The 105,495-nt window shown below is 56.0% G+C and carries 92 protein-coding genes (1 of these 92 running past the window's edge); 46 read left to right on the top strand and 46 right to left on the bottom strand.

Annotation, left to right across the window (positions count from 1 at the left end):
• Nucleotides 1–456 precede the first annotated feature (456 nt).
• Together ABWV33_RS18030 and ABWV33_RS18025 are read left to right on the top strand one after the other, a co-directional pair.
• Complete coding sequence (locus ABWV33_RS18030; RefSeq protein ID WP_353332727.1) at nt 457–1,458, top strand: succinylglutamate desuccinylase/aspartoacylase family protein; 1,002 nt, start codon at nt 457–459, stop codon at nt 1,456–1,458.
• 228 nt (nt 1,459–1,686) lie between these two features.
• Nucleotides 1,687–2,364 carry a Crp/Fnr family transcriptional regulator gene (locus ABWV33_RS18025; RefSeq protein ID WP_258547016.1) on the top strand — a complete coding sequence of 226 codons (678 nt, stop codon included), beginning with the start codon at nt 1,687–1,689 and terminating at the stop codon, nt 2,362–2,364.
• Here ABWV33_RS18025 and ABWV33_RS18020 read toward each other — a convergent pair.
• From ABWV33_RS18020 to ABWV33_RS18000, 5 genes are all read right to left on the bottom strand, one after another.
• Nucleotides 2,359–5,370: an adenylate/guanylate cyclase domain-containing protein gene (locus ABWV33_RS18020; protein WP_353332725.1), complete on the bottom strand. Its 3,012-nt coding sequence runs from the start codon at nt 5,368–5,370 to the stop codon at nt 2,359–2,361. The two genes, ABWV33_RS18025 and ABWV33_RS18020, sit on opposite strands and share 6 nt — an antisense overlap.
• Nucleotides 5,371–5,373: 3 nt before the next feature.
• Complete coding sequence (locus ABWV33_RS18015) at nt 5,374–6,945, bottom strand: FAD-binding oxidoreductase (RefSeq protein WP_353332723.1); 1,572 nt, start codon at nt 6,943–6,945, stop codon at nt 5,374–5,376.
• 136 nt (nt 6,946–7,081) lie between these two features.
• Nucleotides 7,082–7,324 carry a (Na+)-NQR maturation NqrM gene (gene nqrM / locus ABWV33_RS18010; protein ID WP_113822011.1) on the bottom strand — a complete coding sequence of 81 codons (243 nt, stop codon included), beginning with the start codon at nt 7,322–7,324 and terminating at the stop codon, nt 7,082–7,084.
• A gap of 27 nt (nt 7,325–7,351) precedes the next feature.
• Nucleotides 7,352–8,374 (bottom strand): FAD:protein FMN transferase, encoded by a 1,023-nt coding sequence (locus ABWV33_RS18005; protein ID WP_353332721.1) that lies wholly within the window; start codon nt 8,372–8,374, stop codon nt 7,352–7,354.
• A gap of 67 nt (nt 8,375–8,441) precedes the next feature.
• A complete protein-coding gene (locus ABWV33_RS18000) occupies nt 8,442–8,630 on the bottom strand; it encodes a hypothetical protein (RefSeq protein WP_113822013.1) in 189 nt (62 codons plus the stop codon).
• Nucleotides 8,631–8,751: 121 nt separating this feature from the next.
• Between ABWV33_RS18000 and ABWV33_RS17995 the strand changes: the two genes are divergently transcribed.
• Complete coding sequence (locus tag ABWV33_RS17995) at nt 8,752–9,276, top strand: CBS domain-containing protein (protein WP_113822014.1); 525 nt, start codon at nt 8,752–8,754, stop codon at nt 9,274–9,276.
• A 60-nt stretch (nt 9,277–9,336) separates the two neighbouring features.
• Here the strand turns inward: ABWV33_RS17995 and nqrF are convergent, their stop codons facing one another.
• From nqrF to ABWV33_RS17950, 9 genes are all read right to left on the bottom strand, one after another.
• A complete protein-coding gene (gene nqrF / locus ABWV33_RS17990) occupies nt 9,337–10,557 on the bottom strand; it encodes an NADH:ubiquinone reductase (Na(+)-transporting) subunit F (RefSeq protein WP_113822015.1) in 1,221 nt (406 codons plus the stop codon).
• A 14-nt stretch (nt 10,558–10,571) separates the two neighbouring features.
• On the bottom strand, nt 10,572–11,180 hold the full coding sequence (gene nqrE, locus ABWV33_RS17985) for an NADH:ubiquinone reductase (Na(+)-transporting) subunit E (protein WP_113822016.1): 609 nt from the start codon (nt 11,178–11,180) through the stop codon (nt 10,572–10,574).
• Nucleotides 11,180–11,833 (bottom strand): NADH:ubiquinone reductase (Na(+)-transporting) subunit D, encoded by a 654-nt coding sequence (locus ABWV33_RS17980; protein WP_113822017.1) that lies wholly within the window; start codon nt 11,831–11,833, stop codon nt 11,180–11,182. Before ABWV33_RS17980 ends, nqrE begins: the two co-directional genes overlap by 1 nt.
• On the bottom strand, nt 11,833–12,639 hold the full coding sequence (locus tag ABWV33_RS17975) for a Na(+)-translocating NADH-quinone reductase subunit C (RefSeq protein WP_113822018.1): 807 nt from the start codon (nt 12,637–12,639) through the stop codon (nt 11,833–11,835). The genes ABWV33_RS17980 and ABWV33_RS17975 overlap by 1 nt, the downstream gene beginning before the upstream one ends.
• The gene (locus ABWV33_RS17970; protein ID WP_121998886.1) at nt 12,632–13,840 is read right to left on the bottom strand and encodes an NADH:ubiquinone reductase (Na(+)-transporting) subunit B; all 1,209 of its coding nucleotides are present in this window, start codon (nt 13,838–13,840) and stop codon (nt 12,632–12,634) included. Before ABWV33_RS17970 ends, ABWV33_RS17975 begins: the two co-directional genes overlap by 8 nt.
• 4 nt (nt 13,841–13,844) lie before the next feature.
• Nucleotides 13,845–15,182, bottom strand: coding sequence for a Na(+)-translocating NADH-quinone reductase subunit A (locus ABWV33_RS17965; protein ID WP_353332718.1), 1,338 nt, complete (start codon nt 15,180–15,182; stop codon nt 13,845–13,847).
• 434 nt (nt 15,183–15,616) lie between these two features.
• Nucleotides 15,617–18,706, bottom strand: a complete 3,090-nt coding sequence (locus ABWV33_RS17960; RefSeq protein WP_353332716.1) for an efflux RND transporter permease subunit — start codon at nt 18,704–18,706, stop codon at nt 15,617–15,619.
• 1 nt (nt 18,707) lies between these two features.
• A complete protein-coding gene (locus ABWV33_RS17955; protein WP_353332714.1) occupies nt 18,708–19,844 on the bottom strand; it encodes an efflux RND transporter periplasmic adaptor subunit in 1,137 nt (378 codons plus the stop codon).
• Nucleotides 19,837–20,457, bottom strand: a complete 621-nt coding sequence (locus tag ABWV33_RS17950) for a TetR/AcrR family transcriptional regulator (RefSeq protein ID WP_353332712.1) — start codon at nt 20,455–20,457, stop codon at nt 19,837–19,839. The genes ABWV33_RS17955 and ABWV33_RS17950 overlap by 8 nt, the downstream gene beginning before the upstream one ends.
• 197 nt (nt 20,458–20,654) lie before the next feature.
• On the opposite strand from ABWV33_RS17950, the gene ABWV33_RS17945 reads away from it, so the two are divergent.
• The 3 genes from ABWV33_RS17945 (at nt 20,655) to ABWV33_RS17935 (ending at nt 25,478) form a co-directional block, all read left to right on the top strand.
• Nucleotides 20,655–21,431 (top strand): DeoR/GlpR family DNA-binding transcription regulator, encoded by a 777-nt coding sequence (locus tag ABWV33_RS17945; protein WP_121999012.1) that lies wholly within the window; start codon nt 20,655–20,657, stop codon nt 21,429–21,431.
• Nucleotides 21,421–23,013, top strand: a complete 1,593-nt coding sequence (gene glpD, locus ABWV33_RS17940; protein WP_353332710.1) for a glycerol-3-phosphate dehydrogenase — start codon at nt 21,421–21,423, stop codon at nt 23,011–23,013. Before ABWV33_RS17945 ends, glpD begins: the two co-directional genes overlap by 11 nt.
• 251 nt (nt 23,014–23,264) lie before the next feature.
• A complete protein-coding gene (locus tag ABWV33_RS17935) occupies nt 23,265–25,478 on the top strand; it encodes an NADP-dependent isocitrate dehydrogenase (protein ID WP_353332708.1) in 2,214 nt (737 codons plus the stop codon).
• Nucleotides 25,479–25,549: 71 nt separating this feature from the next.
• Here ABWV33_RS17935 and ABWV33_RS17930 read toward each other — a convergent pair whose 3' ends face one another.
• Nucleotides 25,550–27,892 carry a Tex family protein gene (locus tag ABWV33_RS17930; protein ID WP_353332706.1) on the bottom strand — a complete coding sequence of 781 codons (2,343 nt, stop codon included), beginning with the start codon at nt 27,890–27,892 and terminating at the stop codon, nt 25,550–25,552.
• 209 nt (nt 27,893–28,101) lie between these two features.
• Between ABWV33_RS17930 and ABWV33_RS17925 the strand changes: the two genes are divergently transcribed.
• Nucleotides 28,102–28,899, top strand: coding sequence for a glycoside hydrolase family 25 protein (locus tag ABWV33_RS17925; protein ID WP_353332739.1), 798 nt, complete (start codon nt 28,102–28,104; stop codon nt 28,897–28,899).
• A gap of 97 nt (nt 28,900–28,996) precedes the next feature.
• Nucleotides 28,997–29,608, top strand: a complete 612-nt coding sequence (locus tag ABWV33_RS17920) for a GntR family transcriptional regulator (protein WP_353332705.1) — start codon at nt 28,997–28,999, stop codon at nt 29,606–29,608.
• Here the strand turns inward: ABWV33_RS17920 and ABWV33_RS17915 are convergent.
• The 10 genes from ABWV33_RS17915 to ABWV33_RS17870 all read right to left on the bottom strand — a co-directional run bounded on the left by ABWV33_RS17915 (nt 29,605) and on the right by ABWV33_RS17870 (nt 39,447).
• Nucleotides 29,605–30,387: a methyltransferase domain-containing protein gene (locus ABWV33_RS17915; protein ID WP_353332703.1), complete on the bottom strand. Its 783-nt coding sequence runs from the start codon at nt 30,385–30,387 to the stop codon at nt 29,605–29,607. The two genes, ABWV33_RS17920 and ABWV33_RS17915, sit on opposite strands and share 4 nt — an antisense overlap.
• Nucleotides 30,384–31,007: a pimeloyl-ACP methyl esterase BioG family protein gene (locus tag ABWV33_RS17910; protein WP_353332701.1), complete on the bottom strand. Its 624-nt coding sequence runs from the start codon at nt 31,005–31,007 to the stop codon at nt 30,384–30,386. The genes ABWV33_RS17915 and ABWV33_RS17910 overlap by 4 nt, the downstream gene beginning before the upstream one ends.
• Nucleotides 31,007–32,290, bottom strand: a complete 1,284-nt coding sequence (gene bioA / locus ABWV33_RS17905) for an adenosylmethionine--8-amino-7-oxononanoate transaminase (protein ID WP_353332699.1) — start codon at nt 32,288–32,290, stop codon at nt 31,007–31,009. The genes ABWV33_RS17910 and bioA overlap by 1 nt, the downstream gene beginning before the upstream one ends.
• Nucleotides 32,287–32,916 carry a dethiobiotin synthase gene (bioD, locus tag ABWV33_RS17900; protein ID WP_353332697.1) on the bottom strand — a complete coding sequence of 210 codons (630 nt, stop codon included), beginning with the start codon at nt 32,914–32,916 and terminating at the stop codon, nt 32,287–32,289. The genes bioA and bioD overlap by 4 nt, the downstream gene beginning before the upstream one ends.
• Nucleotides 32,913–34,052, bottom strand: a complete 1,140-nt coding sequence (locus ABWV33_RS17895; RefSeq protein ID WP_353332695.1) for an 8-amino-7-oxononanoate synthase — start codon at nt 34,050–34,052, stop codon at nt 32,913–32,915. The genes bioD and ABWV33_RS17895 overlap by 4 nt, the downstream gene beginning before the upstream one ends.
• Nucleotides 34,049–35,026: a biotin synthase BioB gene (gene bioB, locus ABWV33_RS17890; protein WP_113822033.1), complete on the bottom strand. Its 978-nt coding sequence runs from the start codon at nt 35,024–35,026 to the stop codon at nt 34,049–34,051. The genes ABWV33_RS17895 and bioB overlap by 4 nt, the downstream gene beginning before the upstream one ends.
• Nucleotides 35,027–35,186: 160 nt before the next feature.
• Nucleotides 35,187–35,942, bottom strand: a complete 756-nt coding sequence (locus ABWV33_RS17885; RefSeq protein WP_353332693.1) for a maleate cis-trans isomerase family protein — start codon at nt 35,940–35,942, stop codon at nt 35,187–35,189.
• Nucleotides 35,943–35,949: 7 nt separating this feature from the next.
• The gene (locus tag ABWV33_RS17880; RefSeq protein ID WP_353332691.1) at nt 35,950–37,116 is read right to left on the bottom strand and encodes a M24 family metallopeptidase; all 1,167 of its coding nucleotides are present in this window, start codon (nt 37,114–37,116) and stop codon (nt 35,950–35,952) included.
• On the bottom strand, nt 37,109–38,296 hold the full coding sequence (locus tag ABWV33_RS17875; RefSeq protein ID WP_353332689.1) for a diaminopropionate ammonia-lyase: 1,188 nt from the start codon (nt 38,294–38,296) through the stop codon (nt 37,109–37,111). The genes ABWV33_RS17880 and ABWV33_RS17875 overlap by 8 nt, the downstream gene beginning before the upstream one ends.
• Nucleotides 38,296–39,447: an amidohydrolase gene (locus tag ABWV33_RS17870; RefSeq protein ID WP_353332687.1), complete on the bottom strand. Its 1,152-nt coding sequence runs from the start codon at nt 39,445–39,447 to the stop codon at nt 38,296–38,298. Before ABWV33_RS17870 ends, ABWV33_RS17875 begins: the two co-directional genes overlap by 1 nt.
• 125 nt (nt 39,448–39,572) lie before the next feature.
• On the opposite strand from ABWV33_RS17870, the gene ABWV33_RS17865 reads away from it, so the two are divergent.
• Nucleotides 39,573–40,022 carry an Lrp/AsnC family transcriptional regulator gene (locus ABWV33_RS17865; RefSeq protein ID WP_113822037.1) on the top strand — a complete coding sequence of 150 codons (450 nt, stop codon included), beginning with the start codon at nt 39,573–39,575 and terminating at the stop codon, nt 40,020–40,022.
• 6 nt (nt 40,023–40,028) lie between these two features.
• Here the strand turns inward: ABWV33_RS17865 and ABWV33_RS17860 are convergent, their stop codons facing one another.
• Nucleotides 40,029–40,967, bottom strand: a complete 939-nt coding sequence (locus ABWV33_RS17860) for a MurR/RpiR family transcriptional regulator (RefSeq protein ID WP_353332685.1) — start codon at nt 40,965–40,967, stop codon at nt 40,029–40,031.
• 54 nt (nt 40,968–41,021) lie between these two features.
• Here ABWV33_RS17860 and ABWV33_RS17855 point away from each other — a divergent pair, with 54 nt between their 5' ends.
• The 3 genes from ABWV33_RS17855 to ABWV33_RS17845 are packed head-to-tail and all read left to right on the top strand — an operon-like array spanning nt 41,022 to nt 45,509.
• Nucleotides 41,022–43,406, top strand: a complete 2,385-nt coding sequence (locus tag ABWV33_RS17855; protein ID WP_353332683.1) for a GcvT family protein — start codon at nt 41,022–41,024, stop codon at nt 43,404–43,406.
• 4 nt (nt 43,407–43,410) lie between these two features.
• Nucleotides 43,411–44,190, top strand: coding sequence for a beta-keto acid cleavage family enzyme (locus ABWV33_RS17850; protein ID WP_353332681.1), 780 nt, complete (start codon nt 43,411–43,413; stop codon nt 44,188–44,190).
• On the top strand, nt 44,190–45,509 hold the full coding sequence (locus tag ABWV33_RS17845; protein ID WP_353332679.1) for an aspartate aminotransferase family protein: 1,320 nt from the start codon (nt 44,190–44,192) through the stop codon (nt 45,507–45,509). The genes ABWV33_RS17850 and ABWV33_RS17845 overlap by 1 nt, the downstream gene beginning before the upstream one ends.
• A 51-nt stretch (nt 45,510–45,560) precedes the next feature.
• Here ABWV33_RS17845 and ABWV33_RS17840 read toward each other — a convergent pair whose 3' ends face one another.
• The gene (locus ABWV33_RS17840) at nt 45,561–46,163 is read right to left on the bottom strand and encodes a pyridoxamine 5'-phosphate oxidase family protein (protein WP_113822041.1); all 603 of its coding nucleotides are present in this window, start codon (nt 46,161–46,163) and stop codon (nt 45,561–45,563) included.
• A 288-nt stretch (nt 46,164–46,451) separates the two neighbouring features.
• Between ABWV33_RS17840 and ABWV33_RS17835 the strand changes: the two genes are divergently transcribed.
• Together ABWV33_RS17835 and pssA are read left to right on the top strand one after the other, a co-directional pair.
• The gene (locus ABWV33_RS17835; protein ID WP_353332737.1) at nt 46,452–47,207 is read left to right on the top strand and encodes a phosphatidylserine decarboxylase; all 756 of its coding nucleotides are present in this window, start codon (nt 46,452–46,454) and stop codon (nt 47,205–47,207) included.
• Nucleotides 47,204–47,935 (top strand): CDP-diacylglycerol--serine O-phosphatidyltransferase, encoded by a 732-nt coding sequence (pssA, locus tag ABWV33_RS17830; RefSeq protein WP_113822043.1) that lies wholly within the window; start codon nt 47,204–47,206, stop codon nt 47,933–47,935. The genes ABWV33_RS17835 and pssA overlap by 4 nt, the downstream gene beginning before the upstream one ends.
• Nucleotides 47,936–47,941: 6 nt before the next feature.
• On the opposite strand, the gene ABWV33_RS17825 is transcribed toward pssA, so the two are convergent.
• On the bottom strand, nt 47,942–48,892 hold the full coding sequence (locus ABWV33_RS17825; RefSeq protein ID WP_353332677.1) for a GlxA family transcriptional regulator: 951 nt from the start codon (nt 48,890–48,892) through the stop codon (nt 47,942–47,944).
• A 164-nt stretch (nt 48,893–49,056) separates the two neighbouring features.
• On the opposite strand from ABWV33_RS17825, the gene ABWV33_RS17820 reads away from it, so the two are divergent.
• The 4 genes from ABWV33_RS17820 to ABWV33_RS17805 are packed head-to-tail and all read left to right on the top strand — an operon-like array spanning nt 49,057 to nt 53,528.
• The gene (locus ABWV33_RS17820) at nt 49,057–49,767 is read left to right on the top strand and encodes a GntR family transcriptional regulator (RefSeq protein ID WP_353332675.1); all 711 of its coding nucleotides are present in this window, start codon (nt 49,057–49,059) and stop codon (nt 49,765–49,767) included.
• 7 nt (nt 49,768–49,774) lie between these two features.
• Complete coding sequence (locus ABWV33_RS17815; protein ID WP_121998908.1) at nt 49,775–50,692, top strand: dihydrodipicolinate synthase family protein; 918 nt, start codon at nt 49,775–49,777, stop codon at nt 50,690–50,692.
• 5 nt (nt 50,693–50,697) lie between these two features.
• Nucleotides 50,698–52,194 carry an aldehyde dehydrogenase gene (locus ABWV33_RS17810; RefSeq protein ID WP_353332673.1) on the top strand — a complete coding sequence of 499 codons (1,497 nt, stop codon included), beginning with the start codon at nt 50,698–50,700 and terminating at the stop codon, nt 52,192–52,194.
• Nucleotides 52,191–53,528 (top strand): NAD(P)/FAD-dependent oxidoreductase, encoded by a 1,338-nt coding sequence (locus tag ABWV33_RS17805; RefSeq protein ID WP_353332671.1) that lies wholly within the window; start codon nt 52,191–52,193, stop codon nt 53,526–53,528. Before ABWV33_RS17810 ends, ABWV33_RS17805 begins: the two co-directional genes overlap by 4 nt.
• Nucleotides 53,529–53,567: 39 nt before the next feature.
• Here ABWV33_RS17805 and ABWV33_RS17800 read toward each other — a convergent pair whose 3' ends face one another.
• The 5 genes from ABWV33_RS17800 to ABWV33_RS17780 form a co-directional block, all read right to left on the bottom strand.
• Nucleotides 53,568–54,302 carry an SDR family NAD(P)-dependent oxidoreductase gene (locus ABWV33_RS17800; protein WP_353332669.1) on the bottom strand — a complete coding sequence of 245 codons (735 nt, stop codon included), beginning with the start codon at nt 54,300–54,302 and terminating at the stop codon, nt 53,568–53,570.
• Entirely contained in the window at nt 54,299–55,033 is a 735-nt protein-coding gene (locus ABWV33_RS17795) for an SDR family NAD(P)-dependent oxidoreductase (protein WP_502930922.1), read from the bottom strand. The genes ABWV33_RS17800 and ABWV33_RS17795 overlap by 4 nt, the downstream gene beginning before the upstream one ends.
• 40 nt (nt 55,034–55,073) lie before the next feature.
• Nucleotides 55,074–56,630: a trimethylamine methyltransferase family protein gene (locus tag ABWV33_RS17790; RefSeq protein WP_353332665.1), complete on the bottom strand. Its 1,557-nt coding sequence runs from the start codon at nt 56,628–56,630 to the stop codon at nt 55,074–55,076.
• Nucleotides 56,631–56,764: 134 nt separating this feature from the next.
• The gene (locus ABWV33_RS17785) at nt 56,765–57,697 is read right to left on the bottom strand and encodes a DMT family transporter (protein ID WP_353332663.1); all 933 of its coding nucleotides are present in this window, start codon (nt 57,695–57,697) and stop codon (nt 56,765–56,767) included.
• 54 nt (nt 57,698–57,751) lie between these two features.
• Nucleotides 57,752–58,681 carry a LysR substrate-binding domain-containing protein gene (locus ABWV33_RS17780; protein WP_353332662.1) on the bottom strand — a complete coding sequence of 310 codons (930 nt, stop codon included), beginning with the start codon at nt 58,679–58,681 and terminating at the stop codon, nt 57,752–57,754.
• 162 nt (nt 58,682–58,843) lie between these two features.
• Between ABWV33_RS17780 and ABWV33_RS17775 the strand changes: the two genes are divergently transcribed.
• The gene (locus ABWV33_RS17775; protein ID WP_353332660.1) at nt 58,844–59,845 is read left to right on the top strand and encodes a sterol desaturase family protein; all 1,002 of its coding nucleotides are present in this window, start codon (nt 58,844–58,846) and stop codon (nt 59,843–59,845) included.
• A 58-nt stretch (nt 59,846–59,903) separates the two neighbouring features.
• Here ABWV33_RS17775 and ABWV33_RS17770 read toward each other — a convergent pair whose 3' ends face one another.
• Nucleotides 59,904–62,354, bottom strand: a complete 2,451-nt coding sequence (locus ABWV33_RS17770; protein WP_353332658.1) for a GcvT family protein — start codon at nt 62,352–62,354, stop codon at nt 59,904–59,906.
• A gap of 62 nt (nt 62,355–62,416) precedes the next feature.
• The gene (locus ABWV33_RS17765; protein WP_353332656.1) at nt 62,417–63,937 is read right to left on the bottom strand and encodes a trimethylamine methyltransferase family protein; all 1,521 of its coding nucleotides are present in this window, start codon (nt 63,935–63,937) and stop codon (nt 62,417–62,419) included.
• A 95-nt stretch (nt 63,938–64,032) separates the two neighbouring features.
• On the opposite strand from ABWV33_RS17765, the gene ABWV33_RS17760 reads away from it, so the two are divergent.
• Nucleotides 64,033–64,956, top strand: a complete 924-nt coding sequence (locus ABWV33_RS17760) for a LysR substrate-binding domain-containing protein (protein WP_353332654.1) — start codon at nt 64,033–64,035, stop codon at nt 64,954–64,956.
• A 5-nt stretch (nt 64,957–64,961) separates the two neighbouring features.
• On the opposite strand, the gene ABWV33_RS17755 is transcribed toward ABWV33_RS17760, so the two are convergent.
• The 3 genes from ABWV33_RS17755 to ABWV33_RS17745 all read right to left on the bottom strand — a co-directional run bounded on the left by ABWV33_RS17755 (nt 64,962) and on the right by ABWV33_RS17745 (nt 68,118).
• Nucleotides 64,962–65,981, bottom strand: coding sequence for a HupE/UreJ family protein (locus tag ABWV33_RS17755; protein ID WP_353332652.1), 1,020 nt, complete (start codon nt 65,979–65,981; stop codon nt 64,962–64,964).
• Nucleotides 65,978–66,841 carry a peptidyl-prolyl cis-trans isomerase gene (locus ABWV33_RS17750; protein WP_353332650.1) on the bottom strand — a complete coding sequence of 288 codons (864 nt, stop codon included), beginning with the start codon at nt 66,839–66,841 and terminating at the stop codon, nt 65,978–65,980. Before ABWV33_RS17750 ends, ABWV33_RS17755 begins: the two co-directional genes overlap by 4 nt.
• A 176-nt stretch (nt 66,842–67,017) precedes the next feature.
• Nucleotides 67,018–68,118 (bottom strand): AraC family transcriptional regulator, encoded by a 1,101-nt coding sequence (locus ABWV33_RS17745; RefSeq protein WP_353332648.1) that lies wholly within the window; start codon nt 68,116–68,118, stop codon nt 67,018–67,020.
• A 41-nt stretch (nt 68,119–68,159) separates the two neighbouring features.
• Here ABWV33_RS17745 and ABWV33_RS17740 point away from each other — a divergent pair, with 41 nt between their 5' ends.
• The 3 genes from ABWV33_RS17740 (at nt 68,160) to ABWV33_RS17730 (ending at nt 71,535) form a co-directional block, all read left to right on the top strand.
• A complete protein-coding gene (locus tag ABWV33_RS17740; protein WP_353332646.1) occupies nt 68,160–69,929 on the top strand; it encodes an acyl-CoA dehydrogenase in 1,770 nt (589 codons plus the stop codon).
• Nucleotides 69,930–70,018: 89 nt separating this feature from the next.
• Nucleotides 70,019–70,825 carry a methylthioacryloyl-CoA hydratase gene (gene dmdD / locus ABWV33_RS17735; protein ID WP_353332644.1) on the top strand — a complete coding sequence of 269 codons (807 nt, stop codon included), beginning with the start codon at nt 70,019–70,021 and terminating at the stop codon, nt 70,823–70,825.
• Nucleotides 70,826–71,211: 386 nt separating this feature from the next.
• Entirely contained in the window at nt 71,212–71,535 is a 324-nt protein-coding gene (locus ABWV33_RS17730) for a hypothetical protein (protein ID WP_353332642.1), read from the top strand.
• A gap of 80 nt (nt 71,536–71,615) precedes the next feature.
• Here the strand turns inward: ABWV33_RS17730 and ABWV33_RS17725 are convergent, their stop codons facing one another.
• From ABWV33_RS17725 to ABWV33_RS17705, 5 genes are all read right to left on the bottom strand, one after another.
• Nucleotides 71,616–72,794: a hypothetical protein gene (locus ABWV33_RS17725; protein ID WP_353332640.1), complete on the bottom strand. Its 1,179-nt coding sequence runs from the start codon at nt 72,792–72,794 to the stop codon at nt 71,616–71,618.
• Nucleotides 72,795–73,456: 662 nt separating this feature from the next.
• Nucleotides 73,457–74,143, bottom strand: a complete 687-nt coding sequence (locus tag ABWV33_RS17720) for a potassium channel family protein (RefSeq protein ID WP_113822059.1) — start codon at nt 74,141–74,143, stop codon at nt 73,457–73,459.
• Nucleotides 74,143–75,363 carry a cation:proton antiporter gene (locus tag ABWV33_RS17715; RefSeq protein ID WP_353332638.1) on the bottom strand — a complete coding sequence of 407 codons (1,221 nt, stop codon included), beginning with the start codon at nt 75,361–75,363 and terminating at the stop codon, nt 74,143–74,145. The genes ABWV33_RS17720 and ABWV33_RS17715 overlap by 1 nt, the downstream gene beginning before the upstream one ends.
• 150 nt (nt 75,364–75,513) lie before the next feature.
• Complete coding sequence (locus tag ABWV33_RS17710; RefSeq protein WP_113822061.1) at nt 75,514–76,077, bottom strand: DUF4202 domain-containing protein; 564 nt, start codon at nt 76,075–76,077, stop codon at nt 75,514–75,516.
• Nucleotides 76,074–76,778, bottom strand: a complete 705-nt coding sequence (locus ABWV33_RS17705; protein ID WP_113822062.1) for a Crp/Fnr family transcriptional regulator — start codon at nt 76,776–76,778, stop codon at nt 76,074–76,076. The genes ABWV33_RS17710 and ABWV33_RS17705 overlap by 4 nt, the downstream gene beginning before the upstream one ends.
• Before the next feature lie 401 nt (nt 76,779–77,179).
• Between ABWV33_RS17705 and ABWV33_RS17700 the strand changes: the two genes are divergently transcribed.
• Genes ABWV33_RS17700 through ABWV33_RS17665 form a run of 8 tightly spaced genes read left to right on the top strand, consistent with a single transcriptional unit; the run spans nt 77,180 to nt 86,138 of the window.
• The gene (locus ABWV33_RS17700) at nt 77,180–77,668 is read left to right on the top strand and encodes a DUF2946 family protein (RefSeq protein ID WP_353332636.1); all 489 of its coding nucleotides are present in this window, start codon (nt 77,180–77,182) and stop codon (nt 77,666–77,668) included.
• A complete protein-coding gene (locus tag ABWV33_RS17695) occupies nt 77,659–79,839 on the top strand; it encodes a 4Fe-4S binding protein (protein ID WP_353332634.1) in 2,181 nt (726 codons plus the stop codon). Before ABWV33_RS17700 ends, ABWV33_RS17695 begins: the two co-directional genes overlap by 10 nt.
• An 11-nt stretch (nt 79,840–79,850) precedes the next feature.
• Nucleotides 79,851–81,758: a TAT-dependent nitrous-oxide reductase gene (gene nosZ / locus ABWV33_RS17690; protein WP_353332632.1), complete on the top strand. Its 1,908-nt coding sequence runs from the start codon at nt 79,851–79,853 to the stop codon at nt 81,756–81,758.
• A 2-nt stretch (nt 81,759–81,760) separates the two neighbouring features.
• Nucleotides 81,761–83,017 (top strand): nitrous oxide reductase family maturation protein NosD, encoded by a 1,257-nt coding sequence (locus ABWV33_RS17685; protein ID WP_353332630.1) that lies wholly within the window; start codon nt 81,761–81,763, stop codon nt 83,015–83,017.
• Nucleotides 83,007–83,900, top strand: coding sequence for an ABC transporter ATP-binding protein (locus ABWV33_RS17680; RefSeq protein ID WP_353332628.1), 894 nt, complete (start codon nt 83,007–83,009; stop codon nt 83,898–83,900). Before ABWV33_RS17685 ends, ABWV33_RS17680 begins: the two co-directional genes overlap by 11 nt.
• On the top strand, nt 83,897–84,718 hold the full coding sequence (locus ABWV33_RS17675) for an ABC transporter permease (RefSeq protein WP_353332626.1): 822 nt from the start codon (nt 83,897–83,899) through the stop codon (nt 84,716–84,718). The genes ABWV33_RS17680 and ABWV33_RS17675 overlap by 4 nt, the downstream gene beginning before the upstream one ends.
• Nucleotides 84,715–85,233, top strand: a complete 519-nt coding sequence (locus ABWV33_RS17670) for a nitrous oxide reductase accessory protein NosL (protein WP_353332624.1) — start codon at nt 84,715–84,717, stop codon at nt 85,231–85,233. Before ABWV33_RS17675 ends, ABWV33_RS17670 begins: the two co-directional genes overlap by 4 nt.
• Nucleotides 85,230–86,138, top strand: a complete 909-nt coding sequence (locus ABWV33_RS17665; RefSeq protein ID WP_353332622.1) for an FAD:protein FMN transferase — start codon at nt 85,230–85,232, stop codon at nt 86,136–86,138. Before ABWV33_RS17670 ends, ABWV33_RS17665 begins: the two co-directional genes overlap by 4 nt.
• 18 nt (nt 86,139–86,156) lie before the next feature.
• Here ABWV33_RS17665 and ABWV33_RS17660 read toward each other — a convergent pair whose 3' ends face one another.
• Nucleotides 86,157–86,621, bottom strand: a complete 465-nt coding sequence (locus ABWV33_RS17660) for an Lrp/AsnC family transcriptional regulator (protein WP_113822242.1) — start codon at nt 86,619–86,621, stop codon at nt 86,157–86,159.
• 127 nt (nt 86,622–86,748) lie between these two features.
• Between ABWV33_RS17660 and ABWV33_RS17655 the strand changes: the two genes are divergently transcribed.
• Both ABWV33_RS17655 and ABWV33_RS17650 read left to right on the top strand, forming a co-directional pair.
• Nucleotides 86,749–87,819 (top strand): Leu/Phe/Val dehydrogenase, encoded by a 1,071-nt coding sequence (locus ABWV33_RS17655; protein WP_353332620.1) that lies wholly within the window; start codon nt 86,749–86,751, stop codon nt 87,817–87,819.
• Between the two features lie 149 nt (nt 87,820–87,968).
• Nucleotides 87,969–89,411, top strand: coding sequence for a M20 family peptidase (locus ABWV33_RS17650; protein WP_353332618.1), 1,443 nt, complete (start codon nt 87,969–87,971; stop codon nt 89,409–89,411).
• Between the two features lie 14 nt (nt 89,412–89,425).
• Here ABWV33_RS17650 and ABWV33_RS17645 read toward each other — a convergent pair whose 3' ends face one another.
• A complete protein-coding gene (locus ABWV33_RS17645) occupies nt 89,426–90,370 on the bottom strand; it encodes a LysR substrate-binding domain-containing protein (RefSeq protein ID WP_353332616.1) in 945 nt (314 codons plus the stop codon).
• An 11-nt stretch (nt 90,371–90,381) separates the two neighbouring features.
• The gene (locus tag ABWV33_RS17640) at nt 90,382–91,167 is read right to left on the bottom strand and encodes an aspartate dehydrogenase (RefSeq protein WP_353332614.1); all 786 of its coding nucleotides are present in this window, start codon (nt 91,165–91,167) and stop codon (nt 90,382–90,384) included.
• 146 nt (nt 91,168–91,313) lie between these two features.
• Between ABWV33_RS17640 and ABWV33_RS17635 the strand changes: the two genes are divergently transcribed.
• The 13 genes from ABWV33_RS17635 to ABWV33_RS17575 all read left to right on the top strand — a co-directional run.
• The gene (locus tag ABWV33_RS17635) at nt 91,314–93,431 is read left to right on the top strand and encodes a xanthine dehydrogenase family protein molybdopterin-binding subunit (protein ID WP_353332612.1); all 2,118 of its coding nucleotides are present in this window, start codon (nt 91,314–91,316) and stop codon (nt 93,429–93,431) included.
• The gene (locus tag ABWV33_RS17630) at nt 93,428–94,381 is read left to right on the top strand and encodes a dihydrodipicolinate synthase family protein (protein ID WP_353332610.1); all 954 of its coding nucleotides are present in this window, start codon (nt 93,428–93,430) and stop codon (nt 94,379–94,381) included. Before ABWV33_RS17635 ends, ABWV33_RS17630 begins: the two co-directional genes overlap by 4 nt.
• 141 nt (nt 94,382–94,522) lie before the next feature.
• Nucleotides 94,523–94,861, top strand: a complete 339-nt coding sequence (locus tag ABWV33_RS17625) for a hypothetical protein (protein WP_162930708.1) — start codon at nt 94,523–94,525, stop codon at nt 94,859–94,861.
• A gap of 232 nt (nt 94,862–95,093) precedes the next feature.
• Entirely contained in the window at nt 95,094–96,386 is a 1,293-nt protein-coding gene (locus ABWV33_RS17620; protein ID WP_353332608.1) for a LicD family protein, read from the top strand.
• Between the two features lie 168 nt (nt 96,387–96,554).
• Nucleotides 96,555–96,950 (top strand): RidA family protein, encoded by a 396-nt coding sequence (locus ABWV33_RS17615; protein ID WP_113822078.1) that lies wholly within the window; start codon nt 96,555–96,557, stop codon nt 96,948–96,950.
• A 250-nt stretch (nt 96,951–97,200) separates the two neighbouring features.
• Nucleotides 97,201–98,202, top strand: coding sequence for a TRAP transporter substrate-binding protein (locus ABWV33_RS17610; RefSeq protein ID WP_353332606.1), 1,002 nt, complete (start codon nt 97,201–97,203; stop codon nt 98,200–98,202).
• Between the two features lie 5 nt (nt 98,203–98,207).
• Nucleotides 98,208–98,702 (top strand): TRAP transporter small permease, encoded by a 495-nt coding sequence (locus ABWV33_RS17605; protein ID WP_113822080.1) that lies wholly within the window; start codon nt 98,208–98,210, stop codon nt 98,700–98,702.
• Complete coding sequence (locus ABWV33_RS17600; RefSeq protein ID WP_353332604.1) at nt 98,699–99,961, top strand: TRAP transporter large permease; 1,263 nt, start codon at nt 98,699–98,701, stop codon at nt 99,959–99,961. Before ABWV33_RS17605 ends, ABWV33_RS17600 begins: the two co-directional genes overlap by 4 nt.
• A 25-nt stretch (nt 99,962–99,986) precedes the next feature.
• Nucleotides 99,987–101,612: an AMP-binding protein gene (locus ABWV33_RS17595; RefSeq protein WP_353332602.1), complete on the top strand. Its 1,626-nt coding sequence runs from the start codon at nt 99,987–99,989 to the stop codon at nt 101,610–101,612.
• Nucleotides 101,613–101,638: 26 nt separating this feature from the next.
• The gene (locus tag ABWV33_RS17590) at nt 101,639–102,508 is read left to right on the top strand and encodes a DMT family transporter (protein WP_353332600.1); all 870 of its coding nucleotides are present in this window, start codon (nt 101,639–101,641) and stop codon (nt 102,506–102,508) included.
• The gene (locus ABWV33_RS17585) at nt 102,505–103,143 is read left to right on the top strand and encodes a TetR/AcrR family transcriptional regulator (RefSeq protein ID WP_353332598.1); all 639 of its coding nucleotides are present in this window, start codon (nt 102,505–102,507) and stop codon (nt 103,141–103,143) included. The genes ABWV33_RS17590 and ABWV33_RS17585 overlap by 4 nt, the downstream gene beginning before the upstream one ends.
• On the top strand, nt 103,140–104,789 hold the full coding sequence (locus tag ABWV33_RS17580) for an amidohydrolase (RefSeq protein ID WP_353332596.1): 1,650 nt from the start codon (nt 103,140–103,142) through the stop codon (nt 104,787–104,789). Before ABWV33_RS17585 ends, ABWV33_RS17580 begins: the two co-directional genes overlap by 4 nt.
• A protein-coding gene (locus tag ABWV33_RS17575) for a CobW family GTP-binding protein (RefSeq protein ID WP_353332595.1) crosses the window boundary here: on the top strand, nt 104,786–105,495 show its 5' portion. It continues 121 nt past the right edge of the window; 710 of the gene's 831 nt are visible here — the first part of the coding sequence; its start codon is at nt 104,786–104,788; its stop codon lies off the right edge, out of view. Before ABWV33_RS17580 ends, ABWV33_RS17575 begins: the two co-directional genes overlap by 4 nt.

The following is a 105,495-nucleotide window of genomic DNA, read 5'->3' as shown; positions in this document are numbered from 1 at the left end:
AACAGCAGCGCGCGTTCTCATCATAGGGTGTCCTTTCTGTTGAACTGTTCGAATATGGCCAGAGCAGCGTCAAATTTAGCGTCTACTTGTCTCTGGTTAAAACGGAATAGGGGGGCTTATCCAAACCTAAACTTTGGATTGCCCGTTTGATTGTTGGTCTCTTTCTCTGAAAACGGTCCACCCCATTTGGGTCAAAGGAGCCGCACGGTTCAAGCCGAGTTGCCCTATGGTTTCATCATTCGGGTGGTCTACGTCAAGAAGGCGGATCACGTAATCTCTCCAAGTTGGATGAATCTTTTCCGATGCGGTGGTGAATCTTTTCCGACGCAGTCAGATCTGAAACCTCGCTTATTTCTCTGACCAGATGTCGGTTTGAATTCAAACGCGTTTGCGACATCTTAGGGGATTTTCTCGAGTCAGGGTGAATTATAGGGTCAAGTAAAAGGGAGAGGTGATTTGGCTGAAACTTTGATTTCCTCAGAGGTTGATCTTGATGCGATGGGCAAGCACGCAGGTTTTTTGCGCGTACCCCATTCTGTCCACGACAGTGCCTATGGGTGGATCCCTGTTCCCATCGCGTCCATTCGAAATGGCGCGGGGCCGGTTGTGTTGTTGTTGGCTGGTGTTCACGGGGATGAATACGAGGGGCAGATTGCGCTCAGCAAATTGGTACGGTCACTGGCACCAAATCAAATCAGGGGTCAAATCATTGTGCTGAGCATGACCAATTTCCCGGCGGCCGAGGCCGGGCTACGTTCGTCACCAATTGATGGGGGCAATCTCAATCGGGCTTTCCCCGGTGATCCGACTGGCACGCCGACACAAATGATTGCGGACTATATTGAGCGTTATTTGCTCCCCCGATGTGACTATCTTATCGATCTTCATTCTGGGGGCACGTCTTTGTTTTATCCCCCGACTTTGCTCCGGGGACAGGGTTATACACAACAAGAAGCCGTGATGTTGAAAGCGATACAAGACGCATTCGACCTGCCTTATGCATGGGTTTTCACCGGTGGGGGAGGGCCCAATTCAACGGCGCGGACAGCGATGGGCGCCGGGAACAGAAACTGGGTCGTTTCCGTCATGGCCGAACTGGGCGGCGCTGGAGCGGTGACGCCATCGATCTTGGCGCAGACAGAGCGGGGATTGCGCCGCGTTCTACATCGTCTGGCTCTTTTGTCGGGGGCGGGACCTGTTCCACAGAATAGAACACGTGAAATGCATGCTCTTGGAACGATTTGTATCTACGATCGTGGCGTGTTCGAGCCTGTCAAAGATATCGGCGATGACATCTCAGAGGGCGAGGTATCCGGTTATGTGCACCGTCTTGATCGGCCGTTGGAGGCTCCGACTGAGGTGATTTCCTCTTTCACTGGGACGATTTTATGTAAGCGCCCCTTGGGGCAGGTGAAATGTGGGGATGTGGTGTATCAGGTTGCGGCAGACGCCACGTGATTCAAGCTGTGTTTGCTATGTTTCACGAGGTGCTACCGTTTGGTCATCTCAATCAAAGGTTGCTAAAATTTTTTAAATAACCTGAAATAACACAATGTTTTGAAGGCATACTCTTGGCTGTTGCGTTTTACATGCGACAAACAAAGGGTATGTCAGAACCGGACCCCTAGGGGGGGCTCGGTAAGTGGTTTGAGTGAGGTGATAGGTGTGGCGGACGGAAACTCTGTAGTGACGCAGATAACCAGCACATTGTCTGAGATGTCTTTGTTTGTTGGGTTAGAGGCCGAAATCGTCGGTAAATTCGCCAACGATCTTTCCTTGTCTTGGGTCTTGCCTGGTCAAACAGTGGTCGAGCAGGGCGAGAAAACGGATGATGTGCATTTCGTGCTTTCGGGGCGATTGCTGGGATTGCTGATGTCGGACCAAGGGCGCGAGGTTACCTATACCGAAATCAAAGCGGGTCACTATTTCGGAGAGCTTTCAGCGCTGGATGGACGCCCCCGGTCCATTACCGTTTCAGCGGCGAATAAAACACAACTCGGCTCTATGTCAGCAACGAAGTTTCGCGAATGGATGGCAGGGCAATCCGAAATCGCGCACAACCTGACCATTGATCTTGCGGAACGGAACCGGCGACTGACCGAGCGTGTATTCGAACTGGTGGTGCATGATGTGGATACGCGGGTCCGAGTTATGTTGTCTCGTTTGGCCCAAGATCATGAGCAACTGAAAACTGGTGGCGTGTTGGAGCCAAGCCCAACACATGACGCAATCGCGACTTACATCGGGGCAACACGCGAAGCTGTGAGCCGTGTGATGGCGCGCCTGTCTGCAGAAGGCGCGATCAAAACCGAACGGCGCAGGATCACGTTTCTGGATCTCGATCTGTTGTTGGGAAAGCTATAGGGTTTGCTCGCGCAGTTCTTTAAAATACACCAGCATCCAGCGTTCGCCCAATGAAAGGGTTTGCTCTAAAGCCGCTAAATCCTCGGTCGGGCCATCAGGTGTTTCCAGCTCAGCAAGGGCTCGGGCTGTCCGGAAAGTCGGAAACAGAAACAGGAAATCGTTGTCCCTGAGCGTGTTGAAACATTCTTCGCTTTTAGCGAACCCCGGTTTGTGCGTGCCTTCGGCGATTTCCAAGAAACCGGTCAGCATCCGGTCGAAAATTGCCCAAAACGCGAGATCACGTTCAGAGGAAATCTTATGGAGGCGATCTCGGAAATTAGATACGGCATCCCAGTCTCGACGCAACGCTGACGGCAAAGCCGCTCCGAACGTAAGCGTGTGGCACATGGTATGGGCCAATCCGGTTTGTTCGGCTGCCAGCAATGCCGCATCAATGGCGCGGGTCGCCTCGTCTTGCGTGCCGGTAATTGCGCGAATGGCTGAAAAACAGGACATCACGGTAGCGTGGTTGTCCGTGGCCCCAAAGGGGCGCATCAGATCGGCGTGAATGTCAGCCCTGTAATTGGAAATGAACCGGTCAAGATGCCAAAGAGCGTTGTCAAACTCGCCTCTTAACATGTGGGTCGTGCCCACCATCCGGTGCAAAAGCATTTGATGCAGGCCGGTGGGTTCTTGGTTCGCAATGTCAGATAAATTCAAGGCAAAGTCGTGCCCGACGTCAATGTCGCCGTGGGCCAGAATGTCGATCCACCGAAAGAACATTGATGAAAACACACGCTGTTCACCGCCCGTTTGTGTGATCAGCCCGCGGATTCTGTTCATGACCGAGATGTCTGCGGAACGGTATCCTTCGGCCCCAATCACAGCGGGATAAAGCGCCAAAAGCGTGTCGGCTTCGAACTGTTTTGTCCAGTTTTTTTGATCTTTTGGAATGGATGGGATCAGTGACAATGCTCGTCGATAGAGGGCAACCGCTTCGGCGTCCGCTGATTGTAAGGCGGCGTTTCGACCAGCTTGAACCCATTGTGTTGCGGCTTCTTGTGGGCGTTGCGCGCGTTCGAGTTGGTTTGCCATTACCGACGGCTCTAAGTCGCGTCCTTGATTTGCGCGCTGTTCCATTGCGGCAATAACATCGTTGTGCAAAACGATCCGGTCGCGCGACAGGATGGTATCGTAGGCACAATCCAACAGCATCTGATGACGAATGATCAGACAATTTTCTTGATCTGGCCCAACACCGATTTGCAAATCAGCAAGGCCAGAATCCACCAACTCGTTCAGAGCGGTTTCAATTCTATCGGGGCCAGACCAAAGATCGCGCAACAACGGCACCGGGCTTTCGCGTCCACAAACGGCCGCAAGCCGCATCAAGGGCCGTGCAGCTTTCAAGCGGCGAATGCGAGCCTGAAGACTTTGCTGCAAGCTGGACGGAATGGCCTGCTCTGGTTCGACGGATCCGTCATGTCGATCGGTTTCGCTCAGCTGGGCGCGGATTTCACGGCTGAGCTCTTCGGCAAAGATGGGCATGCCTTCGGCTCTTTGTACCAAAGCATCTATGAACTGATCGCCACCGGGAATGTTGCCCAAAAAGTCTTGGACGATTGCATGTGTGTGGTGGTCATCCAAGGGAACAAGAACGATGGAGATCGCGTTTTGCACGGTAGAATACTGACGATCCATTCCGGTATCTCGGGCGCTGATGATCAACATCAACCCGGTTGGCGAAGATAAGGCGAGCGTGCGCAACACCTCTAACGTGGAGGGGTCCGCCCAATGCAGATCATCGACCCACAGAACACGAGGTTTGGTTTCAAGGCCGGTGAGATAGTCGACCAGATTAGAAATAACACGGGCCCGGCGTTGATGACGCTCTGCCTGTGGGCTGATTGCGATTTCATCCAAGGCCAATAGAATTTCAGATGCTTGGTTCTGTCCCGCTTCTTGATCCTGTGCCAAGAGTTGGCGGAAGGTGTAAAAAGGGATGTGGCTGCCCTGTGGTTGGCACAAAATTCGGCGCGCTGCGCCTTGACCGAGATGATGTTGTTTTAGGAATTCGGAAATCATGCGGGATTTTCCGATGCCGTGTTCACCTGCAACAGTGGTTAGCGCAAAGCCACCATTTTGAACTTTGATCCATTGCTCAGAAAGCTTTTTGAGCTCATCGTCGTGATTGATAAAGGCGCCATTGCTTGTCATCCAAGGGAGTTGGCGCGATGTGTCGGGGGCTTTCTGATCCCTGACTTGATACAGGCGGCAAGGGGTTTCGATGCCTTTGAGCAGCCTGAGCCCCAGAGGGCGCAATTCAAACTGGTCCCCCAATAGGGTCGCAGTGGTGTCAGATAACACGACGCTGTTGGAATCCGCTTCGGCCTGAAGTCGCGCTGCCAGATTGACAACCACCCCGTAGGCACGACCGGAATTGGAAACCAATTCCGGGTGCTGATCATTCACAACGACGGGCCCGCTGGCGACTCCGATCCGCACGGCAAGTGGTTCACCATCTGGGGTGTGGAGCTTGGTTACCGACGAGATAATCGAACAGGCGGATTCAACCCCGCGGGGCGCGGCATCTTCCAACGGGTCTGGGTAACCAAAATAAACCAGAACGCCATCGCCATGATATTGGGCAATGTGCCCGCCATAGGGCGTCACGGCCTGTTCGACCCCCTGATAGAAATCAGACAACAGCTCGCTAAAACGTTCCGCGCCTTGCTCAAAGGCAAGCCGTGTCGAATTGACAAGGTCGCAAAACACAACCGTCAGGTAGAGCCGCTCTCCGATTGGATCTTCGACCTGCGTTTCGGGAACGGATGGGGCAGAGGCGGCCATGATCTTGCGCCTGTGTCCAAGCGAGGTAACGCCGAGTTCCTTAAGATCCGCATCCGTGAGATGAGGCAGAACATCTGTATCGATGTCTGCCTCAATAAACGCGGGTGCGTAGTGCTCCAAATCCAGATCGGCAAGCCAGGCCACAATGCCTGCAGCATTGATCGATCCTGCTCCCATGGATCAGGACCGATGGGCGTGTTGAATGGGTTTATCCAATCCATATACACCCATGTCTTCGTCTAGACGGTCAGTTGGGGCAATGCTTTGGGGATAGCGGAACAGGTTCAACGGATCATATTTGGATTTGATGAACCGCAAAACGGGATAATAGCTACCCCAGTAGTTTTCGCCAAAATCAGGATTATCCGGTGAAGGATAGTTTTGATAGACACGCCCACCCCAGTAGGGGGCAATGGTATCTGCCCAGCCTTGGGAAAACGCCAACATCTGGTCTTTGTCTGCCTCCGTTGCCCAGAAAACATCAAAGAAGATATCGCAGTACACATCGCGATGGATAAACGCGTTTGTGCGTTCTGGTGTGGCAATCGCCCCGCCGTAAATTTCCATCGCAGCGATTGCCGTCTGGTTTGGTGTGCTGACGTAATACTGCACCAGCTTAAGCCAGTCGTCCGCCGTAAGCAGCTGATCCAAGTATCTGCTCAGCTTGGCTTCGCGCGGAGGGAAGGGGAAATTCTTGGGGAATTCAGGGATCTCATAGGGTTTGCTTAACAGGGCTTCGTTCAAAGCCTCATAGGGCATCGGGTCATAAACTGTTTGCAGGACCGCACCAGGCTGATCCAACACTGGTTGAATTACGCTGCGCATGTCTTCGGTTGATCCGTTGTACATGCCACGCATCAACAGCATAGGCTCTTTGGCTGTCCCTTCTGCGCCTTGATAGGCCCAGATCATCTGATAGCCCAACTGATCAGGGGCGCCAGTGCGCATGAAATTGGCTTGCAACCATGCCAAAGCATTGGCCGTTTGGGTTTCACCTTCTGCGCCGGCCATGGACCAGCAGATCGAAAACCCAGCAAAGCTGTTGAGCGGATAGATCTTGTATTTGACCGCCAGCAAAACGCCAAAGTTGCTGCCGGTGCCGCCCCGAACCGCCCAGTAAAGGTCGGTGTTCCATTCCGAATCTGCGTAAACGATGCGCCCGTCTGACAGCATGACGCGCACCGCTTCTACCTGGTCACAGTTCATGCCAAAAATACGAGCGGTGAACCCGTATCCGCCACCCTGCATGTACCCACCAACACAGACTGTGGGGCAGGCGCCGCCGGGTGTGTGGTATCCATAAGCCTGCAGGTGTTTGTTGAATTTCCCAAACGTTGTCCCGGGACCAACCCAAGCACATTCCGATTCGGGATAAATGCCAACATCGTTCAGTTCGCTGACATCAATCAAGAACCCACTTTGCGATGAAAATCCAGCTGTGCTGTGACCGCCGGACCGAACAACCACGGGCAAATCAAGCGCTCGGGACACATTCAGACATTCGGCAACGTCGGCAGGGCTGACGCAGTAGACAATCGCTTGGGGGAAGGCGGAAAAGCGAGGATTAAAGACCATACGGTCAGTATTGTAATCCGGATCCCCGGGAAGCACGACTTTGCCGGCAATCTTGGATTGCAACTCACGGGCGTATTTTTGTGGGATGGCTTGCGGCGTGCCATCTTGTTCTACACGCTTGTCCCAAATCGCAAATCTCTCTTCGCGGCGCGCCGCGGTCTCATCATACCAAATCAAAACAATACCCCTTAAACAATTTTCAATTCATCCTAAAGGCGGTAACCGCCAAGAAGCAATTTGGGATTTGTTATAGAAGCAATAAAAATGCTTTGAATTGGGGTAACGTTACGGAGAGGCTTGGTCTTTTTTGCGTTCAGCTTGTCTGATCGGCATTCATCTGTTCGACCATTTGACGCGCGCGACGGCATTGCAGCTTGTCGCGAAGGGGGCTGTCCGGATCAACGTCTTTGGAGCAGACCACGCATTTGTCCGCGCCGGAAATCGCATTCAACCCACCGCAGCTGCCTTTGATGGTTTTTCCCATCAGCATGACGCCAAGGGACATGCCAATCATGACGAGGGCCAAAATAAAGAAGGCCAGAAAGAAAGTTGCCATATCGCGGTCTCGCTTTGATCTCGTGACTTATTCACCGAGCAGTTTGGTGAACGCACTGCTCTGCGCTGTGGTATAGGATTCGGACCCGGTTTGCCCATCCCTAGAGATGAAGAACACGGCAAGTTCATTGGCTTCGGCCACTTTCAGCCCATTTTCCTTCCCCAGAACCAGCATTGCGGTTGCCCATGCGTCTGCCATCATTGCGTTATCGGTCACAACTGTGACCGAAGTGGTGCGATGGGTGATGGGGCGTCCGGTGGTCGGGTCGATAATATGGGAATAGCGTATGCCATCCTGTTCAAAGAAGTTCCGATAGTCCCCCGACGTCGCGAGGCCAAAATCGCTGACCGGTACGATCAGTTGCACGGTTTGGGCGGCTGCGTCGGGCTTTTCGATGCCGATACGCCAATCTTCGCCTTTATCGTTTTGGCCTTTGGTCACCAGATCGCCGCCGATTTCGACCATATAGTTTTCGACACCAAAACCGACCAAGGTTTCAGCCACGGCATCCACGCCATACCCTTTGGCGATGGCGGATAGGTTAATACCGACCCCTGCCGCAGATTTGCCGAGCGTGCCTTTATCTGTGTCCAATGTCAGCAGTTTGGATTGGCTTACGGCGGTCAGCGCAGCGTTGATATCTGCATCTGACGGAATCGGGTCTTCGGGTTTGCGGGGACCAAAACCCCAGAGTTCGATAAGCGGGCCGAGGGTGACGTCGAACTTGCCACCGCTTTGATCATGCACCGTGTTTGCCGCGGTCATCACAGTTACAAATTCCGCCGAAACGGGAGTTGGATCTGTATTGGGGGATGCGGAAAACGTCGACACTTCGGATTTAGGATCCCAGTTCGACATCTTGGCGTTCACACCGGCAAGCGATGTTTCGACCGCTGCGGCGATCTCGTCATCCGCAAGATCCACGCCGATCGCTGTGATGTTATAGGTGGTGCCCATCGTCTTGCCCGACAGGCGCAGCACTTCGGGGTCTTCATCGAAAAGGCAGCCTGACATGAACAGGGGCAGGGCCAGCAGCAACCATTTGGGCATCGGTTGGATCTCCGGATTTAGGCGTTGCTGGCGTATGCCACCGCAGGCGGTCAGAGTCAATTTGACGTCAGTATTTCAACGGCAGAAACGCCAGTGCCATAAGGCCTATCGCGGCAGGCAGGCCATAGGCCCAAGCCCGCAGCCGGGTGTTGGGCTTTTCCGATTTCCAATTCTGCCGATAGAGATGGCCGCTAACCACGACAATGAACAGGATAATCGAGCCACTGAGCGGGGTCAGATACAGGTCTTGGAACATGTTGTTTTCCTTGCTGAACAGTCCCACGAACGGGTTTTCAAAATTGAGGTCTATGCGGATCGAAAACCGGCGTTAAGATGAGGGTATATCTGCATTTCAACGAAACGGAGGAGATCTGCGAATGGCACCCACCTCATACCAAGCTCCAACACGGGGCGACAAGGCGGAACGCACCACTTACAGTCAATCGGTAGAGTCAAACATGTCTCATACCTTAACCAAGGTGTCCAAGCTACTGGAGGGGAAAGGCGATGCTATATTTTCGGTGAACGTCGGAGATACCATTGCTGATGTAGTTGGCGTTCTTAAGGATAAACGCATCGGTGCGGTTGTTGTTACCGAAGCAGGCGGCGTGATGCAGGGCATTCTTTCAGAGCGCGACATTGTGCGCCGCATGGCCGATACGCCGGGACAGACCTTGCCGCAGTCAGTTGAAGATCTGATGACCAAGGATGTTGTGACCTGCACGCCGGATGACACGCTGACGGATGTTTTGAAACGCATGACCGAAGGACGGTTCCGGCACATGCCTGTTTTGTCCGAGGGACGTTTGTGCGGAATGATTACCATCGGTGATGTTGTGAACTTCCGCCTGAAAGAACTGGAATACGAAGCCCTGCGCATGAAGCAGATGATCGTCGGCTAAACGGTCGTTATTTGATCCACCAAATGAAAACCGGCGCTCTGAGGCGCCGGTTTTTTCTATTTATCCACCAAAGTCATCGAGCATGATGTCTTCGCGATCTACCCCAAGGTCGACCAGCATGTTGATCACAGACTGGTTCATGATGGGCGGACCACACATGTAGAATTCACAATCTTCTGGGGCCGGGTGATTCTTTAGGAACTCTTCGAACAGAACATTGTGAATGAAGCCGGTGTAGCCATCCCAATCATCGCCGGGCTGCGGGTCAGACAGGGCAACGTGCCAGTCAAAGTTGGCGTTCTCGGCTGCCAGAGTGTCAAAGTCTTCGACAAAGAACATCTCTTTCTTGGACCGGGCGCCATACCAGAAGCTGATCTTACGATCAGAGTTCAAGCGCTTGAGCTGGTCAAAGATGTGGCTGCGCATTGGCGCCATACCGGCACCACCGCCGACAAACACCATCTCTTTTTGGGTGTCGCGGGCAAAGAATTCGCCGAACGGACCCGAGATGGTCACCTTGTCACCTGGTTTCAGGTTAAAGATGTACGACGACATCTGACCCGCTGGAATTCCAGAGGAGCCGGGAGGAGGCGATGCAACCCGAACGTTCAGCATGATCATACCGCGTTCGTCTGGATAATTCGCCATCGAATAGGCGCGCTCGATCGGTTCTGGAACAACGCTTTCGTACTGCCAGAGATTGAAGTGATCCCAATCGCCGCGATACTCTTCTTCCACATCGAACTCTGTGTATTTCAGAGCATGTGCCGGGGCTTCGATCTGGATGTAGCCACCGGCGCGGAAATTCACATCTTCGCCTTCGGGCAAGTCCAACGTCAGGGCCTTGATAAAGGTTGCAACGTTTTCGTTTGAGCGAACGGTGCATTCCCATTTCTTGACGCCAAAGACCTCTTCGGGGACTTCGATGTTCATGTCTTGCTTGACGGCAACCTGACAAGACAAGCGATCGCCGCAAGACGCTTCGCGTTTGGTGATGTGGCTTTCCTCAGTTGGCAGGATCGACCCGCCACCCGAATGCACTTTGACCCGACATTGGGCGCACGTGCCGCCGCCACCGCAAGCGGAAGGAACGAACAGTTTTTCAGCCGCCAGCGTTTGCAGCAATTTGCCACCTGCTGGAACGGTGATTTCTTTTTCGCCGTTGATGGTGATTGTCACGTCACCGGTCGAAACCAGACGCGAACGGGCCATCAGAATGATGCTGACAAGTCCAAGAACGATCAGAGTGAAAAGGATAACACCAAGTGTAAAGGTTTCCATGTTCTAGCGCCCCCTTACAGTTTCACGCCGCTGAAAGACATGAAGGCCATCGCCATCAGTCCTGCAGTGATGAAGGTGATGCCAAGACCCTGAAGGCCGTCCGGCACATCCGAATACTTCAGCTTTTCACGAACACCCGCCATGGCGGTGATCGCCAGTGCCCAACCAAAGCCGGAAGACAGGCCATATGTGGTTGCTTCGGCAAAGTTGTAATCACGTTCCACCATGAACAGCGAGCCACCCAAGATGGCGCAGTTCACTGTGATCAGCGGCAGGAAAATCCCCAGCGCGTTGTAGAGCGGTGGAAAGAACTTATCGAGGATCATCTCGAGGATCTGAACCATCGCAGCGATCACACCAATGTAGGAAATCAAACCAAGAAAGGTCAGATCCACATCCGGGAAACCAGCCCAGGCCAGCGCACCCGGTTTCAGCAGATACGTGAGCAGCAGGTTGTTGGCAGGGACGGTGATGGCCTGAACGACCATGACCGAAATACCCAGACCCAACGCGGTGCCGATCTTTTTCGAGACCGCGATAAAGGTACACATGCCTAGAAAGAACGACAGTGCCAGGTTTTCAACAAAGATGGCCTTTACGGCCAGCGCGATAAGCCCTTCCATCAGTGAGCCTCCACCGATTGGATTTTATATTCACGCTCTTCGACCTGATTAGGTTTCCAGGTCCGGAATGCCCAGATGAGCAGGCCAATGATGAAGAACGCAGAGGGGGGGAGCAGCAGCATGCCGTTGGGGACATACCAGCCACCGTTGTTCACGGTTTCCAGAATGGTGATGCCGAACAGCGAGCCCGCACCAAACAATTCCCGGATCACACCGACCAGCAGCAGGATCAGGCCATAGCCCATGCCGTTGCCGATACCGTCGATGAACGACGCGACTGGCGGGTTTTTCATGGCAAAAGCTTCGGCGCGGCCCATCACGATACAGTTGGTGATGATCAGGCCAACAAAGACCGACAGGGTCTTAGAAATCTCAAACGCATATGCCTTCAAGATCTGATCCACCAAGATCACCAAAGACGCGATGATGACCATCTGAACGATAATCCGGATCGAGCCGGGGATCTGGTTGCGCAGGATCGAGATGAAGAACGACGAGAAAGCGGTCACAAATGTCACGGCCAAGGCCATAACAAAGGCCACTTGCAACGAAGAGGTAACGGCGAGGGCCGAGCAGATGCCCAACACCTGCAAAGTGATCGGGTTGTTGTCGACCAATGGGTCGATCAGCATTTCCTTCTTGGTCTGGCTCATCAGATCTCTCCTGCTTTAAGCTTGGCCAGGAAGGGTGCGTAACCTTGATCACCCATCCAGAAATTCACCAGATTGTTAACGCCCACGGTGGTCAGCGTGGCACCGGCCAGCGCATCGATGTAATAGTCGGGGCCGGCTGCGGGCTGCGATTTGGCCACGGTGATCTGGAGATCGCCGTTATCATCCCGCAGTTTCTTGCCGCTCCAAAGTGTTTTCCAGCGCGGGTTGTCCACCTCAGCACCCAGACCGGGGGTTTCGCCGTGCTGATAGAACTGCAAGCCGTAGATGTCGTTGCCGTTCTCTTCCAGAGCGATAAAGCCATAGAGCGTGGACCAGAGACCATAGCCGTGGATCGGCAGGATCACCTTGTCGATTGCACCGGCGTCATCCTTGAGCAGATAGACCACGCGATAGTTTGCCTTGCGACCAATGCCCGCCGGGTCATCCGTCAGGGCGACGCTCAATTCGGGGTCCGAGGCAGCGGCGATATCGTCAAACGTGGTGGCGTCGAACTGGTCGGTAAAGCTGCCGGTTTGCAGATCCAGCACCTGCGGTTCAAATGCTGCAAACGCATCTGCAACTTTCATGCCGGGTTCATATACGCCGGAGACCTGCAAAACGTTCAGCTGCTTGTCGCGCAGTTTGTTGGCCTCTTGCACCGGGCGCAGGCTTACGGCTGCAACCGACACGATCATTGAGGCGAACAGGCACAATGTAACGGCCACAAACAGGGTCTTTGGAACCGAGTCAGGCGACAGCGCCAGAAAGCGACCGATAGGGCCTTTGGGGGTTTGCGTATCAGACATGGCGACGCGCTCTCCGTTTGATGTTTGCCTGTACGACAAAGTAGTCGATCAGCGGTGCAAAAACGTTACCGAACAGGATGGCCAGCATCATGCCCTCAGGGAAGGCCGGGTTGATCACACGGATCAAGACAACCATGACGCCGATCAGGGCGCCATAGATATAGCGGCCTACGTTGGTGTGGCTGGCCGACACAGGTTCCGTGACCATAAAGACCAGACCAAAGGCATAGCCACCCAGAACCAGATGCCAATGCCAGGGCATGGCGAACATGGGGTTGGTGGTGGATCCGATGGTGTTGAGCAACAGCGAGAAGCCGATCATTCCTGCAAGGCAGCCGATGACCAGACGCCAGTTGGCGATCTTGGTGAACAGCAAGAAGCCCAGACCGATAAAGCAGGCCAGTGCAGATGTTTCACCCATGGACCCTTGGACAAAGCCCAAGAACGCGTCCATCCAGGTGATGCCCTTGGCCGCAAGCGCCTGAACGCCGTCTGCAGCAGTCACACCCAACGCTGTCGCGCCAGAAAATCCATCAACCGGGGTCCAGATCGAGTCACCGGACATATAGGCGGGATAGGCAAAATACAGGAACGCGCGACCCGTCAGCGCCGGGTTGAGGAAGTTTTTACCAGTGCCGCCAAAGACTTCCTTGCCGATCACAACGCCGAACGAGATGCCCAAGGCAACTTGCCACAACGGTGTCGATGCAGGCAGGATCAGCGTGTACAGCATCGAGGTAACAAGGAAGCCCTCGTTGACTTCATGGCCGCGAATGGTTGCGAACAAGACTTCCCAGATACCACCAACAACCAAGGTCGTCAGATAGATCGGTAGGAAGTACAGGAAGCCGTGAACCATGGTGGAAAAGATGCTGGAGGGATCCAGTGAAATGCCCAATGCGTTCAGCAGCGAAATCCGCCAACCGGTTGCGGCCTCATTTCCCAAAACGGCGAGTGCCGAATTGACCTGAAAACCGGTATTGTAAAGCGCCATCAGGATCGCCGGGATCGTCGCGATGACCACATAGGTCATGATCCGCTTCATATCCACGTAGGACCGTGCATGTGGCGCCGCAGTGGTTACGGTTTTAGGCGTGTAAATAAAGCTCTCAACCATCTCATAGACGGGGAAGAGTTTCTCGTACTTGCCACCTTTGGTAAAGTTTGGCTCGATACGGTCAAAGAAGCTGCGCAGCCCCATAGGCTCAGCCCTCCTTTTCAATTTTGGCAAGGCAGTCCCGCAGGGCCTCGCCGTATTCGTATTTAGCCGGGCAGGCAAAGCCGACCAGACCCAGATCTTCTTCGTCCAGCTCCAATGCGCCAAGCGCCTGTGCTGAATCGGTGTCCATAACCAACAGTGCACGGAGCAACTGTGTCGGCAGGTAATCCTGTGGCATCAGTTCTTCAAAGGTGCCTGTTGGAACCATCGCACGACGTCCGCCGTTCAGGTTGGTGCCCAGATCCTGCATTTTGCGCGTCAACGCCGAGCCCAATACGGGCTGAATGGCGTATTTCGAAAACATCGGACGGATCCAACCCAGTGGTATCTGTTTGGTGTCTTCGCGCATAATCGTGATCTGACGCGCGTGACGACCCAAGTATGCACCGGGTCCGTCAGCGGCACGACCGCTCAGAACCGAACCGGACACCACACGAACAGCGTCATCAACGCTGACTTCGTTTGCTGTCAGCTCATCCGTCGAGGCACCCATCATGGTCCGGATCAAACGCGGATTAGACGCAGCAGGACCCGCCAGGGCGATCACGATGTTCGGATCGATATGGCCGGTCATCAAAAGGCGACCAATGGCAATCACATCCTGATAGGAAATGGTCCAGACAACTTGCTCGCCAACAGGGGGCTGCAAGAAGTGGATGTGCGTACCAGCCAAACCAGCCGGGTGTGGACCCGAGAAGGTCGCAACCGTCGCGCCATCAACTGTAGGAACCGTATCGCCTGCTTTGTGGCACAGATACGTCGCGCCCTCGCTCAGCAGCGTTATTGCTTTGAGTCCGGCTTCAAATGCCTCTTTGGCATCCGCGATGATCAGGGCGGCATCAGCGGCAAGCGGTTCGCTGTCCATCGCCGTGACGTAGATCGCCAATGGCTTGCTGCCCGGTTGGGGCATCTTGGAATAGGGGCGCGTGCGGAAACTGGTCCACAAACCTGCCGCACACAGCTTTTCTGTCAGACCCTCGGCGGTTTTGCCGTTTCCGACCGCACTAAAGTCGATTCCTGCATCGTTTACATCGGAGATATCGATGACAACACTTTGCAAGACCCGCCGCGCGCCGCGGTTGATTGCCTTGACCTGACCTGTGGCCGGGGCAACGATGACCGCCTCTGGGGCATCTTTGTGACAAAACAGCGGGGTGCCGCGTTGCACGGTGTCACCCTCTTGAATCAGCATCTTTGGTTTGAGACCAACATAGTCAGCCCCGACGACACCCACCGATCCAAAGTCTGGACCAGGGTGGATTTTTTGTTCGGGTGCGCCTGCCAACGGCAGGTTTAACCCTTTTTTCAATGAGAAATTATGCATATGTAGCTACGTTCTTCCGAGCCCGTTTCCCGTGGCGGTTCCTACCTGGTGGATAGCCGCAACAAAGCAAATTCCGAGAAACCCAACATAGGTTTCAACACAGTCCAAAATGTTCAGCCTATGGATTTGCCAGGGTAGCTCCTGTCCGCGCGCAGCTTTACGCCGGGTTTGCGAAAAACGCAAACCTCCTTTGCGCAGAATCACAGAATTTAAGAGGATTTTTGCTGTCTCGGGTCAAAGAAGCGCAGGGCTTCAGGTGCATTTGCCGCCTCTGGTGTCAGGATTGACGCATCGTATCCGACGGGATTCATAGATTCGTTTGCTGCATTGCAGAAAGATAAGCCCGTGCTGTGTTGCGCGGTCTTGGTTTCGTGATGCCATAGGTTTGGGGACTTGGTGCGGCTCTGACCCCAACAGCCAGAGCCGCAAAACGATTATCTCAGAAACCGCCGGATATCGTCGCTGATGGCTAATAGAACCGGGATCAGGATCAAAGTGATCAGCGTGGCAAAAATTTCACCATATGCCAACGAAATCGCCGCCGGGATCAGATATTGCGCCTGTTCGGATGTTTCGCTGAGTAGGGGCATCAGACCGATAACGGTTGTGGCTGTCGTCAGGAAAATAGCCTGAAACCGTCCGACACCGGCGTCTTTCAGGGCTTCATGGACAGTGTGCCCATCATTGCGCGCGTCATTGTAACGGGTGACCATGACCAAAGAGTCATTTACCACCACACCGGTTAGGGCCAGCATCCCAAAGAACGATAACAGCGACAGTGGCACGTCCATGATCAAATGCCCAATTGTTGCGCCTACAAACCCAAACGGCACAACCGACACGATAATCACTGGCTGCCAATAGGATTTGAGCGGCACCGCCATCAGCACATAGATCAGCACCATCGCCAGCAGCAATGCCTGTTTCAACCCGCCCTGAACTTCGCCGATCTCCTCAAGCTCGCCCCCGGCCCGAATGTCGACAGACGGATAACGCTCCGCCAGATCCGGCACCAAAGTTTCAAACATCGCTTGCGAGATTTCCTCGGGCGCGACTTTGGATTTGTCGATAGAGGCACTTACGGTGCTAAGCTGCTTACCATTTCGTCGGGTGATGGAACTGGGCACATAGCGGCCGCTGACTTCGGCCACGGACAGCAGCGGCACCCAATCGCCTGCCTCATTGCGCAGGCGAGATTGCATCAGATCGTCTATCGTGTTGCGCGCTTGTGTGGCGTTGCGCACAATCACTCGTACCTCTTGATCATCACGCTGGATCTTTTGCACTTCGGCCCCGCCAAAGCGATATCCAATTTGGGTTGCCAGTGTTTCAGTAGAAAACCCTAAATGACGGGCTTCGGGTTTCAAACGCACGGTCAGTTCCGGCGCGCCGCCTTGCAGCGAACTGCGCAGGTTCGAAACGCCCTCGATTTTACCCAGATATGCGCGCACTTCGTCACTGGCTTTGGCCAGTAGATCGGTGTCTTTGCTGAACAGCCGGATCTGGAATCCGCCGCCCAACTCTTCGGTGCCTGAAAAACTCAACTCGACGGTTCCTTCGAGTTGCCCAACCCGGGTTTGCCAGTCCCGCAGGATATCAAGAATGCCAAGGCCCGGACGATCCGCGACGGGGGTTAGCTCTGCATATAGCTCGGCGCTGCGCGGGTCCGAGATCTGGAAAAAGATGTTGCGGATTGGCGGTTCCGCCAAAGAATGCGTTTCAGCCAGCTCGACGTTCAGCGCATCCCCGATTTCTTGGATAAACAAGATATTGTCGCGGGTCAGGGCAAAGGGTGCCCGCTTGTCCATCTGCATGCTGAGGGAAATCACCTGGCCGGGGACTTCGGGGAAAAAGGTTGTTTTGACCTTGCCCTTGTAGATCAACCCAATCCCAAGCGCCGCCATTGCAAAAAACAGCACCAAAACAGCATAGCGATGGATCAAGGCCAGACGCAGGGTGGGGGCATATATAGTGTCCCGGAAACCTGCCAACCCGCGCTTGAAAACGGATTGCACCTTTGCCCAACCGCGCGAGACAAAATTGCTGGGCTCTTTATCCATATCAATGTGGGCAAGGTGGGCGGGCAGGATGAATTTGCTTTCGAACAGCGAAAACAACAGCGCCAAGATAACCATGCCCGAAAACCCAGCAAGAACCTTGCCCAGCGGGTTGTTGATCATCAGCAAGGGAAAGAAGGCCGCGATGGTCGTCAGAACACCAAAAACGGTTGCGACCGCTACTTTGCGGACGCCAGCTTCGGTGCCGATCAGCGGGTCTTTGTGTTTCTTGCGTTCCTCAAAAACGCTTTCGCCGACGACAACCGCATCGTCTACCAAAATCCCCAAGGCAATGATCAGGCCAAAAGTTGTGATATCGTTGAGCGAATAATCCACCCATTTGGTGCCCGCAACGGCCAGAGCGCCCATGACAGATATGGGAATGCCCATTGCGACCCAGAACGCCAGACGCACGTTCAAGAACAGCGACAGCATCAGCCCAACCAGCAAAAGCCCCTGAAACCCATTGGTCTGCAACAATTGCAAACGATCAGAGATATAGGAACTCGCGTCGCCCCAAACGGTTGTCTGTACTTCGGGCGGCAGAATTTGGCGGAATTCCTCGACCGTTTCCTTGACCACCTTGGAAATCGTCAACAAGTTTTCGGTGCGCCCAACCTGAACCACCATGCCGACGGTCGGTTCACCATTGAACCGAAACAGATAGTCGCGGTCGGCAAACCCATCAGTCACCTGTGCGACATCCCCAAGCAGTACAACAGACCCATTTGGGCGTTCCAGAACCGGAATGCGTGCATAATCGCTGGCAAATCGGGCTTTGTTGTCGGCGCGCAGGAAAATGTCGCCCCCGGCTGTGCGCAAGGACCCAGATTGAAAGTCAACCGAGTTGCGGCGGATCGATTGCGCAACCTGTGCAACCGTTAGGTTCAACCGCTCCAACGCCGAGGGCAGCACCTCGATCTGCATCTCGCGTTCGTGCAACCCCCAGATCTGAAGGCGCGACAGTTCCGGTTCTGCTAGCAGTTGTTCACGCAGCCGCTCGGCAAGTCTTTGCAACGTACGCGGATCGGTATCCCCATGAAGGTTGACGTAAAGCGCCGGGATGTCAAAGCCGCCCGTCTGGATCACAGGGCGACGCGCAGATTGTGGCAGATCGCCAATGCTGTCGACCCGGATCCGTATCTTGTCCAACAGTTTTTGCAGATCCTGTGATCCGGATTTTCGCACGTAGATCGTAGAAGACGCCGCACTGGAGGTGGAAGAGATCGAGCGTACGCCATCCAACCCTTCGAGGCCCTTTTCGATCTTTCGCGTGATCAGTTCATCGACTTGTTCGGCCGTGCTGCCGCGGTAATAGGTACTGATTTCGATGTTTTCTGCAGGGATGCGTGGAAACCCTTCGATCCGAATGGTCAGGGCGGTCATGACGCCCATAAATAGGATGAGGGCCATAACTAGGTTGGCCGCAACAGGGTTGCGAATGAACCAGTTGGTCAACGCGTGCATGTCACTGGTCCTCTACTTTGCGCGGCGACACTTGCAGCCCCGGTAAGAAAGATCCAAGCGGATTGCGCACTACATCAAGTGTTGTGCTTGTTTCGGGCGCACGAACAACGACATGGGCGCCTTCGCGATAGCTGATGTCGGCCTTGAACCGTCGCAACCGGTTTTCTGGATCGACATACCAAATGTCGCCTTCGCGGGTCAGCGTGGATTCTGGCAACCTTAGGGTTTGTTCGATTTCGCGCCCGATCAGCTCCACTTTCACAAAAGCACCGGGCTGGATCAGGCCGGGTTTTGCTTCGACTACCTCGAGAAACAGTTTGCGCTGTCTGGTTTGAGCATCCAAAAAGCCACCGCCACGCCGAATGCGTGCCGTTCCAAGAAACTGATCAGTTTGACTAAACAGCTTGGCGGTGTGGCGATCCCAGGGTTTGGACAGCAACATCCAATCCGCATCCCCCAAAGACACCTCAAGATCAAACCGTTGATCATCAACCAGCGAAAGCAATGCTTGCCCGGCGGTAACGGTTTGGCCCGGGCTGACATCGCGCTTGGTGACAAAGCCGGAAAATGGGGCGGTTATCACGGTCGAACGCAACTGTTCACGGGCGGCTTCGACCTGAACCTTGCTGGCCGCAAGGGCATGCTCTGCGATGCGCATTTGTGGTAAGTGCAACGCAAGGTCTGTTGCCTCAATGGTCTTTCCCCGAGCGATTTGCTTTCGGGCCACTTCGGATTTGTTTTTGGCTTGAACAAGGGCCAGTTCCGCCTCGGACAACCGTTGTTGTGCCTGTGCGAGATTGAACCGAAAATTGCTGTCTTCGATCCGGATCAGGCTATCGCCCTGTTTCACCTGTTCGCCCGCCAATGAATGATCTGACACTTCGATAATGCGCCCGGATACGGCGGCAGAAAGGGTCGCGGACCAACGCGGTTTGATTTCCGCAAAGCCGTGAACCTTGCCAGCGTGGCTGCTGCTCTGCGCTGAGATTACGGAAACAAGCGGAAGGGTTGGCGGTTTGACCGCTTCGGCAATGTCGGCTGTATCTTCGAGTTCGTCCAGAAAGACCAAGACGCCGCCCAGAATGACGATTGCAGTCAGTAACCATTTCCAGCGGCCACGGGGTTTCGGGTCAGTCATTGCGCGGTCCTTTGGATGGGGGGGCAAGATAGATATGCAGCATGCGGCGAACGGTTTCAGTTAGGGCAGGGGGCACGGCCCGTTCGGCAAAGGCCGCTTGCGTAATCATGCCGTCAAACAAAGCGAGCAAGGAATAGACAACGCTGTCGGGGCAAAGGTCAGTGGGCAACCGGCTTGCCGCTTGATCTTTTTGGATCGCATGCACCATGGCAGCCGCCAGATTGCGTTCCGAAGCTTGCAGTTCTTCGAATCCCTCGCGTGTGTTGTGGGCATGGATTCCAAATTCGATTGAGAGACGCGAAATGATCGGGTTGGTTTGATACGCAACCAAATCAGCCACAAGGCCATCCAAGGTTTCACGCAGGCTAGAGCCGGTTTCAATCATGCGGGTCAGGTCATCTACGCTGTCGCGTTCATGCAGCGCGAGCGCCTGTATGATCGCGTCTTTGCCGGAAAAATACCGATACAAACCGCCGGGGCTGATGCCCGCGGCTTTGCAGATATCCTGCATGGTCGTGTCTTGCAGGCCCTTGGTGGCAAACAGCGTCGCGGCTGCCTCCAGAATGGCAGTCGTGCGTCGGTTTCGGTTCTTGGGATCTTTGGGTCGGGCCATCTGAGACTCATTTTGCGAATGCTTATTCACATAATGCTCCGGTTCAGTGATGTAAAGTTAGGAGAATAGGAATTCTTACAATTTAAGAGAGAAGTATCAGCGTTTAGCCTTTCATATCTAGAATTAATGAAAACAAAACGAATGACATTGAAAACTATTGGGCTTATGTATTCGGCGAAACGCACGAGAGAATCTTAATGGACGCGAACAGCCGACATCAAAATATTGTAGACCTGCTCAAAGATCAGGATCGGGTTCAGGTCGAAGATCTGGCAGATCGTTTTGGGGTCAGTACACAGACAATTCGCGCGGATTTGCGGGCACTTAGCGATCGTGGATTGGCCATGCGCACCCATGGTGGGGCCGAACGCGCCGATCAAAGTTCGAGCCGGGAATACGCAGCGCGGCGTCAAACCTGTGCACCACAGAAAGAGGCGATGGGCCGTATCGCGGCGTCGTTGATCCCTGACAATTGCTCGGTGTCCTTGAACATCGGCACATCAACAGAGCAGGTTGCCAAAGCTCTGGCGGCGCATTCGGGGCTGACGGTATTGTCAAACAATATCAACATCATCAACAGCCTGATTGGCACCCGATCCAAAGACCTCATTTTGGCCGGGGGTGCAGTACGTCAAAGCGACGGCGCCATTGTTGGCGAAGACGCGGTCGAGTTCATTTCGCGTTACAAGGTGGATTTCGCAGTCATCGGGGCCTCTGCCCTGGATGCCGACGGGTCGGTTCTGGATTTTGATGCGCGCGAGGTCTCGGTGGCTCGGGCGGTCCTGCGCAATGCCCGCACGCGAATCCTTGTGTGTGACACGTCGAAGTTCGCGATTTCAGCACCCGTCAGGATCTGCGCAATCGCAGAGCTCGACTATGTCGTGACCGATGCACCGCCCCCCCTCGAATTTTGTGAGCAGGCGCGCTTGGGCCAGACCGAAATTTTGATAATGGAACAAGACAATGATGGATAAGCATGACGCAGAGCCGGTGGATTTGTTCATTATTGGTGGTGGCATAAACGGCTGCGGCATTGCCCGCGATGCAGCGGGTCGCGGTATGTCAGTGTCCTTGGCCGAGATGAACGACTTGGGGTCTGCGACCTCTTCGGCGTCGACCAAGTTGTTTCACGGTGGCCTGCGGTATCTGGAGTTTCTCGAATTTCGTCTTGTGCGCGAGGCATTGATTGAACGCGAAGTGCTCTTGCGTGCGATGCCGCACATCAGCTGGCCGATGCGATTTGTTCTGCCCTACCACGCGGATATGCGATTCGAGAGTGAAACACCCGTTTCACGGATGTTGTCCCGTGTTATGCCGTGGATGAAGGGGCGCCGCCCCGCTTGGCTGATCCGCATGGGGCTGTTCCTTTATGACACGCTTGGCGGGCGTAAAATCTTGCCTGCAACCGCAACGCTGGATTTACAGAGTGACCCGGTTGGGCGTCCTTTGAACAACAAGTTTGCCAAGGCTTATGAGTATTCAGACTGTTGGATCCAAGATTCTCGTCTTGTTGTTTTGAATGCCCGCGACGCCCAGGCACGGGGCGCTGAAATCCTGCCCCGGTGCAAAGTCGTCGGAATGGAGGTGCAGGGTGATCATTGGCTCGTAACGATCCAGCGCGCAGATCAAAGCACATTCACCCGCGCGGCCAAAATGGTGGTGAATGCCACCGGACCATGGGTTGAGGATGTACTAAAGGGTGTCGCCGGTGCGTCCTCTTCTGATGGGGTGCGCCTGGTTCGGGGCAGCCACATCGTGACACGCAAACTGTTCGATCATGACAAAAGCTATTTCTTTCAGGGCGAAGACGGGCGGATTATCTTTGCGATTCCGTATGAGGACGAATTCACCCTGATCGGAACAACCGATTCCGACCATTCAGATGCAGCGACCACGCCAAGGTGTTCCGAAGAAGAGCAAGAGTACCTGTTGGCCTTTGCTTCGCAGTATTTTGAGGCCCCGATCACAGCAGAAGATGTCGTTTGGACGTATTCGGGGGTGCGCCCGCTTTATGATGATGGCGCCAGTTCCGCCACTGCCGCCACACGTGAATATGTGCTGCGGCTGGATCATTCGCAGGGTCCGCCAATGCTGAACGTATTTGGTGGCAAAATCACCACCTACCGTAAGCTGGCCGAGGCCGCGATGGCACATGTGAAATCCGTTTTCCCGGCGACATCTCAGGGCTGGACCGCGGGCGTTGCGCTCCCAGGAGGGGATTTCCCTGTTGATGGCGTTGATGCGCTGATTGAAACGCTGTGCACACGGTATCCGTTTCTGCATCGCGATTGGGCCCGGCGCTTGGTTCGAACCTATGGAACTGAGGCCACCGCCATTCTTGGCGATGCAAAAGCAGCGGCAGATCTTGGCGTTGATCTGGGCGGTACCCTGACCGGGGCCGAAATTGACTGGGTCATTGCAAATGAGTGGGTGCAAGAGGGCGATGACTTTTTGTGGCGTCGCACGCGGATGGGCCTGCACCTGGCGGATGAAGAACGCGCAGCGGTTTCTGATTACATCGCGTCGGCCCAAACCTCGGCTTTGACAGGAACCTGAGCGAGGGTTTAGCAACCCTCAGCCCCAATTTTCACCCAGAAGGCCGAGTTTTCGTCAAACTGGGTCAAAATGCGCGGCTTGTGTCAATTGAACACGCGCGCGCTCTCCTTTACATGGACGGTGTTCGCTTTGCCGCCGTTTGCGCGGCTCTGCCCGCGTGATGCGGTGTGGACCGCGTATTCGTAGCCGCAGCAAAGCTGCACAGTCTCATCTCAAGTCTCACGCCTTATACGGGCGAAAAGGTAAGAAAAATGGCCGATAAATCAAACTCCGACATATTGTATACCATTGTAGACGAAGCGCCCGAACTGGCGAGCGCATCGCTGTTGCCGATCATTCGCACCTTTGCCAAGGCCGCTGATATCAACGTTGGCACCAAGGATATCTCACTGGCCGCACGAATCATTTCCACCTTTCCCGAGTCGCTGACCGACGCACAGCGTCAGGCAAACGACTTGGCTGAATTGGGTGAATTGGTGAAAACGCCTGCCGCCAACGTCATCAAGCTGCCAAACATCTCGGCATCCGTTCCACAGTTGGTTGCAGCTGTAACCGAACTGCAGAGTCAGGGCTATGCACTGCCCGACTACCCCGAAGAGCCCGGCACCGACGAAGAAAAAGCGATCCGCGCCCGTTATGATGGGATCAAAGGTTCTGCTGTGAACCCGGTTCTGCGCGAAGGCAACTCGGACCGCCGCGCGGCCAAAGCCGTCAAGAACTACGCTCAAAACAACCCGCATTCGATGGGCAAATGGGCGTCGGACAGCAAAACCAAAGTCAGCTCCATGCCGGGCAATGATTTCTACGCAAATGAGAAATCCGCGACAATCACCGCTGCTCAGGCGGGTGATGCAAAGATCGAATTCGTTGGCAAAGACGGTGCTGTCACCGTTCTGAAAGACGGCTGGACCTTGGACGAAGGCACTGTTGCAGATGCAACATTCATGTCTGCCAAGGCACTGGGCGCGTTTTTGGCTGAGGCCATCGCAGACACCAAAGCCGACGGCACCATGTTCTCGCTGCACATGAAAGCGACCATGATGAAGGTTTCGGACCCCATCATCTTTGGCCACGCGGTCAAAGCATGGTTGGCGCCAGTGTTCGAGAAATTCGGTGCTGAACTGGACGCTCTGGGTGTGAACCCGAACTCTGGCATGGGTGATCTGCTGGACCGTGTTGCGGGCAACGCTGAAATCATGGCCGCGATTGACGCCGTGACTGCAGATCGTCCCGGCATGTATATGGTCGACAGCGACAAAGGCATCACCAACCTGCACGTGCCATCAGATGTGATCATCGACGCGTCGATGCCTGCTGTTATCCGCGCTGGCGGTAAAGGCTGGGATGCGGCAGGCGAAAAAGGTGACACCAACTGTGTGATCCCTGATCGCTGCTATGCGACCATCTATGATGAATCCATCAACTTCTTCAAAGCAAACGGCGCGCTGGATGTGACCACTGCCGGTTCCGTAGCGAACGTTGGTCTGATGGCGCAAAAAGCCGAAGAATATGGCTCGCACCCAACCACGTTTGAAGCGCCTGCAGATGGCACCATCCGTATCGTTCTGGCCAATGGCGAAACTCTGCATAGCCATGACGTCGAAGCTGGCGATATCTGGCGGTCTTGCACAGCCAAGAAAGCGCCCATCGAGAACTGGATCGAACTGGCGATGGATCGTCAGCGTTTGACCGGGTCCGAGGCAATCTTCTGGCTTGACGCGAACCGTGCCCACGATGCGCAGTTGATCGAATATGTTGAACCCGCGCTGGAAGCCGCAGGCGTGTCCGACAAATTCCAGATTATGGCCCCACGCGAAGCAACCGCGCAGTCGTTGAAAACCATCACCGCTGGCAACGATAGCATTGCGATCACCGGCAACGTTCTGCGCGACTACCTGACCGATCTGTTCCCAATTCTGGAACTGGGCACATCGGCCAAGATGCTGTCGATCGTGAAACTGATGCAGGGTGGTGGTCTGTTTGAAACCGGCGCCGGCGGATCCGCACCGAAGCACGTTCAGCAGCTGGTCGAAGAAAACCACCTGCGTTGGGACTCGATGGGTGAATTCTGCGCCTTGGGTGAATCGCTGAACTTCCTCGCGGATGCACAGGGCAATGTAAAAGCAGGTGTTCTGGGCGTCGCAGCCGAGGCGGCAACGCAGGGCATTCTGGATCACAACCGCTCGCCATCGCGCAAAGTGGGTGAGCCTGACAACCGCGACAGCCACTACTGGTTCGCACGCTATTGGGCCGAAGCATTGGCGTCACAGTCCGACGATGCAGATCTGGCGGCGCATTTCGCACCAATGGCCAAAGCACTGGCAGATGGTGAAGCCGCGATCTTGGGTGAGCTGGCCGCTGCACAGGGTAAACCTGCGGATCTGGGTGGATATTTCCACACCGATCCTGCCAAAGCAGCGATTGTCATGCGTCCAAGCACAACCTTGAATGCGATCATCGACTAAACTGTTCGATTGAGAAAAAGAAAAGGCGCCCGAGTTTCCCTCGGGCGCCTTTTTCGTTCTAGCTTAAACGCTTAGGATTTCTTAAAGGCATCCATCAACGCCGCCTCCAAGGCCCCGCCGCTGTCTTTGGGGTTGGGTTTGGGACTGGCACGCATCGGTCCTTTGGGCCCACCACGACCGCCTTTGCTTTGACCGCCGCCTTTACGCGGACCAGCGTCGCGGGCATTGCGATCTTCGCGCGCTGAGGCGCCGCCGTCCTTGCGCATGCTCATCGCGATCCGTTTGCGGGGCACATCGACTTCGGTGATGGTGACCTTGACCACCTGACCGGCCTTCACCACCTCATGCGGGTCTTTGACAAATCGATCCGCCAGTTGGCTGACGTGAACCAGACCATCTTGATGCACACCAACGTCAACAAAGGCACCAAAGGCCGCAACGTTGGTCACGGTCCCTTCAAGAACCATGCCGGGTTTCAGGTCTTTGATATCCTCAACCCCATCAGCAAAGCTGGCGGTCACAAAACTGGGGCGCGGATCGCGACCGGGTTTTTCCAGCTCTGCAAATATGTCGCGCACGGTTGGCAGACCAAAGGTTTCATCAACAAACTGCTCGGCGCGCAGAGATTTTAGCGCCCCTTCGTCACCCATAATCTGGCGGATATCGCGGCCACAGGCGCTGACGATTTTGCGCGCGACATTGTACGCCTCGGGGTGGACAGATGAGGCATCCAGCGGTTCCTTGCCATCGCGAATCCGCAAGAACCCAGCACATTGCTCATAGGCACGTGGCCCCAAACGGGCGACTTTCAACAACTCGCGCCGGGACTTGAACGCCCCGTTTGCGTCACGGTGGCTGACGATCGAGTCCGCCAATCCGGGGCCAAGCCCTGAAACATGCGCCAACAGCGGGGCCGAGGCCATGTTCAGGTCCACGCCGACCGCATTCACCACGTCTTCGATCACCGCCTCAAGCGATTTGCCAAGACGATGCTGATCGACGTCGTGTTGATACTGTCCAACGCCAATCGACTTTGGCTCGATTTTAACCAGTTCCGCCAACGGATCCTGCAATCGGCGCGCAATCGAAACCGCCCCGCGCAACGACACATCCAGATCAGGGAATTCCCGCGCGGCCAGTTCAGATGCCGAATAGACCGACGCCCCGGCCTCGGACACCACCACCTTGGTTGGCGTTTTGACGGACTTGGGCAACAGCTTCAGCGTCTCAGCCACCAACCGCTCGGTTTCGCGACTGCCGGTTCCATTGCCAATCGCGATCAGGTCCACACGATGCTGGGTGATCATCCGCAGGATCGAAGCTTCGGACCCACGTACATCATTTTTGGGCTGGAACGGATAGATCGTGTCGGTCGCCAAAAGCTTCCCGGTTGCATCCACCACGGCCACTTTGACCCCGGTTCGAATGCCGGGATCCAACCCCAATGTGGCACGCGGCCCAGCGGGTGCGGCAAACAACAAATCCTTGAGATTGCGGGCAAAGACGTTGATCGCCTCATCCTGGGACCGCGTCCGCAGATCAGCCATCAATTCAACCATCATCGACAGGCTCAGCTTAACCCGCCACGTCCAGCCCGCAACTTTGCGCAGCCACAAATCGCCGGGACCAGTGCCACGGGTATGCAGATGGCTGGCAACCAATCCTTCGGCGCGATCCTTGCCTGTCTCTGGGTCCGGCGCGATGTCCAATGTCACAACGCCCTCTTTTGATGCGCGCAGCATGGCCAAGGCCCGATGCGAGGGTACTTTGGACCACAATTCCTGATGGTCGAAGTAATCCGAAAACTTGGCCCCAATTTGTTCCTGACCCGCAATCACTTTAGAGGTTAAAAGCGCCTCGCGTTGCATGAATGACCGCAATTCCCCCAACAGACCGGCATTTTCAGTCAGCTTTTCGGTGATGATATCGCGGGCCCCATTCAGCGCGTCCTTGGTGGTGGCGACGGCCTCTGTCACATAGGCTTGCGCCAGGATTTCAGGGTCTGCCATGCGATCCGCAAGAATGGCATCTGCCAAGGGTTCCAACCCATTTTCCCGCGCAATCATTGCTTTGGTGCGGCGCTTGGGTTTGTAGGGCAAATAGATATCTTCGAGCTGTGCCTTGGTGTCGGCCTTGGCAATGGATTTGCTCAGATCATCGGTCAGTTTGCCCTGATCCTTGATCGATCCCAGAATGGTTTGGCGGCGCGCCTCTAGTTCGCGCAGATACACCAAGCGATCCGAAAGGGTGCGCAGTTGTGTGTCATCCAGCCCGCCAGTCGCCTCTTTCCGGTACCGGGCCACAAAGGGAACGGTTGACCCTTCATCCAGCAATTTGACCGCAGCGCCAACCTGATCGGGGCGAGCGTTGATTTCAGTGGCGATCGTGCGTGCAATGCGGTTGGCAGTGTCCAAGGCGGCGTCCTTTTGGCGGCAAGTGGGATATCCTGTGTAACGCTGCTTGGACCAAGAGGCCAATTGTTTCAGGGGGTGAATTCTGTGCGAAAGCGTTTGCGTAAGCGGAAAATGGGTGCTCGTTTCCCCTTCACGGGATCCTGTGTTGCCGCGGGCCCAAAATGAGGGGATAACCGGAGCAGGCGAACATTGGCTTTGGATTATTGATGATGCGTTTTGTGGTGTGTGCAGTGTTGGCTTTGGCCATGGTTTCCAGTTGCGGGCGCTCACGCGCGCCAGAGCCGGAACCGGTTGCGGCGGTCCCGACGTATTCGCCCGAAAACGTCATCCAATACCCCAAATTCGGGGACAGCGATCCCCACCCATGGGAGGGGCGAACACCCTATTCTTACCCCGTTCATGGGATCGACGTGTCCCGCTGGCAAGGTGACATTGATTGGCGAACGGTCCGCGCTGCGGGAGTTTCATTTGCCTTTATCAAAGCCACTGAAGGCGGTGATTTCTTGGACCCCATGTTCAAAACACATCTGCGTGGCGCCCAACGCGCGGGGATGCGGTACGGTGCGTATCACTACTATTACTTCTGCCGCCCCGCCGAGGAACAAGCCCGCTGGTTCATCAAGAATGTCCCACGCGATGATCGGGCCCTGCCGCATGTGCTGGATATGGAATGGACCCCGCATTCCAAAACCTGCACGCTGCGTCCGGACGGGGCCACCGTGCGCGCCGAAGCCAAGAAGTTCCTCAGGATTCTGGAAAATCATTATGGCCGTCGTCCGGTGGTCTATTCCACGGTGGACTTTTACAAAGACACTGGCATTGGCAAGCTGAAGGGCACCGATTTCTGGTTGCGATCAGTCGCCGCGCATCCGCGCAAAACCTATCCACGGGCGGTTTGGGCGTTTTGGCAATATACCGGTACGGGTATTGTGCCGGGTATCTCTGGACCCGTGGATATTAACGTGTTCCGTGGCTCTCCCGAGTCGTGGGCGCGGTGGGCGCAGTAATCCCCAAGTGGACCTGAAACCCTAATAAGGAATGAAAAATCAGTGCAAACAGGTCGTAGAGACTTGTTTGCATACGTAGGGTTTCGTATCAAAACCCATGTCGCAAAATGCCAAATCCACTATTTCGGATCAGATAACCCAAAGCCTGACAGATCAGATTGTGCGCGGTGATCTGGCTGCGGATGAAAAGCTGCGTCAGGACCATATCGCGACGGCGTTCAAGACCAGCCATGTTCCGGTGCGAGAGGCTCTTTTGCGGCTCGAGGCCAAAGGCTTGGCTGTCAGCCTACCGCGTCGTGGAACCCGTGTGGCCCCATTTGATCCTGCCAATATGCGAGAAATTCGCGAGATGCGATTGGCGTTGGAACCCGTTGCGTTAAGCCACTCCATCGCACACATGTCGCCCGTGCAAAAACAACAAGCGGAACTGGCGCGACTGGCCTGTGACGAAGCAACGGACCTGGCCACGTGGGAACATGAAAACCGCAGGTTTCACATGGCCATTCTGGCAGGGTGTGACATGCCCAGAATGCTGGCCGAAATTGCTGATCTGCAAACGCTGGCAGCACGCCACCTATTGGCAACATACAGCAGCCGATGGGAGGCCCGCGCAGATCGTGATCATCGCGCGATCATGGCAGCAATCACACGCCGTGACGTTGAAACGGCCGTGTCTGTGCTGCGTAAACACCTGTCCCGATTGGGTTAACCCCGTTTCCGGGCGACCAACCACACCGGGGCATAGGTCAACGAAACCGTGGATCCATCGCCAAACATTTCAGCATAACGCTCTTCAAATTCGCTCAGGCGCGCGCGCGTCCATCTGCCTTCGGCCTTGCCGTTCACGCCAGTCGCGCGCAGGTGGCGCAGCACGTCTCGCGGGCTGGCAAATCGCATGACGTCTTTGGCCTCAGCCAAGTGGTGTATGTCGATATCTATGGGCAGCATCGCCTGCCAGTCCGTCGGGGTGACATAGCTCGGCGCAGCTGACCCCGACCCCAAGGTCGCCAGCTCAGGAAAATGGGCGGGGGTAAAGCTCGATAACGCCAACCAGCCACCGGGGCGCAAGTGGTCGGTCAAACGGTGCATCAAACCGGGAAGATCTTCGATCCATTGCACGGTCGAGGCCGACGCGATCAGGTCAAGGTGCCGGGGCAACTCAACGTCTTGGATCGGCCCGGGGACAAAGCTTTGCGCCAAAGGGGCGGCAAGGGTGGCGCATTCTGGCACCAAGTCGTTCAAATGCAGGCTGTCGATATCAAATATATTGCACAGCTGTCGGGTCAGGTGACCTGTACCACAGCCAAATTCCAGAACGTGTTGAAACGTATTCCGCGCCCCGGCCTGCAGTTTCGCCTGATACAGATGATCCGCAAGGGTTCGGGCAATGCGCGCCTGAGCTTGGGCGTGATCGTGATAGCTGGGCAAGCCGCGCGCAAAGCTGGTTTGGACGCGGGTGATATCTGTGAACGACTGCAGATCTTTCATGTTAGCACCTCTGCCCATGTTGACCAACTCTTAAACGGGACATGAGGGGCATCAACGTGTTGAACACGTTCAACTTGATCAACCCAGGCGCGCTTTTGATTGGCCGACAGAAAAATGCGATCTTGGTCACTGATCCACACACGATCAAATGACACATCGGGCGCGTTACCTCGGGCCTGAACCGCGCGCAATTCTTGTTCGCGGGCCTGCACGTCGATTGGCGTGTCGCTTTGGGGCGCGTTATAGCATCGCTCAAGAAAGACCTGAAACGCCTCATGGCTCAGCGTGTCGATTGTCCGCTGCATGACAACTGGCGCAATTCCACAACGTCTGTCGATGGGGGTCAAAGTGCCGTTAATCGCGACCTTTTTGATGAACGGATCCCTTCGACCCTGCTGCCAGTGTCCATAGGCCGCTACCCCAAACGAAAAGGCGATCAGCGTGACAGAGTGATAGGCGCTGACATTCGGTAACTCTTGGTTCAGGTCGCTGTAGTCGTCAGCCAATATAACGTCATATGGCCCGGTCAGGTGCGCAAACGGTGCAGGCCCCAACGCCCACCCGCCAAAGACCACGATTAAATCGTTGGCCCCTGTGTGTTGCACCCAACGCCACTGCATCAGAGCACACGCGCCAGATGCAGCATGCCGGCGCAGATTTTCGAGATCTCATCAGGCGACGCAATGAACGGAGGCATTGTGTAGATGTTGGTCCCAAACGGACGCAAAAAGACACCCACTTCACGGGCCAAGGCGTGGGCCTCATCGGCGCTGACCCGGTGCTTCATCTCAATGACACCAATTGCGCCCAGCACACGCACATCTGCCACGTTTGGCAGATCGCGGGCTGGGGCCAGTTCCTGCGTCATCTGTCTGGCGATGGCATTCACTGTTCCGTGCCAATCCTGTGCCTCTAGCACCTCAAGGCTGGCGCGCGCGGCGGCGCAGGCTAGCGGGTTGGCCATGAATGTGGGTCCATGCATAAAGATGCCGGGTTCCCCGTTGCCGATGCCCTCAGCCACGCGATCATTGGTCATGGTGGTGGCAAAACTGATGTGCCCGCCTGTCAACGCCTTGCCCAGACACAGAATATCGGGTTCGACGGTGCAAAAATCAGTGGCAAACATTTTACCTGTCCGCCCGAAGCCGGTCGCGATTTCATCAAAGATCAGCAACACGCCGAACTCATCACAAATTGCGCGCGCTTGGTTCAGGTATTCCGGATGGTAGAAATACATACCGCCGGTGCCCTGCACGACGGGTTCAAGGATAAAGGCCGCGATCTCGCGGTGATTGGCCTCGATCAGGGCGCGCAAATCAGCCAAGCCGTTCAGCGCGGGATCGTCGTTCCATGCTTCGGTGATGCGGATTGGGGGGCGATCAACAAAATGTTGCACGCTCAACGCGCCTTGAAACAGATGATGCATGCCGGTGGTCGGGTCGCAGACGCTCATCGCCTTCCACGTATCCCCGTGATAGCCCGAGCGGATGGTGGCAAAGTGGGACCGTCCCGGAAACCCTTTGGCGTGCTGATATTGAACCGCCATTTTCATCGCAACCTCGACAGAGACCGATCCGCTGTCGCAGTAGAAAATGCGTTGCATCGACCGAGGCGCGAAACGCAGCAGTGCTTTGCCAAGCTCAATCGCAGGATCGTGGGTCAGACCGCCGAACATCACATGCGGCATCCGATCCAGTTGATCGTGAATGGCCCGCGTAATCTTTGGGTGACGGTGGCCATGCATCATGCACCACCACGATGACATGGCGTCGATCAATTTGGTGCCATCATCCAATGTGATGTGCATGCCCTCGGTTTCCTTGACCACAAAAGTGGGTCCGGGTTTTTCCACATTGGTATAGGGATGCCAAAGGTGCTTTTGGTCGAATTCCAGAGGTGTCATTGAGTCAGGGCTCCGGTGATGGTTTTCATGTCGATGGCTTCAAAGGCATCAGTCAACGTGTCCGCGTTCAGGGTTTTCAGCCGGGGCAGACGACCCAGATGCGCAACATGGGCAAAGTCACAAATTGTCTGTTCAACCTCGGGCACGGCATCCCCGATAAAGGCCACGCCCACGATCGCGCATCGTGCCTGACGCAAGGCCAGCAAAGACATCAGGGTATGGTTGATCGTGCCCAATTGTGTGCGGGCGCACAGGATCACGGGCGCGCGCCATTGGGCAAAGGCATCCAGAAACAGCTCTTCCCGGTTCAGGGGGACCATGACGCCGCCAGCCCCTTCGATCACCAGCGGCCCGTCAATCGCCGGGATGGTCAGATCGTCCAAACCGATATGCGCGCCTTCGGCCTCGGCCGACAAATGCGGCGAGGCGGGCAATTGCAACAGATGTGCCTCGGGCAGCGTCGGGCAGCCTGTCAAAGACGCGATGATCTGGCTGTCAGTCTGCTCTTCGATGCCGGATTGAATAGGTTTCCAATAGGTTGCTTTCAACGCAAGCGTCAGGCCCGCAGAAAACACGGTTTTCCCGATTTCGGTGTCTGTCCCGGTTACAACAATGGGTTGGGTCATTGGCTGTGCTCTTTCATCGCCAGGCTCAGGTCATGCATCATCTGCGTGACCACATCGGCGGAGGTGTTGAGAGTGATCGAGATCCGCAAGCGCGCCGTGTTGCGTGGGACCGTCGGGGGGCGAATGCCACGAATGTCATAGCCCAGCCCTTGCATATGGGCCGCCAGCGCCATCGTGGGTTTATCTTTGCCAACAATCACAGGCATGATCTGGCTTTGAAACCCGATCAAACCACCGTGGCGCTCGGCCTGCGCATGAGCATGTGCCATCAAGGCCTGCGCGCGCTGTTGGCGCGCGGGATTTGTGCGCAATTCGGTCAGCGCGGCGCGTACAAGGGCAGCGTTCAACGGCGACGGGGCGGTTGCAAAGACAAACCCCCGCGCCCGATTGATCAACGTATCGATCAGAACCTGCGCTCCACAGATCAGCGCGCCGGATACGCCCAACCCCTTGCCACACGTGTGCAATGTCAGGGTGTTTTCCCGGTTCGCATAACTGTGGCTTACTCCGCGGCCCAAATCGCCGAAAACACCTGTGGCGTGGGCCTCGTCTACGACAAGAACGGCATCTGTTTCAGCGGCCAGAGTGGCAAGATCGTCAATCGGTGCCAGATCGCCGTCCATGGAGTACAGGCTTTCGCAAGCCAACCAGATCTGCCCGGTATTGCCCGCCTCGCGCCAAAGCCGAATACGCTCAGCTGCGTCGGTGACATCGTTATGTGCAAAGGCCATCGTGTCCGCCCGACCCAACCGCATGCCGTCATGGGTGCTGGCGTGGATTAATGCGTCATACAGCACCAGATCGCCCTGCGCAGGCAGGGTCGAGAATATCGCTGTATTGGCAACGAAACCACCACCGACAAACAGTGCGGCCTCGGTGTCAAAGAACGTCGCAGCCTCTTGTTCTAACAGGCAATGTTCATCATGATTGCCGCGCAACAGGCGGGACCCGCCTGCACCGACCGGAACACCCCGGTCCAGTGCGGATCGGGCGGCGGCCTGCAAGACGTCAGATTCCGCCAGCCCAAGATAGTCGTTCGATGCAAAATCATGCCCGGCACGCGGGATCAGTTGCCGGTAACGCCCTCGCGTTTCCAGCGACCTGAGCGCTGTATCGTGCCGCGCAAACAGCGTCATTTTGAGCCGTCACATCCCACGGCCATGGCTGTCAGGCCAAGCTTGTCGAACAAAACGCTGTCTTTGTCTTCTTCCGGGTTGTCGGCGGTCAGCAAGGTGTCGCCCACAAAGATCGAATTGGCCCCGGCAAAGATGCACATAGCCTGCATTTCGTCGCTCATGTCGGTGCGACCTGCGGACAGGCGCACATGCGATTTTGGCATCAGGATACGAGCCAAAGCAACGGTGCGTACGAATTCGATGGGGTCCAGCGGTTTAACATCGGCCAGCGGCGTGTCTGCGATTGGGATCAGCATGTTGACCGGAACTGAATCTGGGTGCTCGGGCAGGGTGGCTAGGGCCAGCAACATGTCGATGCGGTCCATTTTCTGCTCGCCCATGCCGACGATGCCACCGGCGCAGACCTTCATGCCTGCTTCGCGCACGCGGTTCAGCGTTTCGATGCGGTCGGCAAAGGTGCGTGTGGTGATGATTTCGGAATAGTACCGTTCCGAGGTGTCGATGTTGTGGTTGTAGTAATCCAAACCCGCATCGCGCAGGCGGAACACCTGATCGTCCTCTAGCATGCCCAATGTCATGCAGGTTTCCATACCCATGTCCTTGACGCCTTGCACCATCGCCTCAAGCATTGGCATGTCGCGCTCTTTGGGGGACCGCCATGCCGCGCCCATGCAATACCGCGTTGCGCCGCCTTCTTTGGCTTTGCGTGCTTGTGCCAGAACTTGCTCGACTTCGATCAGTTTTGAGGCCGACAGCTTGGATCCGTTGCGCGCAGACTGGCTGCAATAGGCGCAATCCTCGGCGCAGCCACCGGTTTTGATCGACAACAGCTTTGAACGCTGGACCTGATTTGGATCGAAGTTTTCCCGATGCACGGTTTGTGCCTCAAATAACAAATCCATCAGGGGTTTGTTGTAGATTTCTTCCGCCTCGGCGCGGCTCCAGTCCGTACGAATGGTCTGGTTGTCGAGCATCGGTATTCCTCCATTGGGAATTATAGATAAAAATGAGCTGCGCTCTGCTTGATGGAGGTGATTATAGATAAGGTTAAAAAACCTCAAGAGAGAATGCCCCACGCGGCAAGACGCCGCCCCGAATAGGGACGGCGTTAGGATCTAGCCCCATGAGATAGGGTTATTGTGCTATTTGCCGCGTAAAAAGCTGACCAAAGGCGGGGTTTTCGGCCTTAACCCCCGCCAAGCGAAGCATGTGCCACGCCAACGCTTGGTTGCTGGATATCACCGGAACGCCGGTGCGGGATTCGGCCTCTGCGATGATGTTAAGGCAGCGCAAGTTGGTGCAGCTGACAAAGATCGCATCACAGGGCGATTCATCCGCAATCTTGTCGATAGCCGCTGAAATCGCGTTTTCGGTGATCCGCGCGACCACGCGATCATCGCTTTCTTCGAACGACCCAAAGGCCGCAATGGACATCCCAGCCTGTTCAAGTTTTTCGCGCATCATGCCCGAAACTTCGGGCAGATACGGGGTTATGAAACCCAACTTTGTCGCGCCCAAAGCCCGGCACGCGGCAATCGTGGCCCTCAGCGGGTCGGTGACGGGAACGCCGGGCTTTACGGTCTGAATGGCCCGTTCCACGCCATCTGAGCCGATCACAGTCGAGGCTGATGTGCACCCATAGCCAATCGCGTCAAAGTTCAACGCCGCTGGCAAAAGCTGCGCAGAGGCAGGCAAATCCTGTTCCATCTTGATCAGCGTGTCGGGGCGGATTTCCGTCACCATCGGGATGCGTGAATGATACAGTGCCACCCCATCCAGATCCATCATCTGAGAGAATTCAGGTTCAAGCGATTCATCGGTTTCCAGCACGACAACACCCAAGGTCGCCCGCGTCCCAATCCCATCATCCGTCGCAAAGTCGAGTTTCATCTGTCCCTCAGAGTATCGGTAATTCGCGCGCCGCACGGGTGCTCAGCAGGCGGGGCACCCCATCGGTCACAACGATGTTTTCTTCGTGAACCATGATACGGCCATCCCCATAACTAAGCGAGGGTTCCAGCGTCAGCACCATGTTTTCTTGCAGTTCAGTCTCATCAAAGGCGGCATGCGATGGCCATTCGGTCAGCTGCATCCCCAGCCCATGACCCAAACGGCCAACATCACCACCCTGATCATCCAACTCGGCAATGACAGTCTGCATCGCTGTAAAGAGATCCCGACAGGTAGCACCGGGTCGGGCGGCGTCCATTCCGGCCTCGGTCGCGCGCCAAAGCACATCATAAGCCCGCTTGGACAGATCATCCGCCTGACCAATGGCCCAGTTGCGATCAAAATCGCAAAAATACCCGTCAAACGTCGCGCCAGTGTCCAGCATCAAGATGTCACCGAATTGCAAGGGACGACGAGAGGGCGGCGAAATCACATCGTGATAGCCGCCTTGATCCGCACCCCCCACCAGATAGGGCACGTCATCCGCCCCCAAAGCCAGCGCCTCGCGTCGGAATGCACGAAACACTTCCTCAAACGGTTGGCCTTCGGTGGCAAAGCTGGGCACAGCGGCAAAGCTGCGCGAACCAATGTCACAGATATGGGCCAGCTTTTCGATCTCAGCTGTCGATTTGACCATGCGCAGGGATCGCACCAGCGGCGTGGCATCTGCGATTTCCAGCCCCGGCAAGGCGGCCATCAGGCGTTCGTAATCGCCCAACGGCATCCTAAGCGCGGTCTCATGCCCCTTCATCACACCAACACGCACGCCTTGGTGTGACAACGGGGTCAGGATTTCGAGCAGCAATGAAATCCCGTCATCTTCAGGCGCAGGCGCGCTCCACGTGCGAATATCATCCAGCCAAGTTTGCCGCATCAGGGCGGCGCCAATTTCAGGAATGATGGCGATGGGTTTCCCAGCCGCGGGCACAAACAAGAACCAAGGGCGTGTCGGGCTTTGCCAGAACAGTGTATGAAATCCACTGAAATAGCGGACTTCGGGTTCGGTCAACAATAAAAGGCCAGCTAAGCCCTGCTGGGCCATCAGTGCCTGTGCCTTGGCAGTGCGCTGTTCAAATTCAGCGTCAGCAAATCCGCGAACGGGGGCGTCAGACATTGCTGTCCTCCGCCATGACAGCTGCAAAGATCTCTGGATCTGTGATGCCTTCGGACCCGATGAGCAACACGCGCGAATTGCTGTCCAGACCCAGTGTTGCGCCGGTTATGCCTGCTTGCGCTGCGATCAGTGCGGCCAGTCCCGCAACCGCGCTTTCACCGGCTTCGACCACCGGATCATCTCCCAACGGACGGGCCAGCAATCGCATGGTGGGGCCAACGACACTGTCAGGGATTGTGACGTAATCGGTGGCTTCTTCGCGCAGGATGTCCCACGCCATTTCAGAGGGTTCACCGCAAGACAGGCCAGCCATGATGGTTTCTACCTCGATGTTCACAGCCGTCGGCGCATCCTTGCGGGCACTCTCATAGAGGCACGCGGCCATGTCAGGCTCGACGATCACCACGCGCGGGGATTGATCCCCCCAATACTGACGCAGCTTGGCCGCGACAGAGGCCGCCAACCCACCAACACCGCCCTGCAAGAAGACATGAGTAGGTGCATTGCCCAATGCGTCGCAGGCTTCGCGGGTCATCACGGAATATCCCGCCATAACATCGCGCGGTGGCTCGGAATAGCCGGGCCAGGATGTGTCAGACACCACAAACCAGCCGTTTTGTTCTGCCTCAGCGCGGGCCAGATCGACGGAATCGTCATAGTCCCCTTCGATCCGGATAACGTCAGCCCCCAGTTCCCGCATCGCTTGGGCGCGGCCTTCGCTGACTTCGGCGTGGATGTAGATCCGGCAGGGCGCGCCAAACCGTTTGCAGCCCCAAGCAAGCGAGCGACCATGGTTGCCATCCGTGGCCGAAACCAACGTGATCTTGGCGCAGTCATCGCTGTAATCGCCATTGCGGATATCGGCCAAGGTCACATCTTTGCCAAGGCGGCTGGACAGTTCTCGTTGCAGCACTCGCAGGGCGGCATAAGCCCCCCCAAGCGCCTTGAAACTGCCAAGGCCAAACCGCGGCCCTTCGTGTTTATAGTGGATTTCGCCGACGCCGATTTTGGCGGCCAGTGCAGGCAGCGAGACAAGCGGAGTGGGGGCATAGCCATCCCATTGGGTGATTTCGCCAATGGCCTGTCCAAAATTGTCTTGGCTCAGAACGCGGTGCGCTGCATCCCCCTGGTGACGTGCGCCTGTGGCATGCGCCATCGGCGCAGTTGCAAAGATATCCATCAGTTTTGTCCTTTGGTCAGGGGCAACCGGTCTTTGACCAATTGCGTCCAGAACGCCGCGCCAATCGGCAACAGCGCATCGTTGAAATCATAATCGGCGGCGTGCAACGGTTGTCCGCTCGCCCCCGTTTCGCCATTGCCCAACAACAGGAAACAGCCCGGAACGGCGGCGGTGAAATGGGCGAAATCTTCGGAAAAGCTCATCGGGGATCGGTTGCCGTCAACCTCCAGATCCAACGCTTTTGCAGCTTGGACCACCGCCTCTGTCGGCTCAATTGCATTGATGGTTTCGATGAATTCGGTGCGGAACTGTACGTCCACCTGAACGCCATGCGCGGCTGCAACGCCGTTTGCGATCTGGCGCATAAAGCGTTCGATCTGTTGACGATCCTCTGGCAGGCGGGCGCGGCAATCGCCTTTCAGCGTGGCCTGACCGGGCAAGACGTTGCGCTGCCCATCCGTCAGGAATTCGGTCACTGAAACAACCGCCCCGGCACTGGGCGCCAGTTTGCGGGCGACGATGGTTTGCAGCGCTTGCACCAGCTCTGCGCCCACGGTGATCGCATCCACTCCGACTTGCGGCATCGAGGCATGGCCGCCCTGACCGGTGATTGTGATTTCAAACAGGCTTTCGCTTGCACAAATTTGTCCGGGTCGTGTTGTAACCTGACCGGTTGGGGCGCCGGGGAGGTTGTGGATGGCATAGACTTCTTCCATCGGGAACTGCTCCAAAACGCCCTGATCGATCATCGCTTTGGCACCCAGACCGTGTTCTTCGTTGGGTTGGAACAGGAAAACAACTGTACCGTCGAAATCGGGGTTTTTCGCAAGGGTTTCGGCAGCGCCCAGCAACATGGTCATATGACCATCATGTCCGCAGGCGTGCATCACCCCATCGGTTTGGGACGCATAGTCCAGACCTGTGGCCTCGTGAATGGGCAGCGCATCCATGTCAGCGCGCAACCCGATCGCGCGATTGCCAGTACCGGCGCGCAGAATGCCGACCACGCCAACGCCTTCGTGGACCTCTATGCCGAGGTCGCGCAGATGTGTCGCGACGCGCGCACGGGTCTGGTGTTCCTGAAACCCAAGCTCTGGCGTGCGGTGAAAGGTCTGGCGCAGTGCGCGTAATTTGCTGTCAAAGTCGGACATGCGGGAATCCTGTCTGAATGGTGCGCCCAGAGTATTCATCTGCCGGGATGAATTTCATCGAGTTTCCGGGCAAACTGTACGAAATTGATTGTGTTTCGTACAAAGCGGGGGCATTTCATCGCGGTATGGATGACAAAGATCTTCAGATACTCCGCCTTGTGCAATCCAATGCGCGCCTTACGGCTGAATCCATCAGTCAGGACGTTGGCCTGTCCCCGCCTGCCGTGCAGAAGCGTCTAAAGAAGCTGCGCGAAACCGGTGCCATCGAACGCGAAATCGCGGTGGTGTCTCCGGCCAAGGTGGGCCGTGAGATGATGATCATCGTCGAGGTGATACTCGAACGGGAAAACCTTGCGCATCTGGATGCGTTCAAGCGGCGGATCCGGACGGCGGACTGTGTGCAGCAATGTTACTATACGACGGGCGAGGCGGATTTCGTGCTGATCCTGACGGTCAAAGACATCAAGGAATACGAACAGTTCACGCAAACGCATTTCTTTGAAGAATCCAACATCAGCCGGTTCAAAACATCTGTAGTGATGGATCGGGTCAAAGTGTCGTTGGACGTTATCTAAGCTCAGTTAGCGAATGCGCGGCAGTTTGGATGGGCTCCAATAGGCGCCGGATTCTTCGCGTACATCGTTGTAATTCCCGATCTTCTTGCGGATTTGATCGCCCCCTGCGGCCACCAAATGGCTGAGCAGACATTCAACCACCGCCATCGCGCCGACATAACAGCCAAAATAGTGGGTCGAATTGGCCGCCACGGTCAAAACATGGTCGGCCTCGATATTTGGGGCCACCAGTTCAGAATCCGAGATCAAGACGATCTTCATCCCACGTGCACGCGCAAATCTGAGCGCCTTGATCGTTTCGGCGCTGTAGGGTGCAAGGGTCATTGCGATCAACACATCATTGGCGGTGCCCTCGACCAGTTCGTCCACGGCGCTGCCCATATGGCGTGGGATCAAATTCAGATCGGGCAGGGCCATACGTCCCACATAGTGGAAATAATACGCGACCGCATAGCTGGCGCGCGTCGCAGTCACAAAACGCCGTTCTGCTTTCAGCAGGCAGTCCACGACCCCTTGTACTTTTTCCGGGGTCATCAGACGCAAAGAGCGGGAGACAATATTGATCTCATTTCGGGCAGCACGGGCTTGTAGCCCCCCGGTTTCACCAGCGCCCTGCATCCGGTTGATCCAGTCTTCGCCAAGATCGCGTTCGCCATCTGTGACCAAAGCCTCGCGGAAGGGTTCGCGGAACGCATCAAAGCTGTCGAAGCCCATTTTTTGCGCGAGCCGGACAAGCGAGTTGGGGCTGACCCCAATCGTGGACGCGGTTTCGCGGATTGGGTTCAGGCCGAAATCTGCTGGGTGATCAATAACGTACTTGGCAACCGCTTCAAGCCGTGGCGGCAGGGAGTCGATGTCGTCCTTGAGGCGTTCGATCAGGCGATGTTTTAGGCTTTGATCCATAAAGTCAGATAAAAACAAATGTTCTGCAAATAGCAAATACAAAAATATTGATCTGCGTCTAACTATGACCCAACGGAACCCAAAACGAGTCTTATCATGTCTCTCCCAACTCATGCCTCAGTGGTCGTCATCGGTGGCGGTATCATGGGGTGTTCGACCCTGTATCACCTTGCCAAAATGGGCGTCACAGATGCCATCCTGATCGAGCGGAACAAGCTGACCAGCGGCACCACATGGCATTCGGCGGCGCAGGTGCGGGCGCTGCGCCATTCGCAGAACCTGACGCGGATGATCCAGTATTCTGTCGATCTGTATGCGCAGCTGGAACAGGAAACCGGTCAGAACGTTGGCTGGATTCAAAAGGGATCGCTGTCGATCGCCACGACTGAGGACCGGATGATCCACGTCAAGCGGCAAGAGGCACTGGCCCATGCATATGGCGTCGAGGCGGTATCTGTGTCCGCTGGCGAGGCGAAAGAACGCTGGCCGTTGATGAATGCGGATGATGTGCTGGGCGCGGTCTGGTCTCCAGACGATGGGCGCGTATCCCCCAGCGATGTGTGCGCGGCTTTGGTCAAAGCGGCCAAGGGACTTGGCGCGCGGATCTTTGAAGACACCGGCGTGACCGGCATCTTGACCGAAAACGGCAAGGTTGTTGGCGTTGAAACCACCCAAGGCACCGTGTCGTGTGATGCGATTGCATTGTGTACCGGTCTTTGGTCGCGCGAAATGGGGGCCATGGCCGGGGCGGAGATTCCGGCGCTGGCGTGCGAACACTTTTATCTGTTGACCAAGCCGATTGACGGCATTGTTGGCAACATGCCGACGCTCAGCGACCACGATAACCATCTCTATATTCGGGACGATTCAGGCGGATTGCTGGTTGGCTGTTTCGAACCCATGGGCAAACCGATCAAACCGGGCATTCTGGACGAGAATTTCGAATTCGGTCTGTTAGGCGAAGATTGGGAACACTTTGAGCCCATGATGATGAATGCGCTGCATCGCCTGCCCGCGTTGGAAACCGCCGAAGTTAAAATGCTGTTGAACGGACCAGAAAGCTTTACGCCGGATGGGATGTTCATGCTGGGGGAAACCGCTGAAACCAAGGGGTTGTTCCTGGGCTGTGGTATGAACTCGGTGGGTATGGCGTCGGGTGGGGGCGCAGGCATGAACCTTGCACATTGTATCGTGCATGGTCGGACGGCCTATGATCTGGGCGAAGCGGATGCAAAACGCTTTGCGCCGGTGTTCAACAGTCTTGACCACCTGATGGCGCGTGCGCCTGAAATTCTGGGCACCCATTACGAAATTGCATTTCCGGGGCGGCAGCTCTCAACGGCTCGGAATCTGCGTGCCCTGCCGCTGGAGCAATCCTATAAGGCGGCAGGGGCGCACTTTGGCCAGTTTTATGGCTGGGAACGCCCGCTTTATTTCGGCAAAACGGCCGAACCTCAGATGACCTTTGGCAAGCCGGATTGGTTCGACAACGTCGCGGCCGAGGTCAAGGCGGCCCATGAAACTGCGGCGATCTTTGATGCGTCACCCTTTGGTAAGATCGAAGTGCAAGGCGCAGATGCCGAGGCGTTCCTGCAGCACGTCTGTGCGTCGAACATGGCCAAGGCACCGGGCAGCGCGATCTATTCTGCGGTTCTGAACGAGCGGGGCACCTATGAATCCGACATCACCGCGCACCGTATTGCAAACGATCATTATCGTCTGTTTGTGGGTACCAACGCGATCAAACGGGATCTGTCGTGGTTCAAGCGCCACTCCGATGGGTTTGATGTGACCCTGACAGACAGCACCGAAGAATATGCTGTTTTGGGCCTGATGGGGCCAGAGGCAGCACGGATCGCCGCCGAAGTTGGTGCGCCAGAGCTGAACGAGCTGGGGTATTTCAAAGTTGGCCCGGCACATATTGCGGGTAAACATGTGCGCGCGGTCCGCATGTCTTATGTGGGCGAGGCCGGGTGGGAGATCACCATGAAGGCCGAGAACACGCAGGCGGTTTATGACGCTCTGGTCGCAGCAGGGGCGGCACCGGCGGGCATGTATGCGCAATCTTCGATGCGGATTGAAAAGGGCTTTGCCGCGATGGGTCACGAGCTGGACAGTGACATCACCCCGATTGAAACCGGCATGGATATGATGGTGTCCAAGAAGAAAGAGTTTGTGGGCTCTGCGGCACTGGTCGAACGACGGGCCACTGGCAAGCGGTCGTTGATGACGGTCATCATTGATGATGTGAACGCGGTGCCTTTGGGACACGAGCCGATCTATTTCGGGGGTAAAATCGTCGGGCACACCACCTCGGCCAGCTTTGGCTATCGCATTGGCAAGCCGATCTGTCTGGCCAGTGTCCATATGGATGACGCAGACGGGGCCGAGGTCGAGATGGACATAGCGGGCACGCGGTTTGCGGCGCGGGTGCAATTTGCGCCAGCCTATGATCCGACCGGCAGCCGGATGAGAGGGTAACACGATGCCTTTGCCAGTAATCACAGTCGCGCCCAACGGGGCGCGACGTCAGCGCAGCGATCACCCGGCCTTGCCGGTGACAACAGATCAGATCGCTGAAACCGCGCGCGCCTGTCAGCTGGCGGGGGCGCAGGCGCTGCATTTGCACGTGCGCGATGACACAGGCCGCCATTCGCTGGATCCGGGTCGCTATCGCGAGGCGATGGCAGCGGTTGAGGCTGCGGCCCCGGGCATGGCGATCCAAATCACGACCGAGTCCGGCGGGAATTTTGATGTGGCTGCGCAGTATCAGACGCTTGAGGCGCTGCGCCCCGCAGCGGCCAGCATTTCCGTGCGAGAGATGGCGCGGGATTCCGACATTGCAGCACGTACCTATGCCCTGTGTGCTGAGGCGGGAACCGAGGTGCAGCATATCCTGTATGGGCCGGATTGCATCAAGACGCTGTTGGACTGGCGACATTCTGGCCTGATCCGTCAGGCTCAAAATCAGGTGATTTTTGTCCTTGGGCAGTACAATCCGCCGGTTCTGGCACGACCCGAGGGGCTGATGCCGTTCCTGAAAGACACCAAAGAGGCCAATCTTGATTGGACAGTCTGTGCCTTTGGTCGCTACGAACACTCCTGTCTGCTTGAATCGCTGAAACACGGCGGCGCGGTGCGGATCGGGTTTGAGAATAACACTGAAACACCAAACGGCGAGGTTTTCGCCGACAACGCGGCTTCGGTTGCTGCATTTGTCCGCGCAGCCGAAACTGCGGGACACACATTGAACGAGGTTGCCTGATGAGCCATGTCTTTCCACGCCACACCAAAGCCAACCCACCCACAGCCGTATCGGGCGATGGCTGCTATTTGATTGATGCTGATGGCAAGCGGTATTTCGACGGATCCGGTGGCGCTGCGGTGTCCTGTCTGGGCCATTCAGATGCCGAAGTGATCAAAGCGGTGCAGGATCAGGTGGCAAAGCTGGCCTTTGCCCATACGGGGTTTTTGACCTCGGAACCCGCCGAGGAACTGGCGGATCTGTTGATTGCAAACGCACCGGGTGATCTGGACCGGGTCTATTTCGTGTCGGGCGGGTCCGAGGCGACGGAATCTGCCATCAAGTTGGCGCGTCAGTACCATCTGGAACGCGGCGAGCCACAACGCCGCCACATCATCGCGCGGCGTCAAAGTTATCACGGCAATACCTTGGGGGCCTTGGCGGCGGGTGGCAATGAATGGCGGCGCCAGCAGTTTGCACCTTTGTTGATTGATATCAGCCATATCGCGCCTTGCTATGAATATGTGGACCGTGCCGAGGACGAAAGCGCCTTTGATTACGGTCAGCGCGCGGCGCAGGATCTAGAGGATGAAATCCTGCGGTTGGGCGAAGACAGCGTCATGGCTTTCATGGCCGAGCCTGTTGTGGGTGCAACCTCGGGTGCGGTGCCTGCGGTTGAGGGGTATTTCAAACGCATCCGAGAAATCTGTGACAAGTATGGCGTGTTGTTGATTTTGGACGAGGTGATGTGCGGCATGGGCCGTACCGGGCATCTGTTCGCCTGCGACGCGGATGGGGTCGCGCCTGACATCTTGTGCATCGCCAAAGGCTTGGGGGCTGGATATCAGCCGATTGGTGCGATGCTGTGTTCCAAGCAGATTTATCAGGCGATCGAAGACGGGTCTGGGTTTTTCCAGCACGGTCACACCTATCTTGGACACCCGGTTGCGACAGCTGCGGCTTTGGCCGTTGTCAAAACCATGCTGGATCGGGGACTGGTGCAGCGCAGTGCTGAGATGGGTGAAAAACTGCAATCTGCATTGGTGCAGAAGTTTGGCCAGCACCCAAATGTTGGCGATATCCGGGGGCGGGGGTTGTTTCGTGGCATTGAGCTGGTCGCGGATCGCGAAACCAAAACGCCGTTTGATCCCAAACTTGGACTGGCCAAAAAGATCAAGAAAGCCGCATTTGAGGCCGGTTTGATTTGCTATCCAATGTCAGGCACACGGGATGGTGTGCATGGGGATCACATCCTGTTGGCACCGCCCTTTATCCTGACCGACGAACAGATCGATGAGATCGTCACCAAGTTGGATCTGGCGATTACACAATCGCTGTAAGACACCTGAGTTGGGCCCAACTGAATGGGCCCAACTCAGATCTAAGGATGTTCACCACATGCGCGTTTTGGCGTATTCTGGATATCCGCTGTCATAGCTTTCAGCATCAAAATTGCTTTGCATCTCTTTGACGAATTGCCCGGCGGTTGGAACTGATGCGCTTTCGTCCGGGCTGCTCCAGAGGGCTGATCGCATCAGGGCCTTGGCGCATTGAAAATAGAGCTCATCAATGGTGATCACGATGACGGTTTTCGGGCTGGTGCTGCGCTTTTTGAATTGTTCGGTCACGGAGGGGTCAGCGGTAATAGCCCCTGTTCCGTTGACTCGCACCACGTTGTTGGACCCGGGCACCATGAACATCAGACTGACCCGGTTGTCGCGCACAATGTTCCTGAGCGAGTCGATCCGGTTATTACCGCGCCAATCGGGCAAAAGGATTGTCTTGTCATCTGCAATTGTGACGACTGGTTCATTGTCCCCGCGGGGGCTGGCATCGGTGCCCTCGGGGCCGATTGTCGACAGGATCACAAAGCGCGATGCGCCGATCCAAGTGCGATAGTGCGGGGTGATGCGTGGCGTGACTTTGGTAAGCGACGCGGGCACCGGGGCATCATAGAGTGCCTCAAGCGCGGCCAGTGTGTCGATAGTCTGCATAGGGGCCTCTTGCTGTGTCTACGTGCGGCCACTTTGTCTGTTTTGGGCGTGGGGGCAAGGGTTTTTCACGGCGCAATACTGCCCTTTGGGGGCTGTTAAGACCTATCACGATATGATGTCGCGTCGATCAAATGCATTGGCTTTATGGGTTGTGTGTCGTAGCGAAGGCCGATCATTGCGCCACCTGATTCCAAAGCCCCCAAATTGTAGCAGGGGTGTCAGGCAAGCAGGCGGCATTTGCGAAACACTCACCGGTTATGGTGGGTTTGTCGCATTCTGCCTATTGCTATCGATGGGGCATGCCGTAATGAACAAGTTTGTAACAGAAATGCTGCGGAAGTAGGACGCACTATGAATATGCTCAAAATCGTGGCGGTGCCGATGCACCCCGAGGGTCGTAAGTTTGTTGCGACATTTGCAGCGATCAGTGTCGCGGCCGGATTCCTTTTTGAACCCTTGTTCTGGATCGGTTTGGGTCTGACCGTCTGGTGTTACTACTTTTTCCGCGATCCTGTGCGTTCGGTGCCGACCGATGAAGGATTAATCGTGTCACCCGCTGATGGGGTGGTGTCGTTGATAACGGAAACCGTGGCCCCGCCGGAGCTGGGGCTGGGGGATGCGCCCCGGATCCGTGTGTCTGTTTTCATGAGCGTTTTCAATTGCCATGTGAACCGGATGCCAATGACTGGCGAAGTGACCAAAATCGTCTATCACAAAGGTAAATTTGTGAACGCTTCTTTGGACAAAGCCAGCGAACATAACGAGAGAAACGGACTTGCGATCCGCCGGAACGATGGCACCGATATCGCAGTTGTGCAGATCGCAGGTTTGGTTGCGCGTCGCATCGTTTGCTTTACGAAAGAGACAGAAACCCTCAGTGTTGGGGAACGATTTGGTTTGATCCGCTTTGGAAGTCGTCTAGATGTGTATCTCCCCGTAGGTGTGCAGCCGTTGGCAACACTGGGGCAAACCACAACCGCAGGCGAAACTGTCCTGGCCACACTTGGCGAAGAGCAAAGCAAGCGATTAGGGACCATGATATGAAGCGAGCGGGATCCGGGTTTTCAAGTGGGTATCTGACACGCAATATCCCCAATGCGGTGACTGTCTTGTCACTTTGTTCGGGGCTGACGTCGTTGCGGATGACCCTGATGGACCGGCTGGAACCCGCTATCTATCTTATTCTAATCGCGATTATTTTGGACGGTTTGGATGGGCGCGTGGCACGCCTGCTCAAGGCAGAAAGCCGATTTGGCGCGGAACTGGATTCGTTCTCTGATTTCCTGTGCTTTGGCATCGCGCCGGGCCTGTTGCTGTATCGTTTCATGTTTGATGGCACGGACCAGATGGGCATTGGCTGGGCTGTGGTCTTGTTTCTGGTTGTGTGCTGCATGTTGCGTCTGGCGCGATTTAATGTGGCCAGTTCAGAGCCTGAGACCAACGGATCGTCGGCCTTTGTGGGGGTTCCGGCCCCGGCTTTGGCGTTCCTGTCGCTGTTGCCGATCTATCTGAAGCAAAGTGGTTTTACACCAACTGACTTTTTCCAAGACATCTTTCTTGTGTACTTGGTTGGTGTTGCGCTTTTGGCAATCAGCACGATCCCGACCTATTCGCCAAAAATGTTCAAAATGAAATCAGCCAACGCGCGGGTGGTGTCGTTTATTGGCGCAGTGTTCTTGGTGCTGATCCTGTCCTTCTCTTGGTATTCGTTTGCATTGCTGGCGTTGCTTTATCTGCTTTCAATTCCGCTGCTGGCGTTTCGCTATCGCTGAGCAGGCTTAGCTAAGCCTGCTGCGCTGAACTGAGGGTGTGACGCCAAAGGCGGCCCTGTAAACACGGGAGAAGTGGCCAGCACTTTCAAAGCCGCAAGCGAGCGAGATTTCGGTCACGGACCCCTCGGTTTGCAGCAAGAGATGGCGAGCCCGTTCCAGGCGGATTTCAACGTAATATTTTTTGGGTGAACAGTTCAGGAACTTTCCGAACAAGCGTTCCATCTGCCGCGTTGAAATGCCGACTTCTTCGGCAATGAGTGTGGGCGAGATGGGGTATTCGATGGTTTCGTGCATCTTTTGAATGGCGCGGGCCAGGTGCTTGTTGCGCATCCCGTGACGCGATTGCAGCGAAACCCGTTGTTCTGCCGTGGCGTCGCGCACTGCGTTGTAGACCATTTGATCGGATACAGCGACCGACAGGTCATAGCCGTGATCACGTTCAATCATGTGCAGCATCAGGTCCGCTGTTGCGGTCCCGCCCGATGCGGTGATGATCTTTTCATCTGAAACAAAGACATTTCGGACAAGGTTGACCTGCGGAAACTCTTCCATGAACCCATCATGGAATTCCCAATGTATCGCGGTTTGGATTCCCGTCAGAAAGCCCGCTTTTGCCAAAACATAGGCGCCCGAGCACAGCGCGCCAATTTTTGTTCCACGCGCCCGTTCCCTGCGGAGGCAGGCAAGCAAAGACTTGTCTGTATGATCCTGAACCCGAATGCCCGACAACACAAACAAGCGGTCACAGTCCGGCAGCGCATCTTGTTTATGATGAACCAAGGTTACGGATCCGTTCGAACAGGTCGCGGTCTCGCCGTTCTCAGAGGCATATGACCACGTATAAAGTTCTTTTCCGCTTACCAGATTGGCTATCCGCAAGGGTTCGACGGCACAGGAAAATGCGATGTGGGTAAAGTCGTGGACCAGAAGAAAGATGAAATGCTGAGGTTTAGACATTGGGGAGCTTTCTGGTGGCGCGTGGGGTGAGTCGGTTGCGACGCTGTTTTGCTCAGGTATTTTTATTGTGTACAAATTGTATTTTCAAGTCTAATCAGTAATCGACTCACGGTTTGTGCAGGTTTCATTTGCAGCAAACAGACACTCAGAAATGAGGGGAAGACATGAAAGACACGTCCAAACAGCGCAAAGCTGAGCTTTATGCGCATCTCAAGTCGGCTGTCATGACATTGGAACTGCGCCCCGGTGCCGATTTGGATGAGGCAAGCCTGAGCGAAGATTTTTCTTTGTCGCGCACCCCCTTGCGTGAGGTGTTTCGTCAATTGGCGGGCGAGGGGTATCTTGACCTGCGCGAAAATCGCGGGGCGCGGGTCAGTGAAATGTCGCACACCACCCTGCGCGACTTCTTTCTGGCGGCCCCGATGGTTTACGGCGCAGTGCTGCAATTGGCGGCGCAAAATGCGCGGCCCGAACAGATTGTCGATTTGAAGGCCGCACAAGAGGATTTCAAAGCCGCCCTGCATCGCGGTGATGGCGCGGCGCGTGCAATGGCAAACAACCGGTTCCACGAGGTCACGGGTGAAATGGCTGACAACATTTACCTGATGCCGTCGTTTCAGCGTCTGTTGATTGACCACGCGCGAATTTCGATGACCTTCTACCGTCCGCAAGACGCCCGCATGGCTGACAACGTGTCAGAGGCCAGCGCCCAACATGATGCAATTATTGCCGCGATTGAGGTCAAAGATGCCGCAGCTGCCGCGCAATTGGCGATTGATCACTGGAATCTGTCGCGCGACCAAATCGAACTTTTTGTAATGCCCGCCGGGTTGGATATGCCGTTGGGCACCATGGCGCGCAAAACCCCTGCATGAGGACATGATGACTCCGATTTTCAAATTCGAGGGGATCTATACCCCTGTCGTGACGCCGTTTCACGATGATGGCAGCGTCCATTGGGAGGCTCTGGCCGAGGTGATCGAATTCCTGATCAGTTCTGGCGTGCATGGGCTGATCTCAGGCGGATCAACCGGTGAGAACTACGCACAGGGTGTCGAGGAACGCATTGCAGTGGCCAAATTCACCCGCGAACAATCCAAAGGCCGGGTGCCTGTAATTGTTGGGACCGGGGCCATGATGACGCCGGATTCAATCGCTTTGGCAACCGGCGCGCGCGAGATCGGCGCCGATGCGATCTTGCTGGCCACGCCGCCCTATTCGGTTCCAACAGAACGGGAAAACGCATTGAATGCGTTGGCCATCGACAAGGCCGCGAACTTGCCTGTGATGCTGTATAACTATCCAGGTCGCATGGGCGTGCACATGGGCGAAGAGTTCTTGGACCGGGTGGGACGGTCCCGCAATATCTGTGCGATCAAAGAAAGCTCAGGCGATATCAACCGGGTGCACCTGCTGGCGCGCGACTATCCACATATTCAAATGTCCTGTGGCATGGATGATCAGGCGCTGGAATTCTTTGCCTGGGGTGCGCGCAGTTGGGTTTGCGGTGGGTCGAACTTTTTGCCGGCTGAACATCTGGCGCTGTACAATGCCTGCGCGGTCGAGGGCAATTTCGACAAAGGTCGCCGGATCATGGCGGCGATGATGCCCTTGATGCGCGTGTTGGAGCAGGGCGGGAAATTCATTCAATGCATCAAGCATGGCGTGACTTTGAATGGGATAGATACCGGCCCAATGCGTCCGCCGCTCAAGGGGTTGAACAAAGACGATAAACGCGCCTTGGAACAGGTGATCAAGGTGCTGAAACGCACCATCGCTGACATTCAGGCAGAGGGGTAAGAGCCATGGATTTGCTGACACAAGAAGAATACCGCGCCCTTGCTGGCGACCTTACCTTGCCGGTGAATGCCTATATCGACGGTGGATACCGCCCCGCGGCATCGGGCAAAACCTTTGCCACTGTGAACCCGGCAACGGGCGAAACACTCGCAGAGATTGCCGCCTGCGGGGCCGAGGATGTGGATTTCGCCGTCTCCAAAGCACGCGACGCGTTTGAGGATGGGCGCTGGTCACGGATGCACCCGTCAGAGCGGAAGGATATCCTGATCCGCTTTGCCAAGTTGTTGACGCGAAACGCCCGCGAGCTGGCCGTGATGGAAAGCATCGACAGCGGCAAAACCATCTTTGACTGCGAAACGGTGGATATCCCCGAAACGATCCATTGCATCAAGTGGCACGCCGAAGCGATCGACAAAATCTATGATCAGGTTTCGCCGGCGTCGGACGATCATATTGCGATGGTCGTACGCGAACCGATTGGCGTCGTGGGGCTGGTGCTGCCATGGAATTTCCCATTGCTTATGTTGGCGTGGAAAATTGGCCCAGCTTTGGCCGCTGGCTGTTCACTTGTCGTGAAACCTGCCGCCGAAACGTCGTTGACCACACTGCGGGTGGCAGAAATTGCAGCCGAAGCGGGCCTACCGCGCGGGGTGCTGAATATTGTGCCCGGTGGCGGTGCCGAGGTGGGCGAACCCATTGGTCGGCATATGGACATTGATATGGTGTCGTTCACCGGCTCAACCGCAACCGGCAAGCGGTTCCTGAGCTACTCCGCCGAAAGCAATGCCAAAGAGGTGGTGCTGGAAATGGGTGGTAAGAACCCGGCCGTTGTGATGGAGGATGCCGAAAATCTGGACCGTGTGGCGCAACACATCGTCAATGGTGCGTTCTGGAACATGGGTGAAAACTGTTCCGCCTCGTCGCGCCTGATTGTGCATCGTGATGTAAAGGCCGAGCTGATGGAGCGCATCGCCATACATGCGCGCCACTGGAATGTGGGGGATCCGTTGGACCCAGAAATCCGTATGGGGGCACTGGTCAGCGAAACCCATTATAACAAAGTATGCGGGTATCTGGATCAGGCGGATGATGTTGCAATCGGTGGCAAAGCGGAAAACGGATTTGTCGAGGCGACAGTGGTCCACATCCCCGGAAATGATCACCCCTTGGCACGCGAAGAGATCTTTGGTCCGGTTCTGTCGGTGATCGAAGTGGGCGGTTTTGACGAGGCGATTAAAATCGCCAATGACACCGATTACGGTCTGTGCGCGTCTTTGTTCACGGCCAACGCCAAACGCGCCATTCGCGGCGCGCGGATGTTGCGGGCCGGGACGGTGACGGTCAACAGCTTTGGCGAGGGCGACATTTCGACCCCGTTTGGGGGCTACAAGCAGTCCGGCTTTGGCGGGCGCGACAATTCCTTGCACGCGCATGATCAGTACACTCAACTGAAAACCATCTGGATTGACCTGAGCGACGATGCTGACGAGGCAATCGATTGACCGCCTACAGGGCCAAGAGACTGCCGGTTCAACGTGGACCGGCAGCTTGGAACACAATTCTGGGGCCTCAGGCCGCTCCAGAGGTGCTGCGGGCCGATCTAACGGCTGATTTTGTGATCGTTGGGGGCGGGTTTGCAGGCTTGTCAGCTGCGCGTCGGTTGACCCAATTGCAGCCAGATGCCCGCGTTGTCGTGTTAGAGGCAGGGCGCGTGGCCCAAGGCGCGGCGGGGCGGAATTCCGGCTTTATGATCGATCTGCCGCATGATTTGGCCTCGGACGATTATGCGGGATCTGGGGATGATCAGGCCCTGATTGGTCTCAATCGGCAAGCGATTGCATTTGGCAGGGCGGCGGTTGAGGAATATGGCATTGATCCCGCCTATTTTGATCCTGCGGGTAAGGTGAACGGCGCAGCCAGCGCTGCGGGTCATGACCACAATCTCAGCTATGCCAAACATCTCGCCTCGCTTGGTGAAACGTCTGACATGCTGGATCAGCACCAGATGCAGGACCTCACAGGGTCGCCGCATTATCGCTCGGGCCTCTACACGCCGGGAACTGTGACGTTGCAGCCAGCGGGCTACATTCGTGGATTGGCGCGCGGTCTGCGTGATCGGGTGCAGGTGTTTGAGAATTCCGCCGTTACCGGGTTCACGCGGCAAGGTCAGGATTGGATGGTGCGCACAGAAACCGGGTCGGTGTCTGCCGCCAAAGTTATACTGGCCAACAACGGGCATCTGGAAAGCTTTGGCATTGAACGTGGCCGGTTGATGCAACTGTTTCTCTTTGCCTCGATGACACCTGATTTGGATGCAGAGACGTTGAAGCGTCTCGGGGGTGCCCCGCGATGGGGCGTCACGCCGTCAGATCCGATGGGCACCACGATGCGCCGGATTGATACCGCGCAGGGAGGTAATCGAGTCATCACGCGCACATGTGCGGTGTTGCGGCCCGGCATGACCGCAAGTCAGGGCGACGTAGATCGCGCAGCGCGCGTTCAGCAGGGCAAGTTTGACCAACGGTTTCCGCAACTGGCGGGGATGGCGATGGAATACAAATGGGCCGGGCACCTTTGTCTGTCACTGAATGGCGTGTCCGTGATGCGTGCCGTGGATGATGGAGTGTTTTCTGCCTGTGTCCAGAACGGGCTTGGAACGGCGCGGGGCACCCTGACCGGAATGGGCGCGGCAGAAATGGCATGCGGTGAAGATACCGAAATCACGCGATATTTCACGGCTGAAGCGCAGCCCAAAGCGCTGCCCCCTAGGCCTTTGTCCGATATCGGTGCGAATGTTGTTTTGCGGTGGAAAGAGTGGCGCGCAGGCAATGAATAGCGCGCCATAACCCATATCTTCTAACGGGGTAAAGCGGGGTTACGGCAGGCTCAACTTTGCCATGCGCCCCCCGTCGACTGTGTAAACTTGCCCGGTGATGAACCCGGATTCTTCGGCGGCAAGAAAAGCCACGAGGGCTGCGACCTCGGCCGGGGTGCCGGTGCGATCTACGGGGTGAATCTTGCCGATATCGCGGCGAAATGCCTGTGGATCGTCCATGCTGTCGATGAAATCCTGATTCAAATCAGTGTCGATCCAACCCGGTGCAACAGCGTTGCATCGAATGCCTTCGGGGCCATGATCAACTGCAACTGCACGGGTCAGCCCGTGTAACCCTGCCTTTGATGCGCAATAGGCCGCATGGCCGGGGTTCGCGCCTAGCCCCTCAATCGAACCGATATTGACGATACTGCCTTGTGTTGCACGCAGATGGGGCAGGGCGGCTTGGATGAGAAGGAAAGGTGCGGTTAGGTTCACCGTCAGATTACGCTGCCAATCCTCCAACGACATGGCCTCGATACTGGACTCCTGCATCATGCCCGCGTTGTTGACGAGCACATCAAGCTGCCCGCTGTCCGCAATGACCTGCTCTATCACCTGTGCCGGGGTTGTCGGGTCGCTGAAATCAGCGGTGAAACTGGGGAAATCGGGATCTGGCGCGCGTTGCGCGGTAAAGACCTTGGCCCCTTCGTTGCGTAGGCGGTGGGCAATGGCCTGACCTATGCCGCTGCGCCCGCCCGTGATCAATGCCACTTTGTCTGTAAACCGCTTCATGACACAGGCTTGCCCCCGTTTACCTCTACCAATTCGCCACACATATAGCGCGCATGATCTGAGGCGAGGAACAGGACCACCTCGGCGATGTCTTCGGGTTGGGCAATGCGCCCGATTGGAACGGTTTTGTCCAGCTCAGCGATGGCTGTGGCGGGATCATATCCGCGCAGTTCAAACCCGGTGCGCAGCATGGGGGTGTCCACCTCGTTCGGGCAGACCGCATTGACGCGGATGCCTTGGTGGGCGTGATCGCGCCCCATGCATTTCGTCAGCGATGCGATGGCGGCTTTGGTCATGCAATACACCGCGTGATCCGGCCCCGGATGAACGCCCCAACAAGACGCTGTGTTGACGATGGCACCCCCTCCGTTGGCCGCGAGTAGGGGGATCGCTGCGCGGCACACCTGAAACGGGGCTTTGACATTAACCGCGATAGAGAGGTCGAAATCCTCGTCACTGCTGGCGGTTACAGGACCGCGCCGCATAATGCCTGCGTTGTTGATGACGATGTCCAACCCGCCTAAGGCCTGTGCCGCCTGATCGGGCAATGTCGATGCGTACTGCGGGTCGGTCAGGTCACCGGGCAAATGAGCCTCGGCCATGATATTGGTAACGTCCTGGTCTGCGACCGCCACTTTGGCCCCGGCGGCGCGCAATTGCGCAACAATCGCCGACCCAATGCCCCCTGCTGCACCTGTCACCAAGGCACGTTTGTTGGTGAAATCCAAAATGATCCCTTTCAACTGATTGGGCCGGGCAGGCCTTTGGGTTTTAGTAGCTTTGGTTCAGTTCATCCGCGGCTGGAATTTCACGTTCGCGGCGCGCGATATAGTCACGCAACTCTTCATCCTTGGCGATATCCAGCGCGGGTTCCTGATATTCGCTTAGCAGTTTTTTGGCGTGTTTCAGAGCACGTTCCGTGATTTCGACACTGCCCTCGGCAATCCACTGTTCGATTGAATTGTTGTCGAACATGTCAGGCATGAAGAAGGCAGATTGAAAGTTCTCTTGGGTGTGAGGGTGCCCAAGATAGTGCCCGCCCGGTCCGATATCCGAAACAGCGGCAATGGCGGTGTCAAAATCATCCCAGTTGGGCCCCTCGGCCATGCGATAGGCCATCGCGCATTGTTCCGCATCAACGATGAACTTGGCGACAGAGCAGTGCATGCCCGCTTCGTTCCAGCCGGCGGAATGCCAGATGTAGTTGGCCCCGGCGTGGATCACAGATGACAGTGTGGTTGCGGATTCATATCCCGCCTGCGCGTCAAATGTTTTGGCCCCGCCCAAGGTGTTTGAGGTGCGCCAAGGCACATCATAGTGCCGCGCCATTTGACCGATCATGAAATTCATCAGACTGATTTCCGGCGTGCCTGCCATCGGGGCACCGGATTTCATCGAAACAGTCGACAGATAATGGCCATAAATCGCCGGACAGCCCCGGCGAATAACCTGTGTATAGGCCAATGCGCTGAGAGCTTCGGCATTCAGTTGCGCAACCGAGGCAGCAACACTAGCGGGCGTATTGGCCCCACCAAGAACGAACGGAGAGCACAGCACAGGTTGGTTGCGGCGGCAAAAGGCGCGCAAGGCCCCCAGCATGGTTTCATCCCAAACCAGTGGCGAGTTGCCGTTGCAGTTGCCCGTTGTGACGGGATTGTTTTCAATGAACTCTTCGCCAAACAAGATGGCGCACATGTCCATCACGTCTTCGGCGTTCTTGGGCGAGGTGGTCATGCCCATGAACGTTTTGTCGGAATATTTCATCGACGAATAGGTGATCTGCAGGTGGCGCTGGCTGATTGGGTGGTCATAGGGTTCGACAATGTGATGCGCTGAGGAATGCAACGCGGGCATCATGTGCGCCAGTTTGTGGAACATCGCCAGATCGTCCAACATCGGGTTGCGGCGCACGTCGTCCAAATCGCGCAGAAACGGCGCACCCGTCATCGGAACAAAGATCGAATGCTTGCCACCCAGACGCACGTTCTTTTTGGGATCACGGGCGTGATAGGTGAAATCGCTGGGGATGGTGGAAATCAGATCCCGGACCAGACCGCGATCCAGATAGACGGTTTCGCCCACCACTTTGGCACCGGCTTTTTTCCAATCTTCGATTGCAATGGGATCTCGGAAGTGGACACCCACGTTTTCCAGAATGTCCATCGAGGCGTTATCAATGCGCTCAACCTGCGCCTCATCCATCACCTCGCACAGGGGAATATTGCGGTTGAGTCCGGGCAGCATTTCAAAATTGGGGGCGCTGCGTAATGCACGGCGTGCAGACCGTCCGCCAGCGCGGGCACGGGTTGGGGGCGTTTGGTCAGTCATGGCAGGTCTCCGCACGAGGGGCTTGGGTGTGGGGCCACTTTGCACGATTCTAGCAGGTGGCTGCCCGTACCGTTGCGAAGGATCATTGCAAGAACCGACACCTCTTTTTCTGCTAATTCTGTAACGAAAAATGGCTAGTTTCGCGGTCCTGCAAAGGCTGATTTTTCTGCGCCAATCTTTAGACGCCGTTCCCGATGCATCATGTAAACAGACGACCCGATGATGATTGCAGCCCCAATCAGAGTGTTGGAATCTGGGATTTCCATAAACAGGATATAGCCCAAGATCGCTGCATAGATCAGTTTCATGTATTGGATGTTGGTAACGACACTGGCTTCGCCAAGGCGCAATGCTTTGACGCCAATCCACTGACCTACGCTGGACAAAGCGCCCATGCCGATCATCAACATCCACCCTTGGGCGTCTGGGGCTTCCCACAGCCAGAACATAGGAATACCGGCCAAAGCCCCGACAAAAATGGCCTGATAGGCCAATAGCGTTCCGGTGGATTCCGTTTGTGACAAACGGCGAACCGAGGTGACAGCCATGGCCGCCCCCAACGCGCCGAGGATCGGGACAAGTGCATAGACATCAAAAAAGCCGCTGACACCGGGGCGCGTCGCGAAAAGAACGCCGACAAAGCCAACGACAACAGCCGTGATACGATGGCGGCCAACGGGTTCGCCTAGAAACCACATGGCCAACAGGGTCACAAAAAAGACCTGAGCAAAGGTAAGGGTGATTGCAGTCGTTAGTGGCAACACCGAAACCGCCCATATACTACAGGACAAGGCCAGAAAGGCCCCGATCAGGCGGATCATGTGCAGTTTGGGGTGCTGCGTGCGCAGGCTGTGCGGAAAATTACCGGCGATCGAAGGGACCGCCGCAAAAAACACAACAACTTGGCGAATGAACAGGATCTGCAAAACATGGTATTGGCCCGACGCAACTTTGGCGAGGGCAGCGACCAAGGCAAAGATAGCAGTGGACAACAACGCCCATAGAACACCCCTAAGGTTTGGCGACAGTTGGTTCGGTGGCGTCAGGGACTGTTTGTTTGAGGCCACGGTTTGAATCCTTGTGTCATGTTCTACTGGGTCGATGGCAATTCGGTTTCGAACTTACGGCGTTGCGCCGGAGTCTAAGCGATGCTTTGCTTCGGTCAAAAGATGATTTCGCAAATTTTGGGCTGCGGGTTTTTCAAGCGTATCAGGGTCATAGACCAAGTAATAGCCATGGTCGGGTCGGCTGATCACGGGCCCTAATCTTACAAGTTCGCCAGAGAGAACGTGCGGATCTTCTAATCCAGAAGAGCCCAACCCAACCCCTTCGCCAGAAAGAACCATATCCAGCAGGGTTGGATAGTTGCGAATTTCTGTAAATAGGCGTGTGGTGTCAAATCCAAGTTGATGATGTTGATGCCAAGTGTGCCACGTGAACCAGCCGATTGCGTGTTCATCTCCGTGATCCAACATCCAATCCTGTGTGAGCGTTTCGGTCAGATTGTTGGGATCAAGGCTTGGGTGCGCTTGCAAAAATTTGGGCGTGGCGATCACTTGGACTTCTTCGCGAAATAACAAATCAGCCGCGTACCCTGGCCAGTGACCTGTGCCAAAGCGGATCGAAAAGTCGACCTTATTGCTGTCAAAATCAGTGTATGTATCAGACGTGACAAAGTTGATCGCTGCACCATGTGCAGCATCACGGAGTTCTGAAATACGGGGCATGACCCAGAGGTGCGCCATGCCAAAAGACGCCCCGATCACCAGCTCGTTTTCACCGCGTTTTGCCAGACGGTCAAACCCTAGTTCAAGTCGATCAAAGGCCCCAAGTGCCAGATCGGCAACTTCTTGTCCCTGCGCGGTCAGCGAGACGTGATTGCCATTTCTCTTAAAAAGCGAAGTGCCAAACCAGTTTTCGAGATTTGCAATGTGGCGCGTAACAGCTGGCTGCGCGACAGAAAGTTCGTGCGCGGCGCGCGTGAAATTGCCATGACGCGCCGCCGCTTCAAAGGCGAGCAATGCGTTCAAAGGGGGCAGGCGTCTGCGCATCTTTGTCTCTTGTCATGATAAAAAAAAGTTATCGGATCATGAGGATATTTGGGCTGTGCGCCAAGCGTTTCCTTTCGCAAAACTATTCTATCGTGCGAATTTGGGGAATATTGCAATGAAACGCGCCAACATCACCATGCAAAAATATTGGGGAGGCCGTTGATGGATACCCCCGAAACAAAGCGTGCCTCGCGTAAGATATGGAACTACACGCCTAACTTGCCGTTGAACATGGCACCCTATTGGGATTGGCCAGCGCGACCTGTGGCGTCGATGGTCTATCTCTTGCAGAGCTGGAACCCAGCCGGATTGCGGTTTCTGATCCTGATCGTTGCGATGGCCGTCTGGACGTGGTTCACGCCCGAATTGACTCGCATGAAAACGCTGCAAGCGGGTTGGGTCTTTGAAATCTGGGTGCGAAACCTGATCCTTTTGGTGACTGTGGCCGGAGGGCTGCATTTGGCGCTTTGGAAATACCGAACGCAGCAAGACGACTATCGCTATGACATGCGCCCCATGGCCAAGGGGGCCAAGGTTTTCTATTTCAAAAATCAGGTCTGGGACAACATGTTCTGGACTCTGGGTCCCGCGCTGGCGTTCTGGACGTTCTGGGAATGCCTGATGTGGTACGCCTATGCCAATGGCTGGGCGTCGATGATCACGGTCCAGAGCAACCCGAGCTGGTTCGTTGCACTGATCGTGTTTATCCCAATTTGGGCCGGGCTGCATTTCTATTGGCTGCATCGGCTGTTGCATGTTGGCAAGCTGTATACGTGGTTTCACAGTTGGCATCACAAGAACATCAACACCGGCCCGTGGTCTGGTTTGGCCATGCACCCGGTCGAGAGCTTTTTCCTGATGTTTGACACCATGATCTTTTTCCTGCTGCCCGCGCATCCGGTGCATGTGTTGTTCTTGCTTTTACATCACGGGATCGGTGCGCCCACGTCCCATGCGGGTTTCGAAAACATCAAGTTGGGTAAAGTCGGAAAATTCGCGCTGGGTGATTTCTTTCATCAGCTGCATCACAAGTTTTTCGACTGCAACTATGGCACGTGGGAAACGCCTTGGGATCGGTGGTTCAATACCTTTCACGATGGCACGGCAGATGGAAACGAGTTGGTCAAAGAACGCCGTCGCAAAATCTGGCTCACCAAATCATAGTAGGATCAGAAGTTTTGCGTGCCCTGTTTCAAGGGCACGCAATGGGGATTTGGCAGGGTTAGGCCCGCATGTTGGCACCGTTTGCGTCGTAGATCGGCGCGCCCAACACTTCGGCTTCATAAAGTTCGCCCAGAATTTCCACCTGCAGATGGGTGCCCGGCTCTGCGTTTGGGCTGGTGACATAGCCCATGGCCATGGATTTGCCGACATGGTGGGCATACCCCCCGGATGAGATATAGCCGACAGCGGCGCCATCTTTCAGAATGGCTTCGTCGTTGCTGACATCAATTCCGTCTACATCGATGGTCATCGTGACCAGTTTTTGTTTGGGGCCGGTATCACGTGCCGCAAGGGTGGCGTCTTTGCCGACGAAGTCTTTTTTCCAGTTGATGAACACATCCATCCCGGATTCAACGGCGTCGAAATCGGGCCGGAAATCCAGCGTCCACACGCCCCAACCTTTTTCCAGTCGCATAGACATCAGCGCACGTGCGCCATACCAGCGATAGCCCAAGTCGGCGCCTGCCTCTTCAACCGCTTCGGCCAGACGCAGCAGGTATTGTGGTTTGCAATAGATTTCATAGCCCAGTTCACCACTGAACGAGATGCGGTTCAAAATGACAGGGACGCCCCCGACATAGGTCTGGCGCAGATCGCGGAATTTGAATGCCTCTGCTGACACGTCGTCACGGGTGAGCCGGGCCAGCAAATCGCGCGATTTTGGGCCGGACAGGGCAATCCCATGCCAGTCGTCGCTGACGTTGGCATAGATCACATCGCTGGGCAGATCCTTTTCAAACCAACGGCGATGGGCTTCTTGCATGGTGCCCGAGCCAAACAGGATGAAATGCTCCTCGCTTAAACAGGCAACAGTCAGATCCCCGTACAGTTTACCCTTGGGTGTCAGCATGGGTGTCAGGGTCAGGCGGCCCGGTTTGGGAACGTATCCTGCAAGGGTCCGATCCAGATACGCCCGTGCGCCTGCGCCTTTGAATTCATGTTTGGCGAAATTGGCGATTTCAATGCCGCCCACCGCTTCGCGCACGGCTTTGACCTCGCGCGCGACATAGTCATGGCTGCGATTGCGCTCGAATGTGGGGTCTTCGTGGGCGTCCTCAGGCCCATCCGCAAACCACAACGCATTTTCCAAGCCAAAACTTTGCCCCATCCGCGCGCCTTTGGCGACAAGGCGGTCGTGCAGGGCGGTGGCTTTTTGCATCCGTCCCTTGGGCAGCGTTTCGTTGGGAAAGGTCATGACAAAGCGACGTTCGTAGTTCTCGGTCGATTTGACCGTGCCCCAGTCGGGGGTGGCAAAATCACCAAAACGGGCCACATCCATCGCCCAGACATCAATGCTGGGTTCGCCGTCGATCATCCATTCTGCCATGGTCAGACCAACGCCGCCGCCCTGACAGAACCCGGCCATCACCCCGACGGCGCACCAATAGTTTTTCATCCCCGGCACCGGGCCAATCATCGGGTTGCCATCCGGGCCAAAGGTAAACGGCCCGTTGATCATGTCCTTGATACCGGCCTCGCCAATCGCTGGGATACGTTCGAATGACATCTCTAGTCGGTCGGCAATACGGTCCAGATCAGGTTGCAGCAGTTCATGCCCGAAATCCCAAGGCGTGCCGCCCACTTTCCAAGGGGTGCCTTTGGGTTCGTACGTGCCCAAAAGCATCCCCTGACGTTCCTGGCGGAAGTAGATGTTCGCCTCGTAATCAATGCCCGCAGGCAGGCGGGTTGGGTGGTTGGCAACGGCGTCGATTTTTTCAGTGATCAGATAGTGATGTTCCATCGGCTGCACAGGCAGGTTCAGACCCTGCATATGCCCGACCTCGCGCGCCCACAGGCCACCGCAGTTCACAATGTGTTCGGCGTTGATCACACCCTTGGGCGTGGTCACATCCCAGCTGCCGTCGGGGCGCTGTTTGGTGGCAGTTGCGGGGGTGTGCGTGAAATATTGCGCGCCGTGGACTTTGGCGGCTTTGGCAAAGGCATAGGTGGCCCCAGACGGGTCCAGATCGCCATCCTGATCATCCCACAGCGCCGCATGATAGTGGCTGGGATCAATCAGCGGATGACGCTCGGCCACCTCTTTTGGGGAGATGAATTCCTGGTTGAGCCCCATGTAACGCGCCTTGGAGCGTTCGCGTTTGAGATAGTCATACCACGTTTTGTTCGAGGCCAGATAAAACCCGCCGGTGATGTGCAGCCCGACCGAGTGGCCCGATAGCTCTTCGATCTCTTTATACAGATCAATGGTATAGCTTTGCAGGCGCGAGATGTTTGGGTCGGAACTGATGGTGTGGATCTGACCGGCCGCGTGCCAGGACGAGCCCGACGTCAGCTCATCCCGTTCCAGCAGAACGGCGTCTTTCCAGCCGAATTTGGCCAGATGATACAGAATGGAACAGCCAACAACACCGCCGCCAATAATGACGACTTTGGCGTGAGAGGGCAGCTTTTTGCTGGTGGTTGAGGTGTCGCTTTGAATTTCGGGCATGTGGACTCTCTTTGACAGGCGTGCAGGGGGGGCAGACTGGATCGTCGCGGTGTTAACGTTTCTCAGTACCAAGCATCGGGGATCTCTTCCTTGCGTTTGGCAACATAGGCTGACAGCTCTTCCTTGGTTGCGGGGTCCATTGGCGGAGCCTCGTATTGGGACAGCATTTCATTCCAGCGATCATAGGCGCGTTGGCGCATGTCCTTTGATCCGGCGTCTTCCCAGCTTTCGACGTTTTCACTGTCGCTGAGGGCAGGTTCATAAAACGCGGTCTGATAGTTGCGCATGGTGTGCCCGGAGCCAAGAAAATGACCGCCGGGGGCAACTTCGCCATAGGCATCCCGCGCAAAGGCTTCGTCGCTTGTGTCCAAGCCTTGGGACAGCACCTTTTGATATGATCCCAGACGGTCGGCATCCATAATGAGCTTTTCAAACCCGGTGCACAGACCCCCTTCGAGCCAGCCAGCCGAATGCAGCACATAGTTGGCCCCCGCCAGCATGGTGGAATGCATTGAGTCCGCACTTTCATAAGCGGCTTGTGCATCCTCGATCTTGGAGGCAGTCAGCGACCCGCCGCATCGCAACGGCAGGCCGGCACGGCGTGCAAGCTGGCCAATGGCATAGTTCGAAATCACCGGCTCTGGCATGCCAAACGTGGGCGCGCCGGATTTCAACGACATTGAACTCAGGAAATTCCCCAGCACAAAAGGTGCGCCGGGGCGGACGATCTGGGTAAAGGCGCAGACCATCATCGCCTCGGCCATGGCTTGGGCGACGGAAGCGGCGGTGGACACCGGGCCCATCGCGCCAGACAGGATAAATGGGACCACGATAATCCCTTGACCCCGGGCAGAATAGGTGCGGATGGCTTCGGTCACCACCTTGTCCACCAACAACGGAGAGTTGGTGTTGACGTTGCCCATGATGACGCAATTGTTGTCCATCACATCGCGGCCAAAGACGATTTCCGCCATGTCGATGCTGTCTTGGGCGCGGCTCATTTCGGTGATCGCCCCAAGATGGGGTTTGTCGCTGAGCGTCATATGCGCGAAAAGCATATCGAAATGACGTTTGGAAACCGGCTCATCACAGGGTTCGCAGATGACGAAACCCCCGTGATGCAGATTGGGGTGCGTGTAGGTGAGTTTGACCAGCTTTTCAAAGCTATCCATGTCACCATATCGGCGACCGCCTTCCAGATCGCGTACAAACGGCGCCCCATATATGGGCGCGAAAACCTGATTGTTGCCCCCTATGGTAACCGAGCGTGCGGGGTTTCGGGCCAGTTGGGTAAATTCGCTGGGGGCTTTGGCGCATAAGGCACGGATCCACTTGGCATCGGCGCGGATGATATCCCCGTCCAGCGTGGCGCCCGCTTGTTTCCAGATCCGCAGGGCCTCTGGGTCGTCGCGAAAGGCAATGCCAATGTCCTCCAACAGCCAATCCACTTGGGCCTCTAGTTTTTGCAGGGCCTCTTCGTCCAGCATGTCAAAGAACGGCAATGTTCGTTTGATCCAAGGCGATGCAGGCGCGCCGGGTATTTGGGTCTGTCTGTCACGCGCAGCGCGGGAACGTCTGGCCATGGGGTGTCTCCAGCAACATTTGGTTGTCGAATGTTAGCTGTGCGAATTGCCCTTGTGACGCTTGAAATTTTTGATCTTTAGGATAAGCACAGAAAATGCGAAATCTTTGGAAACTCTTGAATAGCCCGCGTCACTTGATTGTTTTCGAGGCCGCCGCGCGTCTTGGATCATTCACACGGGCGGCAGGAGAATTGAACATTCAGCAACCTGCGGTCAGCATGGCAATCAAGCAGTTGGAAGGGTCGCTGGGTGTTACCCTGTTTCATCGCAGCCATCGAAAGATAGAACTGACCAAAGCGGGCGAGCGGTTTTTTACGGATGTGTCCATTGGCTTGGGCCATATTCAGAACGCGGCCTTTGCGATCCATCAACGCGGCCAGAACGATCACGTGACCCTGTCGGTTTCAACCGCCTTTGCCTATTATTGGATGGTGCCCCGGCTCGAAGATCTGCACGAGAAACATCCAAACGTTGATTTGCGATTGCAGACCAGTGACCGAGAGCCGGATATCGGCTCAGAAGGGATCAGTCTGGCCATTCGACGGGGCAATGGGGTTTGGCCCGGTGTGCAATCGGTGTTGATCGCGCCCGAGGTCATTTTCCCGATTGCGAACCCCCGGTTGATGGCCACAGCGATCAATTTGAAGACCGCTGCGAATTTGCTGCACGAACGTTTGATCCATCTCGAAGAACCGGTTCGCGAAAGGCCCACATGGGATCAATGGTTTGCCCATTTTGGGGTGCCGGCTGGAACCCCAAAGGCGGGTCTGCGCTTGAATGACTATGCTTTGGTTTTGCAGGCCGCCATGGCGGGCGAGGGGTTTGCCTTTGGCTGGCAGCATGTCACCGACAATCTGATCGAAAAAGGGCTGCTGGCCGCACGCCCCGAATGGAGCTGGGAAACCGGCAACGGCTTTTATTTGGTTTGGTCAACAGAGACGCCGCTTATTCCGCAGGCGGAACAGGTGCGTGATTGGATGATTGCCAAAGCCAAATCAGTGAACGCCCTGAGCCGCTGATGGCGCTATGTCAGGATACCCGTGACCCGTTCGATCAGCCAATAGGCGGCCATGATACCGATCAGCTGAGCAGACCCCCAACTTACATTCATGCGGAGTTTGGGCGGCAGCAGACCGCGCGGCTCTAACAGACGTTTGAGGATATAACCCGCGACCAATATCACCGCGATAAACAAAAGCTGACCCGCCTCAACACCAAGGTTGAACGACAGCAACGCCAAGGGAACATCGCCGGGCGGTAGCCCAATTTCCGCCAAAGCACCCGCAAAGCCAAACCCGTGCAGCAAGCCAAACAAGAACGAAACGCTCCATGGATACAACTCGGAAAAACGCGGCGTGTCTGGATCCCGTTTCAGCAATTCAGAGGCGACAAACATGATCGACAGGGCAATGACGGCTTCGACCGGGGGGCCGGGCAGGGACACATAGCCAAGCGTGGCACCCGCCATTGTGATGCTGTGAGCGACTGTAAAAGCGGTGATCGCCCCAACAAGCCGCCATCGGTCCCGGATCAACAAAAGCAGGGCCAATACAAATAGCAGATGATCGAACCCACCTAGAATATGCTCTAGCCCAAGGTAGAAATAGCTGCCGATAACGGTCCAGATATCGGGGTTTGACTGGATTTCAAATGACGTATAATCCGGCGTTAGGCGTTGTGTTAATGCGGTGCCTGTCGAAGACGGATAACGGACCAGAACATCCGTTTGGGTGTTTTCCAGGCCACCAATGTTGATTTGACCGCCCGCAAGCCCCCCTGAACAGGTTGCCGACCAAGATGCGATCCATGCGATTCCGTCAAATCTGGGCTCGGGCCCAATGGACGGAGTGCAGTTTTCGGGCAAAGTGGCCTCAAGCGCCATGGCTTTGCCACGTACATCCGGCTTGCGCCAGAAAACCCGATATGTCTCGGCACCCAGATGAGATATTTCAAGATATCCGGGTTGCAATGCGTGCGCCAAAACGGGTTGCGCAGGGAGGCACGCAACGATGAAGGCAAAAAATGCTGCGATCCACATCCTCATTGCGTTACGTTTTCTTGTGCGTCGGGCAGGTTGATTTCGAAATTCGCTAACATGGATTGGTACATTTTTTTGGATATGTCGTCGGTGGCTTGCTGCGCCCAGTCTTCAATTACCTTTTCTTTGACGTCATCTAGGGCTGGTTCGGCCGCCACTGGCCGTTCGGTTACACGCACCAAGTGATATCCATAGCCCGACCTGACGGGCCCTTCCCAAACTCCGGTGGGCTGCGACAGGACGCTGGCAAAGAACCCTCTGCCAAAGGTGGCATCAACGACTTGCGCGGGGGCGCGCGTCAAAGCGCCGGGCATCAGCGAAGGTTGCCCGACCGTTAGCGGATCCGCACCATCGTTCAATGCTGCCAATGCGCGCGATGCGTCGTCTTGCGATACCTGTGCCCCCAAATAAACCTGTTCTAGGCTTTGCTTCTGCTTGCCGGCATACGTGTCTTTGTTGGCTTCAAAAAAGGCCTGCAATTCCGCGTCAGAGGGCTGTGCACCCGAAGATGCGGATTCCATCAGAAAGGTCATTTTCTGCACCAATCGACGGCGGATCACAGCGTCTGCTTGATCCATGGACAATGCGAGTGCTTCGCGAACCAACACTTCTTCTCGAATGAAGGTATCGATTAGGCCCTGCATTTCCTCTGGCGTCGGATCGCGTTTCCAAGCTGCGTCGAATTGAGCCGTTAGTCTGTCGATGGTTACATCAGAAACTTCGATAATATTGTCAGATTTTTCAGAGGTTTGAGGTTGAAGGGCTGCGGAAATTCCAAAAATAAGACCTCCGACGATCATGAAAGCAAAAAGAGGTTCTTTGATTACGCGTGCAATCAAAGACTGTTTTTGTTTGCTTGAATTCATTCTTGCCTACCTCTTAAACGCACCGTTCGGTTTGAGATGAGTTTCCAGATTACGCACACAAAAATCAACCAAAAGGCGCAGGTTATTTGCTATGAAAATACACGTAAGAGTTGGGTGAGACGCAAGACTGGAAAAACAGCGTCTTTCCCGGACAATTGCCAAGCCAAAAGCGGTGTCTAGGGCATTTTCTGACGATAAGTGCCGGGCGTCGCGTCGGTCCATCGTTTGAACGCGCGATGGAAATTGGCCGCCGAAGCAAACCCAATGTCTTGTGAGATTGCCTCGATGCTTTTGTTTCCATGCGTCAGATCCCGAATGGCAATGTCCCGCCTCAGATCATCTTTGATTCCTTGAAAAGAGGTGCCTTCGGCATCAAGGCGGCGCATCAAAGTGCGCGGTGTCAGGTTGAGGGCCTGAGCCGCATCGTTCAGCCGGTAATCAAGCTGTTCCGCTTGCAGCAGCAATTCCCGAATTTGCAGTGACAGAGTGTGTTCCCGCAGGCTGGTAAAGATCCAATCGCGGGGCGCGCGATGCAAAAAATCCTGCATCTCTGAATCGCTGCGCGAAACGGGCATTTCCGCCTGTACTCCGGCAAAGGTGATCGACGAAAACGGCTGATCAAAACGCACGGGGGCCGGGAACAAGATGGGATAGTCTTGTGCAAAATCAGGTCGTGGGAAAATAAAGCCAACGTCATGCAGGGGCAGTTCGCGCCCCACCAGCCATGATGCGATCCCGTGTGTCAGTTTCAGCAAAAGAACCTGCCCAAACCGTTGCGGTATCGGGGTGCCGCGCGGCAACAATTCGACGCGCAACAGGTCCCCGTCGCTTTCAAGTGTCAGCTGATAGTCGTCCAACAGTAGGTTCCAGAACGACGTAAAGCGAAACAGGGCCGCTGACAAAGAAGAAGCGCCCCGAACAGATGTACACAAATGCTTAAGCGCGCCGGGGCGAATTGGGCGGCTCCACAGGCCCATCATCTCGTCCTGGGTTTCATCAACGACCAATTTATAAAGACGCACAAACTGATCATGGGTGACACGCGAACGCGGCGTTCCGGTAAAGGACACCCCCGCTTGCCGCAGGATTTCAGACAGGCGTTGCGGCGGGCATTGATTGCTGAGCGTCGTTAGCCAGTCTTGCAAAAAAGCCCGCGAAACGGTGGGCAAAATGGGGGGGGAATGGTGAATGCTCATCTTACGTCGCGTATCGCAAGATTTGTCACTTTTTGCAAGTTTTGCGTCCATCTCGGAGATAGCCGCACCGGGCATGGACATCCTATGTAGCCCCTAACGAATTCAACTTGGGAGATCACCTCGTGACCTTTGCCGCCCCGACAAAAGACATGCTTTTCAATCTTGAACATCTTTCTGGATGGTCAGAGGTGTCCCAGTTGCCCCCATATCGGGATCTGGATCTGGAAGACGCCGCAGCGGTGCTTGAGGAATATGGCCGTTTTTGCGCAGAAGAGATCGCCCCCTTGAATGCACCGGGTGACGAAGCCGGATCAAGCTATGGCAATGGCCGCGTGACATTGCCTGATGGGTTTTCCGAAGCCTATGCAAAATTTGTCGAAATGGGCTGGCAAAGCCTGCAACACCCCGAGGAATTCGGCGGTCAGGGTCTGCCGCGCGCAATCGGGGCTGCCGGCACGGAAATCGTGAACGCCGCGAACATGAGCTTTGCCCTGTGCCCCTTGCTGACAGATGGCGCGATCGAAGCGTTGTTGACCGCAGGGTCTGACGACATGAAATCGGTCTACCTTGAAAATCTTGTGTCCGGCAAATGGACCGGCACGATGAACCTGACGGAACCACAAGCGGGCAGCGATCTTGCCTTGTTGCGCAGTCGGGCCAACCGGCAAGAGGACGGGACCTATACGGTTTCGGGCACCAAGATCTTTATCACCTATGGTGAGCATGACATGTCCGAAAACACCGTGCATTTGGTGCTGGCCCGCACGCCGGATGCGCCCGCAGGTGTAAAAGGGATCAGCCTGTTCTTGGTACCCAAGTTCTTTGTCACGCCCGAAGGTACGCCCGGTGACCGGAATTCGGTACGCTGTGTCAGCGTCGAACACAAACTGGGGATCAAAGCGAGCCCCACGGCGGTTCTGGAATTCGAAGAGGCGACTGGTTATCTGATCGGCGAAGAGAATTCAGGGCTCGAATATATGTTCGAAATGATGAACTCCGCTCGTTTTGGCGTTGGTTTGCAAGGTGTTGCAATCGCGGAACGCGCTTACCAGCAGGCGCTGGCCTATGCCAATGACCGGGTGCAAAGCCGCCCCGTGGACGGATCATCGCGGGATGCGGTTACGATCGTCCATCACCCAGATGTACGGCGCTTGTTGGCGCGGATGCGGGTTTTGACCGAAGGTGGCCGGGCAATGGCGGCTTATTCGGCTGGCTGGCAAGATCTGGCCCGTCATGCTGACACGGCAGAGGCGCGCGCGCACGCGGCAGCGATGGGGGAATTCCTGACGCCGCTTGTGAAAGGCTATTGTACTGAATCCGGTGTCGAGGTCGCCTCGATGGGCGTGCAGGTCCATGGCGGAATGGGCTTTATCGAAGAAACTGGCGCCGCGCAGCACTACCGTGATGCCCGTATCTTGCCAATCTACGAAGGCACCACAGCCATTCAGGCCAATGATCTGGTTGGGCGTAAAACCCTGCGGGATCGCGGCGCGACAGCGTTGAAATTTGCGGCCCTGATCGAAGAAACCGAACAGGAACTGGCCAAAGGGTCAGATCAAGCACAGGCTGTTGCCAAACGTCTTGGCGTTGCGCGTTTGGCGTTTCAGGACGTCGTCGCACATCTGGTCGGAACAGCGTCCGAGAGCATGAATTCGGTATTCGGTGCGGGTGTCCCCTATCTGATGTTGGCCGGTAATCTGGTTGCGGGTTGGCAGTTGGCACGCGCTTTGTTGGTGGCTGAGGCAGCGTTGGCCCGTGGTGAAGATCCGGAATTCATGGCGGCGAAAGTGGCTTCTGCTCGGTTCTATGCCGATCACGTCCTGACCGATGCCGGTGTCCAGCGTGATCGTATTCTTGACGGTGGTGACAGCCTGTTGGCTGCAATTCTCTGACCTTTGAAAAAGGCGCCCATGATCGCGGGCGCCTTGCATCTATCCTTATTTTTCGCGGCGCAGACCGCACTCAGTTGAAAGACACGAAAATGACCGTTGAAATCGACCAGTCCCGCTTTGAAAACCTCGCCTTTGATGTCCATGACGATGGCGTTTGGGTTGTAACCCTAAATCGCCCGACGAAACGCAACGCCTTGGATCTGGCCACGATTGACGAGCTGGTGGATTTCTTTGCCACCGCACCGCGCGCTGGGGTCAAAGCGGTGGTTCTGGCAGGCTCCGGTGATCACTTCTGCGCCGGCCTCGACCTGATCGAACATCATGATGCGGACCGCAGTCCCGCCGATTTCATGCATGTGTGTTTGCGTTGGCACGAGGCGTTTAACAAAATGGAATATGGTGGGGTGCCTGTGATTGCAGCCCTGCAAGGTGCTGTTGTTGGCGGTGGTCTCGAATTGGCCAGCTCAGCTCATATCCGTGTGATGGATCAATCCACCTATTTTGGCCTGCCCGAGGGGCAGCGTGGGCTGTTCACCGGAGGCGGCGCAACCATTCGCGTGGCCGATCTGGTTGGCAAGGCACGCATGATCGACATGATGCTGACCGGCCGTGTGTATCAGGGTCAAGAAGCCGTAGATCTCGGTTTGGCACAATACATCGTCGAAGGGTCCAGCATGGACAAAGCGATGGATTTGGCGTGCCGTGCCGCTCAAAACCTGCCGCTCACCAACTTTGCCATCTGTTCCGCCATCAGCCATATGCAGAACATGTCGGCCTTTGATGCGGCGTACTCCGAAGCGGTTGTTGCAGGGGTTGTGAACACTCAGCCCGCCGCGCGTGAACGTTTGGCGGCTTTCGCGGATAAGACAGCCGCGCGAGTGCGCCCGAACAGCTGATGGAATGGGGCGGGTGTCCGCCCCAATTCTAATACATCATTCGCTTTGTGGCCCGCCGAACCGCGTCTGACCGGAATGAACTGGCCAGCCCTGTCTCGACAGGCTGGCCATTTTTCCATGTATCAACAAAAGACAAATCCGCCGACCTAGCGCTGCGTAAGGCGCTGTTAACGGGGGCAAAATCCACGCGCGGGCTGATTTCGATCACCCCTATGAGGGCGTCTTGCAGCAAATGCAGCGTACCTATTTGCCCAAGCCTCTTACCAAAAGTGTTGAAAGATGCGCGTCATATCATGGCGCGCATTTTACTTTCCGAAGGCAGTCATTGACCGCAATCGTGGCACCGAATATGAGCGATTGAGTAGTTTCGAATATTGAGGAAAAAGATGAACAAATATAGTGTGTTGATCGCCGCAATTGTATTTCTAACCCTGTTGCTCGCAGTGCCGATTGGATTGAAGTATTCCCAAGCCTCATTGCTATTTGGATTCGTCGCACTGGTATTGGCTCCCATAGCTATCCACAAAACTCCCAGTGTTAACTGGGCATTGGGATTACTGATGGGGTTGGCAATTTTTGCCAGTTTTCCATTCAAGAAGCTATTTCAGCTCGATGGATTTGTTCAGGAGGCTCCGGTGACCCTTGCTTATGCTGGTATCCTCTGGCTCATAGGTATGGGTTGGAAGCGGAGCTGGAAACAAGGGAAGTAACAATAAAGCTTTCGATTGGCGGCAGTCTTTGTAGGAAGCCCACCCCGGATGGCGCCAAGGGCAAACCGGAAGGGATAACATCATTCTCCGAACAGGTCCCTTTCGTAAATCTTGCCTTTGGCAATGCCGAGCTTCATTGCTGGTGTCTGTTTTGTTTTTCTCGTTCCCATCCAGTTGTGGTGGAAACGGTAAATCTCGACAATTTTGACCATCATCTCCGGCTTGTAGAGGTGATGACGATCCCAAAAGCGGCCATTCCCGCTGGGTGTGGCAACTGGGCGCTCAGCCGCCTTGATGTTGCTCCTGATCTTGTGGAAATACGAGTCGACGCTGCGGAGGGTTGCCAAACGCATCAACCGAGCCCGCCGTTCAACGGACATCGCCGTGCGATCTGTTCTCAAATGGACGACGCGGCTTGGCTCGGATTGTGAATGATAGGGCCAGTGGAAAGGGGTGCCTGTCGGATGCCCATACAGGCGCTTCGCAATCTCTCGATCCAATTCTTCCTCGAACACGAACCGCGGCAGCGAGTCGAGCTGGTGCTTGGTCAACCCCAGATCATTCCTGAGCTCTCTTCGCCCCTGAGCGTAGAGCGCCTCGCGGATGTCGTTGGATTGATACTTGTCGAACGCCACTGTTGCCACATCGACGCGACCCAATCGCACTTCCGGCGCAAAAACTGCTGCAAAGGCCTTACTCAGCCCGGCCTCCCCATCCTGAACGAAGTAGAAACGATGGTCAGATCTGGAAATCATCCGCCGCAAAACCAGAGCGTGTGCGTATTGCTGGATATCGTGCCGGATCAGCGCGCCTTCGTGTGGTAGCTGCAGGCCCAGATCGACATCGGGTGCTATCTCAGGGTCGATCTCGATTTCTCGGGTGATGTCGTCCAGGTACTCCTTGAACTCGGACGCGGTCCAGAGCCTACCATGCTCCCGCCAGCAGCGATCAACCCCGATATCGCCATTGAGGGTCATATCCAATTCGATCTGCTCCATGTCGATGCCCGGGTCGAATTGCAAATGCCCCAACACAATGTAACCGGAATTGGCGTGGGCTGTGCAGAGATGGTTCAGTGCGACGAATGATCGTGTCTTCCTGTTCGGCCAGTTCAGTGTCAGGGTCTGGCTGTCGGTGGCAAATCGACGACCAGCCTTTTCCCAGTCTACATGCCGCAGATCTCCTTCACGCTTGGCTGTGAAGTTTTTGATCTGATCATAGATGAAGTCGATTTTTCGATAGACATCGCGGTGCGCCATGTCCGCAATTTCCGAAATCTTCGAAAAGGATGTGCCATGAACGAGCAGTTTGAGAACTTGCCCGTTTTTCGACTGCCGCCGGTGGTTTCTTGCCGGGTGTCCGATGGTGAAGGTCGAACCACACCGTTTGCAACATAGGCGCTGGTTCCCTGCCTTGGTCTGCCCCGATTTTCGATACAGTTCCGGCCGCGCACGGAACGATTTTCCATGAGAAAGGCAGTCTTCGTTCTTGCAGGATTGCCCTTTGCCAGCAGGGCGTTGCAATCGTCTCATCCTCATGTATTCTTCGACGATGGCCCGGTTGTTCTTCAACACGGATTCCTCTCCGCAGGATCCACATGTGAAGTTCTTCTTATCGCCAGAACCCTTAACGGTTCCACGCGGGAAGTTAGCGTTGGCAACCGAAAGCTTCAGACCGCGCCCATCGCGTGGATCTGGAGGAATGCCGAATTGAGCGCATTGCGCATTCCGGCAGAAGTTCACATCCACCCCAAAAAGAGGCATAGGAAGGCGCCTTTTGGGGCCTGTCGCGGATTTTTGCGATACATACCTCACCTGTCATCTCCATCCTGAGATTCATTCAAGCAAGGTTTTCAAGGAATAGGTTGGCCACTTTGTGGCCAACCAAAGAAAAAACTACAACACTTCTGTTAAGAGGCTTGCTATTTGCCCTCACCCTCTTTTTCTTCGGTTTCAAATTTTTCGATCCGATAGTTGCCGACAATGCTGCCGATCATCACGGCAATATACAAAACGCCTACAACTGCCTGTAATCCGGCGGCGATCCGGGCGAGAGGGTGAATGGGCAAGATGTCACCATACCCAAGGCTCGTCAGGGTCACGAGGCTGAAATACACCATCGAAGTCCAGAGGTCGTGATCGCCAACAAATTCGATCGAACCGGGCTGCCAGCGGATCATATGAGAATAGAACATGGCCCAGACTACGGCCAGTAACAGATAGCCGAAAACACCACCGATCAAGGTTTCGAAATCCCCTTGGTCACGGGCCAACAAGGCCCGAAAGGTCATGATAGGTGCGGCGATGATCATTCCCGTGGAAATCAACGTGACAACCCCATTCAGGTGCCCATTCAACATCGCCGCCAAACTGCACCCAAACCAGATCAAGGTAACGATAGCCCCGATCAGACGGAACCTCAGATCTTTCAGACTAAAGAAAATGGCACCAACAAGGGTCAGCTCAATCAGGGCAAGGCTGGTCAACTCGATTGCAAAAGATGACCCAAACAGAGGCTCCAAAAGGATTGAACCCAGCAACATGATGAGCAGGGCGCTCCAATGATATCCATTGGTGGTGCTTTGGCTTTCTTTGCGTATGTCCAGCATTACGGGCGATCCTGATGATTTGGTTCAGCCGAAGAGCCGAGGCGAAAGATTTGTGGGGCCCACTTGGCCGAAATACCATGGACAAAGGCGGATACGACAACGGCCATCATGGAAATGACTATTATATCATTGATCCGTGTCAGCCCCTCGAAATCCATAGCGACGAAAACCGCAAACAGGGCAGTTGCCAGCCCACGTGGCCCAAACCAGCCGTAAAACAGCCGCTCATTCGGCGCGGTGTTCGTTCCCATCAAAGAGATCCAGATTGCGACAGGGCGTACCAATACCAGCGACAGACACACAACGGCCAAACCGACCCAGGTCGCGTGGTTCAGCGCTTCGGGGACAAACAGGGCGCCAATGAAGAAAAAGCTTAGCATTGCCAGAAACTGACCGTCGCCCTCGATGAATTCACGGGCCTGATGCACACTGCCTTTGGCGGTATTGGCAAATGCAATGCCTGATATGAAAACCGCAACGAATGAGTTCCCGCCGATGTGTTCCGCGGCAAAATAGGTGACGCCAACCGCAGCTAACATGCCAACACGGGCTAGGCCTTCGTCCATCAACCTATGCTTGATTGAAAAGTTGCGTGCGATGCCAACTGCGCAGCCAACGGCAATCCCCGCTAAGACGCCCAATCCAATTTGGGTGGCAAGAAGATGCAATAGCGTCCCTTCTGCAGCGGCTTCGGGGGTGCGTTCAATCGCGAGCCCGGCAAAAAAGATCACAAAGGGCAGGGCCAAGCCGTCATTCAACCCGCTTTCCGCGTTCATGGCATTGCGAAATGCGATTGGGATTTTCTGATTGGATTGAATGGCTTGCCCAAGCGCCGCATCGGTCGGCGCCAGTAGCGCGGCTAGCAGACAGGCCTCCCAAAGGGGCCAATCGGGCAGCAAAATAACATTCAAAAGAGACCCAAACAGGATCGCGATGGGCAGACCCAACAAGAGCATGCGGGCCGTGCGTTCCCCAATCTTTTCAAGCGCATCGCGTCGCAACTGGGTCGCGTCGGCGAACAGCAACATGGAAAGCGTTAGTTCGGCCAAGAGGTGAAACTGTTCAGCCGTTTCGTGATTGAGGATAACGCCCTGTAACCCCACGAGAATGCCAAACAACAGAAAAACCATCGGCATGGTAATTGCCCATTCCGACATTTTACCGGCGAACAGGCAGTACCCAAGAATGACAATCGCTAGATAGAGGACGTAATGTTCCATTTCAAATCCTGAAGTGCCGTATCGGAAAATTCCGTACAGCTTACGGTATGATCCCAGTTGGGTCTATCGTAACCCACAGAAAGAACATCAAAAAATGCCGTTCTTTCTATCCGCAGCTAAGGGGTAGACCAGATTTACGCCTTTGGAACTCTAGACTTTGAAGGCGTTGGCCAGATCTTCAGGAAGGTCGAATTCATCCAAAACGCGGGCGCGTTCTTTGGCAGACATTTTGCGCGCAGTCTTTTCCACGATGCGTTGGATTTTTTCCGGCGAGTGCTTGGCTGCGAAGGGTGCGAAATACCATTTCAAGAACACAAAACAAATCACGTCTTCCAAGGCTTGGACTTGGGGATCCCGCTTAATTCCTTCTTTGCGCAACATACCCCCGACTGCGTCCCGGTCAGCGTCAGAATATCCGGCGGATTGCATCATTGCGGTGACGATGTCGGCGTGATGCACAGCCAGCGCCTTGCGCCACGTCAGATACCCGGTGCGCCCGTCCGGAAATTCGCTGCGGGCCAGCGTCCATCGTTCGACGTGCTGACCGCGCGCCGCGATACGCAGCAGATCGTCTGCCTCTGGGAACAGGCGGTCCAACTCGGCGCTCATCCGATGGCCATACAGCAGCGCTTCGGGTTGGCCTTCGTCCTGCCGGGGATCGGCTGCGTTGGCTGCATCAATTGCATTCAGAACTGTGTCTAGCTGTGGTGTCATGGTTTGCTCCAACTGTCTGCGGGGTCTGCATCGGCGTACTCACGCAGCTTAAGGGTATCGCTGATTTCGGCGTGGTTCTTTTTGACGGATACACCGACTGGCTTCAGCCGGGTAAACGCCCGCGAGAGGCTTTCGGGTTTCATCCCCAAACGCGCCGCAATCAGCATTTTGTCGTATGGCAGGGTAACGTCACATTGCTGAGCGTTAGGCGCGCAGAGGTTCAACAGGAACTCCGCAACCCGTTGCGCCCCTGTCCGGGCCTTTAGTTGTTCCAACTGCGAGACCAGCGAATGTAGGTGCGTAAATGCGGATGCCAGAATAGAGACACCAATTTCAGGGTCCTGCTTGATCAACGAAATGACAGCTGACGACGGGATATGCATGACCTCGCACGCGGTGACCGCCTCGGCAGAAACCGGATAGGGCAGGTTACGCAACGCTACAGCCTCACCAAAGCTTTCTCCTCGGGTAAAGACGCTGACCACGGCCTCGGACCCGGTTGGGGCAATGCGGAACAGCTTGACCCAGCCATCGATCACAACATGAATCGCTTGTGATGTCTCTTCCTGAAGAAAGATGTTCTCACCTCGATCGTAGTGCTGCCAACGTGCTTGGCTCAGTAATGTTCCTACGTGCGTGTCAGGTAAGGATCGCAAAAGCAACGAATCTCGGGCGACGGTTTTTTGTGATTCGTATGCCAAGCAGTTTCATTCCTATATTGTCCTGAGTCAGCCCTGATCGCACTGAGTGTTGATCCGTCTTACCAGATTTTAACCCAAATTATGCCAAACGCCGCGGCAGCGCACGCAGCTTTTCTTTGGCTCTGGTTCGGTGTGATTTTCCTGCGGGTGTGAGGCGCGAGAAAAGTGGATTGTTGGATACTAAGCCCTTGGCTATGTGAGAGAGATTTTCCTCAACAGCTGTCTCCCTAGCATGCCAATTAGAAGACCGGGCGGGATGCACGGGGCTTGAGAATTCAATAAATACAAAGACTTGAATATATGTTTTTCTAAAAAAAACACCATTCGGCCTGACTTCGATCAAGTCCAAGGGACCCTGACCTCTCTATGGAAAGGGAAACTGAACCCGTTGGATTTCTCGAATGCTTATGCCAGCACAACATCGTATCGCAAAAGCCAAGGACACATTTTTGTGCCCTGCTTTGCTGCGTGCGGTGTGCGGCGGATTGGCGATTTTCGCAGTGATCTTTCAACTTTTGTTTCCTGTCGCTGCGCAGGCGAGCAATTCTGATTGGATCGAAATTTGTGCCGAGCAAGGCCCGGTTATGATCCAAGTCGATTATTCAGGGGATGAACCGGAACCGGTTACGGGCCCGTGCCCTAAATGTCAGGCCTGCGCATTGTGCGCGCTTGCTGATGTAACCGATCCGTCCATTCTCTTGCGGGTGGATATGCAGGTCGCTGTGGGTCGCGATGACCTGTCAAAGGCAGCGCAGTGTCTGATCGTCAATCCTGCGCAATACTGGCCTGACACACGCGGACCGCCGGTTGCGCTCCAAAATATCACCGAACGCGCCCTGCGCGCGTCCATCGCATTAATCCAGAACATCGGAGGTGCGCTGTGGACGTAAGACGCGCAATCCATATTTTACTGGCCTCTTTCGCTTTTTGCTGCGCGGCACTGACCGCCCAAGCCGATAGCCTCGCCAGCTTTCTTCCTGACATTGAACCCGCTGAACTGGTGCCCGGAGCTGATGCTTTTGGCCCGGTCCGCGACGACGTCAAAGTTGCCCCCGTGCTTAAGGGTGGTGAAACGGTCGCGTGGGCCTTTCTGACCTCTGACTTTGTGGGAACAACCGGGTATTCGGGCAAACCGATCCATGTGGTGGCGGCCATTGATGACGACGCGGTGTTGGCCGGGGTCAAATTGGTCAAGCACTCTGAACCCATTGTCTTAATTGGTATTCCAAATTCCAAAATGGTCGCGCTGACCGAAGGTTACACAGGTCTGGACCTGAAAGCCGAAGCCGCAACAGGCGGTGAAGCGCATGATCTGGATATCATTTCCGGCGCGACCGTGACGATTATGATCATCGACGACAGCCTTGTGCGGGGCGGTATCAAAGTGGCGCGCGCCCTTGGATTGGGTGGCTTGTCTGCGCAGGCCGCAACCGGGCCAAAGCGCGAACTCGATATGACCAACCAAGAGGTCAACGATTGGGCGACGCTGTCTGGTGATGGCTCTGTGCGCCGGATGACGCTGGACATCGGCCAGATCAACGCCGCCTTTGAGGCAACCGGCGATGCGCGCGCGATCAAACGTCCCGAACCCGGCGATCCTGACGATACTTACATCGACATGCATGTGGCCTTGGTTTCTGTGCCCTCAATCGGGCTGTCCCTGTTGGGCGAGGCGGAATATGCCAATCTGACCAAATGGCTCAAACCCGGTGAACAGGCGATTTTGGTTCTGGGGCGTGGTGCCTATTCGTTCAAAGGGTCTGGCTATGTGCGCGGCGGTATTTTTGACCGGATTCAGTTGATCCAAGGCGACAACGCGGTGCGCTTCTTTGACCGTCAGCAGCGCCGTTTGGGGGATCTTGCCACCGACGACAGCCCAACGTTCACTGAACTGGACCTGTTCAAAATTCCCGCAGATGCCGAATTCGACGCGGCCGAGCCATTCCGCCTGCAATTGCTGGCGCAGCGCGCAGTGGGGGCGGTCGAAAAGACGTTTCTGACCTTTGATCTGGGCTACAAACTGCCTGAACAATATCTGCTGCCCCTTGCTGCACCCGCGGTGATTGACAGCGCGACAGATGAATCTGCCGCCAAGGCCGCCCTGTGGCAACGCATCTGGAAAGACAAAACAGTCGAGATCGCAGTCCTGGGCGTCATGCTTTTCGTCCTGACGGGGGTTTTCTTCTTTCAGTTCCACGCGACCATGAATGCCCGCGCCTTCTATTGGTTCCGCATCGGGTATTTGACGGTCTCTTTGGTGTTTCTTGGCTGGTATGCCAACGCCCAGCTGTCGGTTGTGAACCTGATGGCGCTGGCTGGCAGTCTACGCAGTGGTGGGTTCACTTGGGATGCCTTCTTGCTGGACCCGCTGGTGTTCATCCAATGGTTCGCGATTGCGGCTGCCCTGCTCTTTTGGGGGCGCGGTGCCTATTGCGGCTGGCTGTGCCCGTTTGGGGCCCTACAGGAACTGACCAATAAAATTGCGCGGGCGTTCAACGTACCACAGTGGACCTTGCCCTGGGGCTTGCACGAACGTCTGTGGCCGCTCAAGTACATGATCTTTTTGGGTTTGTTTGGCCTGAGCATGGTGTCGATCCCGCTGGCCGAAACCTATGCCGAGATTGAACCGTTCAAAACCGCAATCATCCTCAAGTTCGTGCGTGATTGGCCGTTTGTCGTCTTTGCCGTGCTGTTGCTGGTGGCGAACCTGTTTATCGAACGGTTCTACTGTCGCTACATCTGCCCGCTTGGCGGTGCACTGGCGATCCCCGCACGGATCCGGATGTTCGATTGGCTCAAGCGCTACAAAGAATGCGGAAGCCCCTGCCAGACGTGTTCTAACGAGTGTCCCGTTCAGGCGATCCATCCCACCGGCGAGATCAACCCGAACGAATGCGTAAACTGCCTGCACTGTCAGGTTCTATATCAATCCGAGAGCAAATGCCCGGTCGTGATCAAACAGGTCAAACGCCGCGCCAAGGTTGGGTCTGCTGACCTCAAGATGCCTCTCGGGCAACCCCCGGCGAACCATCCAAACGCCAAACAGACACCTATTTCCTAAAGGAGGAAATCATGTCGGATCACGAAAACAAACTGAACGTCACCCGCCGCGGCCTGTTGGGCGCCACAGCCACAGGTGCCGTTGCCGCCGCCGCTGGTGTTGGCTCGACCCTGATGAGCGCGAAAGAGGCCAGCGCCGCCGCCAAGGTTGCCTTGGAACCCGGTGAACTGGACGATTATTATGGCTTCTGGTCGTCAGGCCAGACCGGGGAGCTGCGTATTCTGGGTGTGCCCTCCATGCGTGAATTCATGCGCGTGCCCGTCTTCAACCGCTGCTCTGCCACTGGCTGGGGTCAGACAAACGAGTCGCGCAAAATCCTGACCGAAGGTCTGTTGCCGGAAACCAAAGAGTTCCTCGCCGCGAATGGCAAGGAAATGTATGACAACGGCGATTTGCACCACCCCCATATGTCGTTCACCGATGGGGTGTATGACGGTCGCTTCATCTTTATGAACGACAAAGCCAACACCCGCGTGGCGCGTGTGCGTTGCGATGTGATGAAATGCGACAAGATCATCGAGATCCCAAATGCCATGGATATCCACGGCATGCGCCCGCAGAAATATCCGCGCACCGGATATGTTTTTGCCAATGGTGAGCACGAAGCGCCGCTGGTTAACGACGGCAAAATTCTGGATGAGCCTGCGGAATATGTGAACATCTTTACCGCCATCGACGGTGACGAGATGGAAGTCGCATGGCAGGTGATCGTCTCGGGCAACCTCGACAACACAGATTGTGACTATCAGGGCAAATACGCCTTCTCGACCTCGTACAACTCAGAAATGGGGATGAACCTCGGGGAAATGACCGAGAACGAGATGGACCACGTTGTCGTGTTCAACATCAAAGCTATTGAGGCCGCTGTTGCGGCCGGCAAGTACGAAGAGCTGAACGGCGTCAAAGTCGTTGATGGACGTAAAAACGCAGGCACCAACCTGACGCGCTATATCCCGATCCCGAACTCGCCCCACGGCGTGAACGCGGCGCCGGACAAAAAGCACATCATGATCAACGGTAAACTGTCACCGACCGTTTCGGTGATCGACGTGACCAAGGTTGATGCGCTGTTTGAAGCCGATGCGGATCCACGGTCTGCCATCGTTGCCGAACCTCAGCTGGGTCTTGGTCCGCTCCACACCGCGTTTGACAACAAGGGCAACGCATATACAACCCTGTTCCTGGACAGCCAGGTTGTGAAATGGGACATCGCAAAAGCGATTGAATCCTTTGCAGGCAGCGACGTTGACCCGATCCTGGACAAAGTCGATGTGCAGTATCAGCCGGGCCACAATTCCACCTCGATGGGTGAAACTGCGGATGCCGATGGCAAATGGCTGATCTCGATGAACAAGTTCTCAAAGGACCGGTTCCTCAATGTGGGTCCTCTCAAGCCTGAGAACGAACAGTTGATTGATATTTCGGGCGATAAGATGAAGGTGGTCCATGATGGCCCAACCTTTGCCGAACCGCATGACAGTATCATCGTGCGTCGGGATATCGTGAACCCGGTCAACGTCTGGGACCGCAACGACCCAATGTGGGAAGAGGCGCGCAAACAGGCCGAAGCCGATGGTGTTGATCTTGAGGATACCCCCGAGGAACCCATCCGGGACGGCAACAAAGTGCGCGTCTACATGACCTCGCAGGCGCCGACCTTCTCGATGGAGAAATTCACCGTCAAACAGGGCGACGAAGTCACCGTTTACGTGACCAACCTGGATGATGTGGATGACGTGACACACGGCTTCTGTATGGCGAACTTTGGTGTCGCAATGGAAGTCGGCCCAATGGCAACCGCTTCGGTCACCTTCATCGCAGAACGCCCCGGCGTGCATTGGTTCTATTGTCAGTGGTTCTGCCACGCGCTCCATATGGAGATGCGCGGCCGGATGCTTGTCGAACCACGGGCGTCTTAATCATGCGCTGGCTCCTGACCATAGCACTCTTGCTCGGTTCGCCCCTTTGGGCGGCGGATTGGGACGTGCCCAATCGGGCAGGGGCCATTGCTGAGACATTGGCACAGGCGGAGGAGGGAGACACCCTTCGCCTGTCGCCCGGTATCTATGCCGAAACCTTGGTTCTGTCCCGGCCCGTCACAATTGACGGGCAGGGGCAGGCCACTTTGGACGGACAAGGCACCGGCAGCGTCATCACCGTCACTGGCCCGGACGTTACCGTGCAGAACCTGACCATTATCGGGTCGGGCTCTGACCACAAGGAAATCGACAGCGGAGTGCAGTTGACCAAAACCGCCACCGCACCGCAGATCCTGAACAATGTGCTGATTGGCAACTTGTATGGCGTGGACATCCACGGGGCCAAAAACAGCCTTGTGCAGGGCAACCGGATCGAAGGCCGACTGGATCGCCACATGAATGCGCGCGGCAACGGCGTCTATGTTTGGAACGCTCCCGGCTCTGTTGTCGACAACAACGATATTCAATACGGCCGCGACGGGATCTTTGTGAACTCGTCAAAGAAAAACACGTTTACCAACAACCTGTTCCGCGACCTGCGATTTGCCGTGCATTACATGTATGCGGACAACTCCGAGGTCTCTGGCAATGTCTCGATTGGCAATGATCTGGGCTATGCGGTGATGTTCACTAAACGGGTCAAGATCACGGACAATGTCTCGATCAATGATCGCGAACACGGGGTCATGCTGAACTATGCCAACCAAAGCGTGATTTCGCGAAATGTGGTGATTGGCGCGCAGCAAAAATGCACGTTCCTTTACAATGCCCACAAGAATGAATTCACCGATAACTGGTTCCAAGGCTGCGGCATTGGCATTCACTTTACGGCTGGCAGCCAACGCAATCGCATTGTCGGCAACAGCTTTATCGGCAACCGGACGCAGGTCAAATATGTCTCGACCAAATGGGTCGAATGGTCCGAAAACGGGCAAGGCAACTATTGGTCCGATTTCGCCGCCTTTGATGTGGATGGCAATGGCATTGCCGATGCCCCGTATCGCCCGAATGACAGCATGGACCATGTGCTATGGACGCAACCGGCAGCAAAACTGCTGCTGGGTTCTCCCGCCGTGCAATTGGTGCGCTGGTCGCAATCTGCCTTTCCGGCGTTATTGCCGGGTGGGGTGATGGACAGCCATGCTATGATGAAACCCGTCGAACCCGACGCAATGAAAAAGGTGCCTCATGATGGATAAGGCCCTGACCATCTCAAACGTGAACAAAGACCGCGGTAAAATCCGGGTGCTGAGCGAAATCAACCTGTCCCTTTCCCCGGGCGAACGCGTGGCCCTGTTGGGGCACAACGGTGCCGGGAAATCCACGCTGATAAAATCCATTCTGGGTCTGACCACGTTTCAATCGGGTGAGATCTTGATTGGAGCGGCTAAACCAGGCAGCGCCCGCGCGCGCGCCGCGACGACCTTTCTGCCCGAGGCGGTTTCATTCCACCCCGCCTTGACCGGGCGTGAACAGTTGACGCTGTTTGCGCGTCTGGCGGGGGAAAAAGCCGATGTCGCAGGGTTGCTGGACCGCGTTGGCCTGCCCGAAGCGATGGATCGCCGGATTGGCACCTATTCCAAGGGCATGCGTCAACGGCTGGGTCTGGCGCAGGTTTTGCTGGGCAAACCCGAGGTGGCATTGCTCGATGAACCCACCAGTGGTCTCGACCCGATTTCGCGACAGGACCTTTATGCGATCATTGATGAGTTGGCGGCGCAAGGCACCGCCGTTCTGATTGCCAGCCACGCCCTGACCGAGGTCGAGGCCCGCACCGACCGCATCGCCATTCTGCGTAAGGGCGCAAAGGTGGCCGATGACACACTGTCCAATCTGGCAGATCAGGCCGGGCTTCCAATCAAGTTGCGCATCCGCGCGGCTGAAAACCCCGATGCCTTGGCGGCACAGACCGGGGGGACCCGTATAAACGGCGCGTCTGTTGAACTGTTGTGTTCCCCCGCCACCAAGATGCAGGCGCTGCGTCAGGTCGCAGCACTTGGGGATGCTGTTGTGGATGTGGACGTGACGCCGCCACGTCTCGAAGATCTGTATCGTCACTATTCAGGGGAGGCCGTGCAATGACCCGTTTTCTCGCTATTGCGGTTGCTGAAATGCACATCCTGCGTCGCAATCGCTGGCTGTTCATGGCGACGCTTATCATGGTGCTGTTTGCATTGGCTCTGACATTCGCCGGCAGCGCGCCAACGGGGGCGTTGGGGGTGGACATGTTAACCGTGTCTGTGGCGTCGATGACCACCTTGTCGGTCTATCTGGCCCCGTTATTGGCCCTGATGATTTCGTTTGATTCCATCGCCGGTGAATCTGACCGTGGCAGCCTTGCCTTGCTGCTGGCCTATCCCGCTGGGCGCGGAGAGATCTTGCTGGGCAAGTTCACGGCTCATATCGCGGCACTCGCCTTTGCCATGACAATCGGCTTTGGGACGGCAGGTGCTGTGGCCGCTTGGTTTGGTGGAGTCAGTGTCGACAGTTTGGTTGCCCTGCTCCGGTTGATCCTGACCTCAATTCTGCTGGGTGCGGTCTTTTTGGCTTTGGGCTACTGCCTGTCGGCTTTGGCCGGTGGGGCCACGGCTGCGGCTGGTATGTCGGCCGGTCTGTGGCTGATTTTTGTGGTGCTTTATGACCTCGGGCTGCTTGGCGCTGTTGTCTTGGACCAAGGCGGCGTCTTTACCCAATCGGTGTTTCCATGGGTGATGGTCGCCAACCCCGCAGATGCGTTTCGGGTCTGGAATATTGCTGCCTCTGACAGTGTTGCTTTGACTTCTGGCATGACCGGCGCGGCACAGGCATTGCCGATGTGGGCGGCCCCTGTCTCGCTGCTGATCTGGCCGGTGATTGGCTTTGTCTTGGCCCGCGCCGCGTTTCAAAGGGTCGAGCCATGAAACGTCTGATCTTGATCGCGGCCTTGGCCCTAACTGCTTGCAAAGAAGACGTGGCGCAAGCTCCGCCCGAACCCATTGAAATGACCGAACTGGCGCTCAGCTATTTCTGTCAGATGAACATATCCGAACATGGGGGCCCCAAGGCGCAGATCCATCTCAAAGGGTACCCTCAACCGCTGTTTTTTGCGCAGGTCCGGGACATGGTCGCCTATGTCAAAAGCCCCGAACGGGACGCCGAGATTACCGCAATCTACGTGACCGATATGTCTGTCGCCCCCAGTTGGGCCAACCCCGGAGCAGCAAATTGGATCGCGGCAGATGCTGCCAGTTTTGTTGTTGGATCAAACGTTGCCGGGGGCATGGGCGCACCGGAAATTGTGCCGTTTGGCACCCCTGAGGGCGCGGGCGCGTTCATATTGACCTACGGTGGCCACGCGCTGCCGCTGACTGAAATTCCAGATGATGCCGCGCTTGGGCCGGTTGATCTGGACGTTGCTCTGGAGACACCGGCATGACGATCCTGTCCCGTCGCCGCTTTTTGACCATCTCGGCCTCGACCTTGGCTGTGCCTGCTTTTGCGATGGACGCGCCTATCGCGTCTTGGAGCGGGACGGCCATGGGGGCGTCCGCGTCCATGCAGTTGCAGGGGGTAACACCCGAAGTTGCGGCCCCTATTTTTGCCGGTGTTGAACAAGAATTGGGCCGGTTGGAAAATATCTTCAGCCTGTATCGACCTGACTCTGAACTCAGCCGTTTGAATCAAACCGGCCACTTGGACACCCCGGCGCCCGAACTGCTGGAGGTGTTGAGCCTGTGCGACACGTTGCACCACAGCAGTGGCGGCGCGTTTGATCCGTCAATCCAACCCTATTGGCAGGCACTGGCGCGGCGTGCGCCAGAACCTGAGCTGGTACAGGCGCGGGGCTTGATCGGGTGGGAAAACGTACGATTTGACCCCCGTTCTGTACGATTTGAAAAAGGTCCGGGTATGGCGCTGACTCTGAACGGTGTCGCACAGGGGGCCGTTACAGATCGGATTGCGGCTCTGCTCAGGGCGCAGGGGTTGAGGGATGTCATGGTCAACATGGGTGAAATCTCGGCGCGCGGGAACCGGCGGGGCGCAGGCGGTTGGACCGCTGGCATCGCCACCCCCGAAGGGCGTGTCGTGCATCGTGTGACCTTGCAGGATTGTGCGATTGCGACCTCGTCCCCACGGGGAATGATGATCAACCCAGATTTGGGGGTCGGTCACATTCTAGACGCCTTGGGGCAAGCCCCACAGCGCGGATTGGTTTCGGTCACCGCACCTACGGCTGCCTTGGCGGATGGATTGTCCACGGCACTGTGTTTGCTGGATGACCGAGCGGCGGAATTGGTGCTGCGCGCGCATCCCACGGCAGAATTGGTTTACAGCGCCTAGGCGCTGCGTCCACCGGGTTTACGGAACGCGTGCGCGATCTATGAACTTGCGCAGCGCGAACCGGGACCGAACAACGCGAATGCCTTTAATTTTCATCAGCTTGGATTGCAGGAAGGTTTCGAATTCTTCCAAACCTTCCACCGCAACTTCGAGCAGGAAATCCTGCGTCCCGGTCATCAGGGTCCCCATGACCACTTCTTCGAACAGGGCCACCTGATTTTGGAAGTTCTGTATCTCTGCGCTGTCTTGTCGTTCCAACTCGATTGAAACAAAAGCAGTGATGCCAAATCCCGCGATCTTGCGATCTATCTGGGCACCATAGCCAGAGATCAGACCCTTTTCTTCGAGGCGTTGCAGGCGTCGTTTGCAGGGGGTGGCGGACAAGCCAACTCTGTCGGCCAGCTGAACAACGGACATGCGGCCATCTTCGCCCAAAGCGCGGAGTATCTTTCGATCAATGTCATCTGTAGTGAATTTCACTATCAATCACCTAATGCGTAGATGTTTCCTGCTGTCTTCTTCCGGATACTCTAGGATGCGTGATTTTTCAACCAAACAGATCTGATAGATTGACCCCCAATTAGCACATCAAAGACATCACGAGGGCCCCATGCAGCTTAACCTGTCAGACGAAACACCCCCAGCCGGTTACGAACGCCTGCTTTTTGTTGAAGATAAGACAAGTGGGTTGCGCGCGTATATCTGCATTCATTCCACGGCCTGTGGCCCCGCTGCGGGTGGGTGTCGGATGTGGAATTACGCCTCTCAATCCGAAGCCCGCGCGGACGTGTTGCGGTTGGCCGAAGGGATGACGAGCAAGAACGCAGTCGCAGGTCTTGGGTTAGGGGGCGGAAAGTCGGTGATTATCGGTAACGCAGCATCGGATAAATCCGAAGCGTTGTTCCGCGCGTTTGGCAAAGCCGTCAACAGCTTGCAGGGGCAGTATTACACCGCCGAGGATGTTGGGATATCGCCCGACGACATGGCCATGATTGCGCAGATGACGCCGTTTGCGGTGGGTTTGGATCATGGGGATCATGGCAGTGGGGATCCGTCGCCCTTTACAGCCGAAGGTGTGTTTCAGTGCCTGAAAGTGGGCGCGGCAGAGGTTTTCAGCTCGGGGGATTTGACCGGGCGCAAGGTGCTTGTTCAGGGTTTGGGACATGTCGGCATGTCCTTGGCGGAAAAACTGCATCAGGCGGGGGCTGAGCTGATTGTGTCGGACATCAACGCGGATGCGATTGCGCAGGCGCAGGCACGGTTTGGGGCCTCGGTCTGCGCGCCTGAGGCGGTGTTTGAAACGGAGATGGACATTTTCGCACCCTGCGCTTTGGGGGGTGTCTTGACGCACGAAACCGCTAGGCGTTTGACAGCGCGGTTGGTGTGTGGCGCGGCCAACAACCAGTTGGCGACACCTGACGTTGCAGAAACTTTACGGGCGCGAAACATTCACTATCTGCCGGATTACGTTGTCAATGCGGGCGGTATCATCAGCGTTGCAGGCGAAATTCATCAAGCGGGGCCAGAATACCGACAGGCGCGGTTGGCGGGCGTGGCCGAGCGGATTCAGCAGATCCTGATTGCAAGCCGCGAGACAGGCAAAACCACCACATGCGTCGCCGATGAGATGGTCGCCAGCATTGTTGCCGATGCCCGCGCCCAACAGGCAGGCGCGGCGTAACTATTGGCTTAGGCCTGCCCCGGACCGGGGCAGGTAGGGCGTTGGTCTGTCATGTCTAATTGGGTGAATGCGGCTTACGTGGCGTCTGAGTGGATTTTTGTCAAAGCCTCCCTCACCCTTGCGCCAAGGGATTGATCAGGGGGCGTGACATGCGCAGAATTTTCGGGTGGCTTTTTGGAGCCCTTTTTGTGCTTATCGCCGTGCTGGCCTTTAAAACTTGGCAATACAAACCCGAGGTTCAAAGCGAAGCGACCGCCTTTGATCTTGGAGCTGATTTGGAGCGGGCGACAGGCGCGCTGTCTCAGGCGATCCGGTTCGAAACGATTTCGCAAGGGGACCATCAGGCGGCGTTCGACGGGTTTCTTGCGTTTCTGCAATCCCAATTCCCGAAATTTCACGCCACGACTGAGCGGACAGAGCTTGCCAACAATACGGTTCTTTACAAGTGGGCAGGTTCAGATCCGGCGCTGGCCCCGGTGTTGCTGGCGGCACATTCTGATGTCGTGCCAATTGCATTTGGGTCTTTGGACCGGTGGAGCTATACGCCGTTTTCGGGTGAAGTTGTGGATGGCTATGTCTGGGGTCGTGGCACGCTGGACAACAAGGGCGCATTGATCGCTATTCTTGCTGCGGCCGAGCATGTGGCGGCGACAGGATTTGCACCGCAAAGGACGGTGTATTTCAGTTTCGGTGGCGATGAAGAAGTCGGTGGTAAGGGTGCAAAATCTGTTGCAGATCACTTGATCAAATCCGGGGTGCGTCTGGACTGGTCGTTGGACGAGGGGTCTTTTGTTCTGGATGATGTTATTCCCGGTCTTGATGTGCCTGTGGCCAGTATCAACCTGTCGGAAAAAGGATATTTGACCGTCACATTGATTGCCGAAGCCGCGGGGGGGCATTCTGCTTTGCCGCCCCGTATTACGGCTGTGGGGCGGATTGCCCGTGCGGTTGATCGGTTGCAATCGACACTCATGCCCGGTGGATTGGACGGTGTATCGGCGGAGTTCTTTGACAAGCTGGGGCGGTACTTCTCGCTTGAAAAGCGGGTTTTGTTCGCAAACCAGTGGCTGTTCTCACCCGTGTTGGAAGAGGTTCTGTCGGGGGCCGCAACAACCAACGCGATGCTGCGCACAACGACCGCGCCGACCATGTTGTCGGGGTCGAATAAAGAAAACGTATTGGCGGCACGGGCTACGGCCAAGATCAATTTCAGGCTGCACCCGCGCGATAGCATTGATGATGTGATCGCCCACGTCAGGGAAACGATTGACGACGATCAGGTCGTAATCGAAGTGAACCGGGATTTCGCGAGCGAAGCCTCGCCCGTTGCGCCCACCGACACCGAAGGGTTCAGGCAGATCGAACAGGCCATCTATTCAACATTTGGTCCGCTTGCCTCTGTGCCGGGCCTGACAATTGCCGCGACGGATTCACGGCACTATGCGCAGGTGGCTGATGCCGCCTATCGGATCAATCCGTTCATTGTGAAGAATGATGACATCGCGCGGTTCCACGGCATTGACGAGCGGTTGTCGATTGAGAACCTGAACCACGGGATCAACTTTTTTGGCAAACTGCTGCTGGATCAGTAACGGGTTAGGGGCTGTTACAGTGTCTCGGCGGCAAGCCGCAGGGCGTCGAGGAATGCCACCCCGGTGGGAGAAAGTGTGCTGTCCTGACGATAGGATACGCCGACGGGACCGTCGCCAAAAGGGACGTTCCAATTCAACCGCCGGAGCGTTCCATTTTCCACATCCTGCGTGATGACATGTGCGGGCATCAGGCCGATGAAATCGCGCGCCTGCAACAAGGATCGGTTGGTCAGGTAGGATACGGATTCCAACGCCAATGGCGGCAGGTATTGATCCTGATTGACGAAAAACTGATCGATCTGGCGCCGTAAACTGGTTTCGACCGGCGGCAAGATCCAGCCATAGGGTTTTAGGTCTTCAAAGCTGTGGGTCATTTTTTGGGTCAACGGATGGTTCTTGCCCACCAGTGCCACGATCCGTTCGTCAAATAGCTTTTCTTGTACCAGATCTGCGCGGTGTCGGTGTGTCGACAAGCGCCCCACAACAAGGTCAATTTCCCCGGATCGAAGCGCTGGCATCAGAACTTCGTTGGTGCCCTCGACCACTTTGATCGCGACGTTTGGGCGGGCTTTGAGCACCGTATCTATCGCACGGGGCAGCAGGTGAGAGGAGGCTGCGAGCAAGGTTCCGATCACGACCCGGCCGCTGTTGCCTTCGTTGAGGTCATCCAATTCCTGCGCGGCGTTCGACACTTGGGCAAAGATCAGTTTCCCGTGTCGGATTAACGCCTCGCCATAGGGGGTTGGGACCACGCCGCGGTTGGTGCGTTCAAACAGTAAGACCTCAAAATCCAGCTCGAGGTCTTTGATCATCTTTGTGGCCGCGGGTTGCGATACGTTCAACTCGCGCGCGGCATTCAGGATATTGCGGTGCTTGCCGACGGCCACCAACAGGCGCAGCTGTTTCAGCTTGAGGCGTGTCAGGACGCGTTCGACGATACGGGTGTGGCTGGCGGGCAAGGGGAACCTCTTTAAAACCGGATGGCCAAGGCGTGTTGTTGGATCGTGCTGACGACGCTCATCGCGGCAAGGGCCGAGCTGCGGGGATTGTCGGGCAGGGCTTGTCCTTCGATGCGGAAGTTGAAGGACCCAAAATCACCATGGGCGTGGATTTCGTGGATGTTCCGGTCAACCGTTGCATCGGCGATCAGTTCGACCTCGGTGGCATCAAAGCCTACCCCGGCCAATGCAACCGCTGCGGCGACGTTGGCGTTTTTGGGATATTCTAACGCGGCTTGGCGTGCCGAGCCTTGGAAATGGGTTTTGGCCCCATCTTTTAGATCAGACAGATCCAATTTGCTTTCTGCGGCGGACCCGCGCCACCCTTGCGGGGGTTTGCGTCCGATATAGCGCACCGATTTTAGCGTGCCGACCTGAGCGCTGCGCAGGGTGTCGAGTGCGCCAATGGCACCAGTGGCCAGCACGAGCGTTCCGTTCCCTTTGGTGGCGGCTTGTTGCAAGGTTTTGTGCAACTCTTGGTCCGCCAATGCCCCGATCGAGACCGTTACCAAAGTGTATCCAGCCCGCAGTATATCTGGCCCATAGTGTGCAAGGGCCTGATGGCCGGCGCAGTCTGCGATCAGATCAAGGTCATCCGGGAACTGTACGGGGTCTGAAATGAGGGTTGGCCCGTCATTCGGGGCGTGGGACACGCGATCTGGGCGCACCAGAATGGTGTCGATCTGATGCCCGGAAGACATCAGGTGGTGCTGTGCATATCGCGAGATTGAGCCGTTGCCGATCAGACCGATTTTCATGCGTCCCTCCGAAAGTTCTGTGTAGTATACTTTGGCTCTGGCGCGATAGGTATTATTTTTGGTTATACCGGGATCGGATAATTGGATTTGGATTCTGGCTGTGTTTTTGTCCTAGTGGGCCTGACAGCAGAAATTGCGAGTGGCGCATGACGGTTCAGCAACATTCCTATATTGGCAGGTCCCCGGACAAGCGGGAGGACCGCGTGTTTCTGACCGGGCAGGGGTGCTATACGGACGATGTGGCGCTTAGCGATCCGCTGCATGTCCATTTTGTACGCAGTGATGTGCAATGTGGTAAGATCATTGAAATCGAGATTGATGTCGCGTCACAGGCGGATGGGGTTTTGGCGATCCATGTGGGCGCAGAGATGGGAGATTTAGGGAAGCTGGCCATAAATCCGGTGCTTCCGATGATGTTCACTCCGGATTACCCGATCCTTGCAACCCAAACCGTTGGGGCGGTGGGACAACCCATTGCTGCGGTGCTTGCAGGGACAAAATCGCAGGCCGTTGATGCGGCAGAGCTGGTTTATGCCGATATCGCAGATGGAACAGCACAGAGCCGTGATCTGGCGGCGCAGCATTGGGCATGTGGGGATGTGGATGCGGAATTTGCGCGCGCTGCGCATGTGGTGGATTGCACGGTTCAACACTCCCGTCTTGCGCCGTCGCCAATGGAGCCGCGCGCCATCGCGGTTGCGTATGACGATGTGACTCAATCGGTCACAGTTTGGCATTCAACCCAGACCCCACATCGAACCCGATCTGAGTTGGCCGCGATTTTGGGGCTGGATGCGGGGCGTATCCGGGTGATTGCATCCCATGTTGGCGGGGCATTTGGGATGAAAGCCTCGCTGTATCCAGAGGATGTATTTACGGTTTGGGCAGCGTTTCATCATAAGCGCGATGTGAAATGGACCGCGACCCGATCCGAAGAGTTTCTGTCCGCGACCCATGGCCGGGGCGTCACCAGTCATGGACAACTTGCCTTTGATGAGGACGGGACATTTCTGGCGTTACGTGCGGATGTGTCAGCGCCGCTTGGAGCGTGGGTGCCAAACAGCGGATTGATAACAGGGTGGAATGCGGCGCGGGTCTTGCCGTCGGGATATCGTATGCCAGCTTTGGACATATCGACCAAAGCGGTGATGACGAACCTAGCCCCGACGGGAATTTACCGGGGGGCGGGACGCCCGGAGGCCAACGTGCTGATGGAGCGTCTGATCGACAAAGCGGCCCGTGTTTTGCACTGCGACCCGTTTGAGATCCGCGAACGGAACCTGTTGGATGCGGCGGCGTTGCCGCATGAAACGGCAACGGGAAATGTTCTGGATTCAGGGAGTTACGCGCAGGCGCTGTCGATGTTGAGGGAAAAGGCCGGCTATGATGCCTGTCTTGCAGATCGCGATGCGCGGTGCGCGCAGGGGGAGCTGGTCGGGGTCGGGGTTGCGTTTTACGTCGAACCCTCGGGCAACGGGTGGGAAAGCGCGCGTGTGACGTGGGATGGTGATGGGCGCGTTCAAGTGGCCAGCGGCAGTTCCTCGCAAGGGCATGGGCGTGAAACGAGCTTTGCGCAGATTGCGGCGGATGTGTTGAATGTCTCGATAGATAGGGTCAATGTCACGATGGCGGATACCGCCACATCCCCAGAAGGGATCGGGGCGCTTGCCAGCAGATCAACGGCGATAGGGGGCAGCGCGGTTCTGAAGGCCTGCGAAGAGATCAAAGCGCGCCACGCCTCTGGCGAGACCTTACCGTTGAGTGCGGACATCCGGTATGAGAACAAAGGGCAGGCGTGGGGGTATGGCGCGTATCTGGTTGTGCTTTCGGTGGACCGGGAAACCGGGACGCCGCACCTAGAGCGCGTGACATGCGTGGATGATGCGGGGCGTATTATCAACCCTACTCTGGTTGACGGGCAGATCCGTGGAGGGTTTGCACAAGGTCTGGGCGAGGCGCTTATGGAGCGTGTCGTTTATGACGAGGATGGTCAGCTGTTGACCGGGTCGTTCATGGATTATGCGCTGCCCCGGGCGTTGGATGTGCCTGCGCTTGAGATCCACAAATTTGAAACGCCAAGCCCAATGAATGCTTTGGGTGCCAAGGGGGTTGGCGAAGCCGGAACCATTGGGGCGCCCGCGGCCATTCTAAATGCGGCTGTTGATGCGCTCAGCCCTTTGGGGGTGCGTGATCTGACGATGCCCCTGACCAGTCAAACGCTATGGCAGGCCATCTGGGCCGCCGAACAAGGAAACGCGACATGAAATACACCAAATCTGAAGCTAAGGATTATGCGCGCGAGACCATGCGCGGCATTTGGGCGGCTGCTTTGAACCCGTTTCACACGGATGGGTCGTTTAACGAAGCGGGCCTGCGTCAGAACATTCGCCATTGGATTGATGATCTGGAGATTCAGGGCCTGTTTATTGCGGGTAAGCAGGGCGAGTTTTTCTCGATGAGCTTGGAAGAGCGCAAGCGGAACATGACGATCGCCGTTGAGGAATGCGGAGAGGCGGCTGGCACCATCATGTCGATTTCCGATCAGAACGTGAATACGGTTCTGGAGTTGGGCCTGTATGCGCAAAGCTGTGGTGCGGATTACGTGGTTGTTCATGCGCCGGTTCTAAGTTTTTGTCATGATCGTGACGAGGTTTTATATAATTATTACAAGTACCTGTGTGATCGCTTGGATATAGGGATTGCGATGTGGAGCCACCCGGATTCTGGCTATTTGATGGAGCCTGAAACCTGCGCTCGTATTGCTGAATTGCCCAATATTGTTGCCATCAAATATTCAGTCCCGCGCGACATGTATGTGCGACTGACGCATATGATTGGCGACAAAATTCATGTCTCGACGTCGTTGGAAGATGATTGGTTGGACAACATCCAAGAGCTGAATTGGAAGCTCTATCTTTGTTCATCGCCTCCCTATCAGCTGCAAACGAAGAATGACAAACGCATGCATGAATATACCGAATTGGCGTTTGCAGGCAAAATGGACCAAGCTCGCAAGGTCCGTGACAGTTTGGACCCGGTCAGAGCCGCGATAAAGCGCACCAAGCCCGGTGGAAAGCCGACGGCGCATGGCAAATACTGGCAGGAACTGCTGGGTCAGGTTGGGGGGGCGGTTCGTCATCCAATGCTTGAGCTGTCTCAGGCTGAAAAAGACGCGACACGGGCCGCTTTTGAACAATGTGGTCTACAGCTCTGAGATAGGTGTGCGCCCTGGCGGATTTGCCGGGGCGGTCGCAACCGATGTTAAGGTTCTGCCGCTTTGTGGTGGTCGTTGCAATTTGATTGGCGCGATCCTATCAGTACTACTGTCTCACCACCTTGGATATGAAGCCTGACAATGGAAGAAACGCCGGCACCTAGTGTCACGATACGACAAGGCGATTTGCCTGAGCTTTTTGCACAAAACAGGTTGGGCGATTATCCCGTAGCTGTGCGTACAACCCGCGAAGTAATGGGCGGTGGGTTTGCGGATCAAGGCAAGCATCCAAATACCTGGACGGTCTATTTCTTGGTCGATGGTCAATGGGCGTTGGTTGAATCCGCGCGGGGGCTGAGACGTGAATGGTCCAGTTTAGACCGGCTGGAAAAGTGGATGCGAAACCAAGGATTTAGGTTCTTTTGGGTGAGAAACGATATCGACCCGGCTGAGCCACTTCCCGTTTCCACACCTGAATAGGGCTTATGGCGCCAGAAAGAGCAGCGTTTCGCTGTCTTTCAAATCAACTCATTTTCAATAATGCATTCAGTGCAACAGTCACTTTTTGATTTTCGACCCTGAGCCCATGATGCTTGCGGGAAGTCTAATGCGCTGATTAGGTGAAATCAGATTGAGGACGGGAAGAAGCGAAAAGCTCGCCGTCTCAAGCTAAATGAGAACAGGCATTTTGAGCAGCGGGCAGCACTTTCATATGGCAAATTTGACCACTAAGGGACGAACGTCGATCGTTACGCACCACACGAGCGGCGGATCTGCAACGCTGCTTGAACGTCTGAAGTTTCATGGCGTGCCAGAGACGGGGTCGTTGAAATTATCTGGTATTGTCGTTTTTGCGAATGATTTTGGCCCCAGCCCAAAGGTGGAGTTGCGGTTTGAAGACAATGTTGTGCCTTTGACATTTTCGCAGAGTGCGGGAGTTAGCCGGAAACTTGATGGTCAGTCTAATTCGGCACAAAGTAGAATTGAGGAAATCATCATACCAGAGGGCGCGGCAACCATGGATTTGGTTGTCCATTGCGAGCAAAGTGGAGAGCCGCAAAAGATTTTGAAACTGGTCGATCAAAAATTTGCTCAACCCAGTGATGACCTCCGCCAGATCCATCAAGACGCGTTGGCAATGACGCACGAAAGCTCGATCAAAGAGGCGCGCCAGCTGAACCGAAGCCTTAAGAGTGTTTCGGACGAATATTCCAATTTGCCTGAGTATTTGGAAGCAAGGGTATTGATCTCGTCCAAGCTCAAGATAATGCCCACGAGAACGGTTAAGCAGATGATCAAGCTGAGAGGCGTGAGAACTGTGAATGATGATAGCGAAAAGTTCGAGGCGTTTGCCGAGAAGCTGTCAACGTTACTGAACGGGGTTAACCTGTCTCACCACGGATTTGCATCCGGGTTTGGGGCCGACGAAGACCATGACTCCATTTGGGATCATATTCGCCAGCTGTCTGTTGAGCTTGAGAAAGAAGGGCTGTCCGTGTTCATAAACTCGGGGACGCTACTTGGGTACGTGCGCAGCAAAGAGCTTATTGAACACGACGATGATATCGATCTAGCGGTCGTTCTAAGCGCGAATAGCGTTTCTGAGGTGGTTCGCGAATGGGTGGCTTTGGAGGCGACGCTGGAAAGGTTAGGTTTGCTTGATCATGTTAACAATGAAATCGTCAAGCATAAGGGGTTCTATAAGCTTAGAACTATTGGGGACTATCAGGTCGATTTGTTCCCCGCTTGGGAGGTCGATGGAAAGTTTTTTGTTTGGCCGCATACATTTGGAAATCTTGATAGGGAAGATGTCCTACCCTTAGAGGAAACCAACATCGATGGGGTGAAAATGCCTGCCAGGCCATCAAGAATGCTCCAGCTGAATTATGGTGATGATTGGATGATCCCAAATAAGTTTTGGTCGTTTAATTGGTCTAAAGCCAAAACGAGGTTTTCTGAATTTCTGGCGCAGTTGGATATAGCGCGGGCCGAGGGTCGGAAATAATACCTCACCCTTGCAGCCATATGCCAACAACAGATCGCTTTGCTCCTGTGGGCGAGTGTTGGTGGTGGTCGGTTTAGACGTGGCGTCACCATTGCTGAGCTGCGGCGTGTATTGGTGGCCCGGGGCGTAAAACACGCTAGGCTTGCCAAAATTCCAAAGGAGATCCCCATGACCGTATCCCGCATCGGCACCCAACCTGTTCTGCCCAATGGTGTCACCGTGCCATTGATCCCTGCAACCCGCTGTGCGGGATTGATATTTTGTTCGGGCGCTTTGGGTGTGGATGAAAATTTCAAGATCGTTGACGGTGGGATCGGGGCGCAGACGCGTCAGGCCATTGCCAATCTTGAACAGGTTCTGGCATCGGCCGGGGCCACTTTGTCGGATGTGGCCAAAACAACGGTTTGGCTAACAGATCTGGCGGATTTTGCTGAATTCAATGCAGCCTATGCCGAAGCCTTTGGGGAAGGTGTACCTGCACGGTCTACCGTTACTTCGGCTCTTGCCATCCCCGGTGCGCTGGTCGAGATCGAGGCCATCGCGGCAGACCCCAACGCGGGATGATGTGCGTCTAAATTCCACAGAGGCGGTTGAATCATTTGATGAATCCCGCCTCTGAACGCGCTCAAATGTGGGCGCGACATGTCCCTTGGCACAATGCGGATGAGGTTATTTTACTCAACGTCACAAGCTTCTTCTAAAAATAGAATTTGAATTCTAATTCTATAAATTTCTATCCTGCGCTCAGGACGCCGGGATTCGGCGTAGGAGAGGATAGGGCGCGACCATCTGCGTCTGTTTAGGGAGAAGACTGATGATCCACGCGCTTGTAAAAGCCGCTGCTGCCGCTGTTGTTGCGGTCGCGCTGACCCCCGCAGCAAGCTTTGCCAAGACTGAGCTTAAGGCGGCCACTCTGGCGCCGGAGGGCACGCCTTGGTTTGATTTCCTCAGCAAGTGGGAACAGGCCGTTGAGGCCGCCAGCGACGGCGAAATTGACATTCAGATTTTCCCCAGCGCGCAGTTGGGCAACGAATGGGAAGTGTGGAACAAAGTCGCCAAGGGTCGGATTGAAATCGGTCTGTTCAGTGCTGCGGTGATGTCCGAAAAAGTGCCGCCTATGGCCTTGATGAGCACCCCGTTCCTGTTCGACAGCGAACAGACCGCCTATTGCGTCTACGACACTGAATTGAAGGGTGAATTCACCGAATTACTTGAGGATCGGTTCAAGGTCATTTCGTGGGGCGAAACAGGCTGGGTACAGGTTTATGCTCAGGATGATCTGTCAGATGTGGCAAATGCAGATGGCTATAAGACCCGCGTGGCCCCACAGGCGATGTCGCGGACATTGTGGGCGTCAGTCGGGGCCAACGGTGTTGAAATCCCGTTTGCTGATACGCCTGCGGCTTTGCAAACCGGGCTGGTGCGCAGTGGTGAGGCGACAGGCATTTCCTATGTGGCCTTTGGCCTGAACAAGGTCGCGCCGCATTTGATGCTGACACGTCACATGCATCAGGCCGGGTCGATCATGATGGGCAAAAAGGTCTGGAACAAGCTGAGCGAAGAAGAGCAGGCCATTCTGATCGACAACATGCCGGACCTGAACGAGTTGCGTCAGGGGGTTATGGGTGTCGAACAGTATCTGATCGGCAAATACGAAGAGGCGGGCGGTCTGGTCCAACATCTGACCCCGGAACAGCGCGCCGCTTGGAAAGCCAAGGTTGAACCGAATTGGCCTGCGTTTGTCGAAGACCTTGGCCCCGAGGCGGTTGCGTTGTGGCCGCGCGTTCTTGAGGCCAAGAAAGCCTGCGGTGAGTAATAGGGATGCAGATCAGCCGTCGCATTCTGTCGGGATTGTTTGCTGTCGATGTGACGGTTGCAATCTCGGCCTATGTCGCCATTGCCGTGTTGTTGCTGGGCGATGTGATCTTGCGGGAAACCGGGGGTGGTTCGTTATGGGGCGCCCAACGGATTTCTGTCTATCTGATGATCGTCATCGGGTTTTTGGGACTTGGGCTTGCGGCGGCTAAGGGGCGGCATTTGCGGCCCCAATTTCTGGATCATGTGGTGCCCGCGCGGTTTTCGGAAACTGCGGACCGGATCGGCAGCGGTTTGATGGCGTTGATCTTTGGCGGATTTGGCGTTGTTGGCGTGCAATTTGTGGCTGAAGCGATCGAATACGGCGACATGGCGCGGATCATCGACATCCCGTTGTGGTACATCCAATTGGTTGTTCCCTATGCCTTTTTCTCGACCGCGCTGCGCTATGTTCTGTTTGCTCTGCATCCTGAGTTGCGCCCGCAGGAGGTTCTGGAATGATCCTGTCTCTTGGACTGTTGTTTCTGGCGCTTGGGGCTTTGATCCTGCGCGTTAACATTGCGGCTGTTTTGCTGTTGGTCGGGGCCTATGTGCATCTGGCCTGGGGCGATGGAGAGCTGACCTACATCATCGAAGACATGTGGGGCGCCATCGACAAAGAGGTGTTGCTGTCGATCCCGTTGTTTCTGCTGTGTGGCTCGGTCATGGGCAAAGGCGCGATTGCTGAACGCCTGATCCGGGTGATGCGGTCGCTGACCGCGCCGGTACCTGGGGGCATGGCGTTGGCAACGATCCTGACCTGTGCAATTTTTGCTGCCATTTCCGGGTCCAGCGCAGTAACGCTGATCGCGGTGGGTTCCATCGCCTATCCGGCCCTGATCAAGGATGGGTATTCCAAAAGTTTCGCCCTTGGCGCGCTGGCCACTGGCGGGACGTTGGGTGTGGTGATTCCGCCCTCGATTCCGATGATCCTGTATGGGATCGTGACCGAGACCTCGATCGTGGATCTGTTCACCGCCGGGATTCTGCCGGGGCTGTTCCTGACGGTTCTGTTGGGCAGTTACACCGTGTTCGCCAATCGCCATGTTGCACGTGAACAGTTTTCGATAGGGGAATTTGGGTCGGCGCTGAAATCGGGTATCTGGTCGCTGTTCATGCCGGTGATCCTTTTGGGCGGGATCTACTCCGGGTATTTCTCCCCAACCGAAAGCGCCGCTGTGGCGTTGGGGTATTCGCTGATCGTTGAGCGGTTTATTCACCGCCAACTGTCTTTGCGCGACCTCTATGATACCGCGTTGGACACGACCACCATGATGGGGGCGCTGTTCCCTCTGCTGGCGATTGCGCTGAGCATCAACCTGTTGCTGACTGCTGAACAGGTGCCATCACAACTGGCGGACTGGGTCGCTGGCTTTGTAGAAGACCGCACCACGTTCCTGTTGCTGGTCAATGGGTTGCTGCTGATCGTGGGCTGCGTGATGGACATGGCATCCGCAATTTTGATCCTGGCCCCCCTATTGCAGCAAATGGGCGAAGTCTATGGCATTGATCCGGTCCATCTGGGCGTGATCATGACCGTCAATCTTGAGATCGGTTTGCTGACACCCCCTGTTGGCCTGAACCTGATCATCGCCATGACAGCCTTTCGGGAACCCTTCAGCCTAATCGTACGCGGGGTGCTGCCGTTCATTGGCATCATGCTGTTCGGGCTGATCGTAATTTCTTTTGTGCCTGCGTTGTCCTTGTGGCTGGTTGGATGAACAGGGATGTGAGGAGAGAGAAACCATGAAGCGGATTTGGCAGAAACATTACGGCGACATGAGCCCCGAAATCAGGTGGGAACAGGACGGGTCCGTGGCGGATCTGATCGAATGGGCGGCAGAAAAATTTGCGGATCTGCCGGCGGTTGCCTGTTTTGGCACTACGCTCAGCTATCGACAGGTCGAGCGGTTGTCGCGCGATTTTGCGGCCTATTTGCAGAATGGGTTGGGGTTGGAGCAGGGCGCGCGGGTGGCGATCATGTTGCCCAACATCATCCCGTTTCACGTCGCCAGCTTTGGCATGATCCGCGCCGGGATGGTGCAGGTGAATGTCAATCCGATGTACACTCCGCACGAGCTGGCGCATCAGCTGAATGACTCTGGCGCCGAAACCATCGTGGTAGCCAGCATGGTCAGCGCCACGCTAGGCGCCGTGCTGGAGCAGACGCAAATCAAGACCGTGATCACTGTCGATCTGGCGGATCTGATCGCCGCGCCGATCCCTGCGACCCCGGTGGATGAGGCCATAACCGGTGCAATTGCATTGACAGATGCATTGGCACAGGGGGCCGAACTGGCGTTTAAACGCCCTGAAATTACGCAAGATGACCTGATTTTCCTGCAGTACACCGGCGGCACCACGGGCCTAAGCAAAGGCGCGATGTTAAGCCACGGCAATCTGGTCTCTAACGTTGCGGTCTATGACGCGCTGGCCGGGCCGATCACCGAAGAGGGCAAAGAAATCGTGATCACTCCGATCCCGATGTATCATATCTTTGCTTTGATGGTGAATTGCCTGTGCTATTGGCGCTATGGCGCGCTGAATGTGTTGATCGCCGATCCGCGCGACATGGCGGGGTTTGTCAAAACCCTGAGCCAGTACAAGTTCACCGCCATGACCGGGGTCAACACGTTGTACAATGGGTTGTTGCATACGCCGGGGTTTGCGGAACTGGATTTTTCCTCGCTCAAGGTGTGCTGGGGCGGCGGCGCACCGATCCAAGAGGCAGTGTCGCACAAATGGCATGACATCACTGGGGGGCATATCCGCGAAGGCTATGGGTTATCTGAAACCTCGCCCATCGTGTCGATGAATCTGGTGGCGCGTAACGCCTATACAGGCACCATTGGTATTCCGGTGCCCTCGACCGATATTTCATTGCGGGACGAGAACGGGGTCGAGGTTGAAATCGGTGCCGAGGGCGAGCTGTGCGTGCGCGGTCCACAAGTGATGCAGGGCTATTGGAACCGCCCCGATGCCACCGCCGAGGTGATGACCGAGGATGGGTATTTCTGCACCGGGGATGTGGCCGTGGCAGATGCCGACGGGTTCTTTCGCATCGTGGACCGCAAGAAGGACATGATCCTGGTGTCCGGTTTCAACGTCTACCCCAACGAGATCGAAGGCGCGGTTGCCCTGATCCCCGGCATTGTCGAATGTGCCTGTATCGGGGTGCCGGACGACCATACTGGTGAGGCGGTCAAAGTGTTTGCCGTGCGCAATGATGACACTCTGACCGAGGCAATGGTGCGCCGCACCTGTCGCGAAACCCTGACGGGCTACAAGGTTCCGGCAACGGTGGAATTCATAGACGAGCTACCGAAATCCAGCGTGGGCAAGATCCTGCGCCGCGAATTGCGACAGGTTTAGGGATGCAGGCAGGATCCCCTCCGGTAATGGCGTATGTCGTCATGGCATTGGGTGCAACGGGCCTGACGCTGGGCGATTTCTTTATCAAGAAGTCATCGCTGGCGGGGGTGTCGCTGCCGGCGCTGATGGTGTTTTCATGGCCCTTTACCGTTGCGGCATTGCTGGTGTTGGCGCATCTGAAGGGTGGCATTCGCCATCATTTGTATCCTCATGCACCGGGGCGGCTGTTGATCCGGGCGGTTTTGTTGCTGGTGATGGCGACGTTGAACATCACCTCATTGATGATGAACCCCTATGCCCAGCACGCCATGCTGTTTCAACTGTCGCCAGTGTTTGCCCTGCTGATCAGTGTTCTGGTGCTGGGCGAACGGCTGAGCGCGCATGTGATCGTGGTGTTGGTAACCTGTCTGGCGGGCACTTGGTTGATCCTTGATCCGGGGTTTCAGGGGATCTCGGCTACTTTGCTGATCGCGGTGGCCGCGGCGCTGTCGAATGCGGTGACCAATACGTTTGTTGCGGTGAACCGCACCGCAGCAACGCCGCTTGGATTTACATTCTGGGCCGTGAACGGTGTGTCGCTGGTCATTGTGCCATGGTGGCTGTTGGCAGATCGATCGGTTCCAGCGTTGAATGCGCAGATGTTCATTCAGCTAAGTGCCGGATTTGCGGTTCTGGGTATCATTCTGGCCAGCCTTGCCATGCAGTTGGCTCGTGGCAATATTGGACGGATCAGCATCATGCTCTACGTCCAAATGCCAGTGGCGTTGGGTCTGGGGTGGTTGGCGTTTGGGGAATACCCGCCGCAATCGGCCATTTTGGGCGGGATTTTGATAGGGTTGGCGGGGGCTTCGGTGCCGCTGATGGCGCGACGACACAGGGAAAGGGCACCGACATGAGCAAGAGCGGATCAGACGGATACCGCCCCAGCAAACAGGCCCGCAGTGTTCGGTCCGAACAGTTGCTGCTAGAGGCGGGCGAGGCGTTGTTTGCCGAAAACGGGTATCAGAGCACAAAGGTCACGGACATCATCGAGAGGTCGGGCTGTTCTACGGGAACTTTTTATCATCGGTTTACCGACAAAGAAGGGCTGGCCCGGCTGATGATCGAGCGGTTCATCGACGAGGCCGACGATGTTATTCAATCGTTGGATCTGAACCGGGACATTCACGGCGATTTGCCCCAGATGTTGGCCTATCTGGCGGGCGGTCTGCACGACAGCATGACCGAACGATTGGGGGTCTATCGTGCGTCACAGCGGCTTAACACACTCAGTTCGGACCGCTCGGCGGATACTGGCGTTCTGGTGGCCCCGCTTGAGGCGCATGTGATGACCTATCTGGATCAGTACCGCGATCAGATCACAGCCGCTGATCCGGATGAGGCCCTGCGCCATGCGCTGCAGTTGATCATCATGGTCACACTGCAGACGCGGCTGGGGGCAGGGCGGTTGTTCCCGCGCGATAAGGCAGGGCTGACGCAGATGCTGGTGCAAGCCTCTTTGGGGTTGTTGCAACAAGGGAATAGATCATGAGCAAGATCACGGTATTTACGGCCAAACGCATCCACACCATGACCGACAGCGCGCCACCGGCCACGGCGGTTGCAGTGCGCGATGGCGTGATCCTTGAGGCGGGAACGCGGGAAAGTCTTGCGCCGTGGCTGGATGCGCACCCTCACGAGGTGGACGACCGGTTTGCAGACAAGGTGATCCTGCCCGGGTTCATTGACCCGCATCTGCATCCCTTTATCGGCGCGGTTCTGTTGCCAACGCGGTTCATCACCGCGTTTGAATGGGATTTGCCGGGGCAGAGCGGTCAGGCCACACGCGGCCATTCTGAGTACTTGGCGGCGGTAAAACAGGCGGTCGACGCTGACGATGGCGCGCAGCCCATCTTTGTCACGTGGGGGTATCACCAGATCTGGCATGGTCAGGTTACCCGCGCGCAATTGAACGAAATTTCTGAGACACGCCCCATTCTGGTCTGGCATCGCTCGTTTCACGAGGTGATCCTGAATGACGCTGCGATTGCCCTTTTGAACATCAATGCCGAGGTGATGGAGACCCACCCCCAGATTGATGCGGAGGCCGGGCGGTTTTCGGAAACTGGCGCGATGGTGGCCATCGAGGGGGTGAAACCGATCCTGTTTTCGCCGACGTGGTTTGGTGCCGGGCTGGCACAGCTGCACGAGGTGCTGCATGCAGGGGGCCATACCACGGTCGCTGATATGGCTTGGGGCATGTTTGACTACGAGCTGGAATGGGCGGCCTATACCCACGCGATGGACTCGGTTGCGCCGCCCTATCGGGTGATGATGGTGCCGCGCGGTCTGCCTGATCCCGAATTGACTGGCTCGCCCGAGGCGGCCTTTGATCGGGTCGATGCCCTGACCAATCGCGGCACGGATCGGTTGTTCTTTGACCGGCATGTGAAATTTTTCACCGATGGCGCGTTCTTTTCCGAACTGATGCAGCTGGGTGATCCCGGGTATATCGATGGGCATCATGGTGAATGGCTGACCGCGCCCGAGCAGTTCGAAGCGATTGCGCGCCCGTATTGGAACGCGGGATACCGAATTCACGTGCATTGCACCGGCGATTTGGGGGTCGAGTTGGCGTTGGATGTGCTGGATAAGCTACAATTTGAACGCCCCCGTGTCGATCACCGGTTCACCATTGAGCATTTCGGCGTCTCGACCGAAGATCAGGTGCGTCGGATCAAGGCTTTGGGGGCGTTGGTCTCTGCCAATGTTTATTACCTGCACGAGTTGGGCGAGGCCTATTGGCGGGAATCCATTGGCCATGAGCGTGCCAGTCAGATGGCGCGGCTGGGGTCGTTGGCCCGCGCCGATGTGCCCTTTGCGTTGCATTCTGATTTCACCATGGCCCCGGCGCATCCGTTGACCAGTGTTTGGGTCGCGGTCAATCGCTTTGCTGAATCTGGCGCGGTGCTTGGTGAAAACGAACGGATTTCGATCCATCAGGCGTTGAAAGCGATCACGATTGATGCGGCATGGGTGTTGGGCCAAGAGGGGCAGATTGGCTCAATCCGGTCTGGGAAAAAGGCGGACTTTACCGTGTTGGACGAGGATCCGTACGAGGTTGACCCGGCCAAGCTCAAAGATATCCGAATTGATGCCACCGTATTTGAAGGGGCGGTTCATCCGCGCCCGAAATGAGCCTGCCCGTCTTGATCGTGGCGGGCTATTTGGGGGCCGGTAAAACCACACTGATCAATGATTTTCTCGCTGATCCCGGCGGGCGACGGACCGTGGTTCTGGTCAATGATTTCGGGGCCATCAACATCGACGCCGCACTGATTAAAACGGCTGAGGGGGATACCATTGCGCTGACCAATGGCTGTGCGTGTTGTGTAATTGGTGATGATCTACTGGGGGCCGCCAAGCGCGCAGTCGCCACCGCGCCGGATCTACTGATTGTTGAGGCCAGCGGCGTATCTGACCCAGCGCGATTGGCGTTGCTGTTGCGTGGGGTGGCGGGGGTTGATCCGGCGCGCATCCTGACGGTGATCAATGGCGCTGCAGCGCGGCGCAATGCCCGGGACAAATTCATCGGGCGGCTGTTTGCAGCGCAGATCACCAGTTCTGATTTTGTAGCCTTAAACCGGGAAACAGATTACGCCGCAGAAACCGTCGCACGCTTGGCACCTGATGCTGTTTTCATAGCCTCGGTTGGGGACGCCTTGAATGGGGTCACATCCGTCGTTGCGGCCACGATGGTGGATGTCCTGCCAGAGTTTAAGAGCCGTATTCTGGATCACCCAAGACCCACCTCAGAGGCGGCGCTGCGACGCTGGACCGCGACCCTTCCGGCCGATGTGCATCGGGCCAAAGGGATCGTGGATACCCGCGACGGTCTGGTGAA

It is taken from the genome of Phaeobacter sp. NW0010-22, assembly GCF_040365955.1.
GTDB lineage: Bacteria > Pseudomonadota > Alphaproteobacteria > Rhodobacterales > Rhodobacteraceae > OMPR01.
Note: the sequence above shows the minus strand (reverse complement) of the source record. Positions and strands in the feature narration are given on the sequence as shown.

Coding starts and splice junctions, on each gene's coding strand:
- ABWV33_RS18020 (WP_353332725.1), bottom strand. CDS start 5,370: ATGGGAGCAGGATCGATCAATGCTGCAGGCATTGTGGCCTGGCTTGCC.
- nqrM (WP_113822011.1), bottom strand. CDS start 7,324: ATGGCAACTTTCTTTCTGGCCTTCTTTATTTTGGCCCTCGTCATGATT.
- ABWV33_RS18005 (WP_353332721.1), bottom strand. CDS start 8,374: ATGCCCAAATGGTTGCTGCTGGCCCTGCCCCTGTTCATGTCAGGCTGC.
- ABWV33_RS18000 (WP_113822013.1), bottom strand. CDS start 8,630: ATGTTCCAAGACCTGTATCTGACCCCGCTCAGTGGCTCGATTATCCTG.
- ABWV33_RS17995 (WP_113822014.1), top strand. CDS start 8,752: ATGGCACCCACCTCATACCAAGCTCCAACACGGGGCGACAAGGCGGAA.
- nqrF (WP_113822015.1), bottom strand. CDS start 10,557: ATGGAAACCTTTACACTTGGTGTTATCCTTTTCACTCTGATCGTTCTT.
- nqrE (WP_113822016.1), bottom strand. CDS start 11,180: ATGGAAGGGCTTATCGCGCTGGCCGTAAAGGCCATCTTTGTTGAAAAC.
- ABWV33_RS17980 (WP_113822017.1), bottom strand. CDS start 11,833: ATGAGCCAGACCAAGAAGGAAATGCTGATCGACCCATTGGTCGACAAC.
- ABWV33_RS17975 (WP_113822018.1), bottom strand. CDS start 12,639: ATGTCTGATACGCAAACCCCCAAAGGCCCTATCGGTCGCTTTCTGGCG.
- ABWV33_RS17970 (WP_121998886.1), bottom strand. CDS start 13,840: ATGGGGCTGCGCAGCTTCTTTGACCGTATCGAGCCAAACTTTACCAAA.
- ABWV33_RS17965 (WP_353332718.1), bottom strand. CDS start 15,182: ATGCATAATTTCTCATTGAAAAAAGGGTTAAACCTGCCGTTGGCAGGC.
- ABWV33_RS17960 (WP_353332716.1), bottom strand. CDS start 18,706: ATGCACGCGTTGACCAACTGGTTCATTCGCAACCCTGTTGCGGCCAAC.
- ABWV33_RS17955 (WP_353332714.1), bottom strand. CDS start 19,844: ATGACTGACCCGAAACCCCGTGGCCGCTGGAAATGGTTACTGACTGCA.
- ABWV33_RS17950 (WP_353332712.1), bottom strand. CDS start 20,457: ATGGCCCGACCCAAAGATCCCAAGAACCGAAACCGACGCACGACTGCC.
- ABWV33_RS17945 (WP_121999012.1), top strand. CDS start 20,655: ATGGACGCGAACAGCCGACATCAAAATATTGTAGACCTGCTCAAAGAT.
- glpD (WP_353332710.1), top strand. CDS start 21,421: ATGATGGATAAGCATGACGCAGAGCCGGTGGATTTGTTCATTATTGGT.
- ABWV33_RS17935 (WP_353332708.1), top strand. CDS start 23,265: ATGGCCGATAAATCAAACTCCGACATATTGTATACCATTGTAGACGAA.
- ABWV33_RS17925 (WP_353332739.1), top strand. CDS start 28,102: ATGCGTTTTGTGGTGTGTGCAGTGTTGGCTTTGGCCATGGTTTCCAGT.
- ABWV33_RS17920 (WP_353332705.1), top strand. CDS start 28,997: ATGTCGCAAAATGCCAAATCCACTATTTCGGATCAGATAACCCAAAGC.
- ABWV33_RS17915 (WP_353332703.1), bottom strand. CDS start 30,387: ATGAAAGATCTGCAGTCGTTCACAGATATCACCCGCGTCCAAACCAGC.
- ABWV33_RS17910 (WP_353332701.1), bottom strand. CDS start 31,007: ATGCAGTGGCGTTGGGTGCAACACACAGGGGCCAACGATTTAATCGTG.
- bioA (WP_353332699.1), bottom strand. CDS start 32,290: ATGACACCTCTGGAATTCGACCAAAAGCACCTTTGGCATCCCTATACC.
- bioD (WP_353332697.1), bottom strand. CDS start 32,916: ATGACCCAACCCATTGTTGTAACCGGGACAGACACCGAAATCGGGAAA.
- ABWV33_RS17895 (WP_353332695.1), bottom strand. CDS start 34,052: ATGACGCTGTTTGCGCGGCACGATACAGCGCTCAGGTCGCTGGAAACG.
- bioB (WP_113822033.1), bottom strand. CDS start 35,026: ATGCTCGACAACCAGACCATTCGTACGGACTGGAGCCGCGCCGAGGCG.
- ABWV33_RS17885 (WP_353332693.1), bottom strand. CDS start 35,942: ATGAAACTCGACTTTGCGACGGATGATGGGATTGGGACGCGGGCGACC.
- ABWV33_RS17880 (WP_353332691.1), bottom strand. CDS start 37,116: ATGTCTGACGCCCCCGTTCGCGGATTTGCTGACGCTGAATTTGAACAG.
- ABWV33_RS17875 (WP_353332689.1), bottom strand. CDS start 38,296: ATGGATATCTTTGCAACTGCGCCGATGGCGCATGCCACAGGCGCACGT.
- ABWV33_RS17870 (WP_353332687.1), bottom strand. CDS start 39,447: ATGTCCGACTTTGACAGCAAATTACGCGCACTGCGCCAGACCTTTCAC.
- ABWV33_RS17865 (WP_113822037.1), top strand. CDS start 39,573: ATGGATGACAAAGATCTTCAGATACTCCGCCTTGTGCAATCCAATGCG.
- ABWV33_RS17855 (WP_353332683.1), top strand. CDS start 41,022: ATGTCTCTCCCAACTCATGCCTCAGTGGTCGTCATCGGTGGCGGTATC.
- ABWV33_RS17850 (WP_353332681.1), top strand. CDS start 43,411: ATGCCTTTGCCAGTAATCACAGTCGCGCCCAACGGGGCGCGACGTCAG.
- ABWV33_RS17845 (WP_353332679.1), top strand. CDS start 44,190: ATGAGCCATGTCTTTCCACGCCACACCAAAGCCAACCCACCCACAGCC.
- ABWV33_RS17840 (WP_113822041.1), bottom strand. CDS start 46,163: ATGCAGACTATCGACACACTGGCCGCGCTTGAGGCACTCTATGATGCC.
- pssA (WP_113822043.1), top strand. CDS start 47,204: ATGAAGCGAGCGGGATCCGGGTTTTCAAGTGGGTATCTGACACGCAAT.
- ABWV33_RS17825 (WP_353332677.1), bottom strand. CDS start 48,892: ATGTCTAAACCTCAGCATTTCATCTTTCTTCTGGTCCACGACTTTACC.
- ABWV33_RS17820 (WP_353332675.1), top strand. CDS start 49,057: ATGAAAGACACGTCCAAACAGCGCAAAGCTGAGCTTTATGCGCATCTC.
- ABWV33_RS17815 (WP_121998908.1), top strand. CDS start 49,775: ATGACTCCGATTTTCAAATTCGAGGGGATCTATACCCCTGTCGTGACG.
- ABWV33_RS17810 (WP_353332673.1), top strand. CDS start 50,698: ATGGATTTGCTGACACAAGAAGAATACCGCGCCCTTGCTGGCGACCTT.
- ABWV33_RS17800 (WP_353332669.1), bottom strand. CDS start 54,302: ATGAAGCGGTTTACAGACAAAGTGGCATTGATCACGGGCGGGCGCAGC.
- ABWV33_RS17790 (WP_353332665.1), bottom strand. CDS start 56,630: ATGACTGACCAAACGCCCCCAACCCGTGCCCGCGCTGGCGGACGGTCT.
- ABWV33_RS17780 (WP_353332662.1), bottom strand. CDS start 58,681: ATGCGCAGACGCCTGCCCCCTTTGAACGCATTGCTCGCCTTTGAAGCG.
- ABWV33_RS17775 (WP_353332660.1), top strand. CDS start 58,844: ATGGATACCCCCGAAACAAAGCGTGCCTCGCGTAAGATATGGAACTAC.
- ABWV33_RS17770 (WP_353332658.1), bottom strand. CDS start 62,354: ATGCCCGAAATTCAAAGCGACACCTCAACCACCAGCAAAAAGCTGCCC.
- ABWV33_RS17765 (WP_353332656.1), bottom strand. CDS start 63,937: ATGGCCAGACGTTCCCGCGCTGCGCGTGACAGACAGACCCAAATACCC.
- ABWV33_RS17760 (WP_353332654.1), top strand. CDS start 64,033: ATGCGAAATCTTTGGAAACTCTTGAATAGCCCGCGTCACTTGATTGTT.
- ABWV33_RS17755 (WP_353332652.1), bottom strand. CDS start 65,981: ATGAGGATGTGGATCGCAGCATTTTTTGCCTTCATCGTTGCGTGCCTC.
- ABWV33_RS17750 (WP_353332650.1), bottom strand. CDS start 66,841: ATGAATTCAAGCAAACAAAAACAGTCTTTGATTGCACGCGTAATCAAA.
- ABWV33_RS17745 (WP_353332648.1), bottom strand. CDS start 68,118: ATGTCCATGCCCGGTGCGGCTATCTCCGAGATGGACGCAAAACTTGCA.
- dmdD (WP_353332644.1), top strand. CDS start 70,019: ATGACCGTTGAAATCGACCAGTCCCGCTTTGAAAACCTCGCCTTTGAT.
- ABWV33_RS17730 (WP_353332642.1), top strand. CDS start 71,212: ATGAACAAATATAGTGTGTTGATCGCCGCAATTGTATTTCTAACCCTG.
- ABWV33_RS17725 (WP_353332640.1), bottom strand. CDS start 72,794: ATGGCGCACCGCGATGTCTATCGAAAAATCGACTTCATCTATGATCAG.
- ABWV33_RS17720 (WP_113822059.1), bottom strand. CDS start 74,143: ATGCTGGACATACGCAAAGAAAGCCAAAGCACCACCAATGGATATCAT.
- ABWV33_RS17715 (WP_353332638.1), bottom strand. CDS start 75,363: ATGGAACATTACGTCCTCTATCTAGCGATTGTCATTCTTGGGTACTGC.
- ABWV33_RS17710 (WP_113822061.1), bottom strand. CDS start 76,077: ATGACACCACAGCTAGACACAGTTCTGAATGCAATTGATGCAGCCAAC.
- ABWV33_RS17700 (WP_353332636.1), top strand. CDS start 77,180: ATGCTTATGCCAGCACAACATCGTATCGCAAAAGCCAAGGACACATTT.
- nosZ (WP_353332632.1), top strand. CDS start 79,851: ATGTCGGATCACGAAAACAAACTGAACGTCACCCGCCGCGGCCTGTTG.
- ABWV33_RS17685 (WP_353332630.1), top strand. CDS start 81,761: ATGCGCTGGCTCCTGACCATAGCACTCTTGCTCGGTTCGCCCCTTTGG.
- ABWV33_RS17680 (WP_353332628.1), top strand. CDS start 83,007: ATGATGGATAAGGCCCTGACCATCTCAAACGTGAACAAAGACCGCGGT.
- ABWV33_RS17675 (WP_353332626.1), top strand. CDS start 83,897: ATGACCCGTTTTCTCGCTATTGCGGTTGCTGAAATGCACATCCTGCGT.
- ABWV33_RS17670 (WP_353332624.1), top strand. CDS start 84,715: ATGAAACGTCTGATCTTGATCGCGGCCTTGGCCCTAACTGCTTGCAAA.
- ABWV33_RS17665 (WP_353332622.1), top strand. CDS start 85,230: ATGACGATCCTGTCCCGTCGCCGCTTTTTGACCATCTCGGCCTCGACC.
- ABWV33_RS17655 (WP_353332620.1), top strand. CDS start 86,749: ATGCAGCTTAACCTGTCAGACGAAACACCCCCAGCCGGTTACGAACGC.
- ABWV33_RS17650 (WP_353332618.1), top strand. CDS start 87,969: ATGCGCAGAATTTTCGGGTGGCTTTTTGGAGCCCTTTTTGTGCTTATC.
- ABWV33_RS17640 (WP_353332614.1), bottom strand. CDS start 91,167: ATGAAAATCGGTCTGATCGGCAACGGCTCAATCTCGCGATATGCACAG.
- ABWV33_RS17635 (WP_353332612.1), top strand. CDS start 91,314: ATGACGGTTCAGCAACATTCCTATATTGGCAGGTCCCCGGACAAGCGG.
- ABWV33_RS17630 (WP_353332610.1), top strand. CDS start 93,428: ATGAAATACACCAAATCTGAAGCTAAGGATTATGCGCGCGAGACCATG.
- ABWV33_RS17625 (WP_162930708.1), top strand. CDS start 94,523: ATGGAAGAAACGCCGGCACCTAGTGTCACGATACGACAAGGCGATTTG.
- ABWV33_RS17620 (WP_353332608.1), top strand. CDS start 95,094: ATGGCAAATTTGACCACTAAGGGACGAACGTCGATCGTTACGCACCAC.
- ABWV33_RS17615 (WP_113822078.1), top strand. CDS start 96,555: ATGACCGTATCCCGCATCGGCACCCAACCTGTTCTGCCCAATGGTGTC.
- ABWV33_RS17610 (WP_353332606.1), top strand. CDS start 97,201: ATGATCCACGCGCTTGTAAAAGCCGCTGCTGCCGCTGTTGTTGCGGTC.
- ABWV33_RS17605 (WP_113822080.1), top strand. CDS start 98,208: ATGCAGATCAGCCGTCGCATTCTGTCGGGATTGTTTGCTGTCGATGTG.
- ABWV33_RS17600 (WP_353332604.1), top strand. CDS start 98,699: ATGATCCTGTCTCTTGGACTGTTGTTTCTGGCGCTTGGGGCTTTGATC.
- ABWV33_RS17595 (WP_353332602.1), top strand. CDS start 99,987: ATGAAGCGGATTTGGCAGAAACATTACGGCGACATGAGCCCCGAAATC.
- ABWV33_RS17590 (WP_353332600.1), top strand. CDS start 101,639: ATGGCGTATGTCGTCATGGCATTGGGTGCAACGGGCCTGACGCTGGGC.
- ABWV33_RS17585 (WP_353332598.1), top strand. CDS start 102,505: ATGAGCAAGAGCGGATCAGACGGATACCGCCCCAGCAAACAGGCCCGC.
- ABWV33_RS17580 (WP_353332596.1), top strand. CDS start 103,140: ATGAGCAAGATCACGGTATTTACGGCCAAACGCATCCACACCATGACC.